Annotated in this window: 99 protein-coding genes, 1 tRNA gene and 1 pseudogene (1 of these 101 only partly in view); 32 read left to right on the forward strand and 69 right to left on the reverse strand. The window is 57.9% G+C overall.

Annotated features, from left to right (window positions below; translation table 11 throughout):
- The 11 genes from EKD05_RS05465 to EKD05_RS05510 all read right to left on the reverse strand — a co-directional run.
- A protein-coding gene (locus EKD05_RS05465) for an Hsp70 family protein (RefSeq protein WP_129671433.1) crosses the window boundary here: on the reverse strand, positions 1 to 908 show its 5' portion. It extends 844 nt beyond the left edge of the window; 908 of the gene's 1,752 nt are visible here — the first part of the coding sequence; it begins with the start codon at positions 906 to 908; the stop codon falls past the left edge of the window.
- Positions 909 to 931: 23 nt separating this feature from the next.
- Positions 932 to 1,624, reverse strand: coding sequence for a nucleotide exchange factor GrpE (locus tag EKD05_RS05470; protein WP_129671434.1), 693 nt, complete (start codon positions 1,622 to 1,624; stop codon positions 932 to 934).
- Positions 1,621 to 1,971, reverse strand: coding sequence for a J domain-containing protein (locus EKD05_RS05475; protein ID WP_129671435.1), 351 nt, complete (start codon positions 1,969 to 1,971; stop codon positions 1,621 to 1,623). The genes EKD05_RS05470 and EKD05_RS05475 overlap by 4 nt, the downstream gene beginning before the upstream one ends.
- 41 nt (positions 1,972 to 2,012) lie before the next feature.
- Complete coding sequence (locus EKD05_RS05480) at positions 2,013 to 4,274, reverse strand: tetratricopeptide repeat protein (protein ID WP_129671436.1); 2,262 nt, start codon at positions 4,272 to 4,274, stop codon at positions 2,013 to 2,015.
- 65 nt (positions 4,275 to 4,339) lie between these two features.
- Positions 4,340 to 5,146: a metallophosphoesterase gene (locus EKD05_RS05485; RefSeq protein WP_129671437.1), complete on the reverse strand. Its 807-nt coding sequence runs from the start codon at positions 5,144 to 5,146 to the stop codon at positions 4,340 to 4,342.
- A gap of 3 nt (positions 5,147 to 5,149) precedes the next feature.
- Positions 5,150 to 5,290, reverse strand: coding sequence for a hypothetical protein (locus EKD05_RS25660; RefSeq protein ID WP_165360601.1), 141 nt, complete (start codon positions 5,288 to 5,290; stop codon positions 5,150 to 5,152).
- 121 nt (positions 5,291 to 5,411) lie between these two features.
- Complete coding sequence (locus EKD05_RS05490; RefSeq protein ID WP_129671438.1) at positions 5,412 to 8,513, reverse strand: AAA family ATPase; 3,102 nt, start codon at positions 8,511 to 8,513, stop codon at positions 5,412 to 5,414.
- A gap of 36 nt (positions 8,514 to 8,549) precedes the next feature.
- A complete protein-coding gene (locus tag EKD05_RS05495) occupies positions 8,550 to 9,146 on the reverse strand; it encodes a hypothetical protein (protein ID WP_129671439.1) in 597 nt (198 codons plus the stop codon).
- 334 nt (positions 9,147 to 9,480) lie between these two features.
- On the reverse strand, positions 9,481 to 12,261 hold the full coding sequence (locus tag EKD05_RS05500; RefSeq protein ID WP_129671440.1) for a valine--tRNA ligase: 2,781 nt from the start codon (positions 12,259 to 12,261) through the stop codon (positions 9,481 to 9,483).
- A gap of 186 nt (positions 12,262 to 12,447) precedes the next feature.
- The gene (locus EKD05_RS05505) at positions 12,448 to 13,260 is read right to left on the reverse strand and encodes an SDR family NAD(P)-dependent oxidoreductase (protein ID WP_240695650.1); all 813 of its coding nucleotides are present in this window, start codon (positions 13,258 to 13,260) and stop codon (positions 12,448 to 12,450) included.
- A 21-nt stretch (positions 13,261 to 13,281) separates the two neighbouring features.
- Positions 13,282 to 14,418 (reverse strand): ArsA family ATPase, encoded by a 1,137-nt coding sequence (locus EKD05_RS05510; protein ID WP_165360602.1) that lies wholly within the window; start codon positions 14,416 to 14,418, stop codon positions 13,282 to 13,284.
- 221 nt (positions 14,419 to 14,639) lie between these two features.
- On the opposite strand from EKD05_RS05510, the gene EKD05_RS05515 reads away from it, so the two are divergent.
- From EKD05_RS05515 to EKD05_RS05540, 6 genes are all read left to right on the forward strand, one after another.
- Positions 14,640 to 15,278, forward strand: coding sequence for a cyclodeaminase/cyclohydrolase family protein (locus EKD05_RS05515; RefSeq protein WP_129671442.1), 639 nt, complete (start codon positions 14,640 to 14,642; stop codon positions 15,276 to 15,278).
- A 9-nt stretch (positions 15,279 to 15,287) separates the two neighbouring features.
- Positions 15,288 to 16,145: a bifunctional 5,10-methylenetetrahydrofolate dehydrogenase/5,10-methenyltetrahydrofolate cyclohydrolase gene (locus EKD05_RS05520; RefSeq protein ID WP_129671443.1), complete on the forward strand. Its 858-nt coding sequence runs from the start codon at positions 15,288 to 15,290 to the stop codon at positions 16,143 to 16,145.
- Positions 16,145 to 17,479, forward strand: a complete 1,335-nt coding sequence (locus EKD05_RS05525; RefSeq protein WP_129671444.1) for a phosphoribosylamine--glycine ligase — start codon at positions 16,145 to 16,147, stop codon at positions 17,477 to 17,479. Before EKD05_RS05520 ends, EKD05_RS05525 begins: the two co-directional genes overlap by 1 nt.
- Before the next feature lie 136 nt (positions 17,480 to 17,615).
- Entirely contained in the window at positions 17,616 to 18,101 is a 486-nt protein-coding gene (locus tag EKD05_RS05530; protein WP_129671445.1) for a phasin family protein, read from the forward strand.
- Between the two features lie 144 nt (positions 18,102 to 18,245).
- Positions 18,246 to 18,776: a polyhydroxyalkanoate synthesis regulator DNA-binding domain-containing protein gene (locus EKD05_RS05535; RefSeq protein WP_129671446.1), complete on the forward strand. Its 531-nt coding sequence runs from the start codon at positions 18,246 to 18,248 to the stop codon at positions 18,774 to 18,776.
- 62 nt (positions 18,777 to 18,838) lie between these two features.
- Entirely contained in the window at positions 18,839 to 20,080 is a 1,242-nt protein-coding gene (locus EKD05_RS05540) for a patatin-like phospholipase family protein (protein WP_129671447.1), read from the forward strand.
- A gap of 80 nt (positions 20,081 to 20,160) precedes the next feature.
- Here the strand turns inward: EKD05_RS05540 and EKD05_RS05545 are convergent, their stop codons facing one another.
- Both EKD05_RS05545 and EKD05_RS05550 read right to left on the reverse strand, forming a co-directional pair.
- The gene (locus EKD05_RS05545) at positions 20,161 to 20,775 is read right to left on the reverse strand and encodes a PspC domain-containing protein (RefSeq protein WP_129671448.1); all 615 of its coding nucleotides are present in this window, start codon (positions 20,773 to 20,775) and stop codon (positions 20,161 to 20,163) included.
- A 66-nt stretch (positions 20,776 to 20,841) separates the two neighbouring features.
- Positions 20,842 to 21,510, reverse strand: a complete 669-nt coding sequence (locus tag EKD05_RS05550) for an RNA-guided endonuclease TnpB family protein (protein WP_165360603.1) — start codon at positions 21,508 to 21,510, stop codon at positions 20,842 to 20,844.
- 267 nt (positions 21,511 to 21,777) lie between these two features.
- Between EKD05_RS05550 and EKD05_RS05555 the strand changes: the two genes are divergently transcribed.
- A complete protein-coding gene (locus EKD05_RS05555) occupies positions 21,778 to 22,644 on the forward strand; it encodes a tetratricopeptide repeat protein (protein WP_165360604.1) in 867 nt (288 codons plus the stop codon).
- Between the two features lie 236 nt (positions 22,645 to 22,880).
- Here EKD05_RS05555 and EKD05_RS05560 read toward each other — a convergent pair whose 3' ends face one another.
- The 6 genes from EKD05_RS05560 to thrC all read right to left on the reverse strand — a co-directional run bounded on the left by EKD05_RS05560 (position 22,881) and on the right by thrC (position 28,362).
- Positions 22,881 to 23,516 carry a M23 family metallopeptidase gene (locus tag EKD05_RS05560; protein ID WP_240695651.1) on the reverse strand — a complete coding sequence of 212 codons (636 nt, stop codon included), beginning with the start codon at positions 23,514 to 23,516 and terminating at the stop codon, positions 22,881 to 22,883.
- Between the two features lie 38 nt (positions 23,517 to 23,554).
- Positions 23,555 to 24,463, reverse strand: coding sequence for a glucosaminidase domain-containing protein (locus EKD05_RS05565; RefSeq protein ID WP_129671452.1), 909 nt, complete (start codon positions 24,461 to 24,463; stop codon positions 23,555 to 23,557).
- Between the two features lie 77 nt (positions 24,464 to 24,540).
- A complete protein-coding gene (locus EKD05_RS05570; RefSeq protein WP_240695652.1) occupies positions 24,541 to 25,065 on the reverse strand; it encodes a hypothetical protein in 525 nt (174 codons plus the stop codon).
- A 213-nt stretch (positions 25,066 to 25,278) separates the two neighbouring features.
- On the reverse strand, positions 25,279 to 26,496 hold the full coding sequence (gene rlmD / locus EKD05_RS05575) for a 23S rRNA (uracil(1939)-C(5))-methyltransferase RlmD (RefSeq protein ID WP_129671453.1): 1,218 nt from the start codon (positions 26,494 to 26,496) through the stop codon (positions 25,279 to 25,281).
- Positions 26,497 to 26,508: 12 nt separating this feature from the next.
- A complete protein-coding gene (locus EKD05_RS05580; RefSeq protein WP_129671454.1) occupies positions 26,509 to 27,012 on the reverse strand; it encodes a hypothetical protein in 504 nt (167 codons plus the stop codon).
- Between the two features lie 6 nt (positions 27,013 to 27,018).
- Positions 27,019 to 28,362: a threonine synthase gene (gene thrC / locus EKD05_RS05585; RefSeq protein WP_129671536.1), complete on the reverse strand. Its 1,344-nt coding sequence runs from the start codon at positions 28,360 to 28,362 to the stop codon at positions 27,019 to 27,021.
- A 177-nt stretch (positions 28,363 to 28,539) separates the two neighbouring features.
- Between thrC and EKD05_RS05590 the strand changes: the two genes are divergently transcribed.
- Together EKD05_RS05590 and EKD05_RS05595 are read left to right on the forward strand one after the other, a co-directional pair.
- On the forward strand, positions 28,540 to 29,541 hold the full coding sequence (locus tag EKD05_RS05590; protein WP_129671455.1) for an ABC transporter ATP-binding protein: 1,002 nt from the start codon (positions 28,540 to 28,542) through the stop codon (positions 29,539 to 29,541).
- A gap of 11 nt (positions 29,542 to 29,552) precedes the next feature.
- Positions 29,553 to 31,793, forward strand: a complete 2,241-nt coding sequence (locus EKD05_RS05595; protein WP_165360605.1) for an ABC transporter permease subunit — start codon at positions 29,553 to 29,555, stop codon at positions 31,791 to 31,793.
- Between the two features lie 84 nt (positions 31,794 to 31,877).
- On the opposite strand, the gene EKD05_RS05600 is transcribed toward EKD05_RS05595, so the two are convergent.
- From EKD05_RS05600 to EKD05_RS05655, 12 genes are all read right to left on the reverse strand, one after another.
- A complete protein-coding gene (locus EKD05_RS05600) occupies positions 31,878 to 32,357 on the reverse strand; it encodes a nitroreductase family deazaflavin-dependent oxidoreductase (RefSeq protein WP_165360606.1) in 480 nt (159 codons plus the stop codon).
- Between the two features lie 4 nt (positions 32,358 to 32,361).
- On the reverse strand, positions 32,362 to 33,309 hold the full coding sequence (locus EKD05_RS05605) for a hypothetical protein (RefSeq protein ID WP_129671458.1): 948 nt from the start codon (positions 33,307 to 33,309) through the stop codon (positions 32,362 to 32,364).
- Positions 33,310 to 33,443: 134 nt separating this feature from the next.
- Positions 33,444 to 34,424 carry a class II fructose-bisphosphatase gene (glpX, locus tag EKD05_RS05610; RefSeq protein ID WP_129671459.1) on the reverse strand — a complete coding sequence of 327 codons (981 nt, stop codon included), beginning with the start codon at positions 34,422 to 34,424 and terminating at the stop codon, positions 33,444 to 33,446.
- Between the two features lie 22 nt (positions 34,425 to 34,446).
- On the reverse strand, positions 34,447 to 36,570 hold the full coding sequence (locus tag EKD05_RS05615) for a SulP family inorganic anion transporter (RefSeq protein WP_129671460.1): 2,124 nt from the start codon (positions 36,568 to 36,570) through the stop codon (positions 34,447 to 34,449).
- A gap of 43 nt (positions 36,571 to 36,613) precedes the next feature.
- Positions 36,614 to 37,657 (reverse strand): agmatine/peptidylarginine deiminase, encoded by a 1,044-nt coding sequence (locus EKD05_RS05620; protein WP_129671461.1) that lies wholly within the window; start codon positions 37,655 to 37,657, stop codon positions 36,614 to 36,616.
- 5 nt (positions 37,658 to 37,662) lie between these two features.
- On the reverse strand, positions 37,663 to 38,547 hold the full coding sequence (locus tag EKD05_RS05625; RefSeq protein ID WP_129671462.1) for a carbon-nitrogen hydrolase: 885 nt from the start codon (positions 38,545 to 38,547) through the stop codon (positions 37,663 to 37,665).
- 134 nt (positions 38,548 to 38,681) lie between these two features.
- Positions 38,682 to 39,704 carry an MraY family glycosyltransferase gene (locus EKD05_RS05630; protein ID WP_129671463.1) on the reverse strand — a complete coding sequence of 341 codons (1,023 nt, stop codon included), beginning with the start codon at positions 39,702 to 39,704 and terminating at the stop codon, positions 38,682 to 38,684.
- 1 nt (position 39,705) lies between these two features.
- On the reverse strand, positions 39,706 to 43,047 hold the full coding sequence (locus EKD05_RS05635; protein ID WP_129671464.1) for a hypothetical protein: 3,342 nt from the start codon (positions 43,045 to 43,047) through the stop codon (positions 39,706 to 39,708).
- On the reverse strand, positions 43,044 to 44,801 hold the full coding sequence (gene recN, locus EKD05_RS05640; protein ID WP_129671465.1) for a DNA repair protein RecN: 1,758 nt from the start codon (positions 44,799 to 44,801) through the stop codon (positions 43,044 to 43,046). Before recN ends, EKD05_RS05635 begins: the two co-directional genes overlap by 4 nt.
- A 65-nt stretch (positions 44,802 to 44,866) precedes the next feature.
- Positions 44,867 to 46,942, reverse strand: coding sequence for a diguanylate cyclase (locus EKD05_RS05645; RefSeq protein ID WP_129671466.1), 2,076 nt, complete (start codon positions 46,940 to 46,942; stop codon positions 44,867 to 44,869).
- On the reverse strand, positions 46,932 to 47,984 hold the full coding sequence (locus tag EKD05_RS05650; RefSeq protein WP_129671467.1) for a uroporphyrinogen decarboxylase family protein: 1,053 nt from the start codon (positions 47,982 to 47,984) through the stop codon (positions 46,932 to 46,934). The genes EKD05_RS05645 and EKD05_RS05650 overlap by 11 nt, the downstream gene beginning before the upstream one ends.
- Positions 47,981 to 48,631 carry a B12-binding domain-containing protein gene (locus EKD05_RS05655; protein ID WP_129671468.1) on the reverse strand — a complete coding sequence of 217 codons (651 nt, stop codon included), beginning with the start codon at positions 48,629 to 48,631 and terminating at the stop codon, positions 47,981 to 47,983. Before EKD05_RS05655 ends, EKD05_RS05650 begins: the two co-directional genes overlap by 4 nt.
- A gap of 412 nt (positions 48,632 to 49,043) precedes the next feature.
- Between EKD05_RS05655 and EKD05_RS05660 the strand changes: the two genes are divergently transcribed.
- Positions 49,044 to 50,018, forward strand: a complete 975-nt coding sequence (locus EKD05_RS05660) for a hypothetical protein (RefSeq protein ID WP_129671469.1) — start codon at positions 49,044 to 49,046, stop codon at positions 50,016 to 50,018.
- Between the two features lie 354 nt (positions 50,019 to 50,372).
- Here EKD05_RS05660 and EKD05_RS05665 read toward each other — a convergent pair whose 3' ends face one another.
- From EKD05_RS05665 to aroC, 3 genes are read right to left on the reverse strand one after another with little or no spacing between them, the layout of a single operon-like run.
- Entirely contained in the window at positions 50,373 to 51,338 is a 966-nt protein-coding gene (locus EKD05_RS05665) for a prephenate dehydrogenase/arogenate dehydrogenase family protein (protein WP_129671470.1), read from the reverse strand.
- A gap of 9 nt (positions 51,339 to 51,347) precedes the next feature.
- The gene (locus EKD05_RS05670; protein ID WP_129671471.1) at positions 51,348 to 51,941 is read right to left on the reverse strand and encodes a hypothetical protein; all 594 of its coding nucleotides are present in this window, start codon (positions 51,939 to 51,941) and stop codon (positions 51,348 to 51,350) included.
- A gap of 14 nt (positions 51,942 to 51,955) precedes the next feature.
- A complete protein-coding gene (gene aroC, locus EKD05_RS05675) occupies positions 51,956 to 53,026 on the reverse strand; it encodes a chorismate synthase (RefSeq protein ID WP_129671472.1) in 1,071 nt (356 codons plus the stop codon).
- A 294-nt stretch (positions 53,027 to 53,320) separates the two neighbouring features.
- On the opposite strand from aroC, the gene yvcK reads away from it, so the two are divergent.
- Entirely contained in the window at positions 53,321 to 54,352 is a 1,032-nt protein-coding gene (gene yvcK, locus EKD05_RS05680; protein ID WP_129671473.1) for a gluconeogenesis factor YvcK family protein, read from the forward strand.
- Positions 54,353 to 54,514: 162 nt separating this feature from the next.
- Here the strand turns inward: yvcK and EKD05_RS05685 are convergent, their stop codons facing one another.
- The 12 genes and pseudogenes from EKD05_RS05685 to EKD05_RS05740 form a co-directional block, all read right to left on the reverse strand.
- A complete protein-coding gene (locus tag EKD05_RS05685; RefSeq protein WP_129671474.1) occupies positions 54,515 to 55,501 on the reverse strand; it encodes an ABC transporter permease in 987 nt (328 codons plus the stop codon).
- Positions 55,498 to 56,574 carry an ABC transporter permease gene (locus EKD05_RS05690; RefSeq protein ID WP_129671475.1) on the reverse strand — a complete coding sequence of 359 codons (1,077 nt, stop codon included), beginning with the start codon at positions 56,572 to 56,574 and terminating at the stop codon, positions 55,498 to 55,500. The genes EKD05_RS05685 and EKD05_RS05690 overlap by 4 nt, the downstream gene beginning before the upstream one ends.
- 32 nt (positions 56,575 to 56,606) lie before the next feature.
- The gene (locus EKD05_RS05695; protein ID WP_240695654.1) at positions 56,607 to 58,250 is read right to left on the reverse strand and encodes an ABC transporter ATP-binding protein; all 1,644 of its coding nucleotides are present in this window, start codon (positions 58,248 to 58,250) and stop codon (positions 56,607 to 56,609) included.
- Positions 58,251 to 58,262: 12 nt separating this feature from the next.
- Positions 58,263 to 59,579 (reverse strand): BMP family protein, encoded by a 1,317-nt coding sequence (locus tag EKD05_RS05700; protein ID WP_129671476.1) that lies wholly within the window; start codon positions 59,577 to 59,579, stop codon positions 58,263 to 58,265.
- 367 nt (positions 59,580 to 59,946) lie between these two features.
- Positions 59,947 to 61,098 carry a cellulase family glycosylhydrolase gene (locus EKD05_RS05705; RefSeq protein WP_129671477.1) on the reverse strand — a complete coding sequence of 384 codons (1,152 nt, stop codon included), beginning with the start codon at positions 61,096 to 61,098 and terminating at the stop codon, positions 59,947 to 59,949.
- A gap of 98 nt (positions 61,099 to 61,196) precedes the next feature.
- Complete coding sequence (locus EKD05_RS05710; RefSeq protein ID WP_129671478.1) at positions 61,197 to 62,027, reverse strand: PfkB family carbohydrate kinase; 831 nt, start codon at positions 62,025 to 62,027, stop codon at positions 61,197 to 61,199.
- Positions 62,028 to 62,051: 24 nt separating this feature from the next.
- Entirely contained in the window at positions 62,052 to 62,747 is a 696-nt protein-coding gene (gene jag / locus EKD05_RS05715) for an RNA-binding cell elongation regulator Jag/EloR (RefSeq protein WP_097651801.1), read from the reverse strand.
- Between the two features lie 16 nt (positions 62,748 to 62,763).
- A complete protein-coding gene (locus EKD05_RS05720; protein WP_129671479.1) occupies positions 62,764 to 63,783 on the reverse strand; it encodes a YidC/Oxa1 family membrane protein insertase in 1,020 nt (339 codons plus the stop codon).
- A 92-nt stretch (positions 63,784 to 63,875) separates the two neighbouring features.
- Positions 63,876 to 64,205, reverse strand: a pseudogene (gene rnpA / locus EKD05_RS05725) (ribonuclease P protein component); the annotation flags it as partial.
- 71 nt (positions 64,206 to 64,276) lie between these two features.
- Positions 64,277 to 64,450, reverse strand: coding sequence for a 50S ribosomal protein L34 (gene rpmH / locus EKD05_RS05730; protein ID WP_097651798.1), 174 nt, complete (start codon positions 64,448 to 64,450; stop codon positions 64,277 to 64,279).
- A gap of 203 nt (positions 64,451 to 64,653) precedes the next feature.
- Positions 64,654 to 66,285 (reverse strand): S1 RNA-binding domain-containing protein, encoded by a 1,632-nt coding sequence (locus EKD05_RS05735; protein ID WP_129671481.1) that lies wholly within the window; start codon positions 66,283 to 66,285, stop codon positions 64,654 to 64,656.
- Positions 66,286 to 66,333: 48 nt separating this feature from the next.
- Complete coding sequence (locus EKD05_RS05740) at positions 66,334 to 68,409, reverse strand: putative cobaltochelatase (RefSeq protein WP_129671538.1); 2,076 nt, start codon at positions 68,407 to 68,409, stop codon at positions 66,334 to 66,336.
- A gap of 452 nt (positions 68,410 to 68,861) precedes the next feature.
- On the opposite strand from EKD05_RS05740, the gene EKD05_RS05745 reads away from it, so the two are divergent.
- The 5 genes from EKD05_RS05745 (at position 68,862) to EKD05_RS05765 (ending at position 74,181) form a co-directional block, all read left to right on the forward strand.
- The gene (locus EKD05_RS05745; protein WP_097651796.1) at positions 68,862 to 69,941 is read left to right on the forward strand and encodes a rod shape-determining protein; all 1,080 of its coding nucleotides are present in this window, start codon (positions 68,862 to 68,864) and stop codon (positions 69,939 to 69,941) included.
- Positions 69,942 to 70,050: 109 nt separating this feature from the next.
- Positions 70,051 to 70,959: a rod shape-determining protein MreC gene (gene mreC, locus EKD05_RS05750; RefSeq protein WP_129671482.1), complete on the forward strand. Its 909-nt coding sequence runs from the start codon at positions 70,051 to 70,053 to the stop codon at positions 70,957 to 70,959.
- Entirely contained in the window at positions 70,932 to 71,465 is a 534-nt protein-coding gene (locus EKD05_RS05755) for a rod shape-determining protein MreD (protein ID WP_129671483.1), read from the forward strand. Before mreC ends, EKD05_RS05755 begins: the two co-directional genes overlap by 28 nt.
- 16 nt (positions 71,466 to 71,481) lie before the next feature.
- Positions 71,482 to 73,827 (forward strand): penicillin-binding transpeptidase domain-containing protein, encoded by a 2,346-nt coding sequence (locus EKD05_RS05760; RefSeq protein ID WP_129671484.1) that lies wholly within the window; start codon positions 71,482 to 71,484, stop codon positions 73,825 to 73,827.
- 66 nt (positions 73,828 to 73,893) lie between these two features.
- Complete coding sequence (locus tag EKD05_RS05765; protein WP_129671485.1) at positions 73,894 to 74,181, forward strand: hypothetical protein; 288 nt, start codon at positions 73,894 to 73,896, stop codon at positions 74,179 to 74,181.
- Positions 74,182 to 74,272: 91 nt separating this feature from the next.
- Here EKD05_RS05765 and EKD05_RS05770 read toward each other — a convergent pair whose 3' ends face one another.
- The 4 genes from EKD05_RS05770 to EKD05_RS05785 all read right to left on the reverse strand — a co-directional run bounded on the left by EKD05_RS05770 (position 74,273) and on the right by EKD05_RS05785 (position 77,377).
- Positions 74,273 to 74,989 (reverse strand): SDR family NAD(P)-dependent oxidoreductase, encoded by a 717-nt coding sequence (locus EKD05_RS05770; protein ID WP_129671486.1) that lies wholly within the window; start codon positions 74,987 to 74,989, stop codon positions 74,273 to 74,275.
- 2 nt (positions 74,990 to 74,991) lie between these two features.
- A complete protein-coding gene (gene rsfS, locus EKD05_RS05775) occupies positions 74,992 to 75,324 on the reverse strand; it encodes a ribosome silencing factor (RefSeq protein WP_129671487.1) in 333 nt (110 codons plus the stop codon).
- Between the two features lie 193 nt (positions 75,325 to 75,517).
- Positions 75,518 to 76,741, reverse strand: coding sequence for a glycogen synthase (glgA, locus tag EKD05_RS05780; protein ID WP_129671488.1), 1,224 nt, complete (start codon positions 76,739 to 76,741; stop codon positions 75,518 to 75,520).
- A gap of 12 nt (positions 76,742 to 76,753) precedes the next feature.
- Complete coding sequence (locus EKD05_RS05785) at positions 76,754 to 77,377, reverse strand: MBL fold metallo-hydrolase (RefSeq protein ID WP_129671489.1); 624 nt, start codon at positions 77,375 to 77,377, stop codon at positions 76,754 to 76,756.
- Positions 77,378 to 77,682: 305 nt separating this feature from the next.
- On the opposite strand from EKD05_RS05785, the gene trxA reads away from it, so the two are divergent.
- Positions 77,683 to 78,009 (forward strand): thioredoxin, encoded by a 327-nt coding sequence (gene trxA / locus EKD05_RS05790; RefSeq protein ID WP_129671490.1) that lies wholly within the window; start codon positions 77,683 to 77,685, stop codon positions 78,007 to 78,009.
- Positions 78,010 to 78,103: 94 nt separating this feature from the next.
- Positions 78,104 to 78,388, forward strand: a complete 285-nt coding sequence (locus EKD05_RS05795; RefSeq protein ID WP_129671491.1) for a metal-sensitive transcriptional regulator — start codon at positions 78,104 to 78,106, stop codon at positions 78,386 to 78,388.
- A 105-nt stretch (positions 78,389 to 78,493) separates the two neighbouring features.
- Here the strand turns inward: EKD05_RS05795 and EKD05_RS05800 are convergent, their stop codons facing one another.
- Both EKD05_RS05800 and EKD05_RS05805 read right to left on the reverse strand, forming a co-directional pair.
- Positions 78,494 to 79,555: a ParB/RepB/Spo0J family partition protein gene (locus EKD05_RS05800; protein ID WP_129671492.1), complete on the reverse strand. Its 1,062-nt coding sequence runs from the start codon at positions 79,553 to 79,555 to the stop codon at positions 78,494 to 78,496.
- Between the two features lie 180 nt (positions 79,556 to 79,735).
- Positions 79,736 to 80,341, reverse strand: coding sequence for a metal-binding protein (locus tag EKD05_RS05805; RefSeq protein ID WP_129671493.1), 606 nt, complete (start codon positions 80,339 to 80,341; stop codon positions 79,736 to 79,738).
- Between the two features lie 61 nt (positions 80,342 to 80,402).
- On the opposite strand from EKD05_RS05805, the gene EKD05_RS05810 reads away from it, so the two are divergent.
- The 4 genes from EKD05_RS05810 to pepF are packed head-to-tail and all read left to right on the forward strand — an operon-like array spanning position 80,403 to position 85,149.
- A complete protein-coding gene (locus EKD05_RS05810) occupies positions 80,403 to 81,812 on the forward strand; it encodes an ATP-binding protein (protein ID WP_129671494.1) in 1,410 nt (469 codons plus the stop codon).
- A 4-nt stretch (positions 81,813 to 81,816) separates the two neighbouring features.
- Positions 81,817 to 82,527 (forward strand): RNA methyltransferase, encoded by a 711-nt coding sequence (locus EKD05_RS05815; RefSeq protein WP_129671495.1) that lies wholly within the window; start codon positions 81,817 to 81,819, stop codon positions 82,525 to 82,527.
- A gap of 50 nt (positions 82,528 to 82,577) precedes the next feature.
- On the forward strand, positions 82,578 to 83,336 hold the full coding sequence (locus EKD05_RS05820; protein WP_129671496.1) for a 3-hydroxybutyrate dehydrogenase: 759 nt from the start codon (positions 82,578 to 82,580) through the stop codon (positions 83,334 to 83,336).
- Positions 83,337 to 83,349: 13 nt separating this feature from the next.
- The gene (gene pepF / locus EKD05_RS05825; protein ID WP_129671497.1) at positions 83,350 to 85,149 is read left to right on the forward strand and encodes an oligoendopeptidase F; all 1,800 of its coding nucleotides are present in this window, start codon (positions 83,350 to 83,352) and stop codon (positions 85,147 to 85,149) included.
- A 58-nt stretch (positions 85,150 to 85,207) separates the two neighbouring features.
- Here the strand turns inward: pepF and EKD05_RS05830 are convergent, their stop codons facing one another.
- From EKD05_RS05830 to lepA, 4 genes are read right to left on the reverse strand one after another with little or no spacing between them, the layout of a single operon-like run.
- Positions 85,208 to 85,414 carry a DUF951 domain-containing protein gene (locus EKD05_RS05830; RefSeq protein ID WP_129671498.1) on the reverse strand — a complete coding sequence of 69 codons (207 nt, stop codon included), beginning with the start codon at positions 85,412 to 85,414 and terminating at the stop codon, positions 85,208 to 85,210.
- A gap of 2 nt (positions 85,415 to 85,416) precedes the next feature.
- On the reverse strand, positions 85,417 to 86,634 hold the full coding sequence (mazG, locus tag EKD05_RS05835; protein ID WP_129671499.1) for a nucleoside triphosphate pyrophosphohydrolase: 1,218 nt from the start codon (positions 86,632 to 86,634) through the stop codon (positions 85,417 to 85,419).
- A 9-nt stretch (positions 86,635 to 86,643) separates the two neighbouring features.
- On the reverse strand, positions 86,644 to 87,570 hold the full coding sequence (locus EKD05_RS05840; protein WP_129671500.1) for a SurA N-terminal domain-containing protein: 927 nt from the start codon (positions 87,568 to 87,570) through the stop codon (positions 86,644 to 86,646).
- A gap of 6 nt (positions 87,571 to 87,576) precedes the next feature.
- The gene (lepA, locus tag EKD05_RS05845) at positions 87,577 to 89,397 is read right to left on the reverse strand and encodes a translation elongation factor 4 (RefSeq protein ID WP_129671501.1); all 1,821 of its coding nucleotides are present in this window, start codon (positions 89,395 to 89,397) and stop codon (positions 87,577 to 87,579) included.
- Positions 89,398 to 89,600: 203 nt separating this feature from the next.
- On the opposite strand from lepA, the gene EKD05_RS05850 reads away from it, so the two are divergent.
- Both EKD05_RS05850 and EKD05_RS05855 read left to right on the forward strand, forming a co-directional pair.
- Positions 89,601 to 89,879 carry an acylphosphatase gene (locus EKD05_RS05850; RefSeq protein WP_129671502.1) on the forward strand — a complete coding sequence of 93 codons (279 nt, stop codon included), beginning with the start codon at positions 89,601 to 89,603 and terminating at the stop codon, positions 89,877 to 89,879.
- Positions 89,880 to 89,893: 14 nt separating this feature from the next.
- On the forward strand, positions 89,894 to 90,925 hold the full coding sequence (locus EKD05_RS05855; RefSeq protein ID WP_129671503.1) for a lysylphosphatidylglycerol synthase transmembrane domain-containing protein: 1,032 nt from the start codon (positions 89,894 to 89,896) through the stop codon (positions 90,923 to 90,925).
- Positions 90,926 to 90,971: 46 nt separating this feature from the next.
- Here EKD05_RS05855 and secF read toward each other — a convergent pair whose 3' ends face one another.
- The 3 genes from secF to EKD05_RS05870 all read right to left on the reverse strand — a co-directional run bounded on the left by secF (position 90,972) and on the right by EKD05_RS05870 (position 94,253).
- Positions 90,972 to 91,979 (reverse strand): protein translocase subunit SecF, encoded by a 1,008-nt coding sequence (gene secF, locus EKD05_RS05860; RefSeq protein WP_129671539.1) that lies wholly within the window; start codon positions 91,977 to 91,979, stop codon positions 90,972 to 90,974.
- 29 nt (positions 91,980 to 92,008) lie between these two features.
- Positions 92,009 to 93,403, reverse strand: coding sequence for a protein translocase subunit SecD (gene secD, locus EKD05_RS05865; protein ID WP_129671504.1), 1,395 nt, complete (start codon positions 93,401 to 93,403; stop codon positions 92,009 to 92,011).
- Positions 93,404 to 93,545: 142 nt separating this feature from the next.
- The gene (locus tag EKD05_RS05870; RefSeq protein WP_129671505.1) at positions 93,546 to 94,253 is read right to left on the reverse strand and encodes a DsbA family protein; all 708 of its coding nucleotides are present in this window, start codon (positions 94,251 to 94,253) and stop codon (positions 93,546 to 93,548) included.
- 130 nt (positions 94,254 to 94,383) lie between these two features.
- On the opposite strand from EKD05_RS05870, the gene EKD05_RS05875 reads away from it, so the two are divergent.
- Positions 94,384 to 94,683 (forward strand): hypothetical protein, encoded by a 300-nt coding sequence (locus EKD05_RS05875; RefSeq protein ID WP_129671506.1) that lies wholly within the window; start codon positions 94,384 to 94,386, stop codon positions 94,681 to 94,683.
- 424 nt (positions 94,684 to 95,107) lie between these two features.
- Here the strand turns inward: EKD05_RS05875 and EKD05_RS05880 are convergent, their stop codons facing one another.
- The 6 genes from EKD05_RS05880 to EKD05_RS05905 form a co-directional block, all read right to left on the reverse strand.
- Positions 95,108 to 96,379: a hypothetical protein gene (locus EKD05_RS05880; RefSeq protein ID WP_129671507.1), complete on the reverse strand. Its 1,272-nt coding sequence runs from the start codon at positions 96,377 to 96,379 to the stop codon at positions 95,108 to 95,110.
- 277 nt (positions 96,380 to 96,656) lie between these two features.
- Positions 96,657 to 97,475 (reverse strand): ferredoxin:protochlorophyllide reductase (ATP-dependent) iron-sulfur ATP-binding protein, encoded by an 819-nt coding sequence (bchL, locus tag EKD05_RS05885; RefSeq protein ID WP_129671508.1) that lies wholly within the window; start codon positions 97,473 to 97,475, stop codon positions 96,657 to 96,659.
- Between the two features lie 18 nt (positions 97,476 to 97,493).
- Positions 97,494 to 98,774, reverse strand: coding sequence for a Coenzyme F420 hydrogenase/dehydrogenase, beta subunit C-terminal domain (locus EKD05_RS05890; RefSeq protein ID WP_129671509.1), 1,281 nt, complete (start codon positions 98,772 to 98,774; stop codon positions 97,494 to 97,496).
- 12 nt (positions 98,775 to 98,786) lie between these two features.
- A complete protein-coding gene (locus EKD05_RS05895; protein WP_129671510.1) occupies positions 98,787 to 100,511 on the reverse strand; it encodes a ferredoxin:protochlorophyllide reductase (ATP-dependent) subunit B in 1,725 nt (574 codons plus the stop codon).
- 23 nt (positions 100,512 to 100,534) lie between these two features.
- Entirely contained in the window at positions 100,535 to 101,815 is a 1,281-nt protein-coding gene (gene bchN / locus EKD05_RS05900) for a ferredoxin:protochlorophyllide reductase (ATP-dependent) subunit N (protein ID WP_129671511.1), read from the reverse strand.
- A 196-nt stretch (positions 101,816 to 102,011) separates the two neighbouring features.
- A complete protein-coding gene (locus tag EKD05_RS05905) occupies positions 102,012 to 103,937 on the reverse strand; it encodes an acyl CoA:acetate/3-ketoacid CoA transferase (RefSeq protein WP_240695658.1) in 1,926 nt (641 codons plus the stop codon).
- A 232-nt stretch (positions 103,938 to 104,169) separates the two neighbouring features.
- Between EKD05_RS05905 and EKD05_RS05910 the strand changes: the two genes are divergently transcribed.
- Positions 104,170 to 104,790 (forward strand): LysE family translocator, encoded by a 621-nt coding sequence (locus EKD05_RS05910; RefSeq protein WP_129671512.1) that lies wholly within the window; start codon positions 104,170 to 104,172, stop codon positions 104,788 to 104,790.
- A gap of 53 nt (positions 104,791 to 104,843) precedes the next feature.
- Here the strand turns inward: EKD05_RS05910 and EKD05_RS05915 are convergent, their stop codons facing one another.
- Positions 104,844 to 106,442 (reverse strand): hypothetical protein, encoded by a 1,599-nt coding sequence (locus EKD05_RS05915; RefSeq protein WP_129671513.1) that lies wholly within the window; start codon positions 106,440 to 106,442, stop codon positions 104,844 to 104,846.
- A 57-nt stretch (positions 106,443 to 106,499) separates the two neighbouring features.
- Here EKD05_RS05915 and EKD05_RS05920 point away from each other — a divergent pair, with 57 nt between their 5' ends.
- Positions 106,500 to 107,387, forward strand: coding sequence for a phosphotransferase family protein (locus tag EKD05_RS05920; RefSeq protein ID WP_165360609.1), 888 nt, complete (start codon positions 106,500 to 106,502; stop codon positions 107,385 to 107,387).
- 72 nt (positions 107,388 to 107,459) lie between these two features.
- Here EKD05_RS05920 and EKD05_RS05925 read toward each other — a convergent pair whose 3' ends face one another.
- Positions 107,460 to 107,927: a MauE/DoxX family redox-associated membrane protein gene (locus tag EKD05_RS05925; RefSeq protein WP_129671515.1), complete on the reverse strand. Its 468-nt coding sequence runs from the start codon at positions 107,925 to 107,927 to the stop codon at positions 107,460 to 107,462.
- Between the two features lie 195 nt (positions 107,928 to 108,122).
- Here EKD05_RS05925 and EKD05_RS05930 point away from each other — a divergent pair, with 195 nt between their 5' ends.
- The 4 genes from EKD05_RS05930 to EKD05_RS05945 all read left to right on the forward strand — a co-directional run bounded on the left by EKD05_RS05930 (position 108,123) and on the right by EKD05_RS05945 (position 112,346).
- Positions 108,123 to 109,667, forward strand: coding sequence for a diguanylate cyclase (locus EKD05_RS05930; protein WP_129671516.1), 1,545 nt, complete (start codon positions 108,123 to 108,125; stop codon positions 109,665 to 109,667).
- A gap of 183 nt (positions 109,668 to 109,850) precedes the next feature.
- Positions 109,851 to 110,753 carry a S1C family serine protease gene (locus EKD05_RS05935; protein WP_129671517.1) on the forward strand — a complete coding sequence of 301 codons (903 nt, stop codon included), beginning with the start codon at positions 109,851 to 109,853 and terminating at the stop codon, positions 110,751 to 110,753.
- A 100-nt stretch (positions 110,754 to 110,853) separates the two neighbouring features.
- A complete protein-coding gene (locus EKD05_RS05940) occupies positions 110,854 to 111,756 on the forward strand; it encodes a S1C family serine protease (RefSeq protein WP_240695659.1) in 903 nt (300 codons plus the stop codon).
- Positions 111,753 to 112,346, forward strand: a complete 594-nt coding sequence (locus EKD05_RS05945) for a response regulator transcription factor (RefSeq protein WP_129671518.1) — start codon at positions 111,753 to 111,755, stop codon at positions 112,344 to 112,346. The genes EKD05_RS05940 and EKD05_RS05945 overlap by 4 nt, the downstream gene beginning before the upstream one ends.
- Before the next feature lie 47 nt (positions 112,347 to 112,393).
- Here EKD05_RS05945 and EKD05_RS05950 read toward each other — a convergent pair whose 3' ends face one another.
- Positions 112,394 to 113,752, reverse strand: coding sequence for an 8-oxoguanine deaminase (locus tag EKD05_RS05950; protein WP_129671519.1), 1,359 nt, complete (start codon positions 113,750 to 113,752; stop codon positions 112,394 to 112,396).
- A 36-nt stretch (positions 113,753 to 113,788) separates the two neighbouring features.
- On the opposite strand from EKD05_RS05950, the gene EKD05_RS05955 reads away from it, so the two are divergent.
- A tRNA-Met gene (locus EKD05_RS05955) sits at positions 113,789 to 113,863 on the forward strand.
- A gap of 69 nt (positions 113,864 to 113,932) precedes the next feature.
- Here the strand turns inward: EKD05_RS05955 and glnA are convergent.
- Entirely contained in the window at positions 113,933 to 115,270 is a 1,338-nt protein-coding gene (gene glnA, locus EKD05_RS05960) for a type I glutamate--ammonia ligase (protein WP_129671520.1), read from the reverse strand.
- Positions 115,271 to 115,343 lie beyond the last annotated feature (73 nt).

Genomic DNA, 115,343 nt, shown 5'->3' on the forward strand with positions numbered 1-115,343 from the left:
TCGGCACGGATCTGGGCATCTTTGAGTGCATCATCAAGCGATTGAATCGTGCCCTCGATCAAAGCGCTGATCACCTCTTCAAACTCGGTGCGCTGGATTTCGGTCTCAAGATGCAACGCCTTGCCATCCACCGTCATCAAGTACTCGATTTGCACCTTGACGAACGGGCGGCTCGAGAGCTCAATCTTCGTCTCTTCGGCAACCCGTAAGAGGCGTGCCATCGCCCGTGCGTCCTGGCGCACATCAACCTCGTGGGCAGCGACAAAACGCTCGATCAGCAGATCGCGGAGGCGTTCATCGAAGTCATCGCCACCAAGTTGGGTATTGCCGTGACTCGAGCGCACCTCGATCACCCCACTATCGAGTTCGATGATCGACACATCGAAGGTGCCCCCACCGAGATCATAGACGGCAACCATCTGGCGCTCATCGTTGCGGTCAAGCCCATAGGCAAGCGCGGCTGCGGTCGGCTCGTTGATAATGCGCTCAACCGTAAACCCAGCAATCTCACCGGCTTCGCGGGTCGCCTGGCGTGCTGCATCCGAGAAATAGGCCGGGACAGTAATCACCGCCCGTTCGACCGGTGTCCCGAGTTGGCTCTCGGCAACACGTTTCATTTCACGGAGGATCAAGGCTGAAATCTGTTGCGGGGTATAACTACGGCTACCGAGTTCGACCTGGATATCCTGACCCATCTGGCGTTTGATCGACCGGATCGTGCGCTCGGGATAGAGCACATACTGATTCCGGGCGGGGGTACCGACAAGGAGTTGCTCATCTGGCCCGAGTCCGACCACTGAGGGCAGAATGCGTTCCTCGTCATTGGCGAGGATCACAGGCGTGCCATCACGAACGAATGCGACAGCCGAAAAGGTTGTCCCAAGATCAACACCAACAATGATGCTCATACGGTTCTCTTACCTCATCAGGTTCAGGAAGAAGATTCATCGGCCACAGCGACTTCGGCATGCCGCAGCACCCGCGTGCCAATCATCAGGCCACGCCGAGTCTCTTGCAGCACCATTCCAGCAGGAGCGGTGCGCGAGTGAATTACCTCAACAACGATATGGTGATGCGGATCAAACGGTCGCCCCTCGGCGAGAATCGGTGTCACGCCTTCGCTTGCCATTGCATCAAGGAGGCGTCGGCGTACAATGACCAGCCCTTGCAGCCACGACTCGAGTGCCTCCTGGAGTGGCACGGACGGAAGACCCAGTTCGGCACACCCAACCGGGTCTTCAAGCAGACGCAATAAAAGCGCCTCGGGACTCTCGGCGCGGTGCGCCTGATGCAGGATGGTATCAGCCGTACGAATCGCCTCATCGAGACCATCGAGCACCGGAAAAAACGAACGCACTACGGTCAACCTGGCTTCGCTCACCGTCGCGGCGAGACGTTCTCGTTCAGCGGCACTTTCCTGCTCACGTTGTTCTGCTACGGTTCGTAGTTCATCAAGCGTTGCGTCAAAGCGCTTCGCCTGAGTCTCGGCGAGCGCATTGGCTTTGAGTTGTTCACGCCCAGCGCGGCTCATCTGTTTTTCGAGGGCCGCGAGCGCCGTTGCCAAGGTGTCAAGACGCGGGGCAAGCGAGGCGACAGACTGATCAGTCAACTCGGCATCACTCATGACAGTTTGATGACCTCATAATCTTCACGCCAATCGGTACGGTGCAGGTCAGTCAAGAGTTCCAGCGCCAGGAGCAGATCGTGCTGGCTAACGTCGAGCACTGGTGCAGGTGGGCGACGGCGGCTGCTCGAAGGCTGCCAGGTTTGCAGCAGTTGCATATCGGTCTCGAGGCGCTGCTCGGGATCGCGCAGTTGCTCGTAGGCGGCCCGAATCCGTTTGAACTGCTCGGGATGGCGTTCCGGCGGATACTCGCGCACCAGGGCAAAGTAGGCCCGTTTAATCTCGGCGGCGCTTGCCTCGGTGCTCAACCCGAGGGTCGTATAGGGAGTGCTATAAGCTTCGCTCATTCTTTTTGCCCTCTGCAAGCCTACCCGCAGATGCGTAGACCCTAATAATCCGGCATATCCAACTCATCAAGCATATCAAGCATCGCTTCAGGATCAAATTGATCGTCTAGCATCATATCAAGCAGCGGCGTTCCAACCATAGATCGCATGCTTTGCGCTTGTTGTTCGAGATCGTAGCGTTTCTGGCGCCGTGCGATTTGTTCGGCCTTGCGCAACGTCGCCTTGGCGGTCTTGAGATCGCCGAGTTGGCCCTGGGCCATCCCAAGACCAATCAAGAGATCAGGATCGTCTGGCGAGAGTTTCAATGCGGCTTCAAAGTACGTGAGGCCTAGCTTGGGAAGCAAACGACTTAACTTGATACCTGCGAGGCGCAAGAAGGTGACATCGGTTGGGTTCAGCGCAACGCCCTTCGCAATCAATTCTTGCCCGAGCAGAATCCAGGGATCGTTTTCGTCGGGAGGCGGCGGCGCCTGAGTGAGTCGACTGAAAGAGGGCGGTGGCAGCGCAGCCCGGATCATCATCTCGCCAAGTTCCCCGTAGTCAGTGGCATCTGGTTTGAACTCGCGCTCAAAGCGCTCGATCAGCGCCCGAGCATCGTCAATCAGCTTCGCATGCGCCCAGGTCTCAATGCTCTGCAGCCAGACAGTGAGATCAGTATTCGTAATCGCCAACGTGCGCTCGATCAAGCGACGCGCCTCATCAAACTCTCTGGTCGGCAAACACATGCGGGCCTGATTGAGCGGAAAGATCGGGTTGTCTGGTTGGAGTTTTTCGCCCTGGACAAACGCTTCCCTTGCTAGGGCATAACTGCCCCACGAGGACCAATCGATGCCATGCGCAAGGAATAAGTTGGCAGCCCCCCGGCGCAGATCGTCGCGCTGTGGATGCTTGATAACGATACTGAGCATGATCGCTTCAGACTCGGCGTACTGCAACCGCGAGTTCAACGTCGTCGCATACCGATAGAGCGCATCGGGATGTTCAGGATCGAGTTCAAGCACCCGTTTGATCTCATTTTCGGCGGCGCGATCTTGCTCATTCGCTATCAGAGCATCGGCCAGTTGGATGCGGAGGTCAAGATCCTGAGGATCGGCTTTGATCATCTGGCGGAAGACCGTCACCGCCTCGTCGGGCCGCCCGGCATTGCGATAGCAGGTAATGATACGTTTGCGCACCCAGGCCTGGCGCGAGGCTTCGGTATCAATCTCATTCGCGCCGCTACTCCGTCCACCCTTGGTACGCAGCAACGCACGCCAGGTATCGGCGGCGCTTTCCCAGTCTTCGATCTTTTCATAGGCCAGGGCCAGGTTGTGCAAGAGTGGGGCTGGCGAGCCGAGCTTTGAGGAAGTGGTGCGACTCAGGATCTGGCGCGCTAGGCTCCACAGCGAGACAGCTTCGGCCCAGTTGCCGGCTGCCGCTGCGCGGTGCGCCCCACGGTCAAGCGTACTGATCCGCACCTCATCGAACGCCGGGTTGCCTCGCAATTCAGCCGAGGCACGACTCGTCGCGATTGCGCCATCCAGATCATTCTGTTCTAACTGAGCGACCAGGGTTGGATAGAGGGCCGCAATCTGGTTGATCGCCAAATGCTCAACGGTAAGCTCAGCCTTGGCAACCTGGATCCAATGTTTCGCGGCCTCTTCGGTCTGCCCGGCTTGAGCTGCAGCAACCCCGCGGTAGTAGCGACGGAGTGCATGCAACCCTCCCGCAGGCAGGCTGCGTTCATCGTGCAGCAATGCAGCGGCGGCTGGATCGCCTGCCGCAATCAGCGTAAGTGCCGCCCACAGCCGCCCAAGTGGGGTGCCATCATCGGCAACTGGTTGCTTGTGCAGCAAGGCCACGACTGGTGCGGCCCATTGCCGGACAGCGTCACTCAACGCGGGGATCGTGTTTAGGTCAGTGGTTGGATCTTGCTGAAGGATCGCCAGCGCCAGCAGGCGTCCAGTACGAACCTGCGCCGGTTTTTTGGCGAGCACAGCACCATACGCTTCAGCTGCGGCCTGGAAATCACCCTGGAGGTGCAACATCCGGCCCAGGTGAAACTGATAGCGGCTATTGTCGGGAGCCAGTTCGTGTGCCTGGCGGAGATCGGCAACGGGATCTGGGCTTTTGTTGGTGATCGCCCGGCGAAAATAGGCCTCGGCCAGGGCGCGGGCCACCGCAGGATCATGCGGCCCAAGCGGTGTCCAGAACTGGATCGCCTGGTCAAACCGCTGACTCTGAAAAGAGCGTAAGCCTTGCGACCGTCGATCACCCCCGGCTGAAGTTGCTCGTTGTTGTTTGACGCGCTTTGCTTTACCCATATAGCGTTATTCTAGCTCAAATGCGTAATATCTAGCCACAGTTTGCTCGCGACGACAACCTTTGCTCAGATCCGCGGGAAACGATACTCGGCCACAGGCACAAATTGTTGCACCTCGGCCTGGTAGAGCAACTGGCTAATCTGGATGGCCTGATCATCAATGGCGATCAGATTGCACGAATTCTGACCTTTTTCGCGCCCATAGCCGCGGTTCGACGTCGTTGTGCCACTCTGACAGATGATCGTGCCATGCTCAAGCTGGGGCATCATAGTGCGGGTATGACCGATATAGCCAGCGTGCAGGTGCCCGGTCAACAACAAATCGACGCGCTGCTCATCAAGCAATTGCATTGCAGAGGTAGCCCCGCGCATCACCCGATTTTTGCGTGCGCCTGGTGGATTCGCCACAGGATGGTGCCACACGACGATCTTATAGACCTCGGGGCCATAGCGAGCCAGGATGCGCCGCAGGTTGGCCCGCTGCGTACGACCCAGCCGTCCGCCATCACTGGTCAACCCGTGAGCCGTATTGGCACCCACCACTACCAGACCTGGCTGCTCAAAGACTGGATTGAGTTCTGTGGTCACGTAGCGGCGATAGCGCCCAAGTGGCTTGAAGAGCCGCAGGTGAAGATGAAAGAGTGGCACATCGTGATTGCCAGGAACCACCAGTTGCGGTTGAGGCAAGGCCTCACGCAGGGCACACGCAGCGCGCCACTGAGCGACAAAATCAGCTCGTTGGACAAAATCCCCCGAGACAACCACAAGATCGGGTTTGATCGTGTGCGCCTGCGTAACAAGCGTATCGGCAACAGTCTGACGGAAGGGCGGGCCGGTATGGAGATCAGAAACGTGCAAAATCCGATACGCCACAGACTACTCCTCGGTGGTAGGTACGACGACGGCGGCCCGCGCTTTTTCTCGAGCCAGCCCGATCAAGGCACGCCCAATTAAAACAGCTTCCACCGCGAGGGCCGCCACAAAGACATAGCGCACCACAAAGGCTACAGTTTCCATACCAATACTCCCGCAGGATAACACGCATCGAAAGGACACAAAGTACCCCAATTGTAACATGGTTTGTTGCACTTACCGCACTTCAGTTGCGCAATTGCACGGTTAAAGGGGAATTCTTTCGCTAACGCAATTCCCAGTACGATCCGGCGGGAGTTTTGGTGATCTCGATCTGGGCAGGGAAGCGGTCTTTTAATTCGTCAATATGGGTAATGACGATAATGCGACGGAAATCGTCCTGGACGCTTGTGATGGCTTCAACCATCCGTTCGCGGCCTTCGGCATCGAGGGTACCAAAGCCTTCGTCGATCACCAGGGTTTCGAGGCGTGCGCCGGCCCGATGCGCCAGCAGTCGCGAGAGGGCGATGCGGATCGCGAAGTTGGCGCGCATAGCCTCGCCCCCGCTAAAGGCGTCGTAGACCCGCGTCCCGAGGGCGTCGGCGAGCTTGATTTCCAGGGTTTCAACCGTGTCGCCCTTTTTGGTGTCCCGCTGCATCTCAAAGCTGAGGTGCATCTGGCCGTTGGTCATCCGGGCGAGCAGGCGGTTGGCTTCGTCTTCAATTTGGGGGATCGCCGTCTCGATCAGCATCGCCTGGATGCCTTTTTTGCCAAAGGCTTCGGCCAATTCGGCAAAGAGGCTCTGCCGTTCGCCGAGGGCCTGCTCGGTTGCGCGTTGGTGAACCAGTTGCGCGGCAGCGGCTTCGGCCTGTTTGAGATAGCCCCGCTTTTCGCCCAGATCGTGCTGGGCTACCGTCAGATCGCGACGGGCGCTAGTCACGCTTGTCTGCAATTCGACAGCACGTGCCGTGACAATGGGCAGTTCACGTAACGCTTCGGCAAGCAGCCTATCCTCACCAGTCAGTTGCTCGATGTGGCTCGCATCACGCGCACGAAGTTCTTCGGTCTGCTGGCGGAGCATCGTATCACGGGCGAGCGATTCTTCGGCGACGGCGAGGCGGCGGGCGTCTTCCTCCCAATGGCGCAAGACGCGGCTCTGTTCGCGGGCGTCGTTATGGGCTTCGGGGCTATAGCCAAGGCCATCGCGCTCGTTCATGATCTGGCGCCCTTCGAGGCGTATCGCGTGAGCAAAATCGCCTTGCTCGATCTGGCGGGCGAGTTCAGCGGCCTCGGCTTCGAGGTCGGGCAGGCTCGCGAGGTCGCGGGCAAGTTCTTCGAGGCTGGTATAGCGTGCGCTGATTTCCCCATGTAGGCGACTACGAACCTGAAGTTGTTGTTCAAGCTCTTGCAACTCTTTAGCTAGCTGCTGACGTTGCGCGGTCATCGCGGCCGCATCGCCGAGCGCGTGTAGCGCTTGTTCGACTTCGTTGCGTTCCTGTTGGATCGCCGAGGCATAGGTGCCAGCCGTCAACTGGGCCTCCAATTCGGCGCACATCTGCTGATGGCTGGCCCGCTCTTCGTGCCAGCGCTCGGCCTGGGCCACCTGCTGGGCTAGGCTCTCGGCGCGGGCTGCGGTTGTGCGCAGCTTATTCAATTGATCTTCAAGGCGGGCCACTTCGTCGCGCAGCTTTTGCATCTGGTGATCGGCGGCGGTTGCGGCCTGGCCTGCTGCCGCGTACTGCTCACGCAACAGCTTGAGTTCATCCTCGTAGTGCGTATGCACCCGCGCAAGCCCCGCCGTGCCCAGGTTGCTCTGACAGACAGGGCAGACCTCGGTGCCGTCCTGTAACATTTCCTGAGTCTTTTTCAGCTTATCGGCGGCAGCTTTGAGGCGCGTCCGTTCGGCGCGCTGCTCACTCGCACGATCAGCGGCGGCTCGTTCATCCTGGCGCAGCTGGCTCAGGGTTGCCTCAAGCGTTGCCACCTGGGCGGCGGACGCCTGGGCGGCGGCCAGATCGTTGCGCCAGCGCGCTTCGTCGCGCAACTGCTTGTCGAGGCGCGCCACCAAGCGGGCCTGCTCATCACGTAGCCCGGTGAGGCGCTCGGTCTCGCGCACAAAGGCACTCTGCAGATCGTTGGCACGCAGTTGCAACTCGCGCAACTGATGGAGCGTGGTATCGGCCGTCTCGCGCTCGGCGAGTCGGGCCTGCTTTGCTGCTTCGAGCGGGGCGAGTGCGTCAAACTCAAGCGTCAGGCGGGCGAGATCAGCTTCGAGTTCACGCTGGCGAGCGGCGCGCTGACGCAAACCATCGCGTCGTTCCGCAGCACGTTCGGCGCGACTTCGCAACACATTGGTGGCCTCACGCAACTCTTGTTGCAACTCTTTCCGCCGATCCTCCAACTGTTGCCACTGCTCGCGGAGCCCATCAAGGCGTTCGACCTCATCACGAGCGGCGGCAAGTTCAGCCAGACCAGCGTGAATCGCTTCGCGCTGGGCAAGCAACGTCTCGGCGCTTTGAATAGCCGCATGCAAGCGGGTCAGCGTCGTCTCGCGCTCGTGCTGCGCAGCGCGTAGCTCTTCGAGGCGACGGAGCACCTCTTTGCGGCGTTCGGCCTGCTGTTCAAGCACACGACGACGCTCGGTTGCCCGTTGATACTCAAGCTCAACCTGTTGCACCCGTTCTTCGATAGCCTGCACGCGGCGTTCAGCATGGTCGACCTCAAGTTGCCAAAAGGGTGCTCGTTCAGCCTCAAGGCTCAACTGTTCAATGCTGCCCCTGAGCGACATCAACTGATCAGCGAGCGCACGCGCACGCTCTTTGGCGCGACCCTCAAGCACCGCATACTCGCCGAGATCGAGAATCTCGGCGAGCACCTGCTTGCGTTCGGCGGGGGTACGAGCGGTAAACTCATCAGCGCGGCCCTGCAACAAAAACGAGGCATTAATAAACGTCTGATACGACATCCGCAGCAAGCCCTCGATGAGCACCTGGGTCTCACGCACAGCCGTCTCAGCGATAGGACGCCAGCCCTGGGGTCCAGCGACCTGCAGGTCAAGCTGCGTTTTGCCCGCAGTCTGTCCGCCACGCTTCCCGGTGCCACCGCGCTGGCGGCGACGGCTCACCCGATAGCGCTGTTCGCCAAGCAGAAATTCGAGTTCGACACTCATCTCGCTACAGCCCTGGGCGATCAAATCATCATCGGGCATCCGCGCCGTGCCCCAGAGTGCCCAGGTCATCGCGTCGAGCAGCGTTGACTTACCGGCCCCATTTTCACCAGTGAGGCAAACGACGTGCAAACCATCGAAATCGAGGGCAGGCGGGCCTGCCGTCGCCCCATTTGCACGATAGCACATGAAATTATTCAGCGTTAATCGAGTTGGAATCACGTTTTTTCTGGCTTCCCCTCTGCTGTGCCCATCGCTTTATCCACCACCCCGCAAGGCCGTTGACGAGATATCGAGCCGGAAGAGATCCTCAGGAATCTGGGTGAAGAGATCCGCCCATTCTTCGGGCAGATGCAGATCATCCAGGGTCGCAAACCGGCCCGCGCTGAGCCGCCCGGCCACCAGGAAGTGGCATCCCGCCTCGCGCACCGTGCGCAACGCCTTGGCCATGCCTTCGTCGCCACCATAGTACCGCGGCGCAAGCAGGCGCACTGCGGTATCGTAACCGAGAATGAAGGTTCGCCCTGGGTAGAGCCGCGCTTTTTCGGTGAAGAGGGGCGAGCGTGATAAGACCAGGGTGGAACGCCCAAGAAATTGCCTTGCCCGCCGTTCGATCTCGCTCAGCGCCAGTGCGCCTTTGTCGGCATTGACGACCGCAAGCTCAAAGCTGACTGGTAAGCCCGTCAGCCGCGTAGCCGCCACCGCCATGCCCTCGTGTCCCGCGTGCAATGGGTTGAAAGCCCCCGAGAGGATTGCCCCCTCGGGTGGCTCATCAAGCCGAACCGTTCCCGACGGCTCCATCGTCACCGTCTGGAGCGATCCAGCCAGGAGATCAGTGATAAGCGCTGTGAGCATAGCTATACATACCAATTACACCTGAAGATGCCGTATCGTCATACTGAGCGCCCGTCAGACCTAGGGCGATTGCATCTTCTGTGCATGCACCCCGCCAGGGCACCCCTTGCGGGTGCCCTGGCGGGGTGTCGCCGTTTGCGCCGCTGGTTGCATGCACATGCTGCCAAATAGAGCATATTCTTTATCCGGTTTCGTATGATGCAATCGCCCTACCGTCAGACCTCACAGGTCATCAAGACCTGTGAGGTCTCTGTTCAGAGGGGTGTCTCGCCTCTTGATCCGCTTGACCTATTTCCTGCTCTCTATCTCCTAAATCCTAGTCTAAGCGTCCGGTTTAGGCCGAAAGATCGGTGAGCCGGGCTTGCAGCGTCGCCAGCGTCACCCGGGCCGTCGCCAACCCCTCACGTTCCCGTTCGACAATCGCAGCCGGTGCGCGGGCAACAAAGCCCTCGTTCGCCAGTTTGGCCTCGCGGCGCGCAACATCCGCTTCGGCGGCAGCCAGTTCCTTCTGGAGACGGGACCGCTCGGCGTCGAGATCAATCATACCAGCCAGCGGGAGGTAACACTCCACCGACCCCAGCACAATCGTTGCCGCCTGACGCGGCTTCACGTCGAGGCGCTCAACAATCGTCAGGTCATCAGCACGCACCCGACCGAGCCGCGCAATCAGTGGCCCTTGGGCCCGCAATACCTCGGTCTGCGCAGCGCCAACAATAATCGCCGTTACCCATTTTGCCGCTTCAACTTTGTACTCGCTGCGAGCGTTGCGGATCGCCACAATCAACTCACGCACCAGCGCCCACTGCTGCTCGGCTGTTTCGTCACGCAACGCGGGCATCGGCATTGGATACGCGGCCAGCATCACCGTACGTGGCACCTCGGTATAGTGGCTTTGGGTTGGCATCGTGCTCGTCACATAGTGCCACAACTCTTCGGTGACAAACGGCATCAGCGGGTGCAACAGCCGCAGCGAACCTTCGAGGATTCCATAAAGCACAATGCTCGTTGTCTGCTTGCTCGCCGCATCGTGATCTAGCTGAACCTTGGCAAGCTCGACATACCAATCGGCAAAATCACTCCAGAGGAAATCCTGAATCTGGCGCCCCGCTTCACCAAGACTGTACGCCTCAAGCAGTCGATCCACCTCGGCCACCAGACGCGCATATGCCGAAAGAATCCAGCGATCAGCGAGCGTCAACTGGGGGCGAAGCGTCGCGATCACCTGCGCAAGATCACCATCAGCCTCGGCAAAAGGCCCACGCAACTGATCCATGTCGAGACGACTCAAGACAAAGCGCGTAATATTCCAGAGCTTGTTGGCAAAATTGCGCGCCGCCTCGATGCGCTGCGGGTTCAGGTTCAGATCCTGCCCCGGCGTGCCACTGGTCGCGAGCGTAAACCGCAACGCATCTGTTCCCTGGGTGTCCATCACCTCCAATGGATTAACGGCGTTGCCAAAGCTCTTCGACATCTTGCGGCCATGCTCATCGCGCACCAGGCCGTGCAGATAGATCGTATGGAATGGCTCCTGACCCGTCAGGTAGCATCCCATCATCATCATCCGCGCCACCCAGAAGAAGATAATGTCATAGCCCGTCTCCATCACGCTGGTCGGGTAAAAGCGCTGTAGATCAGCCGTCGCCGCTGGCCAGCCAAGCGTGCTAAACGGCCAGAGCCCCGAGCTAAACCAGGTGTCGAGCACATCAGGATCTTGGATGCCATCAGCGGGCGGGGCTTCATCAGGCCCAGGCACCACGATGCTGCCATCGGGCAGATACCAGACCGGAATGCGATGCCCCCACCAGAGTTGGCGACTGATGCACCAATCCTCGATATTGTCGAGCCAGTTGAAATAGATCTTCTCAAAGCGGTCGGGGATAATGCGCGTCCGACCTTCGCGCACACTCGCCAGAGCTAGCGCGGCAAGCGGTTTGGTACGCACGAACCACTGCTCGCTGAGCAGCGGCTCGATCACTTCGCCACCACGCTGGCTAATGCCAACACTCATACTATGTGGCTCGGTCTTGACCAGCAAGCCCTCGCGCTCAAGATCGGCCAGCATCGCCTTGCGTGCCGCAAAGCGCTCGAGGCCAGCATAGGGGCCACCCGCTTCGTTGATCGTGGCATCTTTATTCATGATGTTGATCAACGGCAACTGATGGCGCTTGCCCACTTCATAGTCATTCTTATCGTGGGCCGGCGTAATCTTCACCGCCCCCGAGCCAAACTCCTTATCCACATAGTGATCGGCAATGATCGGGATTGTCCTGCCCAACGCCGGCAGCAGCACTTCGCGCCCGATCAGCGCCGCATAGCGCTCATCGTCGGGGGCCACCGCGACCGCCGTATCACCGAGGATCGTCTCGGGGCGCGTCGTCGCGACCGTAATCCACTCGACCGCACCAGAGGCCCAGGTGCCGCTGCCCCAGGCACCCTGCGGTGCCGACCACTCAGGCGACAGCACAGGATAGCGCACATACCAGATCGAGACATTGCGCTGCTCGTACTCAACCTCAAGATCGCTCACCGCCGTCTGCAACGCAGGGGACCAGTTGACCAGATAGGTATCACGGTAGATCAGGCCATCGTCATAGAGCCGCTTGAAGGCCGTATGAACCGCATACGAAAGCCCTTCATCAAGTGTAAAGCGTTCACGCGTCCAGTCACAGGAAGCGCCGAGGCGTCGTAGTTGCTGACTGATCTCGCCCCCATAGCGCGCCTTCCACGCCCAGGTACGCCGCAGAAACTCCTCGCGGCCAACCTCCTGACGCGACGTGCCCTCACTCCGCAACAATTTCTCAACCTGACTCTGCGTCGCAATCCCGGCATGATCGACCCCCGGAATCCAGAGCGTCTGATGCCCTTGCATCCGCCGCCAGCGGATCATCAGATCCTCGATCGTCACAAACATCGCGTGACCAAGGTGCAACTCACCGGTCACATTGGGCGGCGGTATCGCAATGACAAACGGCGGACGGGGAGCATCATCACGGGGCGCAAAAAAACCGCCCTGCTCCCACCAGGCATAGAGTCGTTGCTCGACCTGCTGGTGTTCATACGCTTTGGCCATCTCGGTAGGACGTTGCGGGGCACTCGCCTGGGCTTCCTGGGTCATAAACGCTTCCTCAATCAATGCTGCATCCGAAACAATCAGGCTGGCACTATTATACACAGAGAACAAACCCGCTTTGCTCTGCTCAAAGAACACGGGTACTTTGCCGCAAAGACGCGGAGACGCAAAGGTCTGATGCACCTCTATGCACTCGCCTATTTCCTATTTGCTATTTCCTATTTCCTAAGCTCAGCGTCGCTTGAGCGCGGCCTGCAAGAGGCGCCAGAGCGAACGATGACGCGGCATCACCTCAAAGACCTTGCCCGAAACACCGTCCGTCGTCGAAGAGGCCATCTTGAGGGCAAGCAGCGCCGTCTCTTCGGCGGTCGTGCCAAAGATCGCTTTGATCCGGGGAAACGCCTGCAGGGCCTCGGCAGCCTCGCCAAGCGCTTCCCACTCATTCGTCATATCGGTAGGCACAATGCCGGGGGCCAGCACATTAAAAGAGAGCCCCGACTGCTTGGCATGCTCACGGGCCATGCTTTCGGTCAGGCGCACCACCCCGGCCTTGGAAACACTGTAGGCACCGAGAAAACGCTGCGCTCGCCTGAACCCACCCCCGGTGACATTGATCACCTTGCCATAGTTGCGTTCGAGCATATGCGGCAACACCGTCACACACCCATAATAGGTACCCATCAGATTCACCTGAATGACCCGTTCCCAATCGGCTTGCGGCACATCAAGCGTGCGGCCAAATGGCCCCGAGATGGCCGCATTATTCACCCAGATATCAACCTGGCGATACATCGAGAGCGCATGGACAAAGAGTTGCTCGACCTGTTTACGATCGGCGACATCGCACGCCATCCCGGTCGCATCAATTCCTTCGGCCCGTAACTGCTCGACCGTCGCCGCAACCGCTTCGGGGCGTGAAGAAGAGATCACCACCCGGGCACCAGCCGTGCCAAAACATTCAGCCATTGCCCGCCCGATGCCGCGCGTACTGCCGGTAATCACGGCCACCCGACCACGTAGAGAAATCGTTTTTCGCCCCATCATAGACTCCAGGCATAGAGAAATTTACGTACCGGTTTCTTTGCGCGGACGGATAATAAGGGTTTCGCCCTGACGCGACGCCCGGATCGCGGTAATGCCACGCAACCCTTCTGGCATCAGCAAGTGGCGCCGATATGGCCCAGCACGAATAATAAGTTCATCACCACTCAACGTCAGCCCGAGCAGTTCGCGGGGGAGACCGGGGAGATCCAGCGCAACCTGCGGATCAGGCAGCCCGATCAGACGAATGGGGGTCGCTGGAGGGGCACCAGGCAAGGGTGAGTCACCATTATACAGATGACTCCCAAGGGTCATCAGGACCCCAAGATTATCGGGAGTTCCAAAGATCGGCAAGCCATACACCGGGCGGCCCTGCCAGATGGTACCGGCCTCTTCCATGACCGCTTGCTGTTCGGCCACCATTGGTTCCAGTTCAGCCACGCCAGTCGGCATCAGCGGCGCAGCCACCAGCGACTCGACCGCCAACCCAAAGAGTTGCAACGCCGGAATATTGAGCCGTGCCTCGGCCAAGCCTGAACGATCAGGCGGCAAAACATAGCGCACCCGCGAGACCTGAGCATTGACCATCTCGTCGCGCATGCGCTCGAGTTGTACCCGTGCATCCTGAATCCGCCCAAGCCAGTCGGTTGATATAGGCAACAGCGCCGTGGGAATGATCGCCCGCGCCACCGATGCACTCGAACGACCTGGCCCACGATCCAGCCCGATCAACAGGCGTACAAACCAGCGAAAGGTATCCGGTGCCCCCAGCGACCGCAGCAACGTCTCGGGGGGGCCAGCATCCGCACAAACCAGATCATAATTGTTCTTGTACTTCTGGAGACCGGTGACAGCGAGAAAGAGATCACTCCCAGGAATAACCGGGAGTTCATCACCGGTGATCGTCGGATTCCCCCCCGAACGAATAGCCCCCCAGACTTTGCTGAGATCTTCCAACGGATCAATACACCAGAGATCAAGGTTTGGGCCAACTGGGTGTGGTTCCACAGCGGAAGCAACCCCCAACAGCGAGGCAACTGGATGTGCCGGGCCGACGCTGGCAAGCAGCACCCGTGAGCCAGCCTGCGCCGCTGCTGCAGCCGTGACTGCCGCAGCGCGTGCGGTGACTCCGACGGGTCCAGTAAAAATTAGTGTTTGCATGCATTCCCTCTGGGCCAGAAAACAATCGCTACTTGGCAAGTGTAGCATACTTGTCGATCCTTCAGGCTGCTATAATACGTGCAGAGGCGCGGCAGCGCAGCCTGTGATCACCTTCCACATCACGAACATAACTGGCTGCAGCAACCAGCATCTGGTGTGCGGCCTCAGGATATCCGTCTATTGTATCAGGTCATACGAGTCTATTTGACAGGAGGCCTACATTGACTGCTTCATTGGATAGCCAGTCCCTTGGCACTTTTCTTGACACCCTCGCCTCACGCGCCCCAACCCCGGGCGGGGGCAGCGTTGCGGCGCTCAATGGGGCGATGGCCGCTGGCTTGATCAGCATGGTCTGCGCCCTCACCATTGGCAAAGCACAGTACGGCGCGCTTGAAGAGGACCTGCGCGGCATCCACGACCGGGCCGAGACGCTGCGGCGTGAACTGCAACACCTTGCCGATCAGGATATCGAGGTCTTTGAACGCCTCTCGGCGGCCTATCGTTTGCCCCGTACCACCGAGGCCGACGCAGCGGTGCGCCGAGCCGCCATCCAGCAAGTCACCCGTCAGGCCGCCGACATCCCTTTGCGCACAGCCCAGGCTGCAGCAGCGCTCATCCCGCTCGGTACCACCCTGGCTCCACAGGTTGGGCGCCTGATTGTCAGCGATATCGGCGTCGCCATCCTGATTACCAAAGCGACGATCCAGAGCGCGATCCTCAATGTCGAGATTAACCTTGCGGGGCTCGACGACCAGCAGTATGTGCGCGAAACACGGGCAAGCATTGAAGACCTTGTGGCGAACCTCAATGAAAAGACCGAGGAGATTGTCGCAATTGTTCGCGATCGCATCAACGGATAAGGATACGGCATGACACCCATCATTCTAGATGGACGCAGCCTGGCCCAGGAATTGCGCCAGGAGGCAGAACTGGAACTGGCCGCACTCCAAGAGCGCCTCGGACGCCCCGCTGGGATGGCCGTCATTCAGGTCGGCAATGATCCTGCCTCATCACGGTATGTCCGTACGATTAGCAAACTCTGTCATACCCTGGGCGCTTCGTTCCGCCTCGAACAACTCGCCGCCGACGCTGCGCAGGACGATCTCCTCCGGGTTATTGCGGCCCTAAATAGTGCCGATGAAGTGGACGGCATCATGATCCAGATGCCGCTCCCGCTCCATCTTGATACCACTAGCGCAATCCTGGCCCTTGATTATCGCAAAGATGTGGACGGCGTCCATCCGATCAATGCCGGTCTGCTCGCCCAGGGTCGCCCCGGCATTGTGCCCAATACCCCCGCCGGGGGCATGGAGTTGCTACGGCGCAATGGCATTGAACTACGTGGCAAACGCGCTGCCGTGGTTGGACGCAGCCCTGTGGTTGGGCGACCGATGGCCCAGTTGTTGACCACCGCTGATGCCACTGTTACCATCTGCCATTCCCGTACCGCCAATCTTGGGGAGGTCTTGCGTACCTGCGAGATCGTCTGTGTTGCCGTAGGCCGGCCCCGGTTGATCACCGCCGAGATGATCAGCCCCGGTACCGTTGTCGTTGACTTTGGTACGAATGTTGATGCAGAGGGTCAGTTGATTGGCGATGTTGATTTTGCCGGTGTCGCTGAACGCGCACGCGCGATTACACCCGTACCCGGTGGCACCGGCCCTGTGACCAACAGTATGTTGATCAAAAATATCATCACGGCGGCTCGTACACGGCTGGTGCAATAGTGAAGATCCTGGTACTTGGCTCCGATGGGCGCGCCCATGCGCTGGTCTGGAAGCTCTTTCACCATACCAGCGCCGACGTCTTGGTTGCGCCAGGGAATGGTGGTGCCTCGTTGCTCGCGCCTGTGGTCGAGCTTGATGCTACCAATGCCGTCGCGATCGCCCGCTGGGCTTTTAGCGAACAGATCGACCTCATCGTGCCAGCCGATACGACGGCCCTCGCAGCCGGGTTGGTTGATGAGGTTGTCGCGATGCATATCGGGGTGTGTGGTCCGGCACTACGGGCAACCCGTCTCGAAACAAGCCGTTGCTCTGCCCGTGCTTTTCTCGAACGCCACGGGCTGCCGCTCGCCCCTGGGCGCGTCTGTGAGGATCTGGCAACGGCCGAAAAATATCTGGCCGCCCACGCCCTGCCGGTTATGATCAGAGCGGATCAACTCGAAGATGGCGCTGGCATCTACACCGAACGCTACGCGGCGCTCGAAGGCCTGAGGGCAAGTTATGCCAATCGCTCGGTCGCCGGACCAGAGGCCGGGGTCGTGATTGAAAACTATCTGCCTGGGCCAACCTTTAGCTTTACGGTACTCACCGACGGCAGCACCGCCGTGCCCCTCTTGCCCGTCCATACCTATGATCGCCTTGGGCCAGAACCAGCAAGCCCACATGCCCCGGGGATGGGGGCCGCAACCGGCAATTCCACCTATGCCCAGAAACTCGGCCACTTCCTCCATACCCGCATCATGCAACCTTTGGTTGCCGCCCTCACCCTCGACCAGATCCCTTACTGGGGCTTTCTCGGCATCGATGGGATCATTACCCAGAAGGGACCGATCATCACCGGTCTTCGCTGCAGCCTGCGTGATATGGAAGCCCAGACCGTTTTGCCACGCCTCGATGACGATCTCGAACCACTGATCGAGGCAACCATTGCCCGTCGCCTCGACCAAATCGCCCCGCTCCGCTGGAAAGACGAAGCAAGTGTCGCCCTCGCCCTTGTGACCATGGGCTACCCTCATCATTACCCAGCCGGCGCACCTATCGCCGGGTTGAGCGAGCTTGATGAAGGCATCCTCGTCTTTCATGACCAGACCCGCCACCCCGCCGGGCTGCAGCATGCCCCCGCTCAGCCCCACCGCGGCCTCGCAACCTTATTCACTGGCAATAATCCTGGTTTGAGCGGACGGCCAACGATCACCGGGGGGCATGTTCTTACCGTCGTCGCGATGGGGGCCACCCTGGCTGGTGCCCGTGGACGTGCCTTGCTCAACGCCGAACGCATCACCTTTCCGGGACGCACCTACCGTGAAGATATCGGTCTCCATCTTTTTCAGGCTTGACTCTCATGACGCAGCGTGTTATACTCTGTTTATAACGCAGTGCGTTAGAGCCTGCAAACGAAAAATGAGTGTGGTATGATATCACACAACAGGTTGCAGGGCTTGTTTATAGACACACAAGATTGGGAGGAAAATCATGGCCGTAACACCTGATGAGGTCGAGGTTAACGTTCGCGAAATCGAAGAGCAGCCCGAAGCTGAAAAGCAGATGGTGCCAATCTTTGACGTTGTTCGCCGCATGATCCTGGCGGGCTTTGGGGCGTTTGCCCTGACACGTGATGAAGCCGAGCATTTCCTGAACCGCCTGGTGGAGCGGGGTGAGATCGCGCAGAAGGATGCGCAGCATCTAATCGAAGAGACGGTCGGTAAATTCCGTCAGGTCGCGCAAACACCAACCGTGCAGGTCGAAAACAGCGTGCAGAACCTGTCCACCCAGGTAGAGACGGGCCTCGAGCAGATGCTGAACCGGATGAACATCCCTTCCAAGCGCGATATTGACGAACTGAGCGCCAAGATCGCCCAGCTCGCTGCCCGCGTCGAGGAACTCCGCCGTGCAGATCCTACCCCGACAGCCAGCAAGCCTCGTGCAGGCAAGGCTGCCGATGGTAAAGCTGACGAATAGTCCTGTCATTCCCCCTGCGCAGATGAGCGCAGCAGGTCGATCCCGTTCGACTTGCTGCGCTCATCTGTCTCGTCAACGCGGAAGCACACGAATTGACACAGCGTGTTATAATAGATGTACCGCGCTGAAAGAGATCCGAGTGCTATGAATGTGATAAAGAAATACGCGAATCGCAAGCTTTACCATACCAACCGCAAGCAATACATTACGCTTGATGGCATTGCCAAGTTGGTGCAAGAGGGCGAGCCTGTCCGGGTACTTGATAATGAGACGGGCGAAGATATTACTTCGGTCATTCTGGCCCAAGTGGTGCTTCAGTCGCGTGGGCGCAATGGCACGCAGTTGCCCACCCAACTCTTAACCGGGTTGATCCAGGTTGGCGGCGATACGATCTCTAGTTTGCGACGTTCACTCGCAACGTCGCTCGGCGGGGCCGAAGTTCTTGATGGCGAAATTGAACGTCGGATTGATTATCTGGTGGTGACAGGGGCGTTGACCGCTGAAGAAAGTCAGCGCTGGCGACATTTGTTGACCGGAAGTCATTTCAATCAACCTGCCGAAAATTCCATTGATGCCATGCCGAGCCGCAATGACGTGGCTCGCTTACACGAACAGGTTGATGCGCTCTCTCTGATTATTGAGCAGTTAGCAAATCAACGCGAGCACGAGGTCTAAGTCGTTTGGGTCATCGCCTGGTGCGGCCCAGAACCGTACCTACATTCCTAGATGGGGCATCTATGCAACGCAGCAAGACCGCCCTTGTGCTGGCGGGTGGTGGAGTCGCCGGGGCAGCGTACGAAATCGGTGCGATGTGCGCAATTGATCAGCTCCTTGATCAAGTGTCGGTGAATGAGTTCGATATCTATGTTGGTACCAGTGCCGGTGGGCTGATTGCGTCTTGCCTCGCGAATAATATCTCCCCACGCACCCTTCTCTCTGTCCTCAATAGTTCGCTGCTTGGCATTGATCAGCTCGCACCGCAGCATCTCTTTTCACTCGATGTGCCGGGGATGTTCAAGCGCATCCAACGGTTGCCCGGGGCTATCGGTACGATGCTCCGCCGTATGCTGGCTGAAGGTGAGACCTTTACGCTGCTCGATACGGTTGAGTATCTCGCCTCTGGCTTGCCAACCGGGCTCTATGATACGCATATGCTCGAAGAGTATCTGCGTTCCGCTCTTTCCCAACCAGGCCGAAGCAATCGCTTTGCCGATCTCCCCCATCAACTCGCGATTGTGGCGACCGATCTCGATACCGGTGAACGTGCGGTCTTTGGCAAACCACCCCTGCAGGATGTCCCGATTTCGCAGGCGGTTTGTGCTTCCGCTGCCATTCCCCTCTTCTATCGCCCTGTCTTGATCAATAATCACTACTATATTGACGGGGGTATTCGTGGTACTGCGAGCCTTGATGTCGCCATCGAGTCAGGTGCCGAGTTGATCGTTTGTATCAACCCAATGGTGCCGTTTGATAACCACAACCATAAACCCGGTGCCGGGCTCAATGATGAGGGTATTCACCGTGTGGGGAGCCAGGTCTTCCGTACTTTCATCCACGCTGGTCTCCACTACCATATGAAGCAGGTGCGCCGTCGCCATCCTGAAGTGGATATTGTGCTGATCGAGCCGACCCGTGATGACCATGTGATGTTTGGCGATAGCACGATGCGCTATCATACCCGCCTGAAGATTGCGCAACACGGCTATGAAACCGTCGCACGCCACCTCAACGAGCACTACACCTACTACAAGGCCATGATGGGACGCCACGGGGTGCAGATCAGCAATAAACGCATTACCCACGATCTGCGCAATCTTGCCTCAGTGGGCAATGATGTGCGCAATGTCCACGCCGCCCTCGCCGCCGATGGGTCACTCCATAGCGCTCCGGCCGGGCTGGCCCATACCCTCGCTGAACTCGACCGCCTCATTACGCGCCTCGAGCAACAACCTGCTCGGCCTGCCCATCAAGTGAGGTAATGCCGCTACGCGACGACGACCCAAAGAACCGGCTAGCGCAGCTAGCCGGTTCTTTGGGTCGTCGTCGGGCCACGTTCTACTTAGCGTTTGCGCAAGAGGAGCATGCCCCCCGCGATGATCAACAATACTGGGAAGATCAAGGACATGTTGATCCCGAGTTGCTCAAGGAAGATCAAGCTCCCAATGCCCAGCAAAATGATCCCGAGCAAACGCCAGCTACGTTTGCGCCGTGGCCCCCCCTCGAGCACGAGATCGGCACCATAGGGCCGGGCAGGATCGGCACCGACCGGGGCATTAGGATCAAGCATCTGGCCTGTGTATGGGTCAAAACGGTAGACCGGCGCATCAGGTGCAGCCGCAAAATTGGCATCACCCCCGAGCCGCGTCCGCGCTCCCTCTTGACGTTGCCCAACCAGTACCTCACGCGCTAGAGCGCCTTGAACCTGTTGCTGCTCATCAAGGTAGCCATAGGTTGATGAAGCCTGATGCTGCTTCTCTGCGACCGTGGCCGCTGCGCCCCTGGGCATAATCATCCAGAGGACAAGATAGATCGGGAGGCCAAAGCCACTCGTCAGCGTCACGACCACAAAAAGTAACCGGACGATCACCGGGTCAATAGCAAAGTATTCGGCGAGACCACCGCAGACCCCCGCCACCATCGATTCGCTGGTGCTACGGGTAAGGCGCGCTTGCATGGGTTGCTCCTTCTCAGATCACAGGGCGGTCAATCTGCCGCTTCTAACCCTTTGACGCTGCAACCCTCACGCTTGTTGCACCTTTTCACAGTGACCACACACCGCGCAGGTGCGGCTGGTGTTGCGCGGGTCTACCGCAATCACCAACACGCCCGCTTGCTGCGCCTTGTAGGTGACAAAGCTCCGCAACTGCCGAAAAGCCCAACTCGTACGAAGACGACGCTGCGAACGTCGACAACCGTGATCTGTGCGCTTGCGGATATGGCTCAACTCCTCAAGCGCCAGTGCCTTCCGTTCCGTCTTCGCTTTCGCGACCAACTTCTTGCTGATGCAGTGATTGACATCCCGCTGGAAGCGCGTCTCACGACGGGCGTTCTTCCGTAACCGCCAGCGGGCGCGGCGCGTGTTTGCTTTCTGAAGTCGCTGACGATGGCGGAAACGCCGTTCACGAATCCGCTTCACATCCTCGCCGCTATAGGTCTCACCATCACTATCGACGGCAAGGTTGACGATGCCGAAATCGACCCCCAGGAAGCCGGTTGGCTCGTCGGGCGTGGGGTTGAGCTTGGTCTGCGTGATGTGCAGGAAGAACTGCCCATCACGCTGCACCAGTTCCGCTCCGCCGATCTTCCAACTCGTGTCGTAGAGATGGCGGCGCTGAAACTCGCCCAGCACCAGTTGGCCCATGACCCGCCCCGTGAGGGTGTTCAGGCTCACGCGGTCGAGGCTCATCATTCCGAACGCCTGTGCAAGCGTACGCGAAAGCGGGCGAAAGCAGGGCGCTCCTCCCAGGCGTAAACGTCCTGGGTTTCCGCGCCTAAAGGAAAGCATTCTATGAGAATTGAGTACTCTGCATCGGATCGTGCTGCCAGCACGCATTGGAACGTCATACCCGGCCATCTACAATCCAAAAGCTGCCATCTGAAATGGCAAGAGTGACGGTACATGTCACAGGAGTCTTCTATACTGTCTACAAAGCCCCACGCAAAGGAGTTTTCATCAATGTCATCACAGGCTCGCAAATCGTGGCCCACACTCACCACCGGGCACCCCTTCAACTGGCTTGGCAAGCAACTCTTGCTTGTGCCCGAAGCGGTGCTCTTGCTCGTGGTGCTGCTTTTCCACGTCCTGCTTGGCGGTAGCCTGCTCACTGCCTTGATCGGCCTTGCCCTCATGCTCTACCTTGCACTCCGCCTCAGTCTCCTGGGGATAGCACGCCAAGCTGTCATGACAGCCAGTTATGCACGCGCTGAACAGGTGCTCACATGGCTGCTGTGCCTCTATCCATACTCGGCCGATGCGTATGCCTTGCAAGGAGCTACCTTGTTGGCACGGGGCCAGAGCGAAGCCGCGATCATGGCCTTTCAGCGGGCGATTGCGCTCTTTCCTGCACATCCCGAGTTGCACGCAACGCTGAGTGCCGCCCTGCTCGATGTTGGGCTCTTCCACGAAGCACGCCAAGCCGCAACCCAGGCCCTTGAGCTTGATCCACGTTCGGCAAGTGCCTACCTGCAACTCGCCGGCATCGAGGAACAACTGGGCAAACCCGTCGCGTCCATCGAAATGCTCTTGCGCTCAGGGCTGGCCGTGCATCCAGCGCCTCCCGATGAAGCCGCTTTGCGCTGTGCGCTGATCGCTCTCTTGCTCAATCAGCAGCGCAGCCACGAGGCCAGACACATGCTCACTTTGATTGAACCCTTGCTCCCAGCATGCCCTGCCCCGCAACGTGCCGACATCCATTTCTATCTTGGGACGCTGCTCAACGCTATTGACGCGCCCGAGCAGGCGCGCCTCCATTTCGAGCAGAGTACGCAGATCGACCCGCGTGGTCGTCACGCTGCCGATGCCTGGCGTGCCGGCAGACAGTAAGTATAAACACATTAGTACGCTTGTGATCTGCTCAGTAGTAGGTAACAAAAGTTTTCTGCTCTCGGGCGTTGGCTTCGACAAGCTTAGCCAACGGCGGACGATGGGCGTTGCGAGACGTCCCCAGTCGTCCATGCATCGGGGCCACCAAGAAACGCAGAGCGTAGCTCATCTTCGTTTATTCGTGATCAGCATTCGTGGTCGGCGGCGCTACCGGGAAACGTACGTTGACAGACTACTCAAGGAACCAACTCGAACGGGCTGAAATCGAGGGGATTGCGATTGACCCACGCACCATTGACCTTTTCCCAGACCTGATAATCAAGGTGCGGACCCGACGACATCCCAGATGATCCCATCGTGCCAATAAGATCGCCACGGGCAACAACCTGCCCGTTGCTTACCGTAAAAGTAGCCAGATGAGCATACCCCGTACGATACGCATCGTTGACGATCCAGACATGATTGCCAGCGGGATGACTATTTGGCGTGACGGTGATAGCCCCGTCGTGGGTTGCATAAATCGGATGGTTCCAACTACCCTGGGGATCAGCCATGCCATTACCGGTGCTGTCGATCGCCAGATCAATCGCCCCCCAGACATTCGCCGGGGCATGCGTGCCAACGCCATACCCCTGCGTCATCACTGTACTGGTTGCCCGCAGCGGGTTGCCATAAGGACGCTGCGCATCTGGTTGACCACGCCCCTGTTGAGGTTCAGCGACGGCGCGTAGGCTATTGTCGTTGGCCGAGACCAGCGCATTCGTCATGACCGCCGGGGCAAGGCCTTGCCAGCGCGTATACTGCACTGGCTCGTCGTGAGCGCGCAACCACAAGGCCAGGATGCCAAGCGAGACCACAACCAAGAAGATCAACGGGCGGCGCCTGCTCTGAGCATAGGGGGCACCCATAACTACTGTACCCCCTGGGTACGCCAGCGATCAACGAGATTCTGGACGACGTTGACATAGCCGTTGACATCATTTTCAAAGGAAGGTGCATAGACAGGAATGATATCGGCGACCGTTTGATGCCCGCGCCCCTGCAGATACTCAACATCGATCAGACGGTACCAATCGGCAATGCCCTCGTTCCACGAAGGATAATCACGAAATCGACCATAACAGGTTGCATACCCGGCACAGATAATATTGCCAACATTATGCGTCGTTGAGCCATCAGGCTTGAGCCCGGCCCAACCCTGAGCGGTACCAGCACCGCTCTCGTGAATGAAAAAGGCAACTGCAAAAGCCGGATCAATGCCACGCTGCTGCCCCAGATCAAACCATACGTCACCCGTGCCGGTGGCTGGTGAACCGTACGAGGCCAGGATCGCATCAATCTGCTGTGGTGTTAGGCTCGGCGCGGCACGCAAGCTATAATCACCCGGAGGACGGGCATCACTCAGAAACACGGCACTCAGGCTATTGGTAACCTGCGGCTGCCCCTCAGAAAATACTTGTGTGCTCCAATTGCTGATTAAACCACCGTTACCATCAGGACGCATTAGCACCAGCACCAGCAGGCTGAGCAGGGCCACACCCCCAAGGATGAGCCACTGCTTGAAACCACTGATTGATGGAGCGGAAGGCAGTGACGCAAGATGCATCCCTGTGCGAAAATTGGTGCGAGCCGTCTGATGTTCAAAGCGGATCGCCTCTTCGGTAAGCTCATCAAAACGCTGCTCTGAACGCTGCAGTGGTTCGCTTGCCACCGCATACGCTTCATTGTCGCCAGGCAGTTCGTCAAGTGGGGCAGGACGGGCACGTGTGGGTAGCGGCAGATCATCGCCCTTTAGCCAGTCAAGCGAAGAACGACGCATTCGTGGCACCGGCCGCGAAGCAGCTGGCGCTCCCCTGGATGTACTGCGACGTCTGACTGAATCTTCGTCAAACCTGTTCACAGCCCCTGCTCCTGCATCATTTGTTGCTGCTCTTCTAGTGTTGGGAGGCGGAAACCCTCGGCACGATTGAGGTAGATCATCTGCTCATTCCGTACCGTGGCGAGGAGGTCAAGGCGACCATCACGATCAATGTCATATAGGGATAATATCACAGGCGTCAAATCTTCGCGTGCCCCAAAGAGATACGGGCCAGGTAAACTCTGCACATGAGTCGCATCTCCTCCCGGTAAAGCGAGAATAACAACCTGACGGTCGAGATTCAACCCGATGAATCGGGTTGCGCGACCGGCCTCTTCCGCCGGATGCCCAACAAAACCTTCAATATGGGTGGTACGAGGACGACCATAACGCACATCATCAAGACGCTCTTTTGTCCACCCAACGGCCGCATCAATGACGACGTAACTTGCCATCGCGACCAGCAGGAGGGTGACAAGGTAGGCAACAACGTTGATGCTGCCTGGCAAACGTCTGACGGCGGTAGAATTGTTGCGGCCGATCTGTTCGCGTGTTGCTGCCATAGATGCCCCCCGCTTTCCTCATACCACACGTAGTCGTCTGTAACGTACGTTTTCTGCTCTGCTGTCGAAGGGAGTGTCGACTTCAGCCGGCTAAAGCCGGCACTCCAGAAGCGTATCAGCAAACTTGGTTGACAGACAATTTCGTGGTGTTTGAACAAGAACAAAAGTTCTTAGAAGATGATGGACATATGATATCAGAACACAAGTTCGGTGTCAAGCAGATAAATCGAGGATGGCCATGGTTTCAACATGCGGGGTATGGGGAAACATATCGTAGCCCTGCAGTTGTTCCACCCGATAGCGGCGTGTGAGCAACTGCAAATCCTCGATCTGGGTCAGCGGATTACAAGAGACATACACGATCCGTGCCGGGGCCAGGCGCAAGAGTTCAGCACACACCTCGGGCCCCAGGCCCGTACGCGGCGGGTCGGCGACAACAAGGTCGAGCTGCGACGCCGCTGATGATTGCAAAAAGGGTAAAACCTCCTGAGCAAAAGCCTGCACATTCGTGACGCCGTGTGCTTCGGCATTGCGTGCCGCCAGCACCGCACTCTCTTCGACCGCCTCGACACACATCACGGTGGCCGCGTGAGGGGCCAGGTGCAAAGCAAGTGTCCCAACCCCACCATAGAGATCGCCAACCGTGGGCAGAGCTTGCCCAGGGACAGAAGCAGCGATGACGGCGTCACGCACATCATCAAGCAGCCGTTCGAGCAAATGGACATTGTTTTGAAAAAAAGTATTCGGGCCAATCGCCAGTTCCGTCGCTCCGGCACGCATCAAGAGGGTCGCGTTGCCCCAGTTACGTACCGGTGTACCAAACGAAAGATCGGTACGACTCGCATTGAGCAACCAGTGAAAGCCAACCACCCCAGGTTGCGCCAGCGCAACCTGGGCTAGCGCGTGCATTGCTGGTTCGTACTGTGCCCCTTCAGCCGTCACGACGGCGAGCAACAGGGCATCAGTGGGGCTACGCCGAACAACAACGTAACGCAAAAAACCCTCGTGCGTACGCAGATTGTAGTCGGGCAAGCCCAGTTCGGTCGCACTGTTCCAGATCGCTTTGGCCGCAGCAAAAGCGGCAGGAGGAATCAAGTGACATGTCTCAAGTTCCACAATATAGTTAAATTTGCCACGCGCACGCAGGCCAAAGCGTCCTTTGGTGGCAACATAATCCATCCGTGTACGGTACGCATATGGGTCAGGTGACGCCACAACCTCAAGTGGTTGCGCAGGCAAGCAAGGGGCGAGTTGTTCTGTCGATGCAAAGAGCCTGTTCAACGCCTCGGCTTTGGCCGCCACCTGGTCGCTATACCGACGATCCTGGAAGGCACAGCCACCACACATGGTCGTATGAGGACAGCGCGGCTCTTGTTCCTCACCTGCTCGTGCAAGGCTTGTCACCAGTGACCGAAACTCTTTGGAACGCATGCGCGTCATCTCCTATTCGGCATACCCTTCGTCTTCAACGACACGGCGCATACGAGCCAGTAGCTGTGTTCGGCGCACGGCATCAAGCGTCGCCCGCTCAAGCGGTTCATAAGACCAGGTGGTGTCAGCGCACGCCAGCGAGCCGCGTTCTAGATCAAGACGAACAAGATGCGCTTCGGTCAGCCTCGTGCTTGCCTCAGCAAGGGCAAGGATGGGGAGCCCATAGGTGTGCGCCATCGCAACAACCTCAGGGTCAACTGCGGCACAGATCACTGCGGCAAACCCGACAGACTGCAGAGCAATGACCGCCATCTCGTGACCTTGCCCGGCTTTCACCATGCCCGCAACCACCAGCACATCACCCTCAACCACGCGTTCCGTCAGCGCAGGATCGACCGCAGCGAGACACTGCGCGGCAAGCAAGGCCGGATCGCCACTGGCCGCAGTCGCGTGATCAATAATCTGGTGCGGCCACAGATCCCCCTGGACACAACGGACATAGCCGGTGAGAACCATGGCGCCTCAATTGAGCGGCAGTGCGTTCATGCGCTCATCGAGCACACGACGCACGGCATCAAGCTCGGCCGGCAACTCAATGGGCGGATTCGCATACTGACCGACAACATCACGCAGGGTGTGTTCGTGATAATCCACCTTGAAACGGCTAAACTTCAGACCGTGCGCCGTTGAGACGACCACGACCTGATCGGCGGGGTGGATAATGCCCCGATCAATGAGCTTGATTGTTGCCGCAAGCGCAACCCCTGTATGCGGGCACGCATACGCCCCGGTGCGGTCAGCCCGTGCCGCTGCATCAGCCAATTCTTGCTCGCTCGCCTGCTCGACAATGCCATTGAAGCGTTGGAGCATCGTAATCGCTCGGTTAATACTGATCGGGTCGCCGATCTGAATTGCCGAAGCAGCCGTAGGGCGCGCGGTGATCGGCTCATAGCGCCAATCATTGCAGAAGGCCCGATAGAGTGGATTGGCATGCTCGGCCTGGGCGCAGACAATGCGCGGCAATCTGGTGATCAAACCCAACTCATACATCAGCAACAGGCCCTTGCCGAGGGCAAAGGTATTGCCAAGATTGCCCCCAGGAATGACAATCCAGTCCGGCACCTGCCAATCAAACTGCTGCACAATTTCGATCCCAACCGTCTTCTGCCCTTCCACGCGCAACGAGTTGAGTGAGTTAGCCAGATAAATGCCACTATTCGGATCGGCTGTCACCTCGCGCACAAGGCGCATACAGCCATCAAAATCGGTATCCAGCGAAAGCACTGTCGCACCGTGGGCAATCGGTTGCACCAGTTGCGCCACACTGACTTTGCCCTTGGGCAAGAAGACGATCGTCGGAATGCCCGCTGCCGCCCCATAGGCCGCAAGCGCCGCCGAGGTGTCGCCGGTGGAAGCACAGGCAATCGCACGAATCGGTTTGCCTTCACTCATCATCTGGCGCACCACGCTGACAAGTACGGTCATCCCGAGATCTTTGAAACTGCCGGTATGGCTATTGCCACACATCTTGATCCAGAGATTTTCGACCCCGATCTCGCGCCCGAAACGCTCAGCCCAGAAGAGGTTTGTGCCACCCTCAAACATGCTCACGATATTTTCATCGTCAACAGTTGGGCAAACCCACTCCTTTTTGCCCCACACCCCAGAGCCAAACGGCCACGTCGTCCGCATCCAGCGCCCCTCAAAGAGGCGCCGCCACTCGTCGGCACTCCGCTGGCGCAAGGCATCGAGATCATGGCGCACTTCAAGCAACCCACCCGAACGTGAATAGTAGACAACTTCGGTCAGGGGATAACGCTCATCCGGGTCATCCTGGGCAGCAAACCAGGCACTATACGGGGTCATAATCGTCCACCTGAGGGTATTCGCATACGCGGCAAGCTTCTGTGCAACCATGCCATCCTGTTGCACACCTGGGAATGTATTATACCATTCCTTATCCTTCACCTACGATGAAACAGGGTACAATGATGCAAGGGAAAACATTGCGATCGTCCACCTCAACAACTCGGGAGTTTGATCATGATTGAGGCCTATCAACTAAGCAAGCAGTTTGGCGGCTTCCACGCGGTACGTAGCATTGATCTTGAGGTGCATCCTGGTGAACTGCTTGCCCTGCTCGGACCAAATGGGGCCGGCAAGACCACGACCGTACGTATGCTCGGGGCCATCCTGCGCCCGTCGGGCGGGTACGCCCGGATCTGCGGTCTTGATGTCGTCGAACAGGCGCAAAAGGTGCGTGGCAAAGTCGGCCTTCTCACCGAATATCCGGGGCTCTATGGGCGCATGGCAGCCCTCGAGTATCTCGATTTTTTTGGCGGCTTACTCGGGCTTGATCCAGGTCAACGCAGTGCGCGCGCCAATCGCCTATTGCAACAGTTTGGCCTATGGGAAGCCCGCCACCGGCGTCTCGACGGCTATTCCAAAGGTATGAAGCAGAAGATTGCCCTCGTCCGTGCCTTGATCCACGATCCGCCGGTGCTCTTTCTCGATGAACCAACGACCGCCATGGATCCGCAGAGCGCCCGCACCGTGCGCGATGCCATCGGTGAGTTGCGCCAGGCTGACCGCTCGATCCTGTTGACGACCCACAATCTGGCCGAGGCCGAAACGCTGGCTGACCGCATTGCAATCATTCGCGGCGGGCAGATCATTGCGCTCGGTACCTTTGCCGAGCTGAGCCGCCAGTTGCTCGGCGAGCCGCTCTTTGAACTGGTGCTTGCTGCGCCCTGCACAGGTGCCCAGGCCGAACCGCTGCTTACCGATCTCGTCACGGTTGAAGCCACCAACGAAACACGTCTGCGCTTCCGTGCCGCCGCGCCCAACCAGGTCAATCCGGTCATCTTGAGCCGCCTGACTGCCCGCGGGATGCCCGTCGTGGCGCTTGCTGAAGTGCCCCGTAGCCTTGAGGATGTCTATTTGCGTATCGTCGCCGATGATTCTTCGTTTGGCCGCACCACACCCGTAGCGAACGCAGCGGGCATGCCCAACTTGAATCCAGAGCTTGACTCGGCACAACTATGAAGACCAACCATATGCTCGCTATTACGCGACGTGAAGTGCGCGAAACCCTGGGCGATTGGCGCGTTGTCTTACCGATGCTGCTCTTGACCCTGATTTTGCCCCAGTTGCTCGTCGCAGCCTCGTCGCAGGTGATCCGTTTTGTTGACGATCCCGATCTCGCTGAACGCCTCGTGCCCTTTGGCGCCCTGCTGGTCGGGTTTGTCCCTGCGAGCTTTTCGTTAATTACGGCGCTCGAGTCCTTTGTCGGCGAACGTGAACGCAATACGCTCGAGTCACTGCTCGCGATGCCTCTCTCGGACAATGAACTCTATCTGGGTAAGCTCGGTTCGTCACTCTTGACGCCGCTGCTTTCGAGTTTGGTCGCGATGCTGATTTTTGTTGGCCTCTTGCTTGGCTTCCGCCCCGAGCTCTATTATGGCTCGATGGATCTGTCGCGCCTGGTTTTGCTGTTGCTCCTGATTACCTGTATGGCCGTGGTGATGGTGACCGGTGCCGTCGTGATTTCGTCACACATCACGACCGTGCGTGCGGCCAACTTGATGTCGAGTTTTATCCTCATCCCAATGGTGGGGATTATGCAGATCGCTGCCTTTCTGATCATCAACGGTCGGTGGACTGCGTTGTGGCTGGTTGCGGCCGCCCTGGTTGTGCTCGGTGCACTTTTGATTCGTATCGGTATGCGTACCTTCAGTCGCGAAGAACTCCTCTCGCGTGAGCATCTCCAGGGCCAGGTACGCTGGAGTGTACCCATGCCAGCCTGGTGGGGCAAACGCAGATCAAAGCGCAAGGCGCATCAAGCCAGGTGGACACAATCGGCAGTCTGGCTCATTGCCCGACGTGAACTAAACGAGGTCATCACCGACTGGCGCGTGCTTATTCCGCTCTTCACCTTGATCTTTGGGTTTCCACTGGGGCTGCTGGCCGGGGTGAATCTGGCCCTCGGCTTTGTTGAGGGCGAAGGAAATATTGCTCGCCTGATCCCTTTTGTTGGCCTGCTCGTCGGGTTTGTTCCCGCCAGTTTTGCCCTCATTACGGCCATCGAGTCCTTTGTCGGCGAACGCGAACGCAACAGTCTCGAGTCGCTCCTGGCTATGCCCGTCTCGGATCGCGAACTCTACATGGGCAAGTTGATCGCCGCCCTGATCGTGCCCCTCTTTGGGAGCCTGACCGCTATGTTCACCTTTCTCGCGGCCATTCGCCTCGTCTTTCCCCGGCTCTATCTGGTGGGGATGCAGCCCGAGTCACTGCCCCTGCTGATCCTGATGATCAGTGTGGTGAACCTGCTGATGGTCGCCGGGGCCGTGGTGATCTCGACCAATACGAGCAGCATCCGGGCCGCCACGCTCCTCGCTTCGGCTGTCTTGGTGCCCACCGCCGTCGTCATCCAGCTTCAAGTCCTGCTCTTCATTGCCCAACGCTACGATGTGCTCTGGTATGTGCTCGCCGCTCTCTTTGTGGTTGCGCTCGGCTTTATACGCAGTGGCATGGCCGGTTTTAATCGCGAGGAGATCCTCTCGCGTGAGCATGACGACCTCAATCCAGGGCGCATTGCGGCAACCTGGCGCAGTTTCTTCCGCGAGTACCAGCCTGCTGGGGTGCCCGTAACCGCGTATCAGGGGTTGGCCTTTTCACCACGCCGTTTTTATCGGCACGAGTTTCCGGCCCTCTTGCGCGAGTTGCGCTTGCCCATCCTGGCCGTGCTGCTCGTTTCCATCGGTGGAACGTGGCTGGGGTTTAGCTTTGCGCCCTCAATTCTCAACATTGATCTGCAAAACCAGCTTGGCAATCCTCCGCCTCCTTCATTATCATTGGCTGCATTTGTCTTTGCCAATAACCTGCGCGTCTCGGTACTTTCCAATATCTTTTCGGTGATCAGTTTCGGTATCTTTGCGCTGATGGTGCCTGGGGTCGCCTTTGGTCAGATCGGCTTTTTTGCCGGCCAACTGGCCCGCGAGGGCGGCAACTGGCTGGCACTCGGCAACGATAGCCCGTTGCAATTCCTGCTGGCGTATGTGATCCCCCACGGGATCATCGAATTGCCCACGTTTATCCTGAGCGCGGCTCTGGGCTTGCGGATCGGCGCGGCCTTGCTCTCGCCACCGCCTGGGTTTAGCCCCGCCGAAAATTTGCTCTGGGCTCTCGCGAATTTCGCCAAAGTCTGGATGCTCGTGCTTGTGCCGCTGATCGCGCTGTCGTCGCTGGTCGAGGGATTGATCACGCCCCGGGTGGTGCTGATGCTCTATGGGGGCTGAGTCGGATCTAACTGCTTGCCCTGAAAACAGCCAGCTTCGCTGGCTGTTTTCAGGGCAAGCAGCGGTTTCCCAACCACTCAATACTTATTCCAGCACCATCATTGGAATAACACGCCCGTCAGTATTGTTCTGATACGACGCATAGCCAGCATAGAGGGCAACGGCGCGCTTCCAGAGGTGGTCGCGCTCTTCGCCTTCAGCCTGGCGCGCCCGATAGGTTGTAGTGCGTCCGGCAATGTGTACCTGGCACGCAGGGTTGGCCTTGAGATTGTGGTACCAGGCCGGATGTTTCCTTGAGCCGTAGTTCGAGGCGATCAGCACAATCCGTTCACCGTCACGCAAATAGACCAGCGGCACGGTGCGCAGCTCACCACTCCGCGCCCCCGTGGTCGTCAACATAAGCGTGGGCACGAAAAAATTGAGAAAGAGGATCTGTCCTCCACTGGCTTGATAAAAAAGATGGTCAAGCGGCTGGATCACATTGCGAATAACCTCAACCCCGATGGGTGAGCCGAAGAAGTTGACTGCGCATTCGCGCATGCGTATTAGTGGATAATTTTGCATATTTTTATGAGACAGGTAAGCCATATTCGTGCGCAACATCACGCAGCGTATGCATCAATTCAATCGTCGCCCCGATTTCAGCTTTGTTGATCGAGACGCTCTCGACCACAATGCCCAGCGGGATCTGGTCGCGATAGGGTTGGTCGAGGATGCGCCGCAGCAGATCCCGACACACCGCAATCGAGCGACTCAACGGGGCTGGATCATCTAAAATTGCCGCTGCCGTGGCATCGGGAAGAGCAATGCCGAGCCAACGCATAAAGTTCATGGTCTGAGGACGACCGACCGGGACAAAGTCGAGCAGTATGCGTTGCGGTCGCTCATTGCGTGCGGCACAGTCACGGACATAATCGCCAAGCAGCCGGATCGTCGGCTCGGCATCATAGACCGCCTGCGAGATAAAGTAGCGTATCCCTCGCTGCGCCTTCTGAATAAGGCGGAGACTCTCGCTCCGTCCGGCCCCATGACGCTCGGCAATCGCGACCCCACCAAGCACAAAGCCAGCAGGATGGGCAGCTGCAAGCTCGGTTGCCCGCGACAGCGCAATGCTACTTTGCGCATCTTTGGCACTCGACAAGCCAACGAGCGAGAGATAGTGAACCTTATGCTGCTCAGCCGCCCGGTCAAGCCATGCGGGCCAACTCTGCTCGTTTTCGGTAGCAATGCATTTGTAGGTCACGACCGGCTTGCGCGTCAACTGCCGCAGCAGCGTGGCATACGGTGGTGAGTCAACCGTCGGGAGAAAAGGAAACGGGCGCGGCTCACTCGTCCGCGCTGATTCGTCCTGAACATCATAGACAACCAGGCCGTCGAGCGGCAGATCCGCGACGCGCTCGGCGAGCCGCGCCGCCGCCCCGAGAACCCGGTCAGCCGGGGCATCAGCGCGTGGCGGGGTTGTTCCATAGAGCAGCGCAAAACGCTCCGGATCAGCCATCGTTGTTTCAAGTGACATAAACCCATCCCTACGGCAAGGCGCAACGGGGCCTACGGCCCCAACCACATTTGCTGACCGAGTCAACCGCCCGCATTGCGGGTAGTTGCCTCGGTCAGGTATGAATCTAGTCTAGGCTGAAAATGCTCTCGCTGTCAAGGTGTTTCCGGTTCAAGCAGATGCTCAGCGACAATCATGCGGCGGGTTCGGGTTTCACTCCGCAAGATCAGCGAATTGGTCGTCGCCCGTGCGCCCTCAAAATGTACCCCGTCCAACAAAAGGCCATCAGTAATGCCCGTCGCCACAAAAAAGATCTGATTGCTACGCACCAGATCGTCACACATCATGGTACGACGTAGATCGAGACCTGCCTCAACGACGGCCATACGCTCGTCAACGCTCTGCGGGGCCAGGCGCGCCAGCATCCCCCCGCCAAGGGCCTTGACTGCACATGCGGCCATCACGCCTTCGGCCGCCCCTCCCGCCCCCATCAAGGCATCAACCGGGCCATCAGGCAAACTCGCGAGCACAGCCCCCGAAATATCACCATCATCGGCAAGCATCACCCGCGCCCCAGCCGCCCGGATCTCGGTAATCAGGTCAGCATGACGAGGCCGCTCAAGCACAAAAATCACGAGGTCACGGATCGCTTTGCCTTTAGCCCGGGCAATCAAGCCAATCGTCCAGGCCGCCGGAGCCGTTATGCACTCGGGCACCAGGGCCGGGGCAACGACCCGATTGACGACGATCTTTTCCATATAGATCGCAGCACTGGCGGCCCACATCGTGCCTTGCGGTGCAACAGCAGCGACGGCCACCGCGCCCGGTCGCCCCCGCGCCAGCAGGCGGCGTCCATCAATCGCATCCACCACCACATCAACGGGCACCCCTCGCCCGCTCCCTACCCGCTCACCGCCAGGCAAGGCACTCCGCAGCCGCAGCCGTCCACCTTCACAGATGACAATCCGCCCATCGAGATCAATCGCCGCCAGCGTATCGCTCATCGCCTGACTCGCCGCGAGTTCAGCTTCCTGGCGGTATCCAAGGCCCATCCAACGTGCAGCGGCCATCGCCGCCGCCTCGGTGGCCCGCACGAGATCGAGCCCCGTATTGCGATGGAGTTCCGGCTCGCTCATCAATGCTCCTCTCTCTCTAACCCTACGTCTCAACTGCCATCAACAGATTCTGGCCTTCCCAGGTCAAGAGCCCCCCCCCAAGAATGCGGACATTCGCATACCTTTGCTCGGTCAAAGCCAGAAAAGCCCGTTCACTCCGACGGCCACTGCGACAAACCAGGATAAGCGGGGCTTCGCGCGGCAGATCCGACGGATTGATGAGTAGGTCGCTCAGCGGAATCGAAATTGCCCCCGGGATATGGCCCAACCGGAACTCACGTGGTTCACGGACATCAACCACCAGAGGGGGCACCTTGTCGTGCATCATCTTCCAGAGTTCATGGGCTGCAACTGTTGGGGCCGAGACACTGCCAAGCGGCAACAACGGAATGGGAGGAGCCCCACCCGGCAGGGTACGTTTGGGCAGCGAGTGGCACTCACGAAAGGCGCGCCACTCGCACTCATAGATGCAGACGGCTGGATCAAGAATTCGATAAAAGATCGTCTCAATCGCCAGATCTTCATCAAGAAAGCGCGCCGCCCCAACCTGATCATAAAACCCGGTCAAACGCATCCGTTCCAGCACCGGATCCCGCACCCGCACAAAATAGATCTCGCCCCCGCGATCCCGTACGACCCGCCGCACATTTTCGAGCATACGAATGCCACTGATATCGCAATGCTGCACGCTATGCATGCGCAACAATAAAAACCGTTGCCCCGGTGGCGCATCAAGAATGCGAAGCAGTTCCTCTTCGATATGATTGACGGCCCCAAAATAGAGATCGCCCAGCACATCAACCACCGCCAGTTGTGGACATTGCGGACGCTCGGGAAAAGCCGCCCAGTGACTGAAGGTCAGGTCAGGCAACACCGCGACCACCCGCGGCATACTGGTGCGCAACAGATAGTACCCCAACGACATCAACACCCCGATCAAGATGGCAAACTGCAGCGGGAGTACCAGCGTTGCCAGAAACGTGACCACCATAATCACCGCATCGCCCGGTGCTCCACGCCAGATCCGCTTCATCGAACGCAGATCGATCATGCTCCAGGCCGTCACTGCCAGTGCCCCGGCAAGCACAGCCAGCGGAATTTGGGCAATCACATCGCTCAAGACAAACGCAGCCACCAGCACAAACACGCCACTGAACGCATTGCCAAGCGCCGTCATCCCGCCGGCCTGATAGCTGAGCGCTGAACGGTTAAACGAACCCGAACAGGGATGCCCACCAAAAAAACCAGCGGCAATATTCGCCATGCCCTGCCCAACAAATTCCTGATTGCTATCAAGACGCTGGCGCGAATGGCTCGCCACCGCCCGCGCAATCGCAACAGCCTCGACCAGGCCAATCAGCGCAATGGCAAGAGCGCCATTCGCCAGTTGCCCAATCAGATTGAGATCGAACAGTGGCAGCGATGTAAAGGGCGGCAAACCCTGGGGCAACGTGCCAAGCAAGCGCACTCCCTGCCCTTCAAGTTGCAACACCCAGGCACTGAGGCTGATCGCCGTCACGCCAACAAGCACCGCTGGCACCACGCGTGTGACCCGCGGCCAGAAAATGATCAAGCCAATCGTCGCCACACCAAGCACAAGTGACGGCACATGAACCGCCTCAAGCTGTGATACCGCCCCGATCACCGAACCAAGCGGGCCTTCAGTTGCAGGAATCGACAGGCGCAAGATCGGGCCAATCTGATTTGACATGATCAACAGGCCAGCGCCCGCTGTAAAACCCACCGCCACCGAATCAGAAACAAAGTTAACCAGAATCCCGAGGCGCGCAAGCCCCATCAGCAGCCTGATCAGCCCGGCAAGCACGGCAAGCAACCCGGCCGCCAGTAGAAACTCGGGCGAGCCAGGCAAAAAGAGCGGGGCCAGAATCGACAGGGTCAGAATCGAAGCCGTATTGGTTGGCCCACTATTGAGATGGCTCGACGAACCCCAGAGTGCCCCGACCATTGAGGCAACAAAGGCCGTATAGAGCCCCATCGTTGGGGGAAGCCCGGCAAGCAGCGCAAACGCGAGCGCTTGAGGAAGCAACACGAGGCCAACCGTCAACCCGGCAAGCAGATCAGACCGCAGGGCGACAAGAGGATAGCCACGCAAGAGACGCACCGGCTGGCTCAACAGCACCGGCATCGTCCGCAAATAAGCCAGCATGAGCCTGCCTCAATAACAGCGGTATGTTACACCGCCAAACGCGTCACTGTGGTGGTGCAGGAACCTGCTGGGTTAGACAATGCCAAGCCCCGAGGCCCCATACAAGCTCGGTACAATCAAGTCCCACCACCTCACGCTCAGGGAAACACTGTTGCAGGATGGCCTGGGCCCGTTGATCATTGGTATGGTTAAAGAAGGGCACCAGTACCACCCGGTTCGCGACATAAAAATTGGCATAACTGGCAGGCAAGCGCTGACCTTCGTACACGACCGGTGGAGGCATCGGCAGCGTCAACACGGTCAAATGACGACCGGCCAGGTCAGTCATATGCTGCAAGCGGGCGAGATTCTCTTGCAACACATGGTAATTCTCATCAGACGGATCTTCTTCCACGGCTGCAAGCACGACCCCAGGGGCCACAAAGCGGGCGATATCATCAACGTGCCCATCGGTATCATCGCCTACAATGCCCTCACCGAGCCAAAGAATGCGTTGCACCCCAAGGTATGTACAGAGTTGCGCCTCGATCTCGGCCTGGCTCAGCGTCGGATTGCGGTTTGGATTGAGCAGGCACTGCTCACTCGTCAGAAGCAACCCGGTGCCATCCACCTCAATCGAGCCACCCTCCAGCACCATCGAATTCGCAAAGCAGGGCGTATCAAGATAGGCCGCCATCTGACGGGGAATCTCGTTATCGAGCTCAAACGGCGGGTATTTGCCCCCCCACGCATTATAGTTCCAGTCAATTGCCGCCACCTGCGGCTCTTCATCACGCACCACAAAGATCGCCCCGTGGTCACGGCACCAGGCATCATTGGTCGGAAAACGATGAAAAAAGAGCTCACCCGTTGCCCCAGCAGCAGCAAGCAAAGTGCGCGCTTGGGCTTCCATCGCCGCATCGTTCACATTGATATGCACCGGCTCAGAGCGCAGCAAAACCGCCACTGCCTGCGCGTAGATCGGCAGAATTGCCTCAAGTTTGCCCGGCCAACTTGCCTTATTGTGCGGCCACGACAACCATGTCGCCTGATGGAGGACCCATTCTGGCGGCATCCGGTACCCAAGTTCAACTGGAGTTGCGCGCATAGCTCTCACTCATCAATAAAACGGCGCGTGATGTCGGCATAGGCATCGATCCGGCGGTCACGCAGGAACGGCCAGTGGGTACGCTGCACATCAAGCTTGCCCAGATCAACCGGCACAACCAGTACCGCAGGCGCATCCACTGGCGCAAGCGCCAGGATCGTACCCTGGGGATCACTCACAAAACTCTGCCCCCAGAACTCGATGCCACCCTCGGGATCGCCTTCGTGACCAGTGCGATTCACACTCACCACATAACATCCATTGGCGACCCCGTGCGAGCGCTGAATCAACTCCCAACTCTGGTGCTGAGCCGCGCCATGCGCGGCCTTTTCAGAAGGATGCCAGCCAATCGCCGTCGGGTAAAAGAGGATATCCGCGCCACGCAGGGCCGTCAAGCGGGCACCCTCGGGATACCACTGATCCCAACAGATCAGCACCCCAAGCCGCCCAAAACGCGAGGGAAAGACTTTGAAACCAAGATCACCGGGGGTAAAGTAGAACTTCTCATAGAAGAGCGGATCATCGGGGATGTGCATCTTGCGATACTTGCCAAGATAGCTCCCATCGGCATCTAGCACCGCAGCGGTATTATGGTAAAGACCTTCGGCCCGCTTTTCAAACAGGCTGACAATCAAAACCACCCCGAGCTCACGGGCCAGTTGACCAAAGCGCTCGGTGGAAGGACCCGGTACCGGCTCGGCCAGTTGAAAATGATCATGATCTTCACGCTGGCAAAAATAGAGCGACCGGAAGAGTTCGGGCAAACAGATGATCTGTGCCCCACGGGCGGCAGCCTCACGAATACCCGCCTCGGCGCGACGATCATTCTCGGCGGCCTCAGCCGTCAGTCGCAACTGCACCACCCCGAGGTGAACCTGCTGAGCGGCCATGTCTCTCCTCATCCCTGGGCTATCCTCCCTCAGCATTGTACCATAGACCAGATTATACCCTTACGCCCCCCAAAAGGGCTACTTCGAGATGCCAGAAAAGCTGGCATCTCGAAGTAGCCCTGGTTTTGAGGTCGTCAGCCCTGCCCAGATCCCCCACGAGGGCACGCCCGTTCCAGCCAGATCAGCGCCGCAACCCCCACCGCAGCCATCATCACCGCCACAAAATAGGCCTCGACCATCGTGGCCCGCGTCAGGTACACCCCCACCATGCCCGCCGCACCACCAAGCAGATAACAGGTCAGAACCGCCTCGCGCCGGGTCAACCCGAGCGCATGCAGGCGGTGCGACAGGTGATCTTTGCCCGCAGTTGTGAATGGGTTGACCCCACGCCGCATGCGTGAGACAACCACCAGGCTCGTGTCAAAGAGGGGCACCGCGAGAATGCAGAGCGGCACCATCCATGTAACAACCGGGGTGCTGCTTGGGAAACGGAGCTTGATCGCCAGCGCCGCCAGCATAAAGCCGAGAAAGAGACTGCCTGTATCGCCCATAAAGACAGTTGCCGGGTTGAGGTTGTAGCGTAAAAAGCCGATGCACGCACCAATCAAGGCCGCTGCCATTGCGCCAACCAGCACCTGTCGTGGCTCGTTCATTGCCGCAAGCAAGAGAAAAAAGGTCGCCGCAATCGTCGTAATCCCACCCGATAGGCCATCCATATTATCGAGAAAGTTGATCGCGTTGGTAATAATGACGACCCAGAGCAACGTCACAAGCCAGTCGAGCCAGATCAGCGGAAAGAGTTGCACCTGCGTGCCACCAAGTAACAAGACGATCCCGGCCAGCAGTTGACCCGCCAATTTCGCCCACGCACTGAGGCCCCACCGGTCATCGGCCAACCCAAAGAGCGAGACCAGGGTCGCCCCAACCAGGATCGCGATCAACTCGACAATATACGCCCGATCACCAAACAGAATCAGCGCCGCCACAAAACTGCCATAGATCGCCAACCCACCCAACAGCGGCACCGGGGTGATATGCAGATCACGCACGCGTGGCACCGCAACCACCCCCGCCCGCAACGCTAGACGCCGAACCAGCGGCGTCGCTAGCATCGAAAAAGTCAGCGCGACGATGGCGATCAGGGCCGTCTGAATCATGCTAGGGTGCTCCCTGCAATTGCTCGAAGTAGGCGATCAGTTGTTGCGCCTCAGCAATTGTGGCTTCGTTCCCCGTCCCCGCCTCGAGTCGCCCGATCAACGCTCGCAACTCGGCGACTGCATCGGCATGCCGCGACACTTCGCTTAGCACAATCGCATAGTTGCGAATATAGTTGAGGTTATTTGGTTCGAGTTCAGCCGCTCGAGCATATGCAACTAGCGCTGCCTCGGTGTCACCACCACGCACCGACAACAGACCAGCCACCGTGTGCAGCAAGGCAAGATCGGTGCGCAAGCTTTGCGCTGCGCTGCTCTGCGGGTCAAGTTTCTGGTAACGCTCCTCTTGGGTTGCGATCACGCGCAGATAGGCATCACGCAACTGCAGGATCAACTCGGGTTGCTCGGCTAGCGCATTGGCGACATTCTCAATTGAATTGACCGTCTGGCGGGCCGAGATACCGATGGCTTGACTATACGCATTGGTCGCCGCAACCAGATCTTGATTGCGCGACAGGGTCAGATCGGCAAGCCTGATATACGTGTCAACATAACGCTGGTCAAGCGCCGCCGAACGCTGAAGCAACTCCTCGGCCCGCGCAAAAGCAGCCTGAGCCTCTTCCGTCTGCCCCTCGGCGATCAACTGATCACCCTTGAGAATCAAGACCCCCGCAAACTCGTTGAGCAGCGTGACATCCTGAGGGGCCAACTCTTCGACCTGATCGTACCAACTGAGCGCATTTTCGAGGTGTGCCGGGTCATTCGACCAGCGATACCAGACACTGTTGAGCCGCCCAAGATTGGCAAAATGGTCTTTGTTCAGCGGGCTCCGGTTATGTGCATGCAGCAAGACTGCCTCGGCATAACTCATCAATTCATTCGGGCTGCTCTGCTGCACAAAAGCGGCAATCGCATTGCTCGATTCAAGCCCCAAGAGCACCGTGAGTTGAGGATCGTCTTTGGGAGTGCCGAGTTCAGGGCTTTGCGCACGTACCGTATCAGCAAGCGACATCAGCACCCGCCCAAGGTTCAAGTAGTAGAAATCTTCGCGTGTATTGAGGCGAACCGTTTGCAGATACTCATTGAGGGCCACGATCAAGCCATCAGCCGATGCCTCGGCGCGTTCACTCAGCCCCTGGGCTTGCTGGAAGTGCATATCGGCCCTGATCGGATTGAAATTAAAGCTGAAAATGGCAATGAAGGTGAGTACAGCAATCATGCTATAGGCAAAGATCGGCCCCGCCCCTGGCACCGTATTGCGTGAACGCGCCGCGTTGCTTCCACGTGCAACCTGCTGACCACGCGCCGGCCCCTTGCGCCGTTTCCCAGTCGCCTGTCCACCACGGTGAACCTGCGCAGCACTTGCGCCATCTTCAGGTACGGTAGCCACGGCTGGTTCCGGTGGCGCAAGCGAGAGGTGATAGTGCCCCGCCAGAGCTCCACCCGTCACGGTCATTGCCAGCACCATCCAGAAGTGGGTCAGGGTCGAGACAATGGGAATACCCGTCAAGCCCTCGACAAACGTTGCAGTAATTGTACTCAAACAGGCAATGAAAAAGACCTGCCAGCGCCAACTCGCACTGTTGCGCATCAGTTTCCAGCTCAAGAAGACAAAGCTCACGAGCAGGAAAAGATAACTGACCAGGCCCAGCAACCCTCGGGTCACCAGTTCATCAAGCAGCGCCTGGTGGGATCGGTCTGGTGAAGCCCCACGCGCCTCGATATTGGCCAGCGAAGGTGGATAAAACGGGTTAAAAGCGACAAACATGCTCTCGGGGCCCCAGCCAATCACCGCACGCACTGGATCGCTCATAATCAACGCGACCGCGCCGCCCGCATGCTCATCGCCAATCCAAATCAACCGCCGCACCAGGCCCGTACCTTCACCGACTTCGAGCAAACGCCCCATGCGCCCGATGTAGGGCACTTGGCGCAGTTGCTCAAACACAGGTGCGTTCGACAGGTTGAACGTGATCAGAAAACCACCGACAGCCAGCGTCAACGTGACCCAACTGATCAAAAGACCACGGAAGAGGCGCGCCCGCGCCATCTGCTCGGTCGCCCTGGCATGACGCCAGGCTTGCCACAGCACAAGCGAGAAGAAGACAAAGAGCCCCGCCCCGAGACCAATCCACGGGCCACGACTCTGCGAAAAGACAATTGCCACTAGCAGCATCAGGGCCGCCAGGCTAGCCGCCGCCCCGTCAAGCAACCGACCGGCACGGGTTGGCTCAAGCGGGCGACGTGGCAACGTCATCCCCAGGGCATACGCCCCAATCAGCGCGGCAAGCGACGCAAAAAACCAGAGGCTCCAGTCACTTGCATGAGCCGCCTGATCACTGGTCAATAACGTCTGCGCCCCACTGCCCGCCGAGATGGCAAACTGCATTGCAAAGACCAGCAGAAAGCCCATCGTGAAGAGACCGGGCCAGAGCGGCATACGTCGGTCGCCGCGGTCAAAATTGGTCGTCAGCAGCCACCAGATCGTCGTCGTCGCCACAATCGAACCCGGCCAGACCCACCAGTAGCGTGCATCAATAACCCGGATCACGGCCCCAAATTTAATCGTCGCCAGCAAGAGCATCAAACCGGCCAGCACCAGCAGTGCCCGCACCAGGATCCACAACCACTCACGCCCGAGCAACGGCCCCGCCTGTGGGGCCGTTGGGGCGTCACTGAAGGCAACAAGCGACCGGTAGAGCGCGAAGGGCACGATCATGATCATATAAGCGGCCACAAAGATCGAGTTGCCCATCGTCGAGGCAATGCGGGTCAACACATCGCCGCGCCAGGGCAGTGGATCGAGGCCGAAGTGCTGCAAAAGCCCGTAGCCCGCTACGGCGATCCCCGTCGCAATCATCATGGTGACCATGCGTTCAAGCTGTTCGCGGTGACGCAACGTCACCAGAATCACGATAAACAGCATGATGTACGAGAGATTCGTATACGTTCCCTGAAGGCGCTGGTACGATCCCCAGAAGCTCATCCAGGGCGTCACCGACGTGATCGTCGTCAGCAAAAAGACCCCTGCATACACTGTGGTTGGCACAGCTAGAGGAATGGCCGCAAATCTTCGCCAAAGTGGCGGCACCGGTTTGGCCTCTTCGGGCGGGGGATCGGTTACGGCAGGTTTGCGTTTCTCACCTGACAACCAGCCATCAAGCAGACCAATCAGCACGGCAGCGGCCCCGACCAGTGCCAGCGAACGCAGCACTGCGATCTTGTCGGGTTCGAAATGGCGGGCCGAATAGAGATTAAAATAGAGTGGAATAAAAGTCAGGGCAAGCAACCAACTGGCCTCGGCAATACGTGCCGCCCAGCGGCTGACAGACGTGTTCGCAGTCATGGCGTAGATACCTGTCGCTTCACTTTCCAGGCAATGGCCCGCTCGATGATTTCGCGGGCGTTGGCGCGACTATGCTCGCTGGGGCTACCATCAAGCATGGCCGCGAGTTCATCAATCCGTTGGTGCTCATCAAGACGTTGAACCTGTGTACGCGTGCGTCCAGGCTCAAACTCTTTCCGAATATGGTAATGCGTATCGGCAAACGCAGCGACCTGTGGAAGGTGCGAGATGCAGATGACCTGATGATTCTCGGTGATCGTCCAGAGTTTCTGGCCGACCACCTGGCCAGCACGCCCGCCGACGCCAACATCAATTTCATCAAAAATGAGGGTTGCGACTTCATCGACCCGCGAGAGAATTGATTTCAGCGCAAGCAGCAAGCGGGCACTCTCGCCACCCGAGGCAATCTTCGCCAGGGGCTTGAGTGGTTCGCCAGGATTCGGCGCAATTTGAAATTCAACCTGATCAATGCCAGTGCGATCAACTGCCACCTTGCGCCCCGCCAACGGTATACCCTGCTGATCAGGGGTCTGCTTGATGCTGACAAAGAAGCGCACCTGCGGCATTGCGAGATCGCCCATCGCACCTTCGATACGCTGGGCCAGTTCATCACCAACCTCGCGTCGTCGCTGCGACAAGCGACTGGCAAGACTCCCCAATTCGGCCAGGGTTGCCGCCTCTTGTCGTTCAAGTTCGACAATATGCACCGCGCTATTTTGCAAGCGCTCAATCTCGGTCTCGGCATTGGCCGCCCGTTCGACCAGGCTGGCAAGATCGCCCCCATATTTGCGCTGCAAATCACGCAGCACCGTCAACCGATCTTCGAGGGCATCAAGACGGCCTGGATCGGCATCAAGCCCGAGGCGGTAGGTACGCAGGGCAGCCGCCAAGTCTTCAAGCTGGTAATGCAACTCGCTCGCCGTCGTCGCCATACTCTCTACCGAAGGATCAAGGCGCGCCAGTTCGGCCAGATTACCCGCAACTGTGGCGATCAACTCGATGATTGGACGACCAGGCGTACGTCCACCTTCGCGCCCCGCATACAGGTCGGCATACGCTTCCGTCGCCAACCCGGTCACCCGCGCCATATTTTGCACCACCTGCCGCTCACGCACCAGATCTTCTTCTTCACCCGGTCGCACCCTGGCGGCGGTCACATCCTCGATCAGAAAGCGCAACTCTTCGATTCGCGCCTGACGCTGGGCCTCGTTGCGCCGCAGATCAGCCAACTCATTGCGAAGACCGCGGAGGATCTGCACCTGGCTGGCAACCTGTTCGCGAAGGGAGAGCAATTCGCCAAAACGGTCAAGCATCTCGAGATGCGTTCGCGGATTAAAGAGCGAGAGGCCCTCGTGCTGCCCGTGGATGTCAATCAAGCGCCCACCAAGCTCACGCAGCACCGCCGTATTGACCGCACGCCCATTGATCCGTGCGACACTTCGTCCTGACTCAGCACTGATCTCACGCACAACAATGACTTGCCCGTCATCATCATCAAGCAGATCATGCTCACGTAGCAGCGGGGCCACTTGGGGGCAATCGTCCAGGCTAAAGACACCCTCGATCCGCGCACGCGTGCAACCCGCCCGCACAAATGTAACATCAACCTTTTCGCCCCGTAACATGCCCAGCGCATCAATAATAATTGACTTGCCCGCCCCGGTCTCACCGGTCAACACCGTAAAACCTTCACCAAGGCGAAGGTGTAGACGATCAATAATGGCAAAATCACGGATCTGCAGCTCAAGTAGCATAAAAAATAGCACGCACAAAAGAGCTATGGATCACCACTAAAAAGCATTGTACCACAACGCCCCTGCTAATGCGTTTCTGCCTCTTTCCAGGTAGACACCCGATTGCGTCCGGTATACTTCGCATAATAGAGTGCCTGGTCAGCCCGCCAGATCAATTCACCCAGGGTCGTGAGATCGGGTTCAAGCGTTGCGACCCCAAAGCTCATTGTGATCTGCACTGGCCCACTCAACGTCTCAACGGGCATACGCTCGATGATCTGTCGCAAGCGCTCGGCAACCTGCATCGCCTCACTCAAACCGGTCTCTAGACAGACAATGATAAACTCTTCGCCGCCATAGCGGGCAACAATATCGAGTGGGCGTACCTGCTTAAGCGCTTTTGCTACGTGCTCCAGCACCTGATCGCCAACGGCATGGCTAAAGACATCATTCACCCGCTTGAAATGGTCAATATCCATAAAGATCGCCGAGAGTTTGCCCCCATAACGCTGCACGCGCCTGAACTCGGTCTCGGCCAGTTCACTAAACCGCCGCCGATTGTACAGCCTCGTCAGCGGATCAGTTCCAGCCAGCATATAGACTTCGCGGAAGAGCCGCCCATTCTCGAGGGCTGTGGCAACCTCATTGGCGAGCACCTGCATCATCGCTACCTGACTTGGCGTATATGTCTCTTCCTGCTTGCTTCCAAGCGTTAAAAGCCCGAGCAGATGCTCTTGATAAAGCAGCGGGAGACCCATCCAGCTCTTGAAACCTGTTACCAGGGGAAGCTCAAGCGACGCCATGGCCGCTGCATCAAGTATGAGCGGCATCCGACGTTGCATAATCTCGGCAAATGGGGGCTGTTCAGAACTGAACTCTTTACCAGTTAGTCTGGCTGTCCATTCAACAGGATGGGCAGAAACAAGGCGCAGGGTGTTCTCTTCCAATAAGAAAAGAAGCGACTGGTGGTTTGGCACTATCTTATCAAGCTGCACTAATACTTGATGTAACATCGCATCCATATCAACATTCGAGTTGAGATGGGCCATCATCTGGCGCAGTTCTTCCGTCAAATCACGTTCACTCCGTAATGAGGATTCCGCCTCGCGCAACATCGAATAGGTGCGCGCATTAGCCAGGGCAAGCCCACACTGATTGGCAATCGCCAACCCCAGGTTGAGGTATTGATTGCGATATTCGGGAAAGGTGATATGCCGTACCACCACCAGGCCAAAGGTCTCGTCGTGATAGCGGATCCGCAGATAAAAGCCCTCTTCCTGAGGAATAAGCGCGTGATCACCCTCCATCGAGGCTAGTACCGGCGCAAGTTCACCGTGGCGTGCGGGCTGATCGTGACCATCTTTGGCAAAAACAGCGACAATCTGATGACCCTGGATCTGGGCGTATTCTAGATTGTTACAGCCAAAGAGCATCGCAAACATATGGCGAATTGCGGTAATGGTTGTTTCTTCTGAACGGATCTGCGAGAGATCAACCAGCAGATCAAAGGCCATCGCATATTCGGCAATTTTGCGCTTCGCATCTTGCAAGACGCTTTTCGTCTCGGTTTGTGATGTCTTGAGATACCATTCTAAAATGATCTTCGCCAGGTAGAGCTTGAGATAATCAAGCCCAATCGTCCGCACCCGGTACGGCAGGGCAAGATAGGCGGCAAATTCTTCTAACCTAGACAGCGCCTCGGGATCAGTCTCGGTATCAAGCAACAACAACTCTTCGACCGCCTCGTGAAAGTAGTCACGGGCGAGCATTTGATCAAACCCCCACGCATACAGATGCGCACGCCAAGCCCGCAACCAGCCCGGCGAAAGCAGGTAGGTGCCGTGTTTCGTTTCGGTGTCGATCAACTCTGGCCCGGCAAGCATGACCAGACAGTGGCTCAGATGAATCAACTGCGTCTGAGCGTCTAGCTTCGCCGGGAGTGCATCGGGTGTTGCCGCACATGCGCCAAGCACGATCAGATCAGTTCGTGACGAAGCAACTGGTCGTGCAAAGATCTGGTCGGTATGCTGCAACAATTGCGGTCGCCCGCAGGTCAGTGCATATGCTTCAACGGTTACAAAAGGATACCCAAGTTCACGGACAGCCTGCGCTACATCCTCATAATAGTGTCGACACACGCGCAGACAGAGCTTACCGTTCATTACTTACCCAGTCGAGCGGATACCGACCCCAGCGTTGTACCGCTTCACTGATCGCCAGCAATGTTGTTTCAGGTACCTGGAAAGGTATTTCACCATGATTATCGGCGAGAATAAAGCCGCCCCCGGGCCCCGCCGCCGCAAGCGCCGCCTTGACGGCCACCTCAGCCTCGACTTCCGTCCAACGACGCATCTCAATCCCATTCAGATTGCCAAGCAGACTCACCCGGCCCGCGACCTTCTGCTTCATCAGGGCCAGATCTTCCTCGATACTGACCGCAACCGCCAGTGTCCCTGTCTGCGCAAAATCATCAAGCAGCGGCATGCAGCGCCCCGAGGCCACGTGGGTTGCGACCGGCCCTTTGATCCGTGCAATCACGTCTTTACTCAGGCGATGATCAAAGTCCAGATATTGTTCCCGCGCGACCACCGTGGTTGAGGCAACCGGATCAAAATAGCAGATGGCCGTCGCCCCGGCGTCAAGCTGCGCGTTGGCCCAGGCCACCGAAAATTCTGCATTGATCTGCAAGAGATGTTTGACCACCTCAGGCTGTTCGTACATCCACGTCAGGTACTGCTCGAAGCCCAGTTGCATCACGGGCAAGGAGAACGGGGCAATCACAACCCCAATGATCGGCATCGCCTCCTCACTGCGCGCACGCATCTGCCTGATCGCCTCGAGAACACGCCCAAGCACAGGTGAGCTTTCAACCGCAGGTGCTTTGAGCGTGCGAATCTCTTCCGGCTTGCGGATCATTGGCTCGCCTGCGTTGGCCGGACCATCATCGCTGAAGATTACCTCGCCCCCCCACGCCTCGACCTCTAGGGCCGCATAAAAAAGTGCGTAGAGGCAGTCGCTCTGATACTTGCGTGCCATCCGCAACTGACCTTCAGCCACATACTCGGCGTGCGCGAAATAGTCCCGCAACGACAGGCCCAGTTCACGTGCGCCATGCATCGTGACGAGCAGAAAGAGCGGCACCCGATCAGGTTCCTGATGCCCAAGCGTCGTCAAGACCCGCTCTAGTGAAGTCATAGCTGTCATGCGGATGCCTCCAGGAAACTCGTCACCAGCGCAACACTATCCGACGCCGTGCTGCCCATCGCATCGGCCCCGACCTCTTGCCAGAGCTGTCGGTCAAACCGGAACGGGGCACCACCAACTATGATTTTTGGTCGCCATCCTGCCGCATCGAGTCGCTGACGCACCGCTTTGACCTGCAATGCCGAGGGCAGCATCAACACCGAAATAAGCAAAATGGCAACCCGTTCACGCACAACTCTGGCAACAAGATTATCGGTATCAATCCGACCATAATCGCTGACAACAAAGCCACCCGAGCGCAATGTCGCATAGACCATCCGCTTGCCCAGCATATGGTAGTCTTCGAGCACTGCAATCGCGATAACAGGTTGTCTTTGCTGCTGCACATTCGCCGCTGGCAAAAGCGTATCAACAATCTCTTCACAGATACGCCCACTCATATAGACCTGGGCCAGCGATACGTCACCTTGCTCCCAGCGTTCACCAATCACTTCAAGCGCCGGCACAATGAGTTGCTCAACCATCATGACCGGACTCATCTCGGTCACAAGTTCTTCGAGCAGGCGCCGCACCTCAAGGCGATCAATGGCAAGCAAGGCTTCGAGAAATGCGTTGTGTTGTGCGCCAATGTCTCGTTCAGCCGTCATAAGAACCTCTCTCGTTGTGCTTTGCTGGACAACAAGCCAACTAAGCTGGCTTGTTGTCCAGCAAAGCAACCAGGTCTGGGAACCGCAGGCCCATAGGGATGTCATAGGCATGGTACACGCCGAGCGCCCTCCCGTTGGAAGAGAGACAGTTATCCCCGGGAAAGATCCCTTCACTGGGGCGTCAAGGATAATCTGCCCTGCAGCTGATCGCGTTTGTAACCAGTACTCAAGAGTCAAGGATAATCCGCCCTAAGGCTGATCTTGTTTGTAACCGGGTTTATTATACTCATCACAGGTCAGGCGTCCGGAGCGACAGACGTGTCCCTGACAGATACCTCTAATAACCCCACTGTCGTCCCCTTATACCCCCAACGGCTGCCATATGGCAGCCGTTTCCACATGAAGGAGGCATATGAGACGTTCCCGCTTACCATCCGGGCAGCAGCCCAGACCACGGCATAACTCCCGACGTACCATGCTGGCAATGGGGATGCTTTTGGCCCTCGGAACGCTTCTTTTGATCGTTATGTTGGTCACGAGGTCGCCAACAAACCAACCGACTGCCACCGTCCCGTTAGCAACCGACGGATGCCGCGGGTTGCCCGCCTTTGCCACTACCTTCACTGCCGAAGCCGGCGGTACGCTAGCGCTGGCAACCGATCGCACCGAACAAGGCCTCGTTCTGCTCACCGACGCAACCGTCTACCAGCACCCAACCTGGGACGATGCCGGGTACCTTGGGGCCATGGCCTATGATCAAATGGGCAATGTCTATGTGGCCCCCACTCCGCGGATTTCACTGCAAGATAACCCCCTGGCAGGCGTGACCACCCTCTGGCGCGTTGATAGTGCCACCGGGACAATGCATCCCTTTGTCACCCTCGCAGGCGAGGCTGGCGAGCGCAATCCGTTTGGGGTTCTGGGCCTGACCTATGCCTGTGGGCTTGACCGCCTCTTCGTCGGCACTGTCATTGGCTCAACCCCTGGCGAAGAACGGGGCGGCATCGTTGCACTCGATCGCGCTGGGCAACAGACCAGCCTGGTGACGGGCCTTGATGTGATGGCGGTGCTCGTTGTGGCAACCCCCGATGGCTATGATCTCTATGCGGGCCTGGCACGCAGCCCTGATCTTGTTGCACTTCCGCTCGATGCCAGCGGAAACCCCAGCGGGCCACTGCGCTCCCTCCTCGATCTCACCACCGCCGGAGCCACCGCCGGCGAACGTGCCCGCAAAATGCGTCTCGTTGGCGACGAACTCGTTGTTGATCTGGTGCCCTTCAACTTCTCATTGCAATCGAGCGCCACCGGCAACCCCCAGGCTCGTCAAGCCACCTGGGGGTGGGATGCCGATCAGGGCACCTGGGTCGTTCGTGCCTCGGCACGGTAAATGGTTTGTACCGTACGTTTTCTGGTGTTTTGCAAGCCCGGGTGCGCGGGCCTCCCGCCCGCTGTTGCTCCCGAAGCGATCGTCCCGCCCGCGCACCCAGGGCGATGGCATCTTCCGTGTATACATTCCCCCAAGGGCACCCGCAAGGGGTGCCCGTACACCGGGTCCGAACCCCGGCCGGTAGGGGCACCCCTTGCGGGTGCCCTGATAGCGCGTCTTTTTGTCTCCGGTTTTGTATGATGCAATCGCCCTACCCGCGCACCTTTGCGTAGGTGGGCTTCACCCTTCGCGTCTTCGCGTCTTCGCGTGAGCTTATTTGAAAAGTATTGGGTCTAGCCCGAGAGAAGAGCGATCTTACGGGCGCCGTCGCGGGAGGCGAAAGGTGAGCAGGTTGCGGCGTTCGGGTTCAGGTTGGTGCAAAAAGGCATCTTCACCGGGGCGCAGGCCGGGCCGCGTCTCAAGCCAGCCTTCGCGTTGCTCGCGTACCCGTTGCAGCAACGCCTCGATGTCCTCGGCGTCGCCCTCGTCAACCTGATCGCGGACTTCCAACAGAAAGCTGATCATCTCGTTGATCCAGCGCTTGAGGCCGTCGCGATTGGTCATCAGGATATCGCGGTGCATTTCAGGGTCACCCGAGGCGAGCCGCGAAACGTCGCGAAAGCCCGTCGCCGCCAGGGCCGCCATCTCTTTCCAGGCTGGGCTGCGCCCGGTGATCTCGACCAATCCGACCGAAAGCAACATAGGCAGGTGCGAGATACCAGCCACATAGACATCATGCTCTTCAGGGTCGATATAGTACGGTTTGGCTCCGACCGTCCGCACCATCGCCTCAACCGCTTCAAGCGCCGCCTGAGGGGTGCTCCGCCCGGTGGTTAAACAGTAGATCGCTCCATTGAAGAGCTCAGGATCGGCGGCTTTTGCCCCGGCTTTCTCTTTGCCTGCCATTGGGTGCCCACCCACATAAGCCACCCCCGACGGCAAGGTTGCGGCCCACCGGGACACTTCGGCCTTGGTACTCGCAACATCAGTGACAACCGTGCCTGACGCCAGCAGCGGGCCAAGCTGGGCAAACACCTCGCGGATCGCACGCACCGGGGTTGCCACCACAATAATCTGAGCGTCACGCACCGCCTCGGCCAGCGTCCGCGCCTCGCGATCAATCGCCAGCCGCCCGCGTGCCTCCTTGACCGCCCGCTGATCACGATCCCACCCGACAACTTCCAGGGCCCCCAGCGGCGACTCGCTCGCCTCAGCCGAACGCAACGCCATGCCAAGCGACGTGCCAATCAATCCCATCCCGATAATGCTTATCCGAACCATGCATGCTCCTTAGACTTCGCCGCTTACTTCGGCACCCACCTGCGCGAGAAAGAGCAATTCAGCAATCACGACCACCACCGTCAGCAACAGCAAACTGACCCAGGTGAGCACCCGTAGCCCGGCGAGCATGGCAATCATTGCCACCAGCAGGCCAATTTCATACGACTGACGACGCACTCGCCGACTATCAAGCGCTCGCGCCCGTGTGCGAAAGAGGCGCAGGCTGGTAGCATGAAGAAAAGGACGACTGATCGCCGCCCCAACCAGAAAGAGAGCCCCGATGAAGAGGGCGTAGATGGGCAGATCAGGCAAATCAAGCAGCCAGTCTTGTGGTGCAGGCACAAAGGCAAGAATGTAGAGCAACAAAAACGAACCGACGGTACCCTCAATCGTCAACCCCGTCAGACCCATCGCCCGTTCAACCGGGATAAAGGTCAACAGCGGAGCCGTCAGGGCCAACCCATAAAAGAGCAGCCGCTGCAGTGCAAAGACGGGATCAGTCGGGGCAAGCCCGCCAAAAAGCAGCAGCGCCAGCGCCGCCGCCCAGCAGAGGCCAGCGATCGCTGCGAGTAGCAACGAAATTTGCGGTCGCGCAAGATTCATAGCATCATTCAGCGTTATACCCGCGCCGTACGCTGGCGCAAGAGATGGTCAGCCAGCACGAGTGCCAGCATCGCCTCAGCCACCGGCACCAGGCGCGGCAGCACCGTCGGATCGTGTCGCCCGCGCACCTCGATCGTCGCCGCATTGCCCTCACGATCCACCGTTTGTTGCGCCTGCGCAATGCTCGCCGGCGGTTTGGCGGCCAGGCGCACCACAATCTCTTCGCCCGTCGAAATGCCACCGAGGATTCCTCCGTGGCGGTTGCTGACTGTGCCAATGCGCCCATCCTCGCGGCGCACAAAGGGGTCATTATGCTCAGAGCCACGCAACCCGGCGACCCCAAAACCCTCACCGATCTCGACCCCTTTGATCGCTGGGATCGAAAACATCGCCTTGCCGATCTCAGCCTGCAGTTTATCAAAGACTGGCTCACCCAGACCAGGTGGCACACCACGGGCGCGCACCTCGACAATGCCACCAAGCGAGTCGAGCGACCGACGCGCCTGATCAACCCGCTCAACCATCAACGCAGCCACCCGCGCATCCGGGCACCGCATAATGTTGCGCTCAATCTCGTCCTCGTCAAACACCTCGGCACACAGATCACCCATCTGTAGCGTATAGGCAATGATCGAGATTCCTTCGCGAGCGAGGAGCAAGCGCGCAATTGCCCCACCAGCAACCCGCCCGATGGTTTCACGCGCACTCGAACGCCCACCGCCCCGCCAATCGCGAAAGCCATACTTGGCATCCCAGCTATAATCGGCGTGGCCGGGTCGATAGAGATCTTTGATATTTTCGTAATGCCCCGACTTGGCGTCAGTGTTGAAGACAAGCATCGTAATCGGCGAGCCAGTGGTGCGCCCCTCGAAAACCCCCGACAGGATCTGTACCTGATCAGGTTCCTGCCGTTGTGAACTCACCTTGCTCTGTCCAACACGGCGACGGTCAAGCTCACGCTGGATCGTCTCAGGTTCGAGTGGCAACCCAGACGGGCACCCATCAACCGTGCATCCCACGGCTGGCCCGTGCGACTCGCCCCATGTGGTTAACCGAAAGATCTGCCCAAAGCTATTGCCTGCCATACGAATGTAACGCCTCCGGCTGAAGCTCGCGGGGCTTGCACTCTCAACCTCGGCTTCTTTCCAGCAAAAGAAAGCTGCCTGGGTGGCGCTGCCCCATACGCATGAACGGAGAAACCAACGCGTATGCTGGCTTTTGTCGCCACCACAAGCCTGATTTCGGGGAGCCTTCGGCCCCTAAACTCCCTGCCAACATAACATAGTTTTCAGGGCACGGCAAGTCAGAAGTACTGGCTGAAAAGAGAAGGATCTACCGTACAATAGGATATGGTAGAGTACGACGCCAGGAGATAAACCATGACCAATGGCATAGATGAGGGAGCGGGTTTCAAGCTCGTAGCGATCGGTGGCGGTGGTGGGGTCAGCCAGATATTGCAGGGGATGCTGCCCTATCATGGCAACCTCACCGGGGTGATTGCGGTCACTGACACCGGGCGCAGCACCGGCATCGCGCGTGAACTTGGGGGCATCCCGGCCCCGGGCGATCTGCGCAATACGCTCGCCAAACTCGCCCGCGATCCCGATGACCTGCTCGCACGGTTGATGCAATATCGCTTTGTTGCCCCAACGCTGCCAACCCTTGACGGCATGGCCTTTGGCAATCTCTTGATCGCTGCGCTGGCCCAGATGACTGGCGATTTTGGGCAGGCGATCACGATTATCAGCTCAATGCTTGCTTGTCGTGCGACCATTCTGCCCGTTGCAACCGTTGATGCCCATCTCTGCGCCGAGCTCGCGGATGGCAGCCTGGTCGAGACCGAACTGGCCGTACGCGGCCTCAACAAGCCTCCGCTTGCCCGCCTCTTTCTCAAACCCGCTTCAGCCCCCGCCAATCCTGCGGTGCTCGCAGCGATCAGTGAAGCCGATCTGATTGTGCTTGGCCCGGGCAGTTTCTTTACGTCGGTGCTGGCCTCATTGCTCTTTGACGGTATGATCGATGCCCTGCGCACAAGCAAGGCACGCATCGTTTTTGTCTGCAATACCACCACCCAGCCAGGCCAAACCGACGGCATGAATGTCTATGCCCATATCGATCACCTGGTCGCTCTGCTTGGGCCAGGCACCTTGACAGCCGCCTTGATCAACCGCAGTGAAGATCTTGATCCTGCGATCCTGGCGCCCTACGCCGCCGAAGGCGTGCATCTCCTTGAGCCTGACGACCAGGAACTGGCCCGCATCGCCGCACGCGGCGTCACGCCACTGGTGCGCAACCTCACCGAAACCCCCTCAGGCAAACGCGAGCTCTGGAACAAACAGGACACCATCCGTCACGACCCTGCCTTGATCGGCATGGCGCTCTGGAAACTCATCCTCGATCAACGCCTCTGAAAGCCGCTCCTTTGCTCGACATGCTTTCAGAAAGGGCCGGATCAGCTTTACCCTCGACGCGGAGCGTAAACGGCACAGCACCCTGAAACCTTGCCCTAGCACAAACGGCCAGCAGGCTGGCCGTTTGTGCTAACAAAAAGCAGCGACGCTTGGAGGCCGCCCTCAAGGGCGCTCGAAGCGTTGCCCAAGGGCCGCAGGGGCGGCCACGGCCAACCGCGCAACAAGCATTCCGACAGGGCCGCGCAAGGTCGGTGGGAGGCTCGCAATCCGCCGTAACGCTTGCGGGCTAGAGACCAGGTTGACCAGCGCCAACACCAAGATCATCAGCACAAATGGTGCCACCTGGAAGACCTGTGTTGGGACACCTGCCATCGTACGCTGCGAGCGAAGCGCGACAATCTCGAGCGCCGCAAAGAGATAGCAGCCAAAGGCGACGCGCCACGGACGCCATCCCCCAAAGATCACAATCGCCAGCGCGATCCATCCCATGCCAAAGGTATGCCGGTACGACCATCCCTGACGCAGATCGAGCGAATAGGCCGCCCCGGCGATGCCCACCAGTGCCCCCCCCAGAATGCACATCAGGTAGCGCATCCGCGTCACGGGAACCCCACGCGCAAATGCTGCGGCAGGGCGTTCACCAAGCGCTCGCACCGTCAAACCCACTCGTGTATGAAAAAGCATCCACCAGATGAAGGGCACCAGCAGAAAACTAAGATAGATCAGCAAATTATGCCGAAAAAAGATCACTCCAACGATGGGCAGATCAGCCAGCAACGGAATTGGCAGAAACGGCACTGATGGGCCAGGCACGCGCACGACTGGTGCGCCAAGAAACGAGGAGAGCTCAATCCCAAGCAGAGCAAGCACAAACCCCACCGCTGTCTGTGATTGGCCCAGCGTGAGGCTGAGGATGCACAGGATCAAGGCGATCGCCGCCCCGATCAGCGCCGCTGCGCCAAAGCCCAGTGGAACGTTGTTGGTCACAAGGGCCACCGTGAACCCACCCATCGCCCCCAGCATAATTGTGCCATCAAGCGAGAGATTGATCACACCCGAGCGCTCGCTGAGCAACGCGCCCATCGTGGCAAAGATCAGCGGTGCCGCCGCCGCAAGCACAGCCCCCAGATCAATCGCTAGCTGGTTCATGCCCTTCTCCTGCGCTGCATCAAACCGCGTGATACCAAGGCAGCCAGCACGAGTGTCCCCTGCAAAACACCGGCAATGCTGCTATCAATCCCCAGAGTCAGGGGCAACTGCACACTCCCAACGGTAAACGTAGCAAAAACGACCGCCACTGGCAACACCCAGATCGGGCGGGCCAGCACCAGCAAGACCACCAACAAACCAATGAGGCCAACCCCACTCGAAATATTGGGAATCAGTTGGTGAAAAACACCAAGCACCTGAAGCGTGCCGGCCAGACCGGCGAGCAGGCCACAACCCGCCATAGCTTGCGCCATGCGTTTGACCGCTGGCACACCCAGGCGATCGGCTGCCGCCCCATTTAGCCCGACCGCCCGCACCTCTAGACCCCAGCGCATCCGTGACAGTACCCACCAGACTACGACCAGGGACACAATGGCAATGATTGGCGCAAGCGGAGCCAGGCGCAATGAACCGATTGTAGGCAACCAGAGTTCGCGTGGCAACAGCGCCGTCCCCGAAGAAGAAGCACTACCCTCACGTCGCCACGGCCCAAGAATAAGATAGAGCGCAATCCCACTGGCGAGAAAATTCAAGCCCAGGCCCGCAAAGATCTCGTTCACCCCCGCCCCAAGGCGCAAACTCGCCGCCAGCAGGGCCCAGAGCGTCCCACCGGCAGCGCCAAACGCAAAACTGAGCATCCAGAGCAACGGGGGCGGCAGATCGGGAAAGAGCCGAAGCGGGATCATCGCCGCAATCGCCCCGAGCACGACCTGCCCTTCGATCCCCAGATTATAGAGCCCTGCGGCAAAAGTCAGCGTCAACCCACCGGCACAGAGGATCAACGGGGACGCAAGCATCACCATATCACCAAACCGGATCGGGGTACTGAAAGCACCAAAAAGAAGGATTCGGTATGCATCAAGTGGAGCCACATCAACCGTCAGCAACACCACGGTTGTCAGCACCAGGGCACCGAGAAAAGGCAAAACCAGACGAGCCAGATAATCAGCGAGATCAGCTAGCCGATATGTCGTGCGACTGGTGAGTTGTCCTCCTGCGTCTTGGATCTGCATAACAACTTCAGGCTAACGCCCTTCAAGGTGCGTCAAGACGCACTGCGTTCAAAACCAACGCCACCAATCAACTCGGCCAGACGTGCCCCCGTCAGCGTAGCTCGTGGCAACGGGGCCGACATTTCGCCCGCAAAAAACACCAGGATCTCATCACTATAAGCCAGAAGTTCATCAAGATCCGCCGAAGCAAAAACCACCGAGCAGCCAGTGGCACAGCGTGCCTGCAAGCGTTGCCAGATCCCCTGCGCCGAGGCCACATCAAGCCCACGGGTCGGCTGTTCACATGCCAGCCCGCGACAAGCATCGGGCACCAGCGCAAGCATCGCCCGCTGCTGATTCCCCCCAGACAACGCAATGAGTGGGGTGATCGGGGTTGCCTTAATTTCGTACGCTGCAATCGCCTCGCGGGCCGCCTGCACGGCAACCTGCCGATCAACCGTAAGCCCCGTCGGTTGCAACAGCGCAAAATGATCAGTCAAAGAGAGGGCACCGACAATGCCATCACGCATACGATCCGCCGGCAAGTATTCGATCCCGGCCTCGCGGTAGGCGCGCGTGCGTGTACGCGTCATATCCACACCATTGACCAAGATCCGGCCACTATCGGGGTGCAGACGACCGGCCAGCAGGCGGAGCAAAATCTGTTGTCCACTGCCATCCAGTCCCGCCAGACCAATGACCCGCCCCTGCGGGATCCGCAGATCAACGTTACGTAGCCTGACCATCCCCTCGCGAGCGGTGACCTGCTCAAGCTGCCAGACCAGTGGAGTCGTTAGGCTAGCCTCAGAGGATCGCTCATCCTGGCCTGGCTGAACCACAGGCACACCCGGCGGTTCATCCACCGTCACCCCTGCCAGCAACAACGCCTGTCCACTTGTCTTCACAATCCGTTCACCAAACATCAACTCGAGCAAGCGTTGCTGTGGTTGCGGCATCGGTAACTGTTCACCGACCAGTTGCCCGGTGCGCAGCACACTGACGGTATCGCACAGCGCCGCCACTTCATCAAGCTTGTGGGAAACAAAAAGCACCGTATTGCCATCAGCGGCCAGTTGGCGCAGCGCTTCAAAAAGAGCTTGGGCCTGGGCCGCCGTGATCCCGGTCGTTGGCTCATCAAGAATGAGCGTACGGGCACCACAGGCGAGCAGGCGGACAATTTCGAGCTGCTGCCGTTGCCCAACCGTCATCGCCCCGACCGGCGTATCAGGCGCAAGGGTAAAACCGAGGCGTTGCGCCATCGTGGTCAATGTTGTCCGGGCCATCGCCCGTGAAGGAAAAGCACGCCGCGGGGCTGCACAGAGCAGATTTTCTAGGGCCGTAAAACCAGGCACATCAAGCGGATCTTGATGCACCATACCCACCCCAGCCTGAAGCGCATCGCCCGGCCCACGTAGCCTGACGGGCTGACCGTCAAACGCAAGCTGACCCGCATCGGGCTGCAGAAAACCTGACACGAGTTTCATCAGGGTACTTTTGCCGGCCCCGTTCTCACCCAGCACACCGTGAATCTTGCCCGACGCAAAGCGCAACGACAGCCCATCGTTGGCACGAAGGCTGCCGAAGGTTTTGGTTAAGTTCGTGACGGCAATTTCCATTACGTCCCAAAAACTCGATACGTTGCGGTCGAGCAAGCCGACATTGCCGACTTGCTCGACCGCAACGTAGTTGGCTTCCACAGGCCCTATGCGCTACGGCGCACTCTGACCTTCGATACCCTCAAGTAGCTGCGGTGTATTCCAGATCGCCAGATCTTCAGCAACCTCACCATCAGCCACAAAAACCGTCCCATCCTGGAAATTCAGCGGCCCGGTAAAGAGATTCAGACTGCCATCGGCCAGTTTGCTGATGAAATCATCAAGCAGCACCCCATTCTCAGGCGTCAATCCTGGCCCCTTGATAAACCCAATCATACTGCTGTCGGGATTATTGATATCGTTCCAATCCGGCCCGATCCATTCCCACTGTGACTCAAACCGGCCTTCGATCGCATCACCGAGAATCTCGGTATAGCGTGGCCCCCAGTTAAAATAGGGCACCCCAAGACACACATCCTCACCTTGAGCACAGGCATCTTTGTAGTCATACGGCACCGCCCAGACTGTTCGCCCGGCTGCCGAGGCCTTATTCGCCTCAACCAACCCCTCAGTCGTATCAATGCCCGAGATGATGACATCATTGCCTTCACTGATAAAATCAGTCGCCACACGGGTTGGATCAAGCGTAACCCCAGGAATATTGAACCAGAAGCCAATCCAGGTCACCTTGAAGTCAAGGCTGTCAGCCGGCTGCTCACGGTAATTTTCCCAGCAATACTTCGCGCCCAGATAGGTCGAGTTGACCAGACGGCGCGTCTCGGGGTCAATCAACGGGCCCAGGTAGGCCAGTTTGCCCGCGTCGCTCTGCAGCGCAGCGGCACAACCTGCCATCATTTTGCCATATTCCATGCGCCCCATCAGATTGGTCACATTCGGTGGCGCACTCCCCGTCAAGACTGCATCACCCGAGGCATGCAAGAAATAGACATCCGGATGGGCTTCGGCCGCAAGATTGGTTCCCTCACCAAACTCGGCGCTATTGGTAATCACAAACTTCGCGCCCTGGCTGATCAACTCCTCAATCGCTTGCTCAACCTGGACATTGGGGCGGTCAGCGGGATTGACTTTATCAATGTAGATAAAGCGTGACCCCGGCAAACGCGCCTCGGCATACTTAGCCGCCTCGAAGTGGGCCTGGTTCCAGCCACCATCATTCGTCGGTCCAACCAGAATCATGCCAAAGACAAACTCTTCTTCAGCCGGAGCTTCGGTCGCTGCGGGTGGCTCGGTCGGTTGAGTCGCTTCAGCCGTAGGCTCAGCGGGGGCATCTGTTGGCTCAACCGGTGGCGCACCGGTAGCCTCGGGGGCAGGAGCAGCGGTCGGTTGCGCGGCGGGGGTTGTCCCACACGCGCCCAGCAGCAAGGCGAACAGAACAAGCAGGGCAATGAACCGGACGGGTGGCTGACGCATGGTTGCGCTCCTCTGATACCTGGACAAGCCGGCAATAACAAATGCTGACAACAACGTGGAGTTGCTGTCAGCATTGATGCATTCGCACGAAGACAATGGGCTTACAATGGGCTCGTGCCCTTTGCCGCGTCATCGCTGGCGTTCATATATTAAGTTCAGGTTAACAACTATGGCTGAGTATACTCTATGCCTGGATGCGTGTCAACCTGGGGGTGCTGCCAGCGAAGCTAGCAGCACCCCCATTATTAGTAGTCAGTAACCTAAGTTTTCTGCTCTGTTGCGGAAGGGAGTGCCGGCTTCAGCCGACACTCCAGAATACCAGCAAATGGAGTTGACAGACTACTGCGAATGGGTAGCGTCCCTCAACTCAGTTGGCGATGAAGAGATCGCCAATTAACCCATCAAGTGTCGCCTGAAAAGGCCAGAGCACAACCCCCGCTGCACCTCTAGCACGGCTCGTGGCAAGCCCGATGCGCAGATCTCGCCGCAATTCCTCTTCGTTACGCAGGGCTCCGGGGCCAGTGGGAAAACCGAGTTCAGTGACGACGATCGGTTTTTGCTGAGGCAAATTCCTCAATTCAACGAGCGCACGGCGGAGATCAGTGGGAAAACCGGCTCCATAATACCAGTGCGCAGCATAGCGCCCCGCATCATACGGATCATTGTCGTAGTAGTGAAACGAGTAGAAATCCACCAGATCTGCCGGTGAAGCATAGAGTCCAGCAGGACGGAAATAGCTTTTACCAAAACCCATACCAATCGTTATTGGGCGCCCGGGGTCAAAAGCACGCACATCGGCGCTCATTCGTGCGAGAAAGACCACGCGATGCCAAGCCAGTTCACGACATAACGGAAAATCACCATTATCCCAGTCCCAGCACCGCTGGTCCATCGGACTCCCAATATCAGGCTCATTGAAGAGATCCCAGCCGAGCAGACCGGAACGTCCTGCGAGATGACTGACGACCGGGCGAATATGCAAGGCAGCGGCAGCCTCATACTGACCACCGTGCAGCTGATCTTGCGGAAATTTCGCCAGCAAGACCGGCAAGACATAGATGCCGTGGCGGTTGGCGCTGGCAATCAAGGTATCAAGGTGCGCCAGGGCAGGGGCTTTATCATACGCTTCACTCGTTGTCCGTGCGCCACCAAACACATAGTAATTGAGAAAGATCCGGATTGTATTGACGCCAAGCGCCTGCAGGCGCACCATATCGGCATCAATCAACGCCTGATCCCATGGGCAGCGTCCATCCGCTCCGAAATGCAATTCAGGGCACCCAGGCGGGGCACCGGTATAGTCAATGTAGTTGACGCCACGCACCTCAAAGGGTTGCCCATCGACGAGCAACTGATCACCAGCGATAGTGATCGCGGGCAAACTGGGCGTATCCGGCAGGGTAAGAACACTACGCTGCTGTGCGTTCGCAAGATCTGCGCTTGTGGTAACCAGCACAACCAAGAGCAACACTAGCGCTATCTGTCCGATCGGTCTACGCCAACAAGATGCGATCATCATCAACCACAGCCTCTCCTACCAATTGGAATTGAGCCATCCACATCGGTCGTGCTGCCAGAGTGCAGAGAAATGTCATGCGCGGCAAGCGGTGCATGCGATCACATCTGGAGACGAGCCAACACCGCGTCACGGTTGGTCAAATTGCCCAGATCCCGCCCTTCAACCGCTAGGGCAGCCGCAGCACTGGCAAACTGTGCGGCAGCCAGCGCATCACCGGTCTCAGCCAGACGCACGAGCATCGCCGCAGCGAAGACATCGCCCGCACCAGTTGGATCATCTTCCTGCGCAGGACACGCAGCGATTGGTTGGATCACACCATGCTGGTAGAGTGTCGCCCCCGCAGCCCCGCGCGTCACCACAACGAGCGGGCAATGGCGCGCATAACTCGCGACCAGCGCTTCATCACCAGCCACATCCTCAATACTAACCACCAGCAGATTGATCCGACGCAACAATGCTGGCGGCGGCAACCAGTGGCACGGTTGCACGAGTGCCGGCAGAGGTTCGGTCCAGGTTCGCATCCAGCCCTGAGGTGTCACCACAATCAACGCCTCAGGAAACGCCGTGATCAGCGCAAGATCAAATTCATGGGCAACAGGAGCCAGATGCACAAGCGGGGCGGCATACCAAGCATGGGGCAGATGCTCAAGCAGAAGCGGCGAAGCCAGCGCGTGCAGCCACTGGTTTCGCCGCTGAGCCTCATAGCGATTTTCAAATGTTGTCACCGCAGGTGAAGGCACCAGAACGATCTGAACACCTTCATGATCGGGAAGGCGTGCCGATGGCGTGCTTGCCGTCACCATTGCGGCATTCAAACCCAGACGCGCCGCAGCCCCCGTCGCATAACGCACGGTGCCCCCAGGCGCAAACCGGCCATCAGGCAACTGATCGTACGTGGCATGCCCGAGGGCAAGAAACTGCGGCACCATCGTCTTCAACAGCCTAGCAACAACTTATGAGCGTGCCGGAAAGATCACAATCTTACGATTCTCACCCTCACCCGAACTCTCGGTATAGATCGTCTTATCATCACGGAGCGCAAGGTGGACAATTCGACGCTCGTAGGCCGCCATTGGTTCCAGCATCATCGGGCGACCGGTCTGGCGTACCCGTTCAGCCATCCGGCGGGCCAGACCCTCGAGTGACTCCTGGCGACGCTGGCGATAATTGCCAACATCAACGACAATTTGCGGCCACTTCTGCACTTGACGACTCACGAGCAGATTAAGCATAAACTGAAGAGAACGCAGTGTCTCGCCACGGCGACCAATCAATAGGCCCATTGCCTCTTCATCGGCACCCTCGACGTGCAGCGTGATCGTCTCTTCGACATCACCTTTTTGCCCAGGCACCCGCGAGACAACTGGCGTCACATAGGCATGGATATCCATACGTGCGAGCAACTCATCAAGCACCGTCTGGGCTATCGTCTGCACATCATCGGTCGAAGAGGCTCGAGTGATCGGAAGCGCAGACACTGGTTCGTCATCATCATCATCTACCACCGTGACACGTACCAGGGCCTCATCACCAGCCTCGCCAGGCTCGAGCACCGCGATCATCACCTCGTCACGGTCTTTGCCGAGCTGCGCCAGGGCGAGCTCAACGGCTTCCGTAACGGTGCGTGCGCTGATCTCGATGCTTTTCATAGTCTTCCTTTTACTCCTATTTGCGTCTACGATTGCGACGTGGACTTACTTGTCCTCGCATCTGTGCCTGAGATGCCTTATCGACCGGTTCGCCTGATTTATCCACGATCAGCTCAGCACCACCTTCGGTGCTACTCGCTGATGCAACCGCAGGCTGTAACTCGGTCAACGGACGCATCACATCCCAGAAATCAGCACGTGTGGTTGCTACAGATGCTTCATCCGAAGCACCCGTGTCGGTAGCAACGGCGGCAACTGCCGACGTAGGCAGGCTCGTCGGCTTGCCATCTGGGGGTAAAAACTTGAGATAATTGGCCAGTGAACCCCACCCGCTAATGAAATACTGTTGCACCACCCCAACCATGCTGCTGACAACCCAGTAGAGTACCGCACCCTGAGGGAAGGTGAAGGCGATATAACCAAACACCAGCGGCATAAACATCATCATCTGGGTCATCATCTTCTGCTGGGGATCCTGCACCCGTGGGGTTGCCATCACCGTCTGCAAGAACTGGAAGACGATCGAGAGAATCGGCAGCACAACATAGGCCACGCCGACAAAACCATTGGGCCCAAACGCGACACCGCCGGGCTCAATCACACCAAACAACTTTTGTGAAAAGACTGCGGCAACGGCAGGATCTTGTAACGCCGCTTCAGCCGCAGAACTCAGATACTGGCGTCCCTGTTCACCACCAAACAGGTGATAGACCGCCTGATACACACCAAAAAAGATCGGCAGCTGGAGCATCAACGGCAGACATCCACCAACTGGATTAACCTTATGCTCTTTATAGAGCTTCATCGTCTCTTCTTGCAGCTTTTGCGAATCTTTGCCGTACTTTCGCTGCAATTCTTTCATCAACGGCTGAAGCTGCTGCATTGACCGGCTCGAACGAATCGAGCTCAGGGTGAGGGGCAAAATAAGCAGACGTGCGGCAATGGTAAAGAGAATAATGCCAAGGGCCACATTGCCTGTAGCTGATGAAAACCAGATCAGCGCCTGCTCAAGCAGGCCAACAAACCATGACCACATATGGTCTCCTCAACGTATGCGCACCCTTGACGACCTAAACATCTTCTTCGGAAGGGGCGAAATTGACACTCGACAGTTTAAAGGCTGCGCCAGAGTTTTGCCTGGCGCAGCAATCCTTCAACCAACTCTTGCAACTGTGGGAAAGGTAGCTCACCCACTTCAGGCTTACGTACAACAAAAACGAGATCGTAACCTGTTTCAACGTGGGGCAAAGCCAGACGAACAGCTTCACGCGCTCGTCGTTTGGCTCGATTGCGTATCACTGCACTTCCCAGGTACTTGCCAACGACGAACCCACAACGAAGACGGTGTGGTCTGCCGATCCGCACGTACAAGGTCAGCAGGGGTGACACGAAACGTTGACCCTGGTTTCGTACACGCCGAAACTGTTCAGGATGACGCAAGCGGAGAGCACGTTTCATATCAGATCATGACACCATAGCCACGGCTTCAGGCGTGTTGTGATCGTACGCTGTGCGACGTGCAGACCCATTTAGCGATGCCCACGTCGCACCTGACGACGCTCATCGCTCACCGATAGTTTATAGCGACCCTTGATGCGACGACGGCGCAGGATGGCACGCCCGTCTTTTGTCTCCATCCGTGAAAGAAACCCATGTTTACGCCGGCGCGGAATGCGCTTGGGCTGCCATGTACGTTTTGGCATATCTACGCTCCTCTCTATGACAAACTCAGAGTATTATACGTGCCACGTTCGGGCAGTGTCAAATACGTTTCCCCTAGGTGCGAATACTTATTCCCCACGTTATCAGGTGGGTGTGAGCGACGAAGTCGCTCACACCCACCTGATAACGTGGGGACTGGGGAGGGGACATCCCAGACCGTTGCGCAAGCCCTGGCAAGGGCAGCCTACTCGTCGCGGCCAACCTGCTGCAACGTTCGTTTGATGGCATCACGCTGGCGGCGTTCCTGCCGATCCTGGCGCTCTTCTGGATCGTCGTCAAAGTCCTGTTCTTCGCGCTTATTTGTTTTGCGCTCACGACGTGGCGGAACCGCCCCACCAAACTTACTGAGCAGATCTTCGAGGGTTGCATCACCGACAAACTCTTCTTCAACATCCTCGGTGCTATAGGTTTCGGGTTGAACGGCATTGCGACGCTCGCGTTCACGCTCACGACGTTCGCGGCGCTCACGCTCACGCTCACGCCCGGCCTTGGCCTCGGCTGCGGATGAGGCAAAGCGTGCTGCTGCTGGTGCATTCGCTGAACTGGCCGCCGCACGTGACTGGGCAGGGGCATTGCTCGTCGCCGGAGCGTAGCCCTCTTCGTCACCCTCAACCATCGCTTCGTCATCGGTCTCTTCAAGCCGCATGGTTAGGCTGATCCGCTTGCTCTGCTGGTCAACTTCAAGCACCCGGACACTGACCTTATCGCCAACAGACACGACATCCTCAACTCGATTGACCCGATTCGACGACAGAGCTGAAATATGCACCAGGCCATCGCGTCCAACCCCGATATCAACAAAAGCACCAAACGGGGCAATGCCACTGACAACACCTTCAAGAATCTGATTGGGCTCAAGTTGCTGCATCTTCTGCGAGCGTTGAGCACGGCGCAGGCTCAAGCTGATGCGCGTTCCATCGGGGTCAACTTCCAGGATTTTGAAGGCGAAGCGATCCCCAACTTTGACCGCATCTTCAGGCTTTTCAACCCGACCTTCAGCCAGTTCACTCACGTGAACCAGGCCATCCTTGCCCACACCGATATCCGCAAAAGCACCAAACGGTGCATAGCCCGTAATGACCCCTTCGACCACATCACCGATTTTCAACGAGGCAAGGCGTTCTTTGTCAACCTCGGCACGGCGTGGACGATTTGCATTGCGTGCCGCCCCACGAACGACCTCAGCGCCACGTTCGCGTTCACCGCTCCCGGTTCGCATGGTCAGACTAATCCGGCGCGCTTCGGGATCGACACTTTTGATTCGCACGTTGACGGTATCGCCAATTTGCACCAGATCAGACGGAGTATCAATGCGGGTATCACTCATTTCCGAGATATGCACCAGACCATCGCGCCCAACCCCGATGTCAACAAAAATACCATAGAGCGCAATCGACGTGACACGGCCTTCGAGTTCCATTCCCGCACGCAGATCTTTGAGTTTACGTGGGCGCGAACCATCCTCGGCCACCGGGGTAAAACTAGCTCCTGACTCGGCAGAAGTTTCGCCTGTCACCACGGTTGCAACCGTCGCGGCCTCTTCGGTCACGGCTGCAACTACCGGCTCAGCCTCGGGTGTGGCGACCGCTTCCGCAGCAGCAGAGGCATCTTCAGTTGCCACAACCTGTGCGGTGTCGGTGTCTGCTGAGAGAGCAGACTCAGTCAGTTCAGACGCAGGCTGACCCTCAGACACAACCGCTTCTGCTTGCTCTGATGGGGCTACTGTGGCCTCAACTGCTGGAGTTTCCACTGCGGTGAGTGGCGTCGTCAACCCCTCATTCTCGGTGGTCTCATCGTTACGTACCTGATCGGTCATCTCCTGCGTTCCTCCTGACGTGTGGCGTCCACTGCTCTGCTTATCCATCTATATTTGCATCTGGCGACGGACAGCCTGCACCAGGCCATCATCGCTCAGGTCTTCAAGCCGATAATATGATCCTTTGAGGTGTTCAGCGAGGCGACGTGAAAGCCCCCGTTCAAAGGTTGGATGCTCGGTATCGATCACGATCGCCCGAATATCGCGGGCCGCAATCAGATCAGCAATCTGATAGGCCTCTTGTTGAGGAGGCAGTTGACTAATTGCAACATTGGCCTGGCCGTCAGTCAAGAGTACCATCAACGGCAAGATTTCGCTATCCTGACGACGTGCCCGTTCGAGTAACTCAAAGGCGGTCAACATACCCCGCGCAAGTGGCGTTTTGCCACCCGTCGGCATAGTCTGGAGGCGTTTCTGGGCAAGTTCGACACTATTGGTGAGGGGCAAGAGCACCCGAGCATAGTCGCGCTGAAAACTCACCAGACCAACGCGGTCGCGGCGCTGATAGGCATCGCGCAAGAGTGACAGCACTGCTGCTTTCGTCGCCTGCATGCGTTCTTCCGCAGCCATACTCCAACTTGCATCAACGACAAAGCAGACCGCATTACGGGTACGTCGGACGCGCACCTTCTGGCGGAGATCGCGGCGGGTGAGCAGCACCCGTGGGCGGTGACGCCCGTGGGCTGAAACCAACGTGCGGCGCTCGCGCTGATAAATCGCGGCTTCGCGCAAAGTTGCATCAAGCGCCAGATCAGTTACACGGTGTTGCTGACGACTCGTAATGTAACGCCCCTGCTTGCGGGTTGTCCGGGTACGGGTACGCTTACCCGGCGAACGTCGCTGCTTCCGATCAGAAGTCGCCTCGAGTCGACGCGTTCGAAACATCTCATCGGCGTCGAACTGCTTCCCCCCCGTCTGTTTGTCACTCGTCTGTCCACTCACGTCAGCAGTCCCCGCACTGCCAGTTGGTGTCACTGAGCCATCCGTATTGCCCTGATCATCGCCACTCTCACCATCATCACCTGGTTCACCTAAATCAGCTTTTTTTTTTACTTCATCCTGGGCCGCAGCTTCAGCAGCCTTGCCATTGCGCTCAAGAATCGAGGCAACACGCTGTTCATCAAGCTTGATCTCGGCAAAGGGTTGACGACGCATCCGATGGGGCAATGCCAGTTCGGCGGCAGTACGAATATCTTCCACCGTCAGTTGCGTACGACCGCTCCACGCAGCGTGCGTGCGAGCAGTCTCAAGGATCGTTAGATCAGCGCGATGGCCGTCGACACCGAGTTCGATACAGAGGCTCGCGACGGCAGCCATATCAGAGCGATCCATGCGCACTGCGGGTAATAACTCACGTGCAGCGACAATGCGCGCAGCTAACTCAGTTTCAGCGGCACGCCACTCTTCACTGAAAAGGTGCGGATTCGTCTCATAAGCGAGACGGCGCTCGATCACAGCCACCCGGGAAGCAACGTCGGTCAGGCCGACAACCTCAACCGCAAGGCCAAAGCGATCAAGCAACTGCGGGCGCAACTCACCCTCTTCGGGGTTCATCGTGCCAACGAGGATGAAGCGTGACGGATGCGAAATACTCACCCCTTCACGTTCAACCGTATTAATGCCCATCGCAGCGGCATCAAGCAGTAGATCAACAAGATGGTCATCAAGCAGATTGACCTCGTCAACATAGAGCAGGCCACGATTGACTTGGGCAAGCAGACCAGGCTCAAAACGGCGTTGCCCTTCGGTAATCGCATGCTCAAGATCGAGGGAACCAACGACCCGATCTTCTGACGCTGAAACAGGCAACTCAACCAGACGAATAGGTCGGGTACGAGTTGGGGGTGGCTCCCCTTCGCCGAGGGCCTGACAGGTATGGCAGAGACCGGCGACGCGATCCGGTTGGCAGGAATAGGGACACCCTTCCACGACCGTAATTGACGGCATCAGATGAGCCAGGCCGCGCACAGCGGTCGACTTGGCCGTCCCCTTCTCACCACGAATAAGAACCCCGCCCACACGTGGATTGATCGCGTTGAGGATCAGGGCGCGTTTGAGCCGTTCCTGGCCAACGATGGCAGTGAAAGGATAAACTGGACGTAAAACCGAGGTTGTCACAACAATAAAAATCTTCCAGCCCTCAGAAGAGCCAGAAGTCCTAAGCTGCAGCGCCGGTAGAGAGTTTGAAGCGAAAACGACCCAATGACGACCACCCGCCCGATGTGTACGCGTGCTGCCAGACTTCCCCACAAGGATCTGCACTGACTTCAACCACAGCAGTACGCATTCTCTCACAACCCTGCGTAAAAGTCAAATCGCATGGCCCGCGTAACTAACAGGCAACCCTGGGAGCGAGGGCGAGACGCCCTCGAACAACCCGAGGGCGTCTCGCCCTCGCTTCCAGGAGAAGGGTGAGCATGCACGACCAATGCTTCGTTGTGCTGTTGCAACAAGCGACTATGCTATAATGAGGGCGAACTCTAAGACAGCGCACATTAGAGTTGCGCACGAGGGATCTTTCTTTGGCGCTAATTTCTGTTTCCGCACATGGGTTGCGGCGATTTTTGGAGTAGAACGTGGGCTTTAACCCGATCAATTCGCTGTTTGGAGCATTTAGTCGTGATCTTGGGGTTGATCTTGGCACAGCCAATACCCTGGTGCATGTACGTGGCAAAGGCATCGTCATCAGCGAACCTTCGGTGGTTGCGATTGATGCCAAGTCCAAACAGGTATATGCCGTCGGGGCCGAGGCCAAGGCGATGGTAGGCAAGACACCAGCCAATATTATTGCCGTACGTCCACTCAAAGACGGGGTGATTGCTGATTTTGATGTCGTCGAAAAGATGCTGGCCTATTTTATCAAAAAGGCCCATGCTTATTCGGCGATGCGGCTGATGGATCCCCGTCCGCGGGTGGTTGTTGGCGTTCCTTCGGGCGTGACTGAAGTGGAACGGCGCGCAGCCCGTGATGCGACCCTGAATGCGAAGGCTCGCGAGGCCTATGTTGTTGAAGAGCCAATGGCGGCTGCGATCGGGGCGGGCTTGCCTGTTGATGAGCCGATTGGCAGCATGATTGTTGATGTGGGTGGTGGAACAACCGAGGTGGCCGTTATTTCGCTGGGTGGCATTGTCGTCAACCACTCGATCCGCACCGCAGGTGACGAGATCGATGATGCGATTGTCCAGTTTGCCCGTCGTGAGTACAACCTGTTGATCGGCGAGCGGATGGCCGAACGGGCCAAGATCGCGGCAGGCTCGGCGTATCCGCTTGATGAAGAAATCAAAGTGGTGCTGCGTGGGCGTGACTTGCTGACTGGCTTGCCCAAAGCAGTCGAGGTTAGTTCGGTGGAAATCCGTGAGGGCATTGCTGGCCCGGTCAATGCGATTATTCAAGAGGTGCGCCTCGCGCTCGAAGAGACACCCCCAGAACTTGTCGCCGATGTCATGGAGCATGGCATCACCCTGGCTGGTGGGGGCTCGTTGCTGCATGGCCTTGACCGGCGCATTGCTGCCGAAACCCGCATGCCAGTACATATCGCCGAAGATCCGCTCTCGTGTGTCGCACGCGGTGCGGGCAAAATGGTCGAGAATTTTGAGAACAAAGTCTATCAAGATATTTTGACTCGTTCGCAAAATTCGCGCCGCGCCAAGTTTTAAAAATCAGGTTCGTCCTGGCCAGCCGCTAGTCACGTACTACCTTGACAAAAGGGAGCATCTTGCCTATCCCAGGCCGCCCGTTGTCGCTGACCTGTGGTAGAGTGCAGTTATGCATGATTTATTGAACGATAAACCAATCAAACTGCGCCGCGGCCAGATCAGGCTTCCACTCGGGCTACGGTCGCTGCTGGTAGGGTTGCTCCTCTGTGGCCTGGCCGTGCTGTTGATCACCCTTGATGGTCAGGGGAACCTCGCGCCGGCTCGCGCCTTCGTGCAGCAGGGGCTTGCTCCCGTGGCACAGGTGTTGACCGGCATTCGTGGGCAACTTGATGCGTTCGCCACGGCTCCTTTTGGTGACGCTGCTGTCCGGGCACGTCTGCAAGAACTTGAACGGGAAAATAGTCGGCTTGCCGATCAATTGCTGCGCCTTGAGCAAGCCCAGGTCGAGAACGTTTTCTTACGCCAGCAACTCCAGATACAACGTGAACATCCCTGGACTTTGCTGGGGGCTGAAGTCACGGTACGCTCGCCTGATGCCGGACGACGGGTGATTGTGATTGCCCGCGGGACACATGATGGCCTCGCGCCAGGGATGGCGGTGATCAGCCAGTTGCCTGGTGGGCCAACGGCACTGATCGGGATTGTTGAGGCTGCCGGCCCAAGGACGGCCGAGGTGCTCTTGATCACTGATATTAGTAGCCAGATCAGTGCGCGTGTGATGAGCGAAGGGCGTTCAGCACTGGGGATGATGCAGGGACAATGGCAGAATGGCTCACGCCTACGGCTCAACCAGGTTGACCGGGGCTTGCCACTCAAGCAAGGGGCATCGGTGATGACAGCAGGCATGACCGCTGCCCTCAATTTGCCCCTTGATCTCGCCTCAGTGCCCTCTAACATTCCTGTTGGCGTGATCGAAGAGGTACGCACAGCCGAGAATTATCAGTATGCTGACCTACGACCTCTTGTTGATCCAGACCAGGTACGGTACGTGTGGGTGATTCTCAACCAAGACGATTAGAAGAACGTGTTGTTCATGAATTGGGCCGCCTTGTGGGTATGCTTGCCCTGGCGCTCATTCAGGTAACACTCCTGAGTACACCCCTTGGGTTCTCGGTTTCGCTCGTTTTGATTGTGGTGATTTCAGGTGCGCTGCTGAGCATTGGCGCGGCGTTTCCTGATGTTGGCGTCCAGCGCGTTTTGCGCTGGGCACTCTATGGAGGATTGACGCTCGATATCCTGGCGGCGACCTATCTGGGGACTCACGCCCTGGCCCTGCTTACAGCAACCCTGGTCGTCGTCGTGTTGGCGCGACGGATACGCATTGAAGGCATCATGATTCCGTTGCTGGCCGTGCTGATCGCGAGCGTGATCTATGAACTCGTGCTGGCGTTGTTGATCAATCGAGGCATGATAGAATGGCAGACATACGCCCTGATTATCATCCTGCCGAGTATTCTTATCACCCTGATCCCAACCCTGCCGATCTTTTTCCTGGTACGCTGGTTGCTCCGCAATCAGTTGTGATCATCTGAGCAATGATATGCCACGCTTGATTTTGTTACGTCTCCTTGTCATCATTGTTGTGACCATTCTGGTGGGGCGACTCTATCAACTTCAACTGGTTGATCAGGAGAGTCAGCGTTTTGGGAGCAACCCCGATGTCATCTCCCGGCGGACGTTGACCGTTCTGCCCCGTCGCGGTGAAATATATGCTGCGGATGGCGTTACCCTGGTTGCCGAGAGTCTGCCTATCTATAATCTGTCGGTTGTGCCCGGACGCTTGCCCAACGCGACGACTGAGCCTGAGCGTCGTGCTGATGTGCTCACACGGCTAAGCCTGGTAGCAGGTTTGCCGGCAATGCTACGGCTCGATCCATCGGTGAGTATTACGACCCATCCTGCCCTCTATGCCACGCTGCAACAACTCGATCCTGTGCTGGAATGGAATGCCGCCGAGCCATCAACGCTCATCGTTGCGCCAGAAGGCCTCCTAGAGATCCTCGATCTCGTGCGGGCCTACGCCCCCCTGTTGGAAATCGCGAACCCGATTGAAGCAATGATTGTCCAACAGAATGTCCGTGGCTATCAATATGTCCTCGTTAAGGAGGATATTAGCCCCGATCTTGCCATGGCTATTCGCGAAAATGCCAACTATTTGCCAGGTGCCGAGGTGACAGAGGGCTATCGCCGCTCGTATCCGCAAAGTGAAGTGATGCAGAGCTTGTCGCATACACTGGGATATGTTGGACGTATCACTGAATGCGAACTCATGCTCGAAAATCCGTCTACTTCGTGGTTGACCAGCCTGGTTGATGTCGTCAGCCGGGCAGGACGGTGTGGGCTGATCTCCAAACAGATTGATCCAACGAGCATCGGTCAGTTGCCCTATCAACTTGATGATCGCATTGGCAAAGAGGGGCTCGAAGGGGCGTATGAGCATGATTTACGCGGGCGCATTGGGATCGACACGCTCCTTGTTGATGCGTTGCAACGTCCGGTTGGCCCCATCCAGCAGGTACGTCCGGTGGTCAATGGCAATAATCTGGTGATGACGCTTGACCTGGCATTCCAATCCGAAGTTGAACAGATTATGCGCGGCTGGATCGCTGAGGGCGAACGCCGACGGGTGACGGCCCCTGAACCGTATAAACAGACCTATGATCCGATTATTGCTGGCAGTGCCGTCGTCATTGACCCGCGTGATGGGCGCATTCTGGCGATGGTTTCATTGCCAACGTACGATAATAATGTCTGGGTCACTCCAGATCGTCAGGCCGAATTGCAAGCCCTCTTGACGCGCAGCGATCCAGAAGAACTGGCCGAATTGTTGCGCCTCGCCCCACTGACGAATCGGGCGATTGCCGGTCAGTATCCACCGGGTTCAACGCTCAAGCAATTTGTCGGTGCCATCGCTCTCCAAGAAGGCGTCATTACCCCCGAGACCAGATTGCGTGACCCGGGTCTGCTGCAATTGATTGAGCGGAGTGGTGTGCTCTTTGAGTTGCCCAACTCGGTACGTAATCGCGACAATGGCGAATTGACGGTCATTGATGCACTGCGCCTCTCGTCGAATGTCTTTTTTGCCTCGATTGCCGGCGGGAATGATCAGGCGTCAAATCTGCGCGCAAGCGATCTGCGGGTGAATGGCCTGCAAATTGATCGTCTGGTCGAGGGCCTCGAGTGGTTTCAACTCGGACGGCGTACCGGGGTTGATCTGGTTGGTGAGGCGAGTGGGCTTGTGCCAACCCGCACCTGGAAAGTTCAGGCCAAACGAGAAGTCTGGACGACTGGTGACACCTATAATACGGCTATTGGCCAGGGGGATATGCAGGTGACGCCGTTGCAACTCGCGGTTGCGGCAGGGGCCGTTGCCACTGATGGTACGATTTACCGACCGCATATCGTGTCACGGATCGTGGATAGCAATGGCAATCTCGTGCGTGAAATCACCCCTGAGGTGCTCCAGCGCGTTCCCATCGAACCAGATTATCTGAGGGTGATGCGTGAAGGCATGCTCGAGTCGATCATCAATGGCCTAGGTGTTGCTGCCCGTCCTGAATGTTCTGGATTAGTGATTGCTGGCAAAACGGGCACCGCTGAATTTGGGCCATTGATTCAGCGTACCGATGGGCGGCTCATCCGTCAGAGCCATGCTTGGTTTGTCGGTTTTGCCCCGTATGACAACCCGGAAGTGGTGGTCGCGGTGCTCATCGAGGGCGTAGGCGACCTGAATGACGGATCTTCGACAATGGCTGTACCTGCAACAACTCAGATTATGCAAGCCTATTTTGGCGCGAGTCGGCCAGAAGATGCCCCGATGAGTTGCCCAGTTTTGCCCGCTGAACCGACTGAGCCTGCCCTTGACACGGTTGGGCATACCCCTTAGGGACAGTCTGCGTTATAATACCAATAGCCAGACAGCATACTGCATCCTGGGAAGGAGCGACTTGAGATGGCAGGCAGGACGACAACGGCGATGGATCCAGGCCAGATTTTGACTGATGCCGGGGCCGACACCTTTCGCGGTGAACTGCTGAGTGCCCATGCTGTACGCTGTCAGAACTTCTGGTTGGCGACGGCAACCGTCTATCATGACGGTGCAGCAGAGATTGCCATTTGGTGCAGCCTGAATCCCGCGCATGGGCGGTGGGATGCCGAAATCTACTACTTTTCGTTTGAGCAGGCTATACGTGCGTTGCGCGAATACGAAGAGACGGGGAATATCCCTGAGGGTGAGTAGCAGGATTGCGTCCGTGTGCGAAGGAACGCTGCTAGCCAAAGCTAGCAGCGTTCCTTCGCACACGGACACTATGGGGAAGGGCTTGGGTCGTTCAGGCGTCACCATAGACGGGGACATGCGCCCCGCTGATGATGCGTGCGTCGGGGCCAACCAGGAAGAGGACGACGCGGGCAATTGCCTCGGGGGGCACCCATGCATCGTAATTCGCAGCGGGCATCGCACTCCGGTTTCCGGGTGTATCGATGACACTCGGCAAGATGGTATTGGCCGTAATGCGGTGTGGTCGCAATTCGGCAGCAAGTGCTTCAGTAAGCTGCAAAATAGCCCGCTTTGAAGCAGCATACGCAGCAAGCTTGGCCCCGGATTGCGTCGCCGTACGCGTACCCACATTGACAATCGCACCGCCACCTCGGGCAAGCATATGGGGCACAGCCGCAGCACACGAAAGCACGGCTGTTTTTAAATTCAGATCAAGCTGTGTTTGCCAGATCGCCCAGCCGCTCTCATGGACTGGTTTACCCCCGGCGAAACCTCCAGCCACATTGACGAGCATATCAAGCCCACCACCATCCCGCGCCACCTGGTCATAGTACGCCATCACTGCCTGCTCATCAGTGAGATCGACCTGTGCGCCGATGAGGGCAGCGTGGGGCGGAAGCGCGAGACGATCACGTAAACGGTCAAGATCCTGCTCGCGATGGAAGGGAACCGCAACCGTGGCCCCGGCAGCGAGCAAGATCTGCACAATGGCACTGCCAAGCGCACCTGTTCCACCTGTGACGACCGCTCTTTTTTGTTCCAGATTCATGATCACTGCACCACCACCACTGGCGGAACGAGACTCCAGAGGCGTTCGAGGCGATAGTAGTCGCGCTGAAGTTGATTAAAGACATGCACGACCACATCGCCATAGTCAAGCACAATCCATCCGGTGTCAGGCGTACCCTCCTTCCGAGGATTCAGGCCATATTCCTGCTGAATTTTTTCATCAACGTGTTCAACAATCGCCTTGATCTGACGATCATTGTCGGCAGAACAGATCACAAAATAATCAGCGATGGTACTCTGCGGTCGGATATCGAGCAAGACGATTTCGTGCGCCTGCTTATCCTCGGCTAGTTCAACCACGCGTCGGGCAATCATTCCAGTCTCGATGGCCTTTGCTCCTCTCTTTGCATTGCTTCCTAACGGAATCATAACATACTTTATTGTGCTTGCCAGCTACGCTGTGTCAGGGCTGCTGCCCTACCAAACCCTGCGGATGCTGGCGAACACGGCCAACTTCGCTGGCCGTGTTCGCCAGCATCCGCGAGTTCCTGCGGCCCCCAGAGAGAAACTACCCTTGCGATCCCTCGGCAACCAGCGACTCGTACAGAGCAACGGTCTTTTCGGCAATCGCGTCCCAGCTAAAATGCTCTTCAACGCGACGCCGTCCGGCGAGACCAAAACGCTCGCGCAGGGTCGCATCACCTGCGATGCGATTGATGGCCGCCGCCAGATCAGCCGAGAAGGCCGCCGGATCGGCGGGTTCGAAGCTATCGGGCTTGAGACCAGGATCAACGAGCACACCAGTCTCTTCGGGGACGACAACCTCTTTGATGCCACCAACCGCTGAGGCGACAACTGCGGTCTCACAGGCCATAGCCTCAAGGTTGATAATGCCAAAAGGTTCGTACACCGAAGGACAGCAGAAGACAGCGGCATGCGAATAGAGCTGAATGACATCGGGGCGGGCCAGCATCTCGCGGATCCAGATCACACCGGGGCGACCGGCGCTTACCGTAGCTACGCCCTCTTCCATCTCTTTGCCAATCTCAGGTGTATCGGGGGCACCGGCACAGAGCACAACTTGCAACTCGGGATCAATGTGAGGAATGGCGTTGACCAGGTGAATAATGCCCTTTTGACGGGTGATGCGCCCGACGAAGAGCACAAATGGACGGTCAGGGTCGATCCCATAACGCTCCAACGCATCAGTTGCGTCCGTGCGGCGATACTCTGCCAGATCGATGCCATTGTAGATCACATGAACCTTTTCAGGGGCAATGTTAAAGAAGCGCAGCACATCGGCACGAGTCTCTTTGGAGACGGCAATAATCGCACTGGCTTGCTCGATGGCCGTGCGTTCCATCCAGGAACTGAGGTGATAGCCGTTGCCGAGTTGCTCAACCTTCCACGGGCGTAACGGCTCGAGCGAGTGGATGGTCAACACATAGGGAATGCCCCAGAGTTTGCCGGCGAGCAAGCCACCCATATCGGTATACCAGGTATGGCAATGCACCACATCGGCAGTGAGATTATCTTTGGCCATGACGAGTGAACGAACGAAGGCATCCACGGCACCAGAAAAGCGGGGGTCGGTATTGCGTTTTGTCTCTTCCCACTGGGGATAGCCACGCACCGTGAGGGCGGGGTCATCAACGACCTGATCGCCAAAACAGCGCACCTCTACCGACACAAGTTTAGCGAGGGCACGGCTCAGATACTCAACATGAACGCCAGCACCACCATACACATTGGGCGGATACTCATTGGTAAAAAGGGCAACTTTGCGCAGCATAACTACTCCATGTCACCATTCAGCATGGCCGTAAAAATCGGCGAGGTGTTGTCGAGCGAGAAATTGCTCGATCAGCGGGCGAACTTCGCCAAGACGAAACGAGGGGCCGTGGCCGGGATAGCAGTGCGCCGTATCAGGCCAGGGCAACACAACGGTACGAAGGGTCGCAAGCGACGTCTGAAAATCTCTGGCTGACCAGGTACGTCCCGGGCCACCGGCAAAGAGGGTATCACCAACCAGGATCGCTTCGCCACCAACAACAGCGAGGCTCACCTGATCGGCGCAGTGGCCGGGGGTGGCATAGATGCGCACCTGGCCTTCACCAATATTCAGCGTCGCATCGTGATGCAGGTGCGCATCGAGTTCGAGGTGCAGATCGTTGGCATGCGGGCCAGGGTGGGCATAAAGAGGAACGTGCAGGAGGGCACGCATCTCTTCTAGTGCGCCGATATGATCACGATGGGTATGGGTCAAAATCAGCGCGACGGGTTGCGTACCCTCCAACATCGCAAGCAAGCGTTCGGGATCAGCCCCGGGATCAACCAGGACACTCGCGCTAGTCTGCGGGCAGACCAGAGCATATGCATTCATCGGCCAGGGGCCAACTTCACAGGTACGAACAAACAATGGCACCATTGGCAGCACCTCACGTTGGTTCATGGTATGTGGGGATAGTATAACATGGCCCTCAGCGGCTGAGGGCCATGGGTGCGTGGGTGGGGCCTGCGGCACCCAGGAATCTCGCTTGTGGTGGCGAAAATGCTCAGCTTCGCTGAGCATTTTCGCCACCACAAGCAAAGGTTTTAGAGCGACAGCCCTAAAGTTCATGACTTGACAAGAGAAAAGGCTCCGGGTATACTATACCCCAGGGGGGTACCCCGGACGATAATGTATGAAAGCTATATTGCGGGTCGGGATGGCCCGTCTTTGGGAGGAATTCAATGGCAAAGCCAATTGTGGTCACGGATGCTAATTTTGCGCAGCAGGTCTTGCAGGCTGAGACGCCGGTTGTCGTCGATTTCTGGGCACCCTGGTGTGGGCCGTGTCGCGTGATCGGGCCAATCCTCGATAAACTGGCCGGTGAGTACGAGGGGCGCCTGACGATTGCCAAGGTCAATACCGATGAAGAGGTTAAGAATGCCAGCAAGTTGGGTATTCAAGGCATTCCGACCCTTGTCATCTTCAAGGGTGGCCGTGAGATCGGGCGTATGGTTGGTTCACAGCCCGAGGCTCGCTATCGCGAGGCCTTCGATAAAATTCTCGCCTAATTGATGTCAATAGTCAAGCTTGCATGCCAAACTGTGCATGTAGACCCAAATAAGCGAGATATTTGGTTTCTATTTCAGATCGAGAGAGACTATTATGGCCGATCAGGATCACGTACATACCCTTAGTGACCCTCGGCGTGATGATGTTCTGTTGCGCCTGCGCAAGATTGAGGGCCAGGTGCGTGGTGTCCAACGCATGGTCGAGGCTGGCCGTGACTGCCGCGAGATTGTCACCCAGGTGGCGGCAGTCAAGTCGGCGCTCTCGAGCGTGAGCAGTGTGGTGCTTCAGTGTTATGCCCAGGGCTGTCTTGGCGATAGCGAGGTACCGCAAGAGCAAACGATTGCCGAGTTGATCGCACTCTTTCAGGGCGCAAAGTAATGGGTTAGGGCTGCGGCCCTACCAACGATGGTGCTTGTCGCACGCGATGCCAGTAAAGCTGGCATCGCGTGCGACAAGCACCATGTGTTTTTGGGGGCGAGCAGCTTACTCTTCGGTTGGCCAGCCGCGTTGACGGGCCAGGTCACGCAGCCCACGGCTGAGGCTCTCGAGTTGCTTCAAGAGCAGCCGGAGCTTGAAGGGTGCGCCATCGTCGTGCTCGACCCACTTGTTGAGATCGCCCTCAACATAAGCCCGTGAAAGGCGATCAGTCTCGTCGACCATCTGGTCAAGCGAGCGAATGCGAAAGACGCGCGCTTTATTTTTGGGCTGATTCTCGACGGTCTCTTCTTCGACCCGTAGATACTGGTCATCGTCGTCAGCTTTGTCATCATCCCAGAGATCGTCGTCACGTTCGACCTCCTCCACAGCAACCCCACTCGTTTTGGCGAGCGGGCCTCCCGCACTTCCATGCTCCGCAGGTGAAGATGTCGTGCGCAATTGCTCGCCAGCCTCGAGCGCCTGCAACGCCGTTTCAAGCGTCAGGTTAGGATTGGCGGCAAAATAGGCGGTCAGACGGCTCAACTCAGATGCCGACATGCCCTCATCGGCGGCAAAGCGGGCCAATTCAAGCTGGGTTTTCGGACTCGGTACCCGGCGGAGATGCTGGGCTTGCGTGACATTCAACTCACCACGGCGTACCATCAACTGGACTTCTTCGGGCAATTCGAGCAAACCGAGATAGCGGCGAACCGTGCGACCCGTCATACCAACGAGCTTGCCCACGGAATCATCTAATTCGCCTTCGGGTTGTTTGCCATGCTGCTCGATCAGATGGGCACGCAAACGCGCATAGGCGCGTGCCTGTTCAAGATCATTCAGATCCTGGCGCTGCACATTTTCGATCAACTGGCGCAGCAAGAGATCAGGATCATCGGCATCCAGTACGATGCATGGAACCCGTTCTAGCCCGAGTTGCACTGCTGCCGCACGGCGACGGCCACCATAGACAACCCGATACCGCCCGGTGCTAATTGCGACCACACCAAGCGGTTGCAGCAGACCACACTCGGCAATCGTCGCGGCGAGACCAGCAAGATCACCCGGATCTTCGCGGACGCCCTCAGGATCGAGTTCAAGTTGTTGCGGATCAAGATAGAGGAGTTGCATACCCTCCTGGCCTTCTCACTGCAAAGAGTTTCCATAAGACGCACAAGTGTACCACAGATCGTGCCAGGGAGCAATCTGGGCATGGTGCTTGTAGGGCTACGTCAAAGTGGTAGGGACACCGATTTGACGTAGCCCTATGGTGCTTGTTGGCGGCAAAGCCGCCAACAAGCACCATCCAACCTACCAACGCACACGACGCTGATGGATCGAGCCGTCGTGTCCACGATAGCTGCGCGTGATGCGAATGCCAAAGATCCGGAGGAACCGCTGCCCGTTGGTGACACTCCAATCAGCAATGGTGTGCGCCGCGCTGCCCGTGCAAAAGCCAAATAAGACGACGATACTGACCTCGGGGTTGGCACTCAGCCAGGCACGCATATACTGATACAATTGCATGTGATAATCGGGCACAACGAGGCCCAATTGCGCCATCACCCAGACCCAGAAGAAGAGGAGCAGAGTTACCACTAGATAGAAATAGGCCAGACGGAGGAGCGGTGAAAAAATGAGACTATGGCTAAAGAAATGGCGATGGGGGATGATACGCATATATGGACGCCAGATCCAGTAAAAGACCCCCCAACGATTATCAATGCTCGAATCAAGATCAAGATCTGGTGAAAAGAGAATGCCCGAAACGAGATGTGACCCGACAAGCCAGAGGGTCAGCGTAACTGCCTCGGCATGCCCCCGTTGCATCGTTTCGCTCAGATAGCCATACGCGAGTGGAACCATGACGGCCCCACTGGCGACAGTGATCAGATCGTGGGTACGGGCATCAGGCATTAGCCAAACTCCTCACATGTATGCTACAATATATACCAAGCATAGCTCAAGCGTGCGTTTTATGCAAGTATTACCTGAACTGACCATAATCCTGGCCGCAGGCGAAGGGCCACACGTGGCCTTTGCGCGTGAACGGGCGCGTGTTGATGAGGTGGCCGAGACCCTCGTGGCCTTTGCGAATAGCACTGGTGGGACGCTGGTGGTTGGCGTGAGCGGGCGCACCCGGGCCAAGGTCGAAGGCCTCGCTGATCCTCTCGCCGCCCGCGAGTTGTTGCTCGACGCGGCCCTCGCCTGTACGCCGCCCTTGATTTTGCCGTTGCCCCGCGAGACTCAGTACGACGACAAGCGCCTGTTGATCGTCACGGTGCCTGCGGGCCTTTCGCAGGTGTATGCGCTCCACGGCAAGTATGTGCGTCGCGAGGGTGTCACTAATCAGCCTCTCGCCCCAGATGCCCTGCGGCGTCTGTTGCTCGAGCGCGGCGAGGTTAGTTGGGAACGCTCGGTGCCCGAAGGGGCCACGCTTGATGAGCTTGATCCGGCCAGCATCGAGGCCTATGCCCGACGGGTGGGGCTTGATGCCACCGAGGACGCGCTCGGCTTGCTCTACCGGCGTGGATCTGTCGTGCCGATGCAGCCCCTGTCTGAGGCGCATCCGACGTGGCAGCCGACCAATGCCGGGTTCCTGCTCTTTGCCCGACGTGTCGAGGCTCGGTATCCCCAGGCTGAAATGACGCTTGTCCATTATCGTGGCTACGATATGGCTGATGTTTTTGAGCGTGAAGATCTTCGTGCGCCCCTTGTGGAGATGATTCGACGCGCTGAACGGTGGCTGAGCGAACATATCCGCAAAGGAAGCCGGATGGTCGGCTTTGAGCGTCAGGATTGGACGCAATTCCCGCCGGGTGCGGTGCGTGAGGCCCTAGTCAATGCTGTCGCCCATCGTGATTACAGTGTGCGTGGTGAGGGCATCCGGGTCGCACTCTTTAGCGACCGCCTCGAGGTCTATTCACCAGGGCGACTGCCCGGCCATGTGACGCTGCACAATCTGGTCGAAGAACGCTACTCACGCAACGAGAGTCTGGTGCAGGTGCTGGCTGATTATGGCTTGATCGAGCGCCTCGGCTATGGCATTGATCGGATGTTGCGCCAGATGGCCGAGGCCAACCTGCCGCCGCCGGTCTTCCGCGAAACGGCGGCTGGCTTTCTCGTCACCCTCCAAGGGCAACCGCTTGAGGCCTACGGGCCAGACGGCTTTGATACCCGCGAATGGGTGCGCCTCGGACTCAACGAGCGCCAGATTGCCGCGTTGATGCATCTGGCCGCCGAGCATCGCATCACCAACCGCGATCTGCAAGAGCAGTATGCCGAGGTCAGCCCCGAGACGATCCGCCGCGACCTGGCTGACCTGGTTGACCGAGGGTTGCTGTTGAAGGTCGGCGATAAACGGGCGACCTACTATATTCTGAAATAAGCCGATGATTATTGTCTTGCAGCGCCCACAGGATGTGCGCAATATCGGGGCCGTTGTGCGTGCGATGCTCAATTTTGGCTTTGCCGAGCTCCGTCTGGTTGAACCAGCACCCTTCGTCGAGGCGGACCTGCTCGGCATTGCCCATCGCAGCGAGGCGATCGTTGCGCGCATCCGGTATGAGGCCGATCTCGCCGTGGCCCTCGCCGAAGCACGGTTTGTCGTTGGCACAAGCGAACGCAGTCACCCTGGGAGGGTGGTGCGGCATGATCTGCGCCCTTTTGCGCGTGAACTCGTGGTACGCAACGCAACTGCCGGGCCAGTCGCCCTTCTCTTTGGCCCCGAAGATCGTGGGCTCGACAACGAGGCACTTGATCGCTGCGATTGCGTGCTCAGTCTGCCGACCGAACCAGGCTACCCCTCGCTCAATCTGGCGCAGGCTGTTATGCTCATTCTCTACGAATTGCATATGGCCGGAGATGCAGCTGTTGCAACGCCTGAAATCGTGCGTGAACCAGCCACACTTGCTGAGCGCGAACGCTTTGCCGCCGTCTTGAGTGAAGTGGTCGCAATGGTGGGCTTTATCAAATCGGGCGACGGCGCAACCACACTGCGTCGTCTGCGCAACCTCATCTTCCGCGCCCAACCAGAGCGTCGTGAGCTTGCCCTGCTGACGGCGCTCTTCCGCGAGGTGAGCATGGCCTTACGGCGTAAGTAATGTGCTATATACTTAGGCAAATGTCTCAGGCAATCAAAGGAGAAGCTATCATGACAGGGCGTGTCGCAATTGTGACCGGAGGGGGAAGCGGGATCGGCGGGGCTGTCGTTGCGCGGCTTGCTGCCGATGGCTATAAGGTGGCGGTGGTTGATCTGCCTGGTGAGGCCGGGCAAGCTGCGGCTGATGCAGCGGGTGGCATCTTTATCGGGGCCGATCTGAGCCAGCGTGACCAGTGCCACCGGGTCGTTGAGACGACGCTCGCCCAGTTTGGCCAGGTTGATGTGCTGGTCAATAATGCTGGATATCAGCATATCGATGCGCTGGAACAGTTTCCTGAGGATCGCTGGGAGCATATGCTCGCAGTGATGCTGACGGCACCGTTTCTGTTGATGCGTTATGCCTGGCCTTCAATGAAAGAGCGCGGGTGGGGCCGGGTGATCAATATCGGCTCGATCCATAGTCTGCGTGCTTCGCCGTTTAAGATCGGCTACATCTCGGCTAAGCACGGCTTGCTCGGGATGACCCGTACCGCCGCTCTCGAAGGCGGGCCGCACGGCATTACCGTCAATCTCATTGCCCCGGCCTACGTACGCACCCCGCTTGTGGAAAAACAGATCGCTGATCAGGCGCGCACCCGAGGTATTCCCGAAGACGAAGTGATCGAAAAGGTGATGCTTGAGCCAGCCGCGATCAAGCGCTTGATTGAACCAGCCGAGGTCGCCGATCTAGTCGCCTTCCTCTGCACGGAAACGGCAGGGACGATGAGTGGCTCGGTGTTCGAGATGAGTCTGGGTTGGACTGCGCGTTGAAAGGAACTTTTGTATGAGTCTTGTGGAACGTAGTGCGCTTCCTGTCGCGTATACGTGGGATGCCCAGAGTGTGTTTGGTGATGATACAGCGTGGCAAGCGGCACTTGATGAAGTGGTTGGTCACATTGAGGTGTTGCAGGCCTTTCAGGGGCGCTTTGCGGAAGGGCCTGCGGTGCTGGCCGATTACCTTGAACTGGCCGAGCGCGTCCTGCGTCTGAGTGGCAAAGTGACAGTTTATGCGCGCATGTTTTATGCCGTCAATACCCTTGACCAGGCGGCCAAAGCACGAGTCGATCGTACGGCAGCAACCCTGGTACGCCTGGGGGCAGCGACCGCATTTACTGAACCCGAGTTGCTCGCGCTTGGTGCCGCCACCCTGCAGCAGTGGGTCGAACAAGAGCCGCGCCTGGCGATCTTTGCGCATCACTTCGACCGGCTGAGCCGTCGTGAACCCTATGTGCGCTCGGCTGAGGTCGAAGCGTTGTTGCGCCAGGCCAGTGAGCCATTTGATGCCGCCGCAACCGTCCACGGCATCCTGACCAATGCCGATCTGAGGTTTGAACCTGCGCGCGACCAGACAGGCGAGACCTACGAGATTGCCCAGGGCACGATCAATGCGCTGGTGACCCATATCGATCCGGCGGTGCGCAAGAGTGCATGGCAGAACTATGCCGATGCGCATCTGGCGCTGAAGAATACGATGGCCGCCTGTCTCGCCACCGAGGTGCGCCGCAATGTCTTCCTTGCCCGCGCCCGAGGCTACCGTTCGGCACTTGATGCGGCGCTCACGCCCAACCACATTCCGCTTGAGGTCTTTCACCAATTGATTGCGACTTTCAAACGACATCTGCCGACCTGGCACCGCTACTGGCGTCTGCGTCGACGTGTGCTTGGTGGACAACCGCTGCATGTCTATGATACCAAAGCACCCCTGACCCAACAGCCACTCAAGGTACCCTACGATCAAGCTGTGACCTGGATCTGTGAAGGCATGGCCCCGCTTGGTGAGCAGTATGTGAGCACCATGCGCCGGGGTCTCGTCGAGCAGCGCTGGGTTGATGTCTATCCAAACCGGGGCAAACGGGCGGGAGCCTTCTCGATGGGCTCGCCAGGGACACATCCCTTCATTATGATGTCGTACAACGACGATATTTTTGGGCTCAGTACGCTGGCCCACGAGCTCGGGCACTCGATGCACTCGTACTATACCCGTAACACCCAGCCCTACGTCTATAGCAACTACGGGCTCTTTCTCGCCGAAGTCGCCTCGAACTTCAATCAAGCCCTGGTGCGCAAACACCTGCTTGAACATCTGAGCAGTCGCGACGAGCAGATTACACTGCTCGAAGAGGCGATGGCGAATTTCCATCGCTACTTCTTCATCATGCCGACCCTGGCCCGCTTCGAACTGGCGATCCACGAGCGCATCGAGGCGGGGCAAGCGCTCACCGCCGATGACCTGATCAATCTGATGGCCGATCTTTTTGCCGAAGGCTATGGCGACGAGGTCGTCGTGGATCGTGAACGCGTCGGGTCAACCTGGATGCAGTTCTCGACGCACTTGTACGCCAATTTTTATGTCTACCAGTATGCGACGGGCATTTCCGGTGCCCACGCCCTTGCCGAGGGAGTCCTGGCGCAGCACGAGGGGGCGGTCGAGCGCTACCTCGCTTTCCTCAAAGCGGGCAGTTCACGCTATCCGCTCGATACACTATGTCACGCCGGGGTAGATATGCGCAGTGCGGAACCCGTTGAGCAGACGTTTGCGGTGATGGAGGGGTATATCGAGCGCCTCGAAGGGTTGCTTGGATAAGTACGCAGCAGCCACACGGTGCCGCCTCACGAGGCGGCACCGTGTGGCTGCTGCGTACTTACGCGTCATTTGCACGTCGCACAAAGCGTTTAATGCGGCGTTCGCATTCGGCACGGGGGAGCATAATTTTGCGCCCACAGGTTGCGCAACGCATGCCAATATCGGCACCAAGCCGCACGATCCGCCACGTATCACCACCACACGGATGCGCTTTGCGCGTTTGCACGAGATCGTCCAGCTGAAGGTCAAGCGGTGGTTTCGGCACGACTATTTCACGGTTTGCCAGAGCCTGATCAACTCGTCCAGACTCAAGGCGTGCATCTGGTATCCTTGCGCAGCGACGGTCGCTTCGAGTTGGCTGAAGCGACGACGAAATTTCTGGTTAGCATCGCGTAAGGCGAGTTCAGCGTCAATCTGGAGCCACGCCGCCAAGCGTGTAAGCACAAAGAGTGTATCACCAAATTCTTCGGCGATGTGACCAGGCTCGCCACTGGCAGCGGCAGCCCTCAGTTCGTCCAATTCTTCATTGATCTTGGCCCAGACCTGGTCAATGTCCGTCCAGTTGAAACCGGTGCGCGCAGCACGTTTGCCGATCTTCTGGGCTGTGGCCAGCGCCGGCAGTTCGGGCGGAACGCCATCAAGCGCCCCAGAACGGGTGCGCCCTTTAGCGGCCAATTCGGTTGCCTTGATCTGTTCCCAGTTCTGCAGCACCTGATGCTCGCCGTCAACCACCAAGCCGCCAAAAACATGCGGGTGGCGCCCGATCAACTTGCCTGTGACCTGGGCAAAAACGTCCTCGAACGTGAAATGTCCAGCCTGCCGAGCCATCTCGGAATGCGCAAAGATCGAAATCAGCAGATCGCCGAGTTCCTCCTTCAGCGCTTCCATATCACCCGTATCGAGGGCTTCCAGGACTTCACATGTCTCCTCGATCAAGGCACTACGCAAATCTGCATGGCTCTGCCGGACATCCCAGGGGCAGCCTTCAGGCCCAAGCAAACGGGTCATCACCCAGCGCAAGCCGTCGGCACTGCGTTGATCCTCATTGACCGGCAAGCGGTCAACCGCCAGCAAGGAGGTATCACCGGGTTGCGTGACCAGTTCAGGCCAGGTCGAGAGCGTGCCTTCAACGAGGTCGCGCAGGGTTCCCTGGGGATCAAGCGTTGCCAAACGGATCAGATGGTGAGCAGGATAGCGGAGCGTCAACAGATCGCGCAGAGGTGCAGACGGATCATCGTGGTGCCACCAGATCAGGGCCGGGGCTACCGGTTGGAGAGGAAAGGGCACCAGAGGCACAGGATAAGATCCTGCCTGCATCGTCTCGGCCCACGCACGAACCCCTGGCACGGGCCCGATCTGGGGCAAGCCAGGCGGACAAGAGGCCGCCAGCAGAGCGTGCGCCTCCCAGAACTGGACGCCAGACACCCCTTCCAGGGCAAAGATACGCAATGCGGCGTCAAGCAATTGACCTGGTGTCGTCTTCATAACAGAGCATTACTCAGGGAAGGGTAAAGGCACCATATTCGGATCGAAATTTTCGGCAATCTGAAGATCGCCACTTGCCTGTGCGTCAAGGAGCAGGGTCTCATACCAGGGCGCAAAACTCTGCTCATAGAAGACCTGGGCATTCTGGCTCGAGCGCAGCATCTCGAAGGAATCGAAAGGACGCTGCTCATCGCGTTCGAGAACCTCAAAGACATAGACACCGCTGGTTGTGCTAACTTTACCCGGAGTCTGGAGAGGAGTGCTAAAGACAACGCTATCGATTTCGGGTGGGAAATTGCCAGTGGGGAGCCAAGTGATGGCCGCATCATTCAGGGGAGCCCCAATATCAAGGCCGCGTTCACCGGCGAGGGCATAGAAATCGCCGCCAGCGGCAAGTAGAGCGAGCACCTCATCGGCCTGCGCCTCATCGGGCACCAGCATCAAGCGCGTGCGCGCCATTGGGGCGACAGTATTGCGGGCGACCACCTCGAAACTGAGTTGGCTTTGCGCACTTTGCAAGCGTGCATCGGTGGTAATCAGGAAAGGGCTATCTTCAGCAGGCTGGACAATTGCCAGCACCTCGGCATCAATGGCCGCTGCATCAACGCCGATGCCATGCTGACGAGCATAGCGGCCGAGCAAAGCATCCTGGAGCATCTGGTCAAAAATCTGCGTCCGGATCTCAGCTTCGACGGCAAGCTGCTCGATCTCGGCGGGCGTCTGGCCCTGGGCAAGCAAACCTTCAATTGCAGGCCCAATATCGCGTGTAAGGCGCTGCGAAAAATCGGCAATGGTGAACTGTTGCACCCCAACCCTCATAATCACCGGGCTCTCAGGCGCACCGAGGTTCGCCTGGCCCTGCGCGGTACTCTGACATGCCACCAGGACAGGCAAGAGCAGCAAGAGTACCAGCACACCAGCATAACGCATATTCATGACAGCCTACCGACTTTCAGGCACATCCTCTCCAAGCGAGAGGATAGCCATAAAGGCTTCTTGCGGGATCTCGACATTGCCAACCATCTTCATGCGACGTTTGCCCTCTTTCTGCTTTTCAAGCAGTTTACGTTTGCGGCTCACATCGCCACCGTAGCACTTTGCCAGCACATCTTTCCGCATGGCACGCACCGTCTCACGGGCAATCACCTTGCTACCAATCGCAGCCTGGATCGGCACCTCAAACATCTGGCGCGGGATCAACTGGCGCAACCGTTCAACCAGATCGCGCCCGCGCTGATAGGCAAACTCGCGATGGACAATCAACGAAAGCGCATCAACAGAGGCTTGATTGACCAGCACATCAAGTTTGACCAGATCGGCCTCAAGATAACCAGCAAGGGTATAGTCAAGGGATGCATAGCCCTGCGTCCGGCTCTTGAGTTGATCATAAAAGTCAATCACAATTTCAGCCAGGGGCATGCGATACTTGAGCACCACCCGCGTTGGATCGAGGTACTCCATGGTATCAAAGATACCGCGCCGCGTCGTCACCAGCTCCATCACGGTACCAATATAGCGCGACGGTGCAATGACACTAATCTGGACAATCGGCTCTTCAATCGCCGCAATCTTGCTAAGATCGGGCATTTCCGAGGGATTGGCGACGGTCAAGATTTCGCCATCAGTACACAACACCTGATACTCAACGCTCGGTGCCGTAATGAGCAGATCGAGATTATACTCACGTTCCAGGCGCTCACGCACAATCTCCATATGAAGAAGACCGAGGAAGCCGCAGCGAAAACCGAATCCAAGCGCTGCTGAACTCTCAGGTTGATACGAAAGAGCGGCATCATTCAATTTCAGTTTCTCGAGCGCATCACGGAGATCAGGATAGGCATTGCTCTCAATAGGATAGAGGCCAGCAAAGACCATCGGCTTGGCGGGACGATAGCCGACCAGCGGCATCGCGGCGGGATTATCAGCGAGCGTAATCGTATCACCAACCTGACACTCTTCAATCGTCTTGAGACCGGTGGCGATATACCCAACCTCACCGGGATTGAGGGCGGGCAAGGGTTGCATCATCGGTCGAAAACACCCGATCTCCAGGGTCTCAGCTTTGGCGCCGGTACCCATCAACTGCACCCGTGAGCCTGACAGGAAGATCCCATCAACCACACGCACAGCAGCAATGACCCCCTTATAGGGATCGTAGTGTGAATCAAAGATCAGCGCACGAGCGGGCTGTGACATCTGCCCGTGGGGTGGCGGAACGCGGGTAACAATCGCCTCGAGGATCTCGGGTACGCCGAGACCCTCTTTGGCCGACGCCATGATCGACTCTTCGGCGGGAATGCCGATCACCTTTTCAATCTCTGCGGCGACCTCATCGGGATGGGCACCGGGCAGATCAATTTTATTAATGACGGGAATAATGGTCAGATCATGCTCGAGGGCCAGATAGACATTCGCCAGCGTTTGAGCTTCGATGCCCTGCGCGGCATCAACAACTAGCAGGGCTCCCTCACACGCGGCAAGTGAGCGTCCGACTTCATAGTTGAAATCGACATGACCGGGGGTATCAATCAGATTGAGCATATAGGTCTCACCGTCGGCAGCATGATACTGCATACGGACAGCCTTAAGCTTGATCGTAATGCCCCGTTCGCGCTCGAGATCCATCGAGTCAAGGTGCTGTTCACGGCGATCGCGATCGGCAATCGTGCTTGTTGTTTGCAACAGACGATCCGAGAGCGTCGTCTTACCGTGGTCAACGTGGGCGATAATACAGAAGTTGCGAATTTTTGCCTGATCAATCATAGAGTCTATGTTCAAGGCTATAGCCCTGAAATCCATTGCTTCGCTGAGAAACCAGCCAACTAAGCTGGCTGGTTTCTCGGCGAAGGAGAAATGCTGAGAGCAGTATACCATTATTGTGCGATGCTCGCTGTGTGCGGTATACTATTGCATTATGTGTGCAACGAAGCACCCTTGAGCAAAGAAAAGCTAGAGGCAAACGAGCTATGGATCTGGTACGTGCGCATGTATTTATTGCGGGGCGCGTGCAAGGCGTCAGTTTTCGTGCCTATGCCCGTGATCGAGCTCGTGCAGCCGGGGTTGAGGGATGGGTTCGCAACCTCCCCGATGGCCGCGTCGAGGCAGTCTTTGAGGGGACACGCTCAGCCGTTCAGCGCCTGGTGACCTGGTGCTACAGTGGACCAATCCAGGCCCAGGTTGAAAAAGTTGACGTTACCTGGGAAGAACCAACCCGCAAAGAGGGTAACTTTAGTATCGCCTGGTAATCCGAGGAAGACAGATGCGTCGTACCCGCTGGAAGTTATTCACCAGTCTGTTGATCAGTCTGGTACTACTGGTTCTCGCCTACCTGAATCGCCAATGGCTTCTCGAAGCCTTTGAACTCCTTGGTGATGCTCGTCTGGAATGGTTACTCTTGGCGATGGGATTGATTCCCATTGGTTACCTGATGAGCGCCCAGGTCTTCAATCTTGCCCTGCGTTCACTAGGCTATCGTATGAATCTGCTGCGGCTCTGGGCGATTGCCCTCGTCGCCATCATTATCAGTCAGTCAGTGCCTGCCGGCGGGGTTGGCAGCTATGCCTTTTTGATCAGCACCTTCAACCGTCGCGGCATCAGCCAGGGTCAGGCGGCCCTGATCGCCTCACTCGAAACGATCAGTTATGTGACCGCAATGCTGATGATGTTTGCCTTCAGCCTCATTGTCCTGGCCCTCCAACATCAGGCTACTGGCGAGGCAAGTTATATCGCAGGGAGCGTCGCCATCGCACTCGTCGGCGGGGCTTTTTATGTTCTGACGCGACCGGGGGCGCAACTACGTGCGTGGCTCGCACGTTTTCAACGCATGGTGAGTCACCTGTTGCGGCACCCCTGGAAGAGTACGTGGCTCGAAGGTCTGCTCGCCGAACTGATTGTTGGCCGCAGGCTGCTTGCCAGTCGTCGACGTGATGTGATCGTGCTGGTGCTGATCCAGTTGACAGCGCTCATCACCCATAGCCTCGCGATGCTCTGCGTACTCTGGGCTTTTGAGGTGGAAGCTAGTCTCGTTACGGTCATCGTCGCCTTCGGCATTGCCCTGATCACCTCGACCTTCAATGTGCTCCCAGGGGGCGGCGGCACCGTCGAGGCGGCGCTAGTCGCAACCCTGCTGCAACTTGGGGTCGGGCCTGCTGCGGTACCCGCCGCGATCATCTTCCGGCTCTTCAACTACTGGCTGCTGACCCCAGTGGCCGCAGGATGCTACTACTGGTTGACCCACGAACCAGTCGTTCCGCTGCAGGCCACCCATTCGAGCATGGGCGATACGCCATAAAGACGAAAACGACCAGCGAAGCTGGTCGTTTTCGTCAACATCAGGGTTAGGCGGTTGCTGGCTTTTCGTGGTCGCGGCGACCGCGCCCAAACCAGTTCTTCCATTCACGGTATTCCCAGACCACCAGGATCTGAGCGGCATTGAAGATCGAAGAGTAGGTGCCGACAACCAACCCGATCAAGAGGATCAAGACAAAATTCTGGATCGTCTCACCCCCAAAGAAGAGCAGCGCAGTCAACGTAAACAACGTCGTCATCTGGGTATTGATCGAGCGCGGCAGCGTCTGCACAATGCTATGATTGACCAGATCACTAAAGTGCTGATCGGGTTGACGGGCCAGCAAATTCTCGCGAACGCGGTCAAAGACGACAATCGTATCATGCACCGAGAAACTCAGGATAGTGAGAAGGGCGGTCAAAAAGAGGGCGTCCACCTCGAAGCGGGGATTAAAGGTGCTGAAGATCGCAGCTACCCCAATAATAATAACCACATCATGTACCATCGAGATAATGGCACACATCCCATACCGAAACGGATGGGGAGCCTGGCGAAAAGCCCAGGTCAGATAGAGCAAGATGATCAACGATGCACCGATCACGGCAATCACGGCACTGCGGGTTGACTCTTGGCTAACTGTCGGCCCCACGCTTTCGAGGCGTTCAATCACCGCAGTGCCGATCTGATCATTCAGGGCGGCCTCGACTGCCTGACGATCCTGTAGCGGCGTCTGCTCATTTAGGGGGCGCGTACGCACCAGGGCGGTCACAATCGGGGACCCATCCAGGTCAACCTGACTCATCTGCACCTGAGCATTCTCGAACCCTGCGGCAGCGAACGCAGCCCCGACCTCTGAAGAACCTAGTTCACCGGGGGCACGTTCAGCAAAACGCACCTCCCAGAGAGCACCGCCACTAAAGTCAATACTTGGGCGCAACCCAAGCCGGGGTTGCCCGGTGGTAAGAAGAGGATGCAGCAACAGAAAATAGAGCCCGGGCAAAATCATGACCAGCGAAAGCACGAACCACCAGTAGCGGCGCTTGACAAGCTGTTCCAACATACGACGTACTACTCCACAGAAGGATATCAGATCGCCTCAGCGGCAGATTTCGCCACAGCTGGTTTGGTGCGATCAATGCCAAAGATCCATGCCCGGTCATCCCGAAAGATCGGCGTCGAGAGGCGCAGGAGCGTACGTGTCACCACTACAGCCGTAAAGAGACTGAGCAGAATACCGAGGCCCAGCGTCAGGGCAAACCCCTGAATAATGCTCACGCCAAAGCTATTGCCAAAGATAAAGAGCACGATGCTCGTGATCAACGTCGACACACTCGAATCACGGATCGCCGACCAGGACTCCTCAAAGCCAAGCTCAAGGGCACTATGAATATCGCGCCCACGCCGATACTCTTCGCGCAGGCGCGAAAAGATCAGCACATTGGCATCAACCGCCAGACCAATCGAGAGCACAAAACCAGCGATGCCAGGCAGTGTAAGGGTAATGGGAATGAGGCGATAGAGGGCAAAGCTAATCAAGACATAGAGCGCCAGCGCCAGGGTTGCCAGTAGGCCAGGAAACCGGTAGAAGGCAAGCATATAGATAGCGACCAGACTCAACCCGATCGCACCCGCCATAATGCTTGACTCAACCGACTCTTGACCAAGGGTTGCCGTCACACTGCGGCTTGTTTCGACAACGAGCGGCACGGGCAACGCGCCATACTTCAACTGATTGAGAATATTGTCGCGATCAGTGACATCATTGACCTCAATGACGCCTGAGCCATCGCGGAGGGCCGCGTTGATCTGGGGGCAACTAATGACCACATTGTCGAGCACAATGCACATCGGTTGGCCAACATTCTGGGCGGTAAACGCAGCCAAACGTTGAGCCGACTCACCAGTAAAGGCAAACGACACCGCAGGCCGACTCCCAGTGACGCCACCCTGCGAAAAGGCTGGCTGGACGGAACTAGTATCAAGGTCAGCACCATCGGTAATGCTCTCAAAAATTGGCCCGAGATCGTCAAGAGTTTGGATCTCTTCAACTCCCTCTGGCAACACTGGATTGGGGCTGCCCGTCGTGCGGATCAATGCACCTGAGGGCAGATACTGGCCCTGTGAGTCAATGAACTCAAGGCGCCCGGTACCACGCAACGTCTCAACGGCCTGCTCAGGATCATCAACGCCAGGCAACTCAACGATCAGGCGATCATTGCCCGCGACCTGCACGAGCGTCTCACCGACACCGAGGGCATTGACCCGGCGCTCGATCACCCCACGGGCAATCTCCATCTGTTCGCGATCAACGTCAGGATCAGTCGCTCGCAGCAAGACTTGAATACCGCCTTGCAAATCGAGGCCCAGGCGAAAACTCACATCGCGCCCAAGTGCCATCTGGTTAGGGGCCAGATTGATCCAGAGGGCCAGGGCCGCAATGATCACAATCCCTAAGATTGAAATGATTTCTCTGCTACGCACGGCGTTCAACTACTCCTCGCGCTCAGGTTTCGTAACCACGGCATTATAGACCTCTGCTGATATGATGTCAATTGCAAAGCGATGCGGTTGCCCTTAGGGCAACCGCATCGCTTTGCAAAAGGCCGCTTGTGCGGAGCAACGCTTATTGACCGGCCGTGCGCAGCGCTGCCTCAATGGCCCCAGGGAGGCCATTCATATCGACCAGTTGCCCATTCACATCAAACGAGGGCGTGCCTGTCACGCCCCGGGCAACCGCGCTCTCGACGGCCGCGAGAATGGCTGCATTGTGCGTCCCTGCGCTCATGCAGCTATCAAAAGCCGCCCGATCCACGCCAAGCTGACCTGCATACCCCGAAAAGACATTGTTGACATTGTTAAGTTGTGCCCACTGACCTTGATTGGTCATCAAGAGATGGTTCATTTCCCAGAACTGGCCCTGCTCACCGGCACAGCGGGCGGCTTCCCCCGCTGCAATCGCCTGTGCATTGTTGTTCAGAGGAAATTCATGAAAGATCATCTGGATTTTGCCGGTCTCAACATAGTCACGTGTAATAATTGGCGACATGTTCCGGTCAAAAAATGCACAGGCAGGACAACGATAGTCGGCATATTCCACAACCGTGACCGCTGCCTCGGGATCCCCCTTAAACCAAAAGCCTTCGGGTGTTTGCCCAGTTTGCGCATTGATTGTTGGCACTTCGCCGCCACCGAACCCACCCCGGACTGCAAAGGTGATTAAAAAGGCCGCCCCCAGAACAACCAAAGCACCGATCGCCCAATAGAAGGGGATCAGTGGATTACGCTTTCGTTCGGCGACTCGACGGCCGCGCCGACTCTGTGGCTGACTCATGAAACTTACTCCTCGTCCTGCGCTTCAGGATATTCATGGCATTATAGCGAGGGCAGAGTCGTGCGTCAAACCTGAGTTTTTGGTATACTTGATAAGCTTGCCCGCAGAATCAGAATTGTGGTCACAAACGTTGGATACGACCTTTCACGCGAAACCTGACAGTGAGTTGCTTTACAATCTAGCCTTGCAGCTTGGCTCAATCCAGGAACTCAGTGAAGCAGCGCAGGTAACACTGGAAACCTTTGCCCGCTGTACGCAGGCAAAGAGTGGCCTGCTGCTTATGCCTGGCGTCGTGCCGCTCAGTATCGGGATGTCGGCCCCAACTGCCGAGGAGGTTGTTGCGATCTATGCGTTGCCAGCCGTGCAGGCCGCAATGCACCTCGTTGGCATTACCGTGCTGCCGGGGGGGGCTGGTGCCTCTGACTGGTAGTATCCATATTGCTGGGATTTTACCGACAAGTCACGGCCCACCCGCGCTTCTCCTGCTCGGCTGTGAGCCACCCTTAAACCACTCGTCCCGTCGTACCCTCGCGGTAGCAATCCCTCTCATCCGCCAGACTTTTGATCGCCTTCGCCAGCAGCAACGCGCTCGACAACTTCCACCCATAACCGAGACACGTCTTACCCAAGACCTCACCCGTCTTCACGCCACCCTCAAAGAGAGCCACGCACGTCTCTTGCACGCAGCGAGCCTCCTGTACAACGAAGCCATGCCCGAGCCTGACGTAACCCTTGCGCTGGCACAAAGCCTGGAGCAACTGCAACAGGCCCTCGATCTTTGCACAAAGATGCAGGTGCACGAAGCGTGATACCTTCGTGCGCCTGCATCAAGAACTTCTAGCCCGCTGACCAACTCAGACCGCACTGCCAGGGGCAGAAATGCGCTGTGTACCGCGACGCATTGCCCGCATCAATAGCGACAGCCCGGCGAGGATGCCAACAATGCCGTATTCGAGGATGGGTACGCGCACAATGTCAGGCAAGCGATGCATTTCGCGCCGTAAACCATACCAGGCAAGGGCCGACACTCCATACGCCGAGCCGATGCCAATGCGAGTCTCTTTGCTCAGGCCAAGACCGTGCATCTGCGCCAATACAAACATACCAAGAAAACCAAAGGTGAACATGCCCTCAAAACCGCTGCCTTTTTGCAAGGTTGTGATTACTGAATGCGGCAAGACCAGCATCTCGAGCGCCAAAGTCCAGCGCGGGTCACGGTGCGCATTGGTATAGATCAAGGAGGATTGCACAAAGAGAAGCATCATATGGTAGAGCCCACCAAGATGCGCGGGCAGTGGCTCCATCGGATGGTACCAGAAGGTATAGACGGTCGCCCAGCTAAAGATATAGCCGTGGTAACGGCGCACAAAGCGAACCAGGTCATGGGGCAGACCCGGACGTTTCAGCCCCATGATCAAACCGCGGCGGGGCGTCTCCATCGCTAGAATCAGCATCAGCATAAAGGCTGCCGAGCCAAGTGACGTTCCTTCGGGCACATCGACCGCAAGGCCATCGTAATACCGGCGTGTCTGGGCATAGTGCAACCCAACCCCGGCAGCATTGACGGCAAGGGCCGTCCAGTTTAGTGGTCGCATCCCATCATCATAGGATGGGCGCGCCCGTTGGGCGGCATAAATGCATCCCCAGACGGCCAGTTGATGCAACAGATAGCCACTCCAGGCAGTGATCCGGGCAGCGGTATACGGTCCTTCCGAGATCCAGCGGTAATGACCAGGTTTGCCATTGTAGGGGGCATAGCTAATCGGCGCACGTCCCCCAAGGGCAACGGCACCCACAACGGCACCACAAACGGCTGCCGCCGGAACGAGCAGATCGCGTGCATCGGGGGCGGCAGGAGGGCCATCGCGCTGCTCTACCCAGGTCACAAAGCGTTGCAGTACCAACCCGGTCACCGCTGCGCCTGCCGCAGCCAGCAAGCCAGTGCCAACCGCACGCAACGGCTGCTCACGCGGCGAGGCAAGGGCAGCACAGGCGGCCCCAGCGGCACTCACGAGCGCAAGACCAACCCCGGGCTTGCGCCCACGCAACACATCAAGCCAGTAGACGGACGCCATCGGATTGAAGAGCGCAGTTCCAGCGAGCGCATAGTTTCGTGATGCATCCATGGACGTTACCTTTTGAGAGAGAGACTCCCTCCTAGTGATAAGAGGGCTAACGCCCTGCAAACCCAAGTTTCTTTACAAGTGTTCACATTTGGGGTACCAGGCAAGCCTGGGAGCGAGGGCGGGACGCCCTCGAAGGCATTCCGAGGGCGTCCCGCCCTCGCTCCCAGGAGAAGTGTGAACCCTTACGTTTCTTCTGGCGAAAGATGCCAGCTTTGCTGGCATCTTTCGCCAGAAGAAACCTTTTCTTGGGGGCCACAGGCCCCCAACCACTCCTATCCTACTTCCATCCACCCACAACGTCAAAGATCGCCCGGTCGTGCATGGGATTAGGGATCGTCGATTCGGGTTGACCAAGGAGATATTCGGCCATCTCATTGAAAGGACGGATGCAATCCTCTTTGCCTTCACCCTCCATATCAAAGAGGGTCTTGCCTGCCAGGCGCGAGCGACGGATCAAGTCGTGATAGGGTACCCGCCCGATAATCTTGGTACCAACGGTCTCAACAAACTGCTCAAGGAGGCCCGTTCCCCCAAAATCAGGATCGACCCGATTCGCAATCAAGCCAGCCATCCTCACTTTATGGCGTTGACTCTTCTGCTGGATGGCGAGGCAGAGGCGGTTCGCAGCAAAGATGCTATCAAAATCATTGCAGGCAATGATAATGCCATAATCGGCATAGTTGAGCGGTGCCGAAAAGCCACCACAGACCACATCCCCAAGCACATCAAAGAGAATCACATCATACTTATGATAGAGGCCAAACTCTTTGAGCAACTTGACCGTCTCGCCAACCACATAGCCACCACAGCCACTGCCGGCAGGCGGGCCACCCGCTTCGAGCGTATCAACCCCGGCAAAACCCGTCAGAATAACATCCTCGCGGGCGACATCCTCAATATGGAAATCAACCTCTTCGAGCACATCAATCACGGTCGGCTGGAGCAAGCCAGTCAAAGGGAAGGTACTATCGTGTTTCGGGTCACAGCCAATCTGCAACACCTTCGCCCCTTTGAGGGCCATTGCCGCCGAGAGATTGGCACTGGTCGTTGATTTGCCAATCCCGCCTTTGCCATAGACAGCAAGAATCAGGGACATGAAGCTCTCTCCTTCAACTCAAGCCTCGCTTCTGGTCGCTGCCTCGGCGGGGACACGGGCAAGGGGGCGACCGAACTCACGGGCATAGACATCGGCGGTATAGGCGAGGGCACGATAGACGTACCCGGGCACAATCCGCTGTTCGTGGCGGGGGAACTGGTCACGGACATAGACGAGATTGCGCAGCAGTTTCTGTTCGATCACACTGCGGGCAAACTCAACCCCTTTGGGACCTTTGGAGCGCTGGAGCCAGGCGACAAACTTGCGCACAGGCAGCGGGGGCCGTTTACGGGGCTTGCGCAGCATCCCCACATAGGCCTGAATGCCCGCCCGACGGTCGCCACCCTCGGTACGTTGACCGAGTTCCAGCGAGGGGCGAATCAACTCAAAGAGCTCTTCGCCGCGCTCGTTACGGACAAACATCCATTGCCACCGTTCATCAGGGGGCAAGGGAGCCCCGAGGTAGCCCACCGTGAGATCGGCCAGGCCATTTTGATAATCGAAACAACTGAGGCAGGCTGCGGGGAAGACCCCGCGCTCGCCGCCGAGGGCACTGACATCAAGATCAACAAAATTAATCGTCTCGGTATGCCCATCTTCGTGGCGCATCCAGACGCGAAAATCCTGCATAAACTCGTGATGCACAATCGTCTCGGGCGACTTCGAGGCAACCTTCAAGAAGCGCTGGAGATCGGGGTAGGAGGTATTATCGGTACAGGGCAACCCGATCACATACAACTGCTCGAGGCCGAGTTCCGGCTCAAGGGCGCGCAGCGCATGCACCTGGCAACCGGTGCCAATGAAGGCAAGGCGCTTGAGGCCAACGGCCCGAACCTCGTCGAGCACCTCGAGATTCGGCGAGAGACAGGGCTTATTGCCGGCGCTCGCCCGCACCTCTTCAGGCGTACGCGCCAAGAAAGGAAACGGAGCCCAGCGGGTACCGGGGGCGGCTTTCGTCGTAATGACGCCCTCGACCAGACCACGCTCGAGCAGCAGGGCGGCCAGCGACGTAATAATGCCACTCCACTGTGCTTCGAGATTGGGGGTACGCATCCGGGCGATATGGATAGCCCGATGCACCCCAAAGAGCAACTCATCGCCATCGCGACGGTTGCGCCCGTGGAACTGACGTTCAAACTCTTCGTGTTTGTTGTTGACAAAAACACACGAAGCGGCCATCATCGGGCGCAACTCACCGCCACAGACCCCACAATCACTACACAGCTTCGGGCGACCTTTGAACCGCTCGGCCTGCGAAAGCAGAGTAATCTCGTGGAGCGGTCGGGCTGTCATGGTCATACTTCACCTGATCTAGGCACCGAGATGCTCTTTGGCAGCCAGCAGCACCTCGGCGGTAATCTTCGCGATTCCATGTTCACGGGCATACTTCTCGATATTGCCCCGTGCGCGGCCACGGACAAAGAAAGGGATCTTCTTGAGCATCGCTTCGCCATCAGCCGTCCAGACTGGATTCACGACAGGCATTGGAGTGGCCTGACCAGATGCCGCAGCGCCTGCCGACGAAGCAACCCCGTTGGACGGTTGTGCTTCCGGCGCATGGCCGTTGGACGGTTGTGCTTCCGACGCATGGCCGTTGGTTGGCTTGACCACATCAGCGACCGCAGCAACTGGTGACACAACAGCATTGCCATTGCTCGCAAGCACCGGTTCAACCGACGGAGCAACTGGAGACTCAACCAGTTCCAGCCCGGCATCACCAAACATATCAATGAGATGCTTTTCCATCCCGAGCGTACAGGTCGTCGCGACCTCATCGGCAATCACATCGGCTCCATCAAAACCGAGGAATGGACGATAGGCAAGCAAGTGATTTTCGATGTGCGTTGGCGACGAAATAACCATCACATTCAGATCGTAACGTCGACCAGTATGCCGTTCCATCTGCGTCCCACAGACAAGTTCCGGGCGCAACTGACCGATCCGGTCAGCCACCTGTTGAAACTCATCGGTGGCGAGGAAATCCGCATCGCTGACATAGCCCTGGAGTTGCGACCGCACCCAGGCGGCCTCCTTGACGAGATAGGTACCGGCACCGGCAATTGGCATCGCCAGTTCATCGGCGAGGAACTTGGTGATCCCGACGGTATGGGTTGCATCGCCAAAGACAAACGCCTTCTTGCCCGAAAAGCTCTCCATATCAGCTGTGCGGGCAAACCAGGGCACATTCGAAGGAGCCGACATACCATCAAGCGAAAACTCGGTGAGCGGGGGAAGTTTGAGCGGCGATGGCGGCGCGGCAAGGCGTGCGCCAACTGCATTGAGTTGCTCGATCACCGCATCGAGCCAGCGCAGCGTTGGCTGCACCCCGATCGGCGCTTCACAGAGCGCAGCCGTACCAAACTGCGCCTCGAGATACTCGGCGGCAAGCCGACCGAGTTCGCGGTAGGGCGCAATGGTAAGCCAGGCCGCTGGCAAGCGACGAAGATCATCAACACTCGCCCCCCATGGAGCCACCACATTGACGGCCACCCCGAGCGTTTTGAGGATGCGACGGAGGCTGATCAGATCGTGGCGAGCGTGAAAGCCGAGCGACGAAGGCCCAAGGATATTCACACTCGGCATCGGGGTCAGGGGTTGAGGGGTCGCATACTTCTTCACCAACTCGGTCAAGAGCCCCTCGGCGGCGGCGGTCTCTTGCATGCGATACGGATTCGCATCATAGACCATCACCTCGCAAGAGAGACCCGACTGATGCGCCGCAATCTCCAGATTTTCCTGCAGCAGAATAGTCGAGCATGAAGCAACCACCACAATCAACTCGGGATGACGGGTCGCCTCGACCTGTCGCAGCGTCTCGGGAAGGCGAAGCGTGCCACGGGCGAGATCGGTGCCACTGACCACACTCGTCGTCATCGCCGGAAACCCGGGCGTCCGTTCGAGCATCGTAAAGATCGTATTCACATACCCATCACCTTGAGGGGCATGAAAGACGGCGTGGGTCTTGCGCATCGAGTTCATCACTCGAGCGACCCCGTGATGGGCCGTACCTTCGTACATCCAATAAGCCAGTCGCATGCGCTCACTCCATCAGCATAGGCTCACCCGCGGGTAAGCGGAATGATCTCAGGGGCACCCGGCATCACACCTGCCATCCAGACCGGATCACTGCCAAGGGGGTCAAGGCGCGCGTGGCGGCGGAGGGCTCGAGTAAAAAGGCTAACGAGAGTACTGACGCCGGCCCAGCCGTGAATAGGCGAAAAGATAAACTCGGTGCCCCATTTCGCGACCACCCCGTGACCAATGAGAGGATTCGCGGTAATAATATTCGAGATCACGAGGTCGGGCTGTTCTTCGGCGATACTGCGCAACTGGCGCTCGAAGTTGGCCTGTTCAACGAGGCGCACCCCATCGAGCAGCGCCAGTTCGCGGGCGTGGAAGCGGCGGTTGATATAGGGGGTTGAACACTCAAGCACCTCGGCACCGGCGGCGCGGATAAAACGCGCCAGGGGCAGCTCGAGCAGCGTATCGGCGGACAGAAAGACCTTCTTGCCCTTGAGCAGATCGGTATGCGCTTTGATGCGCGCCCAGGAGGCCGCTTCACGCTCACTGAGATCAACCTTGAGATCAAAATGAGCCGCGAGGTCTTCCCAGAAGGCCCGGCAGCCATCGGGGCCAAAGGGAAAGAGCGACGACATCACCGTCGCGCCACGCTCGTTGGTCAACTGATTTGCCACTTTAGCGAGGAAGGGTTGCAGGGGTGCAATGATTGTCCCAGGGCCAATCGGCGGCAGTTCGTGGAAATGATTAGCGGGAAGAAAACCAGCAACAGGAATACCCAGGCGCGAGGCCTCAAAGAGAAAATCATCGGCAATCGCATCATTGACCGAACCGAGGAAGACAACCCGTTTATCATCGGGCGGAGCCTCGGGGCAGAACGGAATCAACGCTTGCAACACCGAATCTTCGCTTTGGGAGAAGGTAAAATCGAGGCCAGAAGCAGGCACAAAGAGCACCGGCACCTCGGGAGTACTGACCGACTGCGCGAGGCCCTCAAACTCAACCTTCATCACTTCGGGGGTACAGGAGGAGAGCAAGAAGATCACGGAGGGGTGGTGTTCACGGGTAATCTCGGCGATCTGGTCAGCAATGGCCGGCTGTGCCGAAGAGAGATCGGCTTCTTCAAGCAATGAAATGGCGAAGCGTGGGCGGGCAAAAATCATCACACCCATTGTATTTTGGAGCAAATGGGCGCAGGTATGGGTGCCAAGAATGAGAAAGAAGCTATCCTTGATCTTCTGATACAACCAACCAACACTGACCAGGCCACAAAACGAATGATAGATCCCATCTTCGCGTGTGAACTGTGCCTTTGGGGGCATAGGGGGCTCCTTGCCGCTACATGGAGGCCCAAGAGGGCAATGTAGTTTACAGTGCGTACTACGATCAACGGGTGCCATTATACCACTCGAGGAAAGTTCCTGGTATATAAACAAGTTCCGTGCATAGGGTGTGCGCTCGTTTTAAGCGGACAATAGGCCATTGGAGCGCAGCAAACACCAGCATTGTTAACATGCCTTAACCAAGCCCTTCACGGGCCTCGTCGAAACTGCGATAGATCTCCTGCGACATCTGCATACCTTCGAGGCTTGCTCCGAGCTGGCGGCGGAAGAAGGCGTGGGTGGAGTAGCGGGTCGACGAGAGGAAATAGCGTTCGGTATTGTGTCGCACCATCGCATAAAACGCATCGGCGGCATGGGGATTCAGATTAAAGTTATCATAATTGACGATCACATTGGTCTGGCGGCCAATACTAGTAAAAAAACCATCGAGATAGGCAGCAAGTTCGTGAACATCCTCTGGCGAGATCAGGTTCAGCCCCTCGAAATTGACAAAGGTGAGATTCGTCTCAGGATCATAGCGCGTACGTTCTTCGAGGCTCAACACCGAGCGTTGACCGAGGCCCATCGGGTGTTCGGCAAAAATGCGCTCGTCCATCACGCGCAAGTCGGGGCTGATCTGCGGGCGGAACGCGAGCATCGCCAGCACATCGCGTTCGAGATCGAGCCCGGGGGCAATTTCGATCACCTCAAGACCTGTGGGCGTCAGACGAAAGACGGCACGCTCGGTCAGATAATGCACCTGCTGACCCCGCGAGACCGCATAAGCTCCGCTAAACGTCACCTGCTCGACCTGTTCGACAAACTTGCGCGTCGTCCCTTCCTGGACAATGCAGAGCTTGCCGTTTTCCACGCTGACCACCGCATTGCCCATCATGGTTCCAACAAAATAGAGATTGCGGGCCGTCTGACTAATATTAATAAAGCCGCCTGCACCAGCAAATTTGGGTCCAAAGCGACTCACATTCACATTGCCATGGACATCAACCTGAGCCATGCCGAGGAAGGCCTGATCAAGGCCACCGCCATCATAGAAATCAAACTGATAGGGCTGATCAATAATCGCCTGCGCGTTCGCCGTTGCGCCAAAGCTCAGCCCACCGGCGGGAATCCCGCCAATGCCGCCGGGTTCGACGGTCAGCGTAATCAAATCGAGGATGCCCTCTTCATTGGCAACCGACGCAATGCCTTCGGGCATGCCAATGCCAAGGTTCACGATCGCATTAATGCGCAGAAACTGCGCAGCGCGGCGTGCGATCACCTTGCGTGCCGTCAACGCCATCGGCACAAGCCGCCCGCGCCCAACGCGCACTTCGCCGGTATAGGCTGGATTATATGGTTCCCCAAAGGTTTGCGGATGCAACTCAGGCGGGGCCACCACGACACAATCCACAAGAATGCCAGGGATCTTGACCTCTTTCGGACTGCGCAGATGTTCCGTGGTGACGCGCTCGACCTGCGCAATGACGATCCCGCCGCTATTCTTGACGGCCTGCGCAAGCGAGAGGCTTTCGAGCGTCAGGGCTTCACGCTCCATCGAGATATTGCCCTCTTCATCGGCGGTGGTTCCGCGAATCAGGCCGACATTGATCGGAAACGCCTTGTAAAAGAGGTACTCCTGGCCCGCGAGGGTGACAACCTCCACAATCTGCTCGGTGGTCATCTGATTAAGGCGCCCGCCCTCCAGGCGGGGATCAACAAAGGTGCGAAGGCCCACGTGGGTAATGACGCCTGGTTTGCGTCCGGCGATCGCCCGAAAGAGGTGCGAGATGGCCCCCTGGGGCAAGCAATAAGCCTGAATGCGCCCTTCAAGGGCCATGCGCCCGAGCGCAGGGGCGAGGCCCCAGTGCCCACCGACGGCACGCCTGACCATGCCATCGTGGGCAAAATGGTTGAGCCCACGCAGACGGCCATCGCCCTGACCAGCCGCAAAGACGAGACTAAGATCACGCGGATGGCCCGTCATCTGAAAGCGCTCTTCGAGGGCAACCGCCAGCGCCTCGGGGAACCCGATGCCAACGAAGCCGCTGGTTGCGATGGTATCGCCATCCAGAATAACGCGCACTGCTTCGTCAGCCGAAATAATTTTATTGCGTTTGATCATTGCTGCTGCTCTTCTAAAACTGGCCATTTTCGCCAGCATAAGCGAGATTCCCAGGGGCCACCGCCCCCCAGAACCAAGACCACCCAAATTATACTCAGATCATGGCGCTTGTCGCCTGCGAAATAAGCATTTCGACTGAGGTGTGGTGGTCGCAAGAGCGGCATACTAGCCTGATGTTACACTTTGTATGCTAACATAACTGCTTTGACGCAACACACTATGGGGTACGGGTATGGATTATAGCTTGTTTGCGCGTGGAGCTTTATTCGGCCTGGCAATTGCGGCCCCGGTAGGGCCAATCGGTGTCTTGTGCATCAAACGCACCCTGCGTGATGGGCAACTGACCGGCTTTGTTTCGGGGTTGGGGGCAGCGACGGCTGACCTGATCTACGGGACGATTGCCGTACTTGGCCTGAGCATGCTCACGAGTCTGCTGATCGGGCTAAGCTTCTGGACACGTCTCATCGGTGGGCTTTTCCTCATCTACCTGGGGATACGCACCATGCGCGAACAACCGTCAGACAAAGCAGCCGCAGCCACAGCCCGTGGTCTGCTTGGTGCATATGGTTCAACCCTCTTGCTGACGATCACGAATCCCGCGACGATCATTGCCTTTGCGGCGATCTTTGCGGGGCTCGGCATTGGAAGCAGCGCAGGGACGCCAGGGGAAGCCTTCTTGCTCATTGCTGGCGTCGGCGCAGGCTCAGCGCTCTGGTGGTTGATGTTGAGCAGTGTGGCCGGCTTGCTCCACGGACGCCTGACACCCAGGGTGCTCCGGATTGTCAACCTGGTTTCAGGCGTGATCATTACGGGCTTTGGCCTGGCGGCACTAGTTTCGTTGGTCGATGTGTAAAAGGGCGGTGTGGCTAGCCGCCACACCGCCCTTTTACACATCCGGTCGGGTTGCTATAACTCAACCTTGCCGAGTTCAGCCTCGAAGCGTTGCACCACGGTACGGAGAACCTTGATGCGGGCAAAGCGTTTATCCTCAGCCTCAACGACCGTCCAGGGGGCGGCTGGCGTAGAAGTACGCAAGAGCATCTCATCAACGGCTTCTTCATAGAGCGGCCATTTTTCGCGATTGCGCCAATCCTCATCGGTAAGTTTCCACGCCTTATAGGGCACCGTCTTACGGGCCTCAAAACGACGGAGTTGTTCTTCGGGGCTAATGTGGAGCCAGAATTTGCAGACAATCGTGCCAAAATCGATCAACTGGCGTTCGAACTCATTAATTTCGGCATAGGCGCGCGGCCACTCATCGGGGCGGGCAAAACCTTCGATGCGTTCAACCAGGACCCGCCCATACCAAGAACGATCAAAGATCCCAAGTTGACCACGAGGGGGAAGCCGACGCCAGAAGCGATAAAGATAGTGATGGATTTTATCTTCGCCTTCGGGGGCAGCGATGGTATGCACCACATAGCTACGGGGGTCAATCTCGGCGGTGAGGCGCTGGATGGTACCACCCTTGCCGGCAGCATCCCAGCCCTCAAAAACGAGCACCGCCGGACGTTGCTGCTGATAGAGTTGCAAGCCAAGGCGATAGAGTTGGGCCTGGAGTTGCTTGAGTTGCTTGCTATAACTCTTTTCATCGAGGGTCAGCGTGAGATCAACCCGGCGCAGAATATGGGCCACTTCGGTACGCATCGGTTCAAAAGGAATAGCACTGGGCACAACAGGAGGTTCGGGGAGGGGAGAGCTCATACCATTGGGTAGAGAGCGGCGCTGGCGACGGAAAGCTGCACTCGCGTCATCAAGGCCGGCATCACGTATCTCGTCAGCAACGGGGGTGGCTTTGCGACCGAGGCGTGCCTCAATACCGGCAATCACGGCCTGCATCACCGCAACGCGGGCGTAGTATTTATTGGTTGCCGGGATAATGTGCCAGGGGGCATAACTTGTACTGGTACGTGCGATCATATCCTCAACCGCATCGGTATAGGCATGATAATGGCGATGCTGGCGGCGATCTTCACTGGTGACCTGATGGGCCGTCAACGGATCTTTGAGGATGCTCTTGAAGCGATGAGCTTGTTCACTTTCTGAGATATGTAACCAGAGTTTGAGGATCACCGTGCCATCATTGGCGAGGTGGCGCTCAAAGGCAACCGCATTCTCACAACGCATGCGCCAGCGTTGGAGATCGGCATCTGAGGCAGTACGTTTGGCAAGCATTTCACGGTACCACGAGCGATCAAAGATTGCCATCCGTCCATAGCTTGGGACTTTTTGCCAGAAACGGTAGAGCCAGGGGTATTGCATTTCTGAGGTACGTGGAGGCGTAATCGAATAGACCCGCAGCCCACGCGGATCGAGGCGACGGACAATCACCCCAATCGTACGAGCTTTGGCCGTTCCTGCCCATCCCTCGAAAACAACAATGACAGGCACACGTGCTTCGAGAATGGCCTGCTGCAAGGCATACAGACGCGACTGGAGTTGCGAAATCTGGGCACGATATTCAGCCTTATCGAGTGCCACCGAAAGGTCAATCTGGTCTAACATGGGGCTATTGTACCATGACTTATCCACCTGATGCAGGTAAGACGAAGGCAGGCAACCATGCTTCCCACCGCAATCGCCAAACGTTTAGAGGAGCACTTTACCGGGCAAGCGCTCACAGCAATCAGGCCAACCTTTGGTGGTTTTTCGAACATAAGTTTCGCCTTGCGTATTGGCAGCACACCATGTGTCTTGAAAGCTGCCGAGCAACCTGGCAAGCGCAATGACCTGCGCCACGAAGCGACCATCCTTGGCTTACTGGCAGGCAAACGGCTCGGTGCGCCGACATGTCTCGCCCTGCTTGACGATGACGTATGGACTATCCTGGTCATGCGGCGTCGGCCCGGCATGCCAGGGCTGCAGTTTGCTCCCCGACCAGTAGCAGATCTGATACCAATCTATCAAGCCCTTGGACACACCCTGGCCCGCCTGCATCAACAAACGCCGGAGGAGAGCCAGATCCCACCGCCAGAGAGGCTCGCGATCCACATGCAGATAGGCAACCTGGCACCCCGGTTGGCTGAATTACCGCTGCCCGACATGCTCGCCCGCAACCTACTCGCGGCCATTGCGCATCCTGTCTGGCAGCCAAGCGCACCACGGCTGATCCACGGTGATGCCGGGCTCCACAACATTCTGTGGGGGGCGCGTGGGCTGAGTCTGCTCGACTGGGAATGGGCGGGGTGGGGCGAGCCACGGCTTGATCTTGCGTGGGTCGACTGGACAATGCGGTTTCGCCGACTAGCGCCAGTTCTCTGGGAGGTCTTTCTCGAGCGGTACAGCATGACCAGGCGAGCGTCACCAGACCTCGAACCAGCCACGCACAACGCCCTGATGATGGGGCAGATTGCCGCACTGCTTGTCCGCTCGGCGGGGCGAGCAGCAGCCTGGGAAGAGTGGGTGCGGCGAGCCTTGTGGACAGTAGCGCAGGCAGAGGTGGCACCCTGAGATCTGTTCTTCTAAACCTTGCTTCGCTCGCCAAAAAGCCAGCTATGCTGGCTTTTTGGCGAGCGGCAGACCTTACTTAAACCAGGGCGCATCGGGATAACGCTCGTGGAGTTGCTTGTCAAGGCCGAGCCATTGGCCTGAGGGGGTCGCCATTAACACGAGAGAAGCGGCAAAAAAGGGCGGCATGGTCACATTATAGAAAGAGCCAGCCGAGATATTGGTCAGCAAAAAGAGCGCCAGGGCGGCACTTGTGCGCACTGACAAACCAAATAGCATCCCAATCGCCACAACCACCTGACCAAGGGTCAACACCCAGGCGACAGGGCGATACCACGGAATGGCAAACATGCGCAGATACGCTGCCGAGAAAGAGTCGGGGTCAATTTCCGCAAGACGCTGGAGAAAATGCTCACGCATCACCGGGCTAGAGAGCCAACCTCGCGTAATCTTGTGGTAAGCTCCATAGAGGAAGAATGCTCCGAAGCTATAACGCAGCACCAGCACCGAGCCACGAGCAGCCCGTTTGAGACGACTATCCACACGTAACCTCCATCTTCGTTCAATGACAGCCCACCGACCAAGGCTGACTGACAATCATCGGACATATGATACAAGATTTTCTCAATGTTATAATGCAAAGCCACTGAGATCTTGCAAACCAAACAAACGGGTATGTCAAGGTAGTTGTGGTAGCTCCTTGCGGCTACGCCGCAAGCAGCCACCCGGTTCTTCACCATGGTTCAATCACCACAGGCATCAACTCGCAACGACATTTTAATTGTCGACGATACACCGGCCAATCTCCGCTTACTGGTTCAGGTACTCCAGGGGGCTGGATATCGCGTGCGTGCCGTCACGAATGGGGAACGTGCCCTGGCTGCGGTCAAGCATAGTCCACCAGGGCTTATTTTACTCGATATTCGCTTACCTGATATTGATGGGGTTGAGGTTTGTTCGATCTTAAAAACAGATCCTATCAATCATCAAATCCCGATTATCTTTATCAGTGCCCTTGATGACACAAACGCCAAAGTCAATGCCTTCCGTGCTGGCGGGGTAGACTACGTCACCAAGCCGATTCATCCCGAGGAAGTGCTTGCACGTGTTGCAACCCATCTTGCCCTGCGACAACTGAACATCCAGTTGCAACAGGCGAACAAGAATTTGGCGATCAGGCTGAATGAATTAGAAACAACCAACAGGCTCCTCGAGCAAGAGATTGTTGCGCGGCGTGCAGCTGAAGAGCAGAATGCGCACCTGTTGGCACACGAGCGGGAACGCGTGTTTCGGCTCGATCAGTTGCTGAGTGAAATGATGATTATTAGCGGCCCCCTCGATCTCAACAGCGTCTATCAAGCGATTGTCAACGGTGTCACGCGAGTGCTCCGTTGCGAATCAGCTGCGCTGGCACGTACCCAACGTGACAACACCTATCTCGAAATTGTTGCCGTCGCTCATTTATCGCCAGACGTGCTCGGCATCCAGATCCCCTGGCATGATCCGTTGCTTGGCCGTGTGGCTGCCGAGAAGATCATGCTGCAGTGGGCGACCAGCCCACGCGAACTGCAGACCACCGGCGAGACCCTGGCGGCCCCACTCATTGTCGGTGATCACCTTGAAGGCGTCATCGTGGTTGTCGAGGCTACGTCAAAAATCTCGTTTGATCACGAGGATTTTCAATTACTGAGGCTCTTTACCCAGCAAGCAACGATTGCGATCCAGAATACGCGCCTCTTTGAGGAGGTGCAACACCTGGCTCGCATTGACCCTCTGACCGGGCTTTTCAATCGACGTTATTTCTATGAAGTCGCCCAACGTGACCTTGAACGCATGCGTCGTAGCCGTGGCTCATTAGGGCTCATGTTGCTTGATATTGATCACTTCAAACAGATCAACGACCAGTATGGGCACCACGCAGGCGATCAAGCGCTCCAACTGGTGGCAAGTTTGTTACGTGAGCGGGTACGCACTGTCGATGTCAGTGCCCGTTTTGGCGGCGAAGAGATGGTCATTTTGTTGCCTGATGCTAGCCTTGAGCAGACGCTGCTGGTGGCCGAACGCATCCGAACAAGCATTGCCAATCTGACCATTAAGAGTGACCATGGCTCGTTTCAACTGACCGTCAGTATTGGCATAACCGTTGTCTCGGGCAACCAGCTTGATCGCGAGCTTGATGACCTGATCATCTGTGCCGATCAAGCCTGTTATGCCGCCAAGCATGCCGGACGCAATCAAATCAAGGTCTGGGACGAGTCAGTGATCACGGTTCAGCCGGAATAACCTCTACCGTCACCTCATCAATTTTCCAGGTCGCGGCTAACCAGGTTGCCGATGGCATGGCGCTCCGTACCGGTTTATAGTATCTGTAGTTCCGCGGAGGGGCTGAGGCCGATGGTCTCAACCCCTCCACGGAAAGGAACGCTTTTTTAGCGTGATAGGCTTAACAAGAAAGCATACAAACATATGGAAACAAATGAAGCTTCGGCCCTGGCAATGATTTCGACCCAAATGGCGGATGCAGTCGAACGGATTGGGATGAGTCTGGTGCAAGTACGCGGGCGCACACGTGGCCCGGCTACCGGTATTGTGGTCACAGACGATACGGTGCTGACGGCCGACCATGTGCTCGAACGTGACGATGATCTGACCATTGAAACGCCTGATGGGCGTATCCTGCCAGCACAACTGGCTGGGCGTGACCACGCCAGTGATCTTGCCCTGCTGCGCATTGATAGTCTCGGGACAACTCCGGCGGCGTTTGTCGAGAGTCCGGCCCGTGTAGGGCAGTTGATTCTCGCCGTGGGGCGGCCCGGCAGCAGCCCAATGGCCTCGTTTGGCATTATCAGTGCCACCGGCGGCCCTTTACGCGGGCGGCGTGGGGCGATGCTTGAGCAATATGTCCAGACTGATGCGATTCCCTATCCTGGTTTTTCCGGGGGAGCCTTGATTGATGCCGAAGGCAAGGTTGCCGCAGTCTTGACCACCGGGTTGATCAACGGGGTTGCCCTTGGTGTCCCGGCCGCACTCTCCTGGCGGATTGCCGCAACTCTTGGGGCAACAGGCTATATCAAACGCGGCTTTCTTGGCATTAGCAGCCAACCCGTCGAGTTGCCCGAAGGCCAGCGCGGAGGACAGAGTCAGGCCCACGGGTTGCTGATTGTGCGCGTCGAACCAGGCAGCCCGGCGGCCCAGGGTGGCCTGTTGCTCGGTGATGTCTTGATTACGTTTGATGGACATTCGCTCACCGACACCGATGAATTGCAGGCCTTGCTGGTCGGTGAGCGAGTTGGCAAGCAAGTGCCGGTACAGGTACTGCGAGGCGGGTCGCTCTTTACGGCCCTCGTCACGGTGGGCCAGCGAAGTTAAGCAACAGGGTGAGCGCCCGTCAGACCTCACAGGTCTTCAAGACCTGTGAGGTCTCTTGACCGACGACGAAGCTCAGCACTCATTGCAAAGGATAAAAAAGATGACCCTTGTTGAACAAAGCTCAGCTGCAATGCTGATTGGCATAGAAGCCGCCACGCTCGCCGCACAGGCCCGCGCCAGTGTGGTGCAGGTACAAGGACGTCGGCGTGGGGCTGGTTCGGGTGTGGTCTGGCGTGATAGCAAGACGGTGATGACCAATTTTCATGTCATTGCCGGCGTTGGTGAGCGGGTTGAGCTGGTGGCGGCGGATGATCGCCGCTATCGGGCCAGTCTGATCGCGGGCAATCCACGGCTTGATCTCGCGCTGCTTGCCGTTGAAGAGAGTCTCTTGGTACCAGTACCCGTCGGCGACTCAAGCCACCTGCGGGTTGGGGAGCTCGTCTTTGCGGTCGGCAATCCGTGGGGCATGCGCGGCATCGTCACCGCAGGGATTGTCAGTGCCGTTGGTGAGATTCCGGCTGAACGAGACGAGCAAGCTGCCAGTTACATTCGGTCTGATGTTCGTCTGGCCCCAGGCAATTCAGGTGGGCCATTGCTCAACGCACGCGGCGAGGTCATTGGCATCAATGCGATGATCTTTGGGGGCGATCTTGCGGTCGCCATCCCCAGCCATGTCGCCCAGGCCTGGGGCGCGAGCCTGCCAAACCGTCCGGTCTTTCTCGGCCTGGCGGTGCAACCGGCCGTTGGTGGCGAAAATAATCAAACCCAGGGCTTGCTGGTGGCAGCCGTAGCGAACAACGGCCCAGCCGCCGCGGGTGGCTTGCAGGTTGGCGATCTGCTCCAGCGCTTTGATGACCAACCCCTGCCCACTACCGAAGCCCTGCTTGCGGCATTGCGGGTGCGAACACCCGGTGAGACTGTGCGCATCGAAGGCTTGCGCGGCGGGCAACCACTCACCACCGCGATCCGTCTAGCGGCGCAAGCCCCCCGGGCTACCCCATGATTAGCGTCTTTATCATTGCCCCAACGCCTGCGCTGCGGGCAGGGCTACGGGCGATGGCAGCCAGCGACACCATTGAAATCATTGGCGAAGCGGCGGGGGCAGTGCTTGCCCCCGCCGCCGATGTCATCCTGGTCGCTGGTGAAAACGTGGCCGCCATCGGGCGCGCCCTGGCAGGCAACGAGGGCGTGGCCCTCGTTGCGCTCAGCGATGATCAGCGGCTGCCCGGCCTTCTGCGCAGCCTTGCCCTCAGTGGGTGGGCCGTTGCCCTGCCCGAGGCTGGGGCTGAAGAGGTGCAGGCGGCCATCTATGCCGCCGCGCACGGCTATGTCGCCCTGCCCCAGCGCTTCGCCGAGCAATTACCCGGTACGAGGTTGACCGACGAACCCCCTACTGAACCCTTGACGCCCCGCGAAACCGAGGTCTTGAGCCTGCTCAGCCAGGGGCTACCCAACAAGCAGATCGCGCTGAGGTTACAGATTAGCGAGCATACGGTCAAATTTCATATTGGCTCGATCTTCACCAAGCTCGGGGCCACCTCGCGTACCGAGGCCGTGAGTATCGGGGCGCGGCAGGGGCTGTTGACGCTCTGAGTCAGGCCCAGACCCCTCAGCAGCCCAAGCCTGGGGCTTGGGGGCCGTCACATCGCGTTGGCAAGTTCGCGGGCAATGGCGTTGTGCCGCTCGATCTGGACGGGCAGATCGAGACCGAGGAGGTGGCCCTCAGCGACGCGAACACGCCCGTTGATGATGCTGAGGTCAACCGGCGGCGGAGTGCAAAAGACGAGGGCGGCGACCGGATCATGCACTGCCCCCCCGGCGAACGCCAGTTGATCGAGCCGGTAGCCAATCACATCGGCACACAACCCCGGGGCCAGTTGCCCAATGTCGTCACGCCCGAGCACCTCGGCCCCGCCCCGCGTCGCCAGCCACAGCGCCTCACGCGCACTCATCGCCGCCGGATCGCCCTGCACACGCTGCAAGAGCAAGGCCTGGCGAGCCTCACCGAGCATATGCGAGCCATCATTCGAGGCCGAACCGTCGACGCCCAACCCGACGCGCGCCCCCGCACGCCGCAGCGCCCCAATAGGCGCAATGCCCGAGGCAAGCCGCATATTTGAACACGGACAATGGGCGACCCCAGTGCGCGTGCGCCCCAGACGCTCGATCTCCGCCGCCGACGGATGGACCATGTGCGCATGCCAGACATCTTTCCCCACCCAGCCGAGATCTTCACAGAGCTCGACCGGACGACGCCCAAACTGAGCCAGACAATACCGCTCTTCGTCAAGCGTCTCGGCAAGATGCGTATGCACGTGTACCCCATAGCTCCGCGCCAGCGCCAGACTCTCGCGCATCAGCGCGGGAGAAACACTGAAGGGCGAACAGGGCGCCAGCACAATGCGAAGCATCGCCCCCGGGGCGGGATCGTGGTACTGCTCGATGAGGCGCTGCGAATCAGCGAGAATATGAGCCTCATCTTCAACCACCTGGTCAGGCGGCAACCCGCCTTTGCTCTGACCGACCGACATGCTCCCGCGTGCCGCATGAAAACGCACCCCCATCGCGGCAGCCACTTCGATCTGATCATCAAGACGCGCCCCGTTGGGCCACAGATAGGTATGATCACTCGTCGTCGTGCAACCCGTCAGCAACAACTCGGCCAGGGCCGTCTTTGTCGCCACCTGCACCGCCTCGACGGTCATCCTGGCCCAGAGCGGATAGAGCGTCGTGAGCCAGCCAAAGAGATCCCGATCTTGTGCCATACAGCGCGTCAGCGTCTGACAAAAGTGATGGTGGGTATTGACCAGGCCGGGCATCAGCAGCATGCCACGCGCATCAATGATCTGATCGGCTTCCTGCGGCAGCAAAGCGGTCGGGCCGACATGGGTAATCACCCCATCAACCGCATACAACGCCCCATCGGCAAGCTCAGTCCCGGCGGCATCCATTGTCACCAGCCGATCAGCATGTTTGATCAAAAGCGAAGTGCTTGACATGACCTCTCCACATTGTTATAATTTAATGGTGACTAACGCGGCGTGGAGCAGTGGCAGCTCGTCGGGCTCATAACCCGAAGGTCGCAGGTTCGAATCCTGCCGCCGCTACCAATCGTAGACAAAAAAGCGGGACTGTGTAAACACAGCCCCGCTTTTTTGTCTCTTTCAGCCCGCCCCACCCTAAAAAATCGCCAGGTAGCGCTGGATCTCCCACGCTGAAACATGTTGGCGATAGCTCTCCCACTCTTGCTGTTTGGCATCAATAAAACGCTCAAACGCATTCGGTCCAAGCGCCTGCATAATGACTTCATCTTCGCGCAGGGCATCCAACGCCGCGCCGAGCGACGACGGCAGCGTCGCCAGGCCACGAGCCCGTGGATCAACGTGAAAGAGATCCTCTTCGGAGGCTTCACGCAACGAGAGCTTGCGTTTAATGCCGTCGAGCCCCGCGACCAGCATGACGGCGTACGCCAGGTAGGGGTTACAGGCAGGATCAGGACAACGCAATTCGACCCGTGTGCTCTGGTGGCGCCCGGTGGTAATGCGCGGCACCCGCACCAACGCGGATCGATTGGTACGCCCCCATGAGATATAGATCGGTGCCTCGAAGCCCGGTACCAGGCGTTTATACGAATTGACCAGAGGGGCCAGGATCGCGCACATACCACGGGCGTGGGCCAGCAAGCCGGCAATAAAGTGGTGCGCTATCGGCGAAAGGCCGTAGGGATCATTCGGATCATTAAAGACATTCTGCCCCGTCACCAGATCAACGAGACTCTGATGCACGTGCATGCCATTGCCATTGACACCGGCCAACGGCTTGGGCATAAAAGTTGCATAAAGCCCATTGAGTTGGGCAATGGCTTTGAGCGCGACCCGTGCCGTAATCGTATGGTCAGCCGCCCGCAGCGCCCCGTCATACCGCAGGTCGATCTCGTGCTGCCCTGCCGCCACCTCGTGATGGGCTGCCTCGGCGGTAATGCCAAGTTGGCTCAACGCACGCACCATCTGACGCCGAATCAACGTCGCCTGATCGGTCGAAAGATCAAAATAACTCGCCTGATCATGCACCATCGGTGTCGGCTGACCATCGGCATTGCTCTTAAAGAGGAAAAACTCGAGTTCAGGGGCAACATTGAAGCCATAGCCCATCGCAGCAGCCTGGTTCAATGCATTCGTCAGCACATGCCGCGGATCGCCGGCAAACGGTTTGCCATCAGGCGTGTAAATATTGCAGATCAGCCGTGCAGTTGTCAGGCCCTCGTGTTTATCCCACGGAATCAACGCGTACGTCGCAGGGTCAGGCACGAGGTACATATCGCTCTCGACCATGCGGGCAAACCCTTCGAGTGACGAACCATCAAACCAGACCCCATGACCAAGGGCATCTTCAAGCTCACTGACCGGAATAGTGACCGTCTTCACCATCCCCAGCACATCAGTAAACTGAAGATTCACAAAGGCAACACGCTCTTCTTCGGCACGCTCAAGCAAGGTTTGACGGAGATCATCACTCATAGGATGGGGTCCTCCCCGGATGTCCTGGAAGACGGACGATGCATGCTCATCGCCAGATGCATAGTGACCAGGA

This window comes from Candidatus Chloroploca sp. Khr17 (genome assembly GCF_004138165.1).
Taxonomy (GTDB): Bacteria; Chloroflexota; Chloroflexia; order Chloroflexales; family Chloroflexaceae; genus Chloroploca.

What these genes read in the sequence shown, in the direction of transcription:
- EKD05_RS05470 (WP_129671434.1), bottom strand. Translation starts at nt 1,624, where the DNA reads ATGAGTGATGCCGAGTTGACTGATCAGTCTGTCGCCTCGCTTGCCCCG.
- EKD05_RS05475 (WP_129671435.1), bottom strand. Translation starts at nt 1,971, where the DNA reads ATGAGCGAAGCTTATAGCACTCCCTATACGACCCTCGGGTTGAGCACC.
- EKD05_RS05480 (WP_129671436.1), bottom strand. Translation starts at nt 4,274, where the DNA reads ATGGGTAAAGCAAAGCGCGTCAAACAACAACGAGCAACTTCAGCCGGG.
- EKD05_RS25660 (WP_165360601.1), bottom strand. Translation starts at nt 5,290, where the DNA reads ATGGAAACTGTAGCCTTTGTGGTGCGCTATGTCTTTGTGGCGGCCCTC.
- EKD05_RS05495 (WP_129671439.1), bottom strand. Translation starts at nt 9,146, where the DNA reads ATGCTCACAGCGCTTATCACTGATCTCCTGGCTGGATCGCTCCAGACG.
- EKD05_RS05500 (WP_129671440.1), bottom strand. Translation starts at nt 12,261, where the DNA reads ATGACCCAGGAAGCCCAGGCGAGTGCCCCGCAACGTCCTACCGAGATG.
- EKD05_RS05505 (WP_240695650.1), bottom strand. Translation starts at nt 13,260, where the DNA reads ATGATGGGGCGAAAAACGATTTCTCTACGTGGTCGGGTGGCCGTGATT.
- EKD05_RS05510 (WP_165360602.1), bottom strand. Translation starts at nt 14,418, where the DNA reads ATGCAAACACTAATTTTTACTGGACCCGTCGGAGTCACCGCACGCGCT.
- EKD05_RS05520 (WP_129671443.1), top strand. Translation starts at nt 15,288, where the DNA reads ATGACACCCATCATTCTAGATGGACGCAGCCTGGCCCAGGAATTGCGC.
- EKD05_RS05530 (WP_129671445.1), top strand. Translation starts at nt 17,616, where the DNA reads ATGGCCGTAACACCTGATGAGGTCGAGGTTAACGTTCGCGAAATCGAA.
- EKD05_RS05535 (WP_129671446.1), top strand. Translation starts at nt 18,246, where the DNA reads ATGAATGTGATAAAGAAATACGCGAATCGCAAGCTTTACCATACCAAC.
- EKD05_RS05540 (WP_129671447.1), top strand. Translation starts at nt 18,839, where the DNA reads ATGCAACGCAGCAAGACCGCCCTTGTGCTGGCGGGTGGTGGAGTCGCC.
- EKD05_RS05545 (WP_129671448.1), bottom strand. Translation starts at nt 20,775, where the DNA reads ATGCAAGCGCGCCTTACCCGTAGCACCAGCGAATCGATGGTGGCGGGG.
- EKD05_RS05550 (WP_165360603.1), bottom strand. Translation starts at nt 21,510, where the DNA reads ATGATGAGCCTCGACCGCGTGAGCCTGAACACCCTCACGGGGCGGGTC.
- EKD05_RS05555 (WP_165360604.1), top strand. Translation starts at nt 21,778, where the DNA reads ATGTCATCACAGGCTCGCAAATCGTGGCCCACACTCACCACCGGGCAC.
- EKD05_RS05565 (WP_129671452.1), bottom strand. Translation starts at nt 24,463, where the DNA reads ATGCGTCGTTCTTCGCTTGACTGGCTAAAGGGCGATGATCTGCCGCTA.
- EKD05_RS05570 (WP_240695652.1), bottom strand. Translation starts at nt 25,065, where the DNA reads ATGGCAGCAACACGCGAACAGATCGGCCGCAACAATTCTACCGCCGTC.
- rlmD (WP_129671453.1), bottom strand. Translation starts at nt 26,496, where the DNA reads ATGCGTTCCAAAGAGTTTCGGTCACTGGTGACAAGCCTTGCACGAGCA.
- EKD05_RS05580 (WP_129671454.1), bottom strand. Translation starts at nt 27,012, where the DNA reads ATGGTTCTCACCGGCTATGTCCGTTGTGTCCAGGGGGATCTGTGGCCG.
- thrC (WP_129671536.1), bottom strand. Translation starts at nt 28,362, where the DNA reads ATGACCCCGTATAGTGCCTGGTTTGCTGCCCAGGATGACCCGGATGAG.
- EKD05_RS05590 (WP_129671455.1), top strand. Translation starts at nt 28,540, where the DNA reads ATGATTGAGGCCTATCAACTAAGCAAGCAGTTTGGCGGCTTCCACGCG.
- EKD05_RS05595 (WP_165360605.1), top strand. Translation starts at nt 29,553, where the DNA reads ATGCTCGCTATTACGCGACGTGAAGTGCGCGAAACCCTGGGCGATTGG.
- EKD05_RS05600 (WP_165360606.1), bottom strand. Translation starts at nt 32,357, where the DNA reads ATGCAAAATTATCCACTAATACGCATGCGCGAATGCGCAGTCAACTTC.
- EKD05_RS05605 (WP_129671458.1), bottom strand. Translation starts at nt 33,309, where the DNA reads ATGTCACTTGAAACAACGATGGCTGATCCGGAGCGTTTTGCGCTGCTC.
- glpX (WP_129671459.1), bottom strand. Translation starts at nt 34,424, where the DNA reads ATGAGCGAGCCGGAACTCCATCGCAATACGGGGCTCGATCTCGTGCGG.
- EKD05_RS05615 (WP_129671460.1), bottom strand. Translation starts at nt 36,570, where the DNA reads ATGCTGGCTTATTTGCGGACGATGCCGGTGCTGTTGAGCCAGCCGGTG.
- EKD05_RS05620 (WP_129671461.1), bottom strand. Translation starts at nt 37,657, where the DNA reads ATGCGCGCAACTCCAGTTGAACTTGGGTACCGGATGCCGCCAGAATGG.
- EKD05_RS05625 (WP_129671462.1), bottom strand. Translation starts at nt 38,547, where the DNA reads ATGGCCGCTCAGCAGGTTCACCTCGGGGTGGTGCAGTTGCGACTGACG.
- EKD05_RS05630 (WP_129671463.1), bottom strand. Translation starts at nt 39,704, where the DNA reads ATGATTCAGACGGCCCTGATCGCCATCGTCGCGCTGACTTTTTCGATG.
- EKD05_RS05635 (WP_129671464.1), bottom strand. Translation starts at nt 43,047, where the DNA reads ATGACTGCGAACACGTCTGTCAGCCGCTGGGCGGCACGTATTGCCGAG.
- recN (WP_129671465.1), bottom strand. Translation starts at nt 44,801, where the DNA reads ATGCTACTTGAGCTGCAGATCCGTGATTTTGCCATTATTGATCGTCTA.
- EKD05_RS05645 (WP_129671466.1), bottom strand. Translation starts at nt 46,942, where the DNA reads ATGAACGGTAAGCTCTGTCTGCGCGTGTGTCGACACTATTATGAGGAT.
- EKD05_RS05650 (WP_129671467.1), bottom strand. Translation starts at nt 47,984, where the DNA reads ATGACAGCTATGACTTCACTAGAGCGGGTCTTGACGACGCTTGGGCAT.
- EKD05_RS05655 (WP_129671468.1), bottom strand. Translation starts at nt 48,631, where the DNA reads ATGACGGCTGAACGAGACATTGGCGCACAACACAACGCATTTCTCGAA.
- EKD05_RS05660 (WP_129671469.1), top strand. Translation starts at nt 49,044, where the DNA reads ATGAGACGTTCCCGCTTACCATCCGGGCAGCAGCCCAGACCACGGCAT.
- EKD05_RS05665 (WP_129671470.1), bottom strand. Translation starts at nt 51,338, where the DNA reads ATGGTTCGGATAAGCATTATCGGGATGGGATTGATTGGCACGTCGCTT.
- EKD05_RS05670 (WP_129671471.1), bottom strand. Translation starts at nt 51,941, where the DNA reads ATGAATCTTGCGCGACCGCAAATTTCGTTGCTACTCGCAGCGATCGCT.
- aroC (WP_129671472.1), bottom strand. Translation starts at nt 53,026, where the DNA reads ATGGCAGGCAATAGCTTTGGGCAGATCTTTCGGTTAACCACATGGGGC.
- yvcK (WP_129671473.1), top strand. Translation starts at nt 53,321, where the DNA reads ATGACCAATGGCATAGATGAGGGAGCGGGTTTCAAGCTCGTAGCGATC.
- EKD05_RS05685 (WP_129671474.1), bottom strand. Translation starts at nt 55,501, where the DNA reads ATGAACCAGCTAGCGATTGATCTGGGGGCTGTGCTTGCGGCGGCGGCA.
- EKD05_RS05690 (WP_129671475.1), bottom strand. Translation starts at nt 56,574, where the DNA reads ATGCAGATCCAAGACGCAGGAGGACAACTCACCAGTCGCACGACATAT.
- EKD05_RS05700 (WP_129671476.1), bottom strand. Translation starts at nt 59,579, where the DNA reads ATGCGTCAGCCACCCGTCCGGTTCATTGCCCTGCTTGTTCTGTTCGCC.
- EKD05_RS05705 (WP_129671477.1), bottom strand. Translation starts at nt 61,098, where the DNA reads ATGATGATCGCATCTTGTTGGCGTAGACCGATCGGACAGATAGCGCTA.
- EKD05_RS05710 (WP_129671478.1), bottom strand. Translation starts at nt 62,027, where the DNA reads ATGGTGCCGCAGTTTCTTGCCCTCGGGCATGCCACGTACGATCAGTTG.
- jag (WP_097651801.1), bottom strand. Translation starts at nt 62,747, where the DNA reads ATGAAAAGCATCGAGATCAGCGCACGCACCGTTACGGAAGCCGTTGAG.
- EKD05_RS05720 (WP_129671479.1), bottom strand. Translation starts at nt 63,783, where the DNA reads ATGTGGTCATGGTTTGTTGGCCTGCTTGAGCAGGCGCTGATCTGGTTT.
- rpmH (WP_097651798.1), bottom strand. Translation starts at nt 64,450, where the DNA reads ATGCCAAAACGTACATGGCAGCCCAAGCGCATTCCGCGCCGGCGTAAA.
- EKD05_RS05735 (WP_129671481.1), bottom strand. Translation starts at nt 66,285, where the DNA reads ATGACCGATCAGGTACGTAACGATGAGACCACCGAGAATGAGGGGTTG.
- mreC (WP_129671482.1), top strand. Translation starts at nt 70,051, where the DNA reads ATGCATGATTTATTGAACGATAAACCAATCAAACTGCGCCGCGGCCAG.
- EKD05_RS05760 (WP_129671484.1), top strand. Translation starts at nt 71,482, where the DNA reads ATGCCACGCTTGATTTTGTTACGTCTCCTTGTCATCATTGTTGTGACC.
- EKD05_RS05765 (WP_129671485.1), top strand. Translation starts at nt 73,894, where the DNA reads ATGGCAGGCAGGACGACAACGGCGATGGATCCAGGCCAGATTTTGACT.
- EKD05_RS05770 (WP_129671486.1), bottom strand. Translation starts at nt 74,989, where the DNA reads ATGAATCTGGAACAAAAAAGAGCGGTCGTCACAGGTGGAACAGGTGCG.
- rsfS (WP_129671487.1), bottom strand. Translation starts at nt 75,324, where the DNA reads ATGATTGCCCGACGCGTGGTTGAACTAGCCGAGGATAAGCAGGCGCAC.
- glgA (WP_129671488.1), bottom strand. Translation starts at nt 76,741, where the DNA reads ATGCTGCGCAAAGTTGCCCTTTTTACCAATGAGTATCCGCCCAATGTG.
- EKD05_RS05785 (WP_129671489.1), bottom strand. Translation starts at nt 77,377, where the DNA reads ATGGTGCCATTGTTTGTTCGTACCTGTGAAGTTGGCCCCTGGCCGATG.
- trxA (WP_129671490.1), top strand. Translation starts at nt 77,683, where the DNA reads ATGGCAAAGCCAATTGTGGTCACGGATGCTAATTTTGCGCAGCAGGTC.
- EKD05_RS05795 (WP_129671491.1), top strand. Translation starts at nt 78,104, where the DNA reads ATGGCCGATCAGGATCACGTACATACCCTTAGTGACCCTCGGCGTGAT.
- EKD05_RS05800 (WP_129671492.1), bottom strand. Translation starts at nt 79,555, where the DNA reads ATGCAACTCCTCTATCTTGATCCGCAACAACTTGAACTCGATCCTGAG.
- EKD05_RS05805 (WP_129671493.1), bottom strand. Translation starts at nt 80,341, where the DNA reads ATGCCTGATGCCCGTACCCACGATCTGATCACTGTCGCCAGTGGGGCC.
- EKD05_RS05810 (WP_129671494.1), top strand. Translation starts at nt 80,403, where the DNA reads ATGCAAGTATTACCTGAACTGACCATAATCCTGGCCGCAGGCGAAGGG.
- EKD05_RS05815 (WP_129671495.1), top strand. Translation starts at nt 81,817, where the DNA reads ATGATTATTGTCTTGCAGCGCCCACAGGATGTGCGCAATATCGGGGCC.
- EKD05_RS05820 (WP_129671496.1), top strand. Translation starts at nt 82,578, where the DNA reads ATGACAGGGCGTGTCGCAATTGTGACCGGAGGGGGAAGCGGGATCGGC.
- pepF (WP_129671497.1), top strand. Translation starts at nt 83,350, where the DNA reads ATGAGTCTTGTGGAACGTAGTGCGCTTCCTGTCGCGTATACGTGGGAT.
- mazG (WP_129671499.1), bottom strand. Translation starts at nt 86,634, where the DNA reads ATGAAGACGACACCAGGTCAATTGCTTGACGCCGCATTGCGTATCTTT.
- EKD05_RS05840 (WP_129671500.1), bottom strand. Translation starts at nt 87,570, where the DNA reads ATGAATATGCGTTATGCTGGTGTGCTGGTACTCTTGCTGCTCTTGCCT.
- lepA (WP_129671501.1), bottom strand. Translation starts at nt 89,397, where the DNA reads ATGATTGATCAGGCAAAAATTCGCAACTTCTGTATTATCGCCCACGTT.
- EKD05_RS05850 (WP_129671502.1), top strand. Translation starts at nt 89,601, where the DNA reads ATGGATCTGGTACGTGCGCATGTATTTATTGCGGGGCGCGTGCAAGGC.
- EKD05_RS05855 (WP_129671503.1), top strand. Translation starts at nt 89,894, where the DNA reads ATGCGTCGTACCCGCTGGAAGTTATTCACCAGTCTGTTGATCAGTCTG.
- EKD05_RS05870 (WP_129671505.1), bottom strand. Translation starts at nt 94,253, where the DNA reads ATGAGTCAGCCACAGAGTCGGCGCGGCCGTCGAGTCGCCGAACGAAAG.
- EKD05_RS05880 (WP_129671507.1), bottom strand. Translation starts at nt 96,379, where the DNA reads ATGGATGCATCACGAAACTATGCGCTCGCTGGAACTGCGCTCTTCAAT.
- bchL (WP_129671508.1), bottom strand. Translation starts at nt 97,475, where the DNA reads ATGTCCCTGATTCTTGCTGTCTATGGCAAAGGCGGGATTGGCAAATCA.
- EKD05_RS05890 (WP_129671509.1), bottom strand. Translation starts at nt 98,774, where the DNA reads ATGACCATGACAGCCCGACCGCTCCACGAGATTACTCTGCTTTCGCAG.
- EKD05_RS05895 (WP_129671510.1), bottom strand. Translation starts at nt 100,511, where the DNA reads ATGCGACTGGCTTATTGGATGTACGAAGGTACGGCCCATCACGGGGTC.
- bchN (WP_129671511.1), bottom strand. Translation starts at nt 101,815, where the DNA reads ATGCCCCCAAAGGCACAGTTCACACGCGAAGATGGGATCTATCATTCG.
- EKD05_RS05905 (WP_240695658.1), bottom strand. Translation starts at nt 103,937, where the DNA reads ATGATCAAACGCAATAAAATTATTTCGGCTGACGAAGCAGTGCGCGTT.
- EKD05_RS05910 (WP_129671512.1), top strand. Translation starts at nt 104,170, where the DNA reads ATGGATTATAGCTTGTTTGCGCGTGGAGCTTTATTCGGCCTGGCAATT.
- EKD05_RS05915 (WP_129671513.1), bottom strand. Translation starts at nt 106,442, where the DNA reads ATGTTAGACCAGATTGACCTTTCGGTGGCACTCGATAAGGCTGAATAT.
- EKD05_RS05920 (WP_165360609.1), top strand. Translation starts at nt 106,500, where the DNA reads ATGCTTCCCACCGCAATCGCCAAACGTTTAGAGGAGCACTTTACCGGG.
- EKD05_RS05930 (WP_129671516.1), top strand. Translation starts at nt 108,123, where the DNA reads ATGGTTCAATCACCACAGGCATCAACTCGCAACGACATTTTAATTGTC.
- EKD05_RS05935 (WP_129671517.1), top strand. Translation starts at nt 109,851, where the DNA reads ATGGAAACAAATGAAGCTTCGGCCCTGGCAATGATTTCGACCCAAATG.
- EKD05_RS05940 (WP_240695659.1), top strand. Translation starts at nt 110,854, where the DNA reads ATGACCCTTGTTGAACAAAGCTCAGCTGCAATGCTGATTGGCATAGAA.
- EKD05_RS05945 (WP_129671518.1), top strand. Translation starts at nt 111,753, where the DNA reads ATGATTAGCGTCTTTATCATTGCCCCAACGCCTGCGCTGCGGGCAGGG.
- EKD05_RS05950 (WP_129671519.1), bottom strand. Translation starts at nt 113,752, where the DNA reads ATGTCAAGCACTTCGCTTTTGATCAAACATGCTGATCGGCTGGTGACA.
- glnA (WP_129671520.1), bottom strand. Translation starts at nt 115,270, where the DNA reads ATGAGTGATGATCTCCGTCAAACCTTGCTTGAGCGTGCCGAAGAAGAG.